104 protein-coding genes, 2 pseudogenes and 1 riboswitch (1 of these 107 cut by a window edge) are annotated in these 114,433 nt (G+C 74.1%); of the genes and pseudogenes, 91 read left to right on the forward strand and 15 right to left on the reverse strand.

Annotation, left to right across the window (positions count from 1 at the left end):
• A pseudogene (locus ACZ6O2_RS10410) lies at positions 1-322 on the reverse strand (hypothetical protein); the annotation flags it as partial.
• A gap of 1,095 nt (positions 323-1,417) precedes the next feature.
• Between ACZ6O2_RS10410 and ACZ6O2_RS10415 the strand changes: the two are divergent.
• The gene (locus ACZ6O2_RS10415) at positions 1,418-2,986 is read left to right on the forward strand and encodes an MFS transporter (protein WP_466022661.1); all 1,569 of its coding nucleotides are present in this window, start codon (positions 1,418-1,420) and stop codon (positions 2,984-2,986) included.
• Between the two features lie 11 nt (positions 2,987-2,997).
• Positions 2,998-3,606 (forward strand): TetR/AcrR family transcriptional regulator, encoded by a 609-nt coding sequence (locus ACZ6O2_RS10420; RefSeq protein ID WP_466022662.1) that lies wholly within the window; start codon positions 2,998-3,000, stop codon positions 3,604-3,606.
• A 74-nt stretch (positions 3,607-3,680) separates the two neighbouring features.
• Here ACZ6O2_RS10420 and ACZ6O2_RS10425 read toward each other — a convergent pair whose 3' ends face one another.
• Positions 3,681-5,600: a helix-turn-helix domain-containing protein gene (locus ACZ6O2_RS10425; protein WP_350709047.1), complete on the reverse strand. Its 1,920-nt coding sequence runs from the start codon at positions 5,598-5,600 to the stop codon at positions 3,681-3,683.
• 14 nt (positions 5,601-5,614) lie between these two features.
• Positions 5,615-6,397, reverse strand: coding sequence for a 3-hydroxybutyrate dehydrogenase (locus ACZ6O2_RS10430; RefSeq protein WP_466022663.1), 783 nt, complete (start codon positions 6,395-6,397; stop codon positions 5,615-5,617).
• 193 nt (positions 6,398-6,590) lie between these two features.
• Between ACZ6O2_RS10430 and ruvC the strand changes: the two genes are divergently transcribed.
• From ruvC to ACZ6O2_RS10475, 9 genes and pseudogenes are all read left to right on the forward strand, one after another.
• Positions 6,591-7,118 (forward strand): crossover junction endodeoxyribonuclease RuvC, encoded by a 528-nt coding sequence (ruvC, locus tag ACZ6O2_RS10435; protein WP_350686934.1) that lies wholly within the window; start codon positions 6,591-6,593, stop codon positions 7,116-7,118.
• Positions 7,115-7,717, forward strand: coding sequence for a Holliday junction branch migration protein RuvA (gene ruvA / locus ACZ6O2_RS10440; protein WP_350709043.1), 603 nt, complete (start codon positions 7,115-7,117; stop codon positions 7,715-7,717). Before ruvC ends, ruvA begins: the two co-directional genes overlap by 4 nt.
• Positions 7,714-8,784 (forward strand): Holliday junction branch migration DNA helicase RuvB, encoded by a 1,071-nt coding sequence (gene ruvB / locus ACZ6O2_RS10445; protein ID WP_466022664.1) that lies wholly within the window; start codon positions 7,714-7,716, stop codon positions 8,782-8,784. Before ruvA ends, ruvB begins: the two co-directional genes overlap by 4 nt.
• 138 nt (positions 8,785-8,922) lie before the next feature.
• Positions 8,923-9,264: a preprotein translocase subunit YajC gene (yajC, locus tag ACZ6O2_RS10450; protein WP_350709039.1), complete on the forward strand. Its 342-nt coding sequence runs from the start codon at positions 8,923-8,925 to the stop codon at positions 9,262-9,264.
• A 258-nt stretch (positions 9,265-9,522) separates the two neighbouring features.
• Complete coding sequence (gene secD, locus ACZ6O2_RS10455; protein ID WP_466022665.1) at positions 9,523-11,448, forward strand: protein translocase subunit SecD; 1,926 nt, start codon at positions 9,523-9,525, stop codon at positions 11,446-11,448.
• 1 nt (position 11,449) lies between these two features.
• Positions 11,450-12,637 (forward strand): protein translocase subunit SecF, encoded by a 1,188-nt coding sequence (gene secF, locus ACZ6O2_RS10460; RefSeq protein WP_466022666.1) that lies wholly within the window; start codon positions 11,450-11,452, stop codon positions 12,635-12,637.
• Positions 12,638-12,738: 101 nt separating this feature from the next.
• The gene (locus tag ACZ6O2_RS10465; RefSeq protein ID WP_350709033.1) at positions 12,739-13,305 is read left to right on the forward strand and encodes an adenine phosphoribosyltransferase; all 567 of its coding nucleotides are present in this window, start codon (positions 12,739-12,741) and stop codon (positions 13,303-13,305) included.
• 194 nt (positions 13,306-13,499) lie between these two features.
• The gene (locus ACZ6O2_RS10470) at positions 13,500-15,995 is read left to right on the forward strand and encodes a RelA/SpoT family protein (protein WP_350709071.1); all 2,496 of its coding nucleotides are present in this window, start codon (positions 13,500-13,502) and stop codon (positions 15,993-15,995) included.
• Between the two features lie 20 nt (positions 15,996-16,015).
• Positions 16,016-16,548: pseudogene (locus ACZ6O2_RS10475) on the forward strand (helix-turn-helix domain-containing protein); the annotation flags it as partial.
• 686 nt (positions 16,549-17,234) lie between these two features.
• On the opposite strand, the gene ACZ6O2_RS10480 reads toward ACZ6O2_RS10475, so the two are convergent.
• The 3 genes from ACZ6O2_RS10480 to ACZ6O2_RS10490 all read right to left on the reverse strand — a co-directional run bounded on the left by ACZ6O2_RS10480 (position 17,235) and on the right by ACZ6O2_RS10490 (position 19,635).
• On the reverse strand, positions 17,235-17,663 hold the full coding sequence (locus tag ACZ6O2_RS10480; protein ID WP_466022667.1) for a peptidylprolyl isomerase: 429 nt from the start codon (positions 17,661-17,663) through the stop codon (positions 17,235-17,237).
• Between the two features lie 177 nt (positions 17,664-17,840).
• Positions 17,841-18,623: a peptidylprolyl isomerase gene (locus ACZ6O2_RS10485; RefSeq protein ID WP_466022757.1), complete on the reverse strand. Its 783-nt coding sequence runs from the start codon at positions 18,621-18,623 to the stop codon at positions 17,841-17,843.
• 121 nt (positions 18,624-18,744) lie between these two features.
• Positions 18,745-19,635 (reverse strand): peptidylprolyl isomerase, encoded by an 891-nt coding sequence (locus ACZ6O2_RS10490; protein ID WP_350709029.1) that lies wholly within the window; start codon positions 19,633-19,635, stop codon positions 18,745-18,747.
• Between the two features lie 258 nt (positions 19,636-19,893).
• Here ACZ6O2_RS10490 and ACZ6O2_RS10495 point away from each other — a divergent pair, with 258 nt between their 5' ends.
• The 3 genes from ACZ6O2_RS10495 (at position 19,894) to ACZ6O2_RS10505 (ending at position 23,033) form a co-directional block, all read left to right on the forward strand.
• The gene (locus ACZ6O2_RS10495) at positions 19,894-20,613 is read left to right on the forward strand and encodes an MBL fold metallo-hydrolase (protein WP_350709027.1); all 720 of its coding nucleotides are present in this window, start codon (positions 19,894-19,896) and stop codon (positions 20,611-20,613) included.
• Positions 20,614-20,702: 89 nt separating this feature from the next.
• Positions 20,703-22,031 (forward strand): histidine--tRNA ligase, encoded by a 1,329-nt coding sequence (hisS, locus tag ACZ6O2_RS10500; protein ID WP_466022668.1) that lies wholly within the window; start codon positions 20,703-20,705, stop codon positions 22,029-22,031.
• A gap of 69 nt (positions 22,032-22,100) precedes the next feature.
• Positions 22,101-23,033 (forward strand): acyl-ACP desaturase, encoded by a 933-nt coding sequence (locus ACZ6O2_RS10505; RefSeq protein ID WP_466022669.1) that lies wholly within the window; start codon positions 22,101-22,103, stop codon positions 23,031-23,033.
• Positions 23,034-23,231: 198 nt separating this feature from the next.
• On the opposite strand, the gene ACZ6O2_RS10510 is transcribed toward ACZ6O2_RS10505, so the two are convergent.
• Positions 23,232-23,747, reverse strand: coding sequence for a PaaI family thioesterase (locus ACZ6O2_RS10510; protein WP_350709021.1), 516 nt, complete (start codon positions 23,745-23,747; stop codon positions 23,232-23,234).
• 55 nt (positions 23,748-23,802) lie between these two features.
• On the opposite strand from ACZ6O2_RS10510, the gene ACZ6O2_RS10515 reads away from it, so the two are divergent.
• Positions 23,803-24,279, forward strand: a complete 477-nt coding sequence (locus tag ACZ6O2_RS10515; RefSeq protein ID WP_350709019.1) for a winged helix-turn-helix transcriptional regulator — start codon at positions 23,803-23,805, stop codon at positions 24,277-24,279.
• Positions 24,280-24,331: 52 nt separating this feature from the next.
• Here ACZ6O2_RS10515 and ACZ6O2_RS10520 read toward each other — a convergent pair whose 3' ends face one another.
• Positions 24,332-25,162 (reverse strand): SGNH/GDSL hydrolase family protein, encoded by an 831-nt coding sequence (locus ACZ6O2_RS10520; protein WP_466022670.1) that lies wholly within the window; start codon positions 25,160-25,162, stop codon positions 24,332-24,334.
• Between the two features lie 252 nt (positions 25,163-25,414).
• Here ACZ6O2_RS10520 and ACZ6O2_RS10525 point away from each other — a divergent pair, with 252 nt between their 5' ends.
• Complete coding sequence (locus tag ACZ6O2_RS10525; RefSeq protein WP_466022671.1) at positions 25,415-26,464, forward strand: S1 family peptidase; 1,050 nt, start codon at positions 25,415-25,417, stop codon at positions 26,462-26,464.
• A 104-nt stretch (positions 26,465-26,568) separates the two neighbouring features.
• Positions 26,569-26,874 (forward strand): MFS transporter, encoded by a 306-nt coding sequence (locus ACZ6O2_RS10530; protein ID WP_466022672.1) that lies wholly within the window; start codon positions 26,569-26,571, stop codon positions 26,872-26,874.
• On the opposite strand, the gene ACZ6O2_RS10535 is transcribed toward ACZ6O2_RS10530, so the two are convergent.
• On the reverse strand, positions 26,864-27,541 hold the full coding sequence (locus ACZ6O2_RS10535) for a hypothetical protein (protein ID WP_466022673.1): 678 nt from the start codon (positions 27,539-27,541) through the stop codon (positions 26,864-26,866). The genes ACZ6O2_RS10530 and ACZ6O2_RS10535 overlap by 11 nt on opposite strands.
• Before the next feature lie 167 nt (positions 27,542-27,708).
• Between ACZ6O2_RS10535 and ACZ6O2_RS10540 the strand changes: the two genes are divergently transcribed.
• The 5 genes from ACZ6O2_RS10540 to ACZ6O2_RS10560 all read left to right on the forward strand — a co-directional run bounded on the left by ACZ6O2_RS10540 (position 27,709) and on the right by ACZ6O2_RS10560 (position 33,395).
• Positions 27,709-28,479, forward strand: a complete 771-nt coding sequence (locus tag ACZ6O2_RS10540) for a hypothetical protein (protein WP_350709009.1) — start codon at positions 27,709-27,711, stop codon at positions 28,477-28,479.
• Positions 28,480-28,601: 122 nt separating this feature from the next.
• The gene (aspS, locus tag ACZ6O2_RS10545) at positions 28,602-30,407 is read left to right on the forward strand and encodes an aspartate--tRNA ligase (protein ID WP_466022674.1); all 1,806 of its coding nucleotides are present in this window, start codon (positions 28,602-28,604) and stop codon (positions 30,405-30,407) included.
• A 75-nt stretch (positions 30,408-30,482) separates the two neighbouring features.
• On the forward strand, positions 30,483-31,298 hold the full coding sequence (locus tag ACZ6O2_RS10550) for an SDR family oxidoreductase (RefSeq protein ID WP_466022675.1): 816 nt from the start codon (positions 30,483-30,485) through the stop codon (positions 31,296-31,298).
• Positions 31,299-31,383: 85 nt separating this feature from the next.
• Positions 31,384-31,980, forward strand: coding sequence for a helix-turn-helix domain-containing protein (locus ACZ6O2_RS10555; RefSeq protein WP_466022676.1), 597 nt, complete (start codon positions 31,384-31,386; stop codon positions 31,978-31,980).
• Positions 31,977-33,395, forward strand: a complete 1,419-nt coding sequence (locus ACZ6O2_RS10560; protein ID WP_466022677.1) for an MFS transporter — start codon at positions 31,977-31,979, stop codon at positions 33,393-33,395. The genes ACZ6O2_RS10555 and ACZ6O2_RS10560 overlap by 4 nt, the downstream gene beginning before the upstream one ends.
• A gap of 53 nt (positions 33,396-33,448) precedes the next feature.
• On the opposite strand, the gene ACZ6O2_RS10565 is transcribed toward ACZ6O2_RS10560, so the two are convergent.
• The gene (locus ACZ6O2_RS10565) at positions 33,449-34,189 is read right to left on the reverse strand and encodes a GNAT family N-acetyltransferase (RefSeq protein ID WP_466022678.1); all 741 of its coding nucleotides are present in this window, start codon (positions 34,187-34,189) and stop codon (positions 33,449-33,451) included.
• Positions 34,190-34,356: 167 nt separating this feature from the next.
• Here ACZ6O2_RS10565 and ACZ6O2_RS10570 point away from each other — a divergent pair, with 167 nt between their 5' ends.
• The 8 genes from ACZ6O2_RS10570 (at position 34,357) to mltG (ending at position 44,730) form a co-directional block, all read left to right on the forward strand.
• Complete coding sequence (locus ACZ6O2_RS10570) at positions 34,357-34,569, forward strand: hypothetical protein (RefSeq protein WP_350708997.1); 213 nt, start codon at positions 34,357-34,359, stop codon at positions 34,567-34,569.
• 76 nt (positions 34,570-34,645) lie between these two features.
• The gene (locus tag ACZ6O2_RS10575) at positions 34,646-36,160 is read left to right on the forward strand and encodes a replication-associated recombination protein A (protein WP_466022679.1); all 1,515 of its coding nucleotides are present in this window, start codon (positions 34,646-34,648) and stop codon (positions 36,158-36,160) included.
• Positions 36,161-38,760: 2,600 nt separating this feature from the next.
• Positions 38,761-39,381, forward strand: a complete 621-nt coding sequence (locus tag ACZ6O2_RS10580; protein WP_350709069.1) for a hypothetical protein — start codon at positions 38,761-38,763, stop codon at positions 39,379-39,381.
• Positions 39,382-39,532: 151 nt separating this feature from the next.
• Positions 39,533-39,994, forward strand: a complete 462-nt coding sequence (locus ACZ6O2_RS10585; RefSeq protein ID WP_350708994.1) for a DUF948 domain-containing protein — start codon at positions 39,533-39,535, stop codon at positions 39,992-39,994.
• A gap of 24 nt (positions 39,995-40,018) precedes the next feature.
• Entirely contained in the window at positions 40,019-40,324 is a 306-nt protein-coding gene (locus ACZ6O2_RS10590; RefSeq protein ID WP_357457616.1) for a hypothetical protein, read from the forward strand.
• Positions 40,321-42,999: an alanine--tRNA ligase gene (gene alaS / locus ACZ6O2_RS10595; RefSeq protein WP_466022680.1), complete on the forward strand. Its 2,679-nt coding sequence runs from the start codon at positions 40,321-40,323 to the stop codon at positions 42,997-42,999. The genes ACZ6O2_RS10590 and alaS overlap by 4 nt, the downstream gene beginning before the upstream one ends.
• Before the next feature lie 73 nt (positions 43,000-43,072).
• On the forward strand, positions 43,073-43,534 hold the full coding sequence (ruvX, locus tag ACZ6O2_RS10600; RefSeq protein ID WP_350708988.1) for a Holliday junction resolvase RuvX: 462 nt from the start codon (positions 43,073-43,075) through the stop codon (positions 43,532-43,534).
• Positions 43,531-44,730 (forward strand): endolytic transglycosylase MltG, encoded by a 1,200-nt coding sequence (gene mltG, locus ACZ6O2_RS10605; RefSeq protein WP_466022681.1) that lies wholly within the window; start codon positions 43,531-43,533, stop codon positions 44,728-44,730. The genes ruvX and mltG overlap by 4 nt, the downstream gene beginning before the upstream one ends.
• A gap of 258 nt (positions 44,731-44,988) precedes the next feature.
• On the opposite strand, the gene ACZ6O2_RS10610 is transcribed toward mltG, so the two are convergent.
• Positions 44,989-45,120: a hypothetical protein gene (locus tag ACZ6O2_RS10610; RefSeq protein ID WP_466022682.1), complete on the reverse strand. Its 132-nt coding sequence runs from the start codon at positions 45,118-45,120 to the stop codon at positions 44,989-44,991.
• A 127-nt stretch (positions 45,121-45,247) separates the two neighbouring features.
• Between ACZ6O2_RS10610 and ACZ6O2_RS10615 the strand changes: the two genes are divergently transcribed.
• From ACZ6O2_RS10615 to ACZ6O2_RS10680, 14 genes are all read left to right on the forward strand, one after another.
• A complete protein-coding gene (locus tag ACZ6O2_RS10615) occupies positions 45,248-46,069 on the forward strand; it encodes a shikimate dehydrogenase (RefSeq protein ID WP_466022683.1) in 822 nt (273 codons plus the stop codon).
• Between the two features lie 153 nt (positions 46,070-46,222).
• Complete coding sequence (locus ACZ6O2_RS10620; RefSeq protein ID WP_466022684.1) at positions 46,223-47,923, forward strand: glycosyl hydrolase; 1,701 nt, start codon at positions 46,223-46,225, stop codon at positions 47,921-47,923.
• A gap of 212 nt (positions 47,924-48,135) precedes the next feature.
• Positions 48,136-50,067: a hypothetical protein gene (locus ACZ6O2_RS10625; RefSeq protein ID WP_466022758.1), complete on the forward strand. Its 1,932-nt coding sequence runs from the start codon at positions 48,136-48,138 to the stop codon at positions 50,065-50,067.
• A gap of 93 nt (positions 50,068-50,160) precedes the next feature.
• A complete protein-coding gene (locus tag ACZ6O2_RS10630; protein WP_357457626.1) occupies positions 50,161-50,712 on the forward strand; it encodes an acyltransferase in 552 nt (183 codons plus the stop codon).
• Positions 50,705-52,315: a P-loop NTPase family protein gene (locus tag ACZ6O2_RS10635; RefSeq protein ID WP_466022685.1), complete on the forward strand. Its 1,611-nt coding sequence runs from the start codon at positions 50,705-50,707 to the stop codon at positions 52,313-52,315. The genes ACZ6O2_RS10630 and ACZ6O2_RS10635 overlap by 8 nt, the downstream gene beginning before the upstream one ends.
• 3 nt (positions 52,316-52,318) lie before the next feature.
• A complete protein-coding gene (locus ACZ6O2_RS10640; RefSeq protein WP_466022686.1) occupies positions 52,319-53,674 on the forward strand; it encodes an O-antigen ligase family protein in 1,356 nt (451 codons plus the stop codon).
• Positions 53,671-55,269: a lipopolysaccharide biosynthesis protein gene (locus tag ACZ6O2_RS10645; protein WP_350708976.1), complete on the forward strand. Its 1,599-nt coding sequence runs from the start codon at positions 53,671-53,673 to the stop codon at positions 55,267-55,269. The genes ACZ6O2_RS10640 and ACZ6O2_RS10645 overlap by 4 nt, the downstream gene beginning before the upstream one ends.
• A gap of 8 nt (positions 55,270-55,277) precedes the next feature.
• Complete coding sequence (locus ACZ6O2_RS10650) at positions 55,278-56,180, forward strand: sulfotransferase domain-containing protein (protein WP_466022687.1); 903 nt, start codon at positions 55,278-55,280, stop codon at positions 56,178-56,180.
• Complete coding sequence (locus tag ACZ6O2_RS10655) at positions 56,177-57,439, forward strand: hypothetical protein (RefSeq protein WP_466022688.1); 1,263 nt, start codon at positions 56,177-56,179, stop codon at positions 57,437-57,439. The genes ACZ6O2_RS10650 and ACZ6O2_RS10655 overlap by 4 nt, the downstream gene beginning before the upstream one ends.
• A gap of 227 nt (positions 57,440-57,666) precedes the next feature.
• Positions 57,667-58,149, forward strand: a complete 483-nt coding sequence (locus ACZ6O2_RS10660; protein ID WP_350708971.1) for a UDP-N-acetylglucosamine--LPS N-acetylglucosamine transferase — start codon at positions 57,667-57,669, stop codon at positions 58,147-58,149.
• 74 nt (positions 58,150-58,223) lie between these two features.
• Positions 58,224-58,838, forward strand: coding sequence for a glycosyltransferase (locus ACZ6O2_RS10665; RefSeq protein WP_466022759.1), 615 nt, complete (start codon positions 58,224-58,226; stop codon positions 58,836-58,838).
• Positions 58,835-59,755, forward strand: coding sequence for a glycosyltransferase family 2 protein (locus tag ACZ6O2_RS10670; RefSeq protein ID WP_350708969.1), 921 nt, complete (start codon positions 58,835-58,837; stop codon positions 59,753-59,755). Before ACZ6O2_RS10665 ends, ACZ6O2_RS10670 begins: the two co-directional genes overlap by 4 nt.
• Positions 59,756-59,938: 183 nt before the next feature.
• Positions 59,939-61,117, forward strand: coding sequence for a chorismate synthase (gene aroC / locus ACZ6O2_RS10675; protein WP_466022689.1), 1,179 nt, complete (start codon positions 59,939-59,941; stop codon positions 61,115-61,117).
• 46 nt (positions 61,118-61,163) lie between these two features.
• The gene (locus tag ACZ6O2_RS10680; RefSeq protein WP_466022690.1) at positions 61,164-61,667 is read left to right on the forward strand and encodes a shikimate kinase; all 504 of its coding nucleotides are present in this window, start codon (positions 61,164-61,166) and stop codon (positions 61,665-61,667) included.
• A gap of 128 nt (positions 61,668-61,795) precedes the next feature.
• Here ACZ6O2_RS10680 and ACZ6O2_RS10685 read toward each other — a convergent pair whose 3' ends face one another.
• Positions 61,796-62,524: an alpha/beta fold hydrolase gene (locus tag ACZ6O2_RS10685; RefSeq protein WP_466022691.1), complete on the reverse strand. Its 729-nt coding sequence runs from the start codon at positions 62,522-62,524 to the stop codon at positions 61,796-61,798.
• An 81-nt stretch (positions 62,525-62,605) separates the two neighbouring features.
• Here ACZ6O2_RS10685 and ACZ6O2_RS10690 point away from each other — a divergent pair, with 81 nt between their 5' ends.
• The 5 genes from ACZ6O2_RS10690 (at position 62,606) to nusB (ending at position 66,647) form a co-directional block, all read left to right on the forward strand.
• Positions 62,606-63,571, forward strand: a complete 966-nt coding sequence (locus tag ACZ6O2_RS10690; RefSeq protein ID WP_466022692.1) for a helix-turn-helix transcriptional regulator — start codon at positions 62,606-62,608, stop codon at positions 63,569-63,571.
• A gap of 111 nt (positions 63,572-63,682) precedes the next feature.
• Entirely contained in the window at positions 63,683-64,759 is a 1,077-nt protein-coding gene (aroB, locus tag ACZ6O2_RS10695; RefSeq protein WP_466022693.1) for a 3-dehydroquinate synthase, read from the forward strand.
• Positions 64,756-65,187 (forward strand): type II 3-dehydroquinate dehydratase, encoded by a 432-nt coding sequence (gene aroQ, locus ACZ6O2_RS10700; RefSeq protein ID WP_350708958.1) that lies wholly within the window; start codon positions 64,756-64,758, stop codon positions 65,185-65,187. Before aroB ends, aroQ begins: the two co-directional genes overlap by 4 nt.
• Positions 65,188-65,655: 468 nt before the next feature.
• Positions 65,656-66,213, forward strand: a complete 558-nt coding sequence (gene efp / locus ACZ6O2_RS10705; protein WP_013285503.1) for an elongation factor P — start codon at positions 65,656-65,658, stop codon at positions 66,211-66,213.
• A 23-nt stretch (positions 66,214-66,236) separates the two neighbouring features.
• A complete protein-coding gene (nusB, locus tag ACZ6O2_RS10710; protein WP_176737511.1) occupies positions 66,237-66,647 on the forward strand; it encodes a transcription antitermination factor NusB in 411 nt (136 codons plus the stop codon).
• 113 nt (positions 66,648-66,760) lie between these two features.
• Here the strand turns inward: nusB and bldD are convergent, their stop codons facing one another.
• Entirely contained in the window at positions 66,761-67,249 is a 489-nt protein-coding gene (gene bldD / locus ACZ6O2_RS10715; RefSeq protein ID WP_013285505.1) for a transcriptional regulator BldD, read from the reverse strand.
• Between the two features lie 284 nt (positions 67,250-67,533).
• Between bldD and pyrR the strand changes: the two genes are divergently transcribed.
• From pyrR to ACZ6O2_RS10805, 18 genes are all read left to right on the forward strand, one after another.
• Positions 67,534-68,118, forward strand: a complete 585-nt coding sequence (gene pyrR, locus ACZ6O2_RS10720; protein ID WP_350708956.1) for a bifunctional pyr operon transcriptional regulator/uracil phosphoribosyltransferase PyrR — start codon at positions 67,534-67,536, stop codon at positions 68,116-68,118.
• Entirely contained in the window at positions 68,115-69,041 is a 927-nt protein-coding gene (locus ACZ6O2_RS10725) for an aspartate carbamoyltransferase catalytic subunit (RefSeq protein ID WP_350708954.1), read from the forward strand. The genes pyrR and ACZ6O2_RS10725 overlap by 4 nt, the downstream gene beginning before the upstream one ends.
• Positions 69,038-70,315, forward strand: a complete 1,278-nt coding sequence (locus ACZ6O2_RS10730; protein WP_350708952.1) for a dihydroorotase — start codon at positions 69,038-69,040, stop codon at positions 70,313-70,315. The genes ACZ6O2_RS10725 and ACZ6O2_RS10730 overlap by 4 nt, the downstream gene beginning before the upstream one ends.
• Positions 70,316-71,479 carry a glutamine-hydrolyzing carbamoyl-phosphate synthase small subunit gene (gene carA, locus ACZ6O2_RS10735; RefSeq protein WP_466022694.1) on the forward strand — a complete coding sequence of 388 codons (1,164 nt, stop codon included), beginning with the start codon at positions 70,316-70,318 and terminating at the stop codon, positions 71,477-71,479.
• Positions 71,472-74,843 (forward strand): carbamoyl-phosphate synthase large subunit, encoded by a 3,372-nt coding sequence (gene carB, locus ACZ6O2_RS10740; protein ID WP_350708948.1) that lies wholly within the window; start codon positions 71,472-71,474, stop codon positions 74,841-74,843. The genes carA and carB overlap by 8 nt, the downstream gene beginning before the upstream one ends.
• A gap of 97 nt (positions 74,844-74,940) precedes the next feature.
• Entirely contained in the window at positions 74,941-75,972 is a 1,032-nt protein-coding gene (locus ACZ6O2_RS10745) for a quinone-dependent dihydroorotate dehydrogenase (RefSeq protein WP_466022695.1), read from the forward strand.
• A 106-nt stretch (positions 75,973-76,078) separates the two neighbouring features.
• Positions 76,079-77,353: an adenosylmethionine--8-amino-7-oxononanoate transaminase gene (locus ACZ6O2_RS10750; RefSeq protein WP_466022696.1), complete on the forward strand. Its 1,275-nt coding sequence runs from the start codon at positions 76,079-76,081 to the stop codon at positions 77,351-77,353.
• A 101-nt stretch (positions 77,354-77,454) separates the two neighbouring features.
• On the forward strand, positions 77,455-78,291 hold the full coding sequence (pyrF, locus tag ACZ6O2_RS10755) for an orotidine-5'-phosphate decarboxylase (RefSeq protein ID WP_466022697.1): 837 nt from the start codon (positions 77,455-77,457) through the stop codon (positions 78,289-78,291).
• Between the two features lie 178 nt (positions 78,292-78,469).
• The gene (gene mihF / locus ACZ6O2_RS10760; protein WP_007458370.1) at positions 78,470-78,787 is read left to right on the forward strand and encodes an integration host factor, actinobacterial type; all 318 of its coding nucleotides are present in this window, start codon (positions 78,470-78,472) and stop codon (positions 78,785-78,787) included.
• Positions 78,788-78,812: 25 nt separating this feature from the next.
• Complete coding sequence (locus ACZ6O2_RS10765; protein WP_466022698.1) at positions 78,813-79,346, forward strand: nucleoside/nucleotide kinase family protein; 534 nt, start codon at positions 78,813-78,815, stop codon at positions 79,344-79,346.
• A gap of 46 nt (positions 79,347-79,392) precedes the next feature.
• Positions 79,393-79,656, forward strand: coding sequence for a DNA-directed RNA polymerase subunit omega (rpoZ, locus tag ACZ6O2_RS10770; RefSeq protein WP_007075826.1), 264 nt, complete (start codon positions 79,393-79,395; stop codon positions 79,654-79,656).
• A 13-nt stretch (positions 79,657-79,669) separates the two neighbouring features.
• Entirely contained in the window at positions 79,670-80,878 is a 1,209-nt protein-coding gene (coaBC, locus tag ACZ6O2_RS10775; RefSeq protein ID WP_466022699.1) for a bifunctional phosphopantothenoylcysteine decarboxylase/phosphopantothenate--cysteine ligase CoaBC, read from the forward strand.
• A gap of 90 nt (positions 80,879-80,968) precedes the next feature.
• A complete protein-coding gene (metK, locus tag ACZ6O2_RS10780) occupies positions 80,969-82,162 on the forward strand; it encodes a methionine adenosyltransferase (RefSeq protein WP_350708937.1) in 1,194 nt (397 codons plus the stop codon).
• Between the two features lie 80 nt (positions 82,163-82,242).
• Positions 82,243-84,426: a primosomal protein N' gene (locus ACZ6O2_RS10785; RefSeq protein WP_466022760.1), complete on the forward strand. Its 2,184-nt coding sequence runs from the start codon at positions 82,243-82,245 to the stop codon at positions 84,424-84,426.
• 320 nt (positions 84,427-84,746) lie between these two features.
• Positions 84,747-85,730: an AAA family ATPase gene (locus ACZ6O2_RS10790; protein WP_350708935.1), complete on the forward strand. Its 984-nt coding sequence runs from the start codon at positions 84,747-84,749 to the stop codon at positions 85,728-85,730.
• Between the two features lie 206 nt (positions 85,731-85,936).
• On the forward strand, positions 85,937-86,497 hold the full coding sequence (gene def, locus ACZ6O2_RS10795; RefSeq protein ID WP_350708933.1) for a peptide deformylase: 561 nt from the start codon (positions 85,937-85,939) through the stop codon (positions 86,495-86,497).
• A 7-nt stretch (positions 86,498-86,504) separates the two neighbouring features.
• On the forward strand, positions 86,505-87,431 hold the full coding sequence (gene fmt, locus ACZ6O2_RS10800) for a methionyl-tRNA formyltransferase (protein WP_466022700.1): 927 nt from the start codon (positions 86,505-86,507) through the stop codon (positions 87,429-87,431).
• Complete coding sequence (locus tag ACZ6O2_RS10805) at positions 87,428-88,972, forward strand: RsmB/NOP family class I SAM-dependent RNA methyltransferase (RefSeq protein WP_466022701.1); 1,545 nt, start codon at positions 87,428-87,430, stop codon at positions 88,970-88,972. The genes fmt and ACZ6O2_RS10805 overlap by 4 nt, the downstream gene beginning before the upstream one ends.
• Positions 88,973-89,045: 73 nt before the next feature.
• On the opposite strand, the gene ACZ6O2_RS10810 is transcribed toward ACZ6O2_RS10805, so the two are convergent.
• Positions 89,046-89,936 (reverse strand): septum formation family protein, encoded by an 891-nt coding sequence (locus tag ACZ6O2_RS10810; protein WP_350708929.1) that lies wholly within the window; start codon positions 89,934-89,936, stop codon positions 89,046-89,048.
• A 285-nt stretch (positions 89,937-90,221) separates the two neighbouring features.
• On the opposite strand from ACZ6O2_RS10810, the gene rpe reads away from it, so the two are divergent.
• The 7 genes from rpe to ribH all read left to right on the forward strand — a co-directional run bounded on the left by rpe (position 90,222) and on the right by ribH (position 96,494).
• The gene (rpe, locus tag ACZ6O2_RS10815) at positions 90,222-90,902 is read left to right on the forward strand and encodes a ribulose-phosphate 3-epimerase (RefSeq protein ID WP_350708927.1); all 681 of its coding nucleotides are present in this window, start codon (positions 90,222-90,224) and stop codon (positions 90,900-90,902) included.
• A 1-nt stretch (position 90,903) separates the two neighbouring features.
• Complete coding sequence (locus ACZ6O2_RS10820) at positions 90,904-91,860, forward strand: GGDEF domain-containing response regulator (protein ID WP_350708925.1); 957 nt, start codon at positions 90,904-90,906, stop codon at positions 91,858-91,860.
• 80 nt (positions 91,861-91,940) lie between these two features.
• A riboswitch (FMN riboswitch) is annotated at positions 91,941-92,112 on the forward strand.
• Positions 92,113-92,272: 160 nt separating this feature from the next.
• A complete protein-coding gene (gene ribD / locus ACZ6O2_RS10825; RefSeq protein WP_350708923.1) occupies positions 92,273-93,334 on the forward strand; it encodes a bifunctional diaminohydroxyphosphoribosylaminopyrimidine deaminase/5-amino-6-(5-phosphoribosylamino)uracil reductase RibD in 1,062 nt (353 codons plus the stop codon).
• A gap of 1 nt (position 93,335) precedes the next feature.
• Positions 93,336-94,034 (forward strand): riboflavin synthase, encoded by a 699-nt coding sequence (locus ACZ6O2_RS10830; RefSeq protein ID WP_466022702.1) that lies wholly within the window; start codon positions 93,336-93,338, stop codon positions 94,032-94,034.
• Complete coding sequence (gene pnuC, locus ACZ6O2_RS10835; RefSeq protein WP_350708919.1) at positions 94,034-94,732, forward strand: nicotinamide riboside transporter PnuC; 699 nt, start codon at positions 94,034-94,036, stop codon at positions 94,730-94,732. The genes ACZ6O2_RS10830 and pnuC overlap by 1 nt, the downstream gene beginning before the upstream one ends.
• Positions 94,729-95,994: a bifunctional 3,4-dihydroxy-2-butanone-4-phosphate synthase/GTP cyclohydrolase II gene (locus tag ACZ6O2_RS10840; RefSeq protein ID WP_350708917.1), complete on the forward strand. Its 1,266-nt coding sequence runs from the start codon at positions 94,729-94,731 to the stop codon at positions 95,992-95,994. The genes pnuC and ACZ6O2_RS10840 overlap by 4 nt, the downstream gene beginning before the upstream one ends.
• A gap of 2 nt (positions 95,995-95,996) precedes the next feature.
• Entirely contained in the window at positions 95,997-96,494 is a 498-nt protein-coding gene (gene ribH / locus ACZ6O2_RS10845) for a 6,7-dimethyl-8-ribityllumazine synthase (protein WP_350708915.1), read from the forward strand.
• A gap of 179 nt (positions 96,495-96,673) precedes the next feature.
• Here ribH and ACZ6O2_RS10850 read toward each other — a convergent pair whose 3' ends face one another.
• Positions 96,674-97,390 carry a hypothetical protein gene (locus ACZ6O2_RS10850; RefSeq protein ID WP_350708913.1) on the reverse strand — a complete coding sequence of 239 codons (717 nt, stop codon included), beginning with the start codon at positions 97,388-97,390 and terminating at the stop codon, positions 96,674-96,676.
• 188 nt (positions 97,391-97,578) lie between these two features.
• Here ACZ6O2_RS10850 and ACZ6O2_RS10855 point away from each other — a divergent pair, with 188 nt between their 5' ends.
• From ACZ6O2_RS10855 to argF, 17 genes are all read left to right on the forward strand, one after another.
• Positions 97,579-99,582, forward strand: a complete 2,004-nt coding sequence (locus tag ACZ6O2_RS10855; RefSeq protein ID WP_466022703.1) for a sensor histidine kinase — start codon at positions 97,579-97,581, stop codon at positions 99,580-99,582.
• Between the two features lie 2 nt (positions 99,583-99,584).
• Complete coding sequence (locus ACZ6O2_RS10860; protein ID WP_350708909.1) at positions 99,585-100,253, forward strand: response regulator transcription factor; 669 nt, start codon at positions 99,585-99,587, stop codon at positions 100,251-100,253.
• 52 nt (positions 100,254-100,305) lie between these two features.
• Positions 100,306-100,569: a phosphoribosyl-ATP diphosphatase gene (locus tag ACZ6O2_RS10865; protein WP_088947482.1), complete on the forward strand. Its 264-nt coding sequence runs from the start codon at positions 100,306-100,308 to the stop codon at positions 100,567-100,569.
• A gap of 45 nt (positions 100,570-100,614) precedes the next feature.
• Positions 100,615-101,457 (forward strand): ATP phosphoribosyltransferase, encoded by an 843-nt coding sequence (gene hisG / locus ACZ6O2_RS10870; RefSeq protein WP_466022704.1) that lies wholly within the window; start codon positions 100,615-100,617, stop codon positions 101,455-101,457.
• On the forward strand, positions 101,454-102,488 hold the full coding sequence (locus tag ACZ6O2_RS10875; RefSeq protein WP_466022705.1) for a DMT family transporter: 1,035 nt from the start codon (positions 101,454-101,456) through the stop codon (positions 102,486-102,488). Before hisG ends, ACZ6O2_RS10875 begins: the two co-directional genes overlap by 4 nt.
• Positions 102,485-102,958, forward strand: coding sequence for a PH domain-containing protein (locus ACZ6O2_RS10880; protein ID WP_350708904.1), 474 nt, complete (start codon positions 102,485-102,487; stop codon positions 102,956-102,958). Before ACZ6O2_RS10875 ends, ACZ6O2_RS10880 begins: the two co-directional genes overlap by 4 nt.
• 374 nt (positions 102,959-103,332) lie before the next feature.
• Positions 103,333-103,944 carry a translation initiation factor IF-3 gene (gene infC, locus ACZ6O2_RS10885; RefSeq protein ID WP_350681763.1) on the forward strand — a complete coding sequence of 204 codons (612 nt, stop codon included), beginning with the start codon at positions 103,333-103,335 and terminating at the stop codon, positions 103,942-103,944.
• A 19-nt stretch (positions 103,945-103,963) separates the two neighbouring features.
• Positions 103,964-104,158: a 50S ribosomal protein L35 gene (gene rpmI, locus ACZ6O2_RS10890; RefSeq protein WP_007458415.1), complete on the forward strand. Its 195-nt coding sequence runs from the start codon at positions 103,964-103,966 to the stop codon at positions 104,156-104,158.
• 31 nt (positions 104,159-104,189) lie between these two features.
• The gene (gene rplT / locus ACZ6O2_RS10895; RefSeq protein ID WP_184184750.1) at positions 104,190-104,582 is read left to right on the forward strand and encodes a 50S ribosomal protein L20; all 393 of its coding nucleotides are present in this window, start codon (positions 104,190-104,192) and stop codon (positions 104,580-104,582) included.
• Positions 104,583-104,614: 32 nt separating this feature from the next.
• Positions 104,615-105,454, forward strand: a complete 840-nt coding sequence (locus tag ACZ6O2_RS10900) for a TrmH family RNA methyltransferase (RefSeq protein WP_466022706.1) — start codon at positions 104,615-104,617, stop codon at positions 105,452-105,454.
• Between the two features lie 218 nt (positions 105,455-105,672).
• Positions 105,673-106,773 (forward strand): phenylalanine--tRNA ligase subunit alpha, encoded by a 1,101-nt coding sequence (gene pheS, locus ACZ6O2_RS10905; RefSeq protein ID WP_350708900.1) that lies wholly within the window; start codon positions 105,673-105,675, stop codon positions 106,771-106,773.
• A gap of 39 nt (positions 106,774-106,812) precedes the next feature.
• Positions 106,813-109,359, forward strand: coding sequence for a phenylalanine--tRNA ligase subunit beta (gene pheT, locus ACZ6O2_RS10910; RefSeq protein ID WP_466022707.1), 2,547 nt, complete (start codon positions 106,813-106,815; stop codon positions 109,357-109,359).
• Positions 109,360-109,541: 182 nt separating this feature from the next.
• Positions 109,542-110,543 carry an N-acetyl-gamma-glutamyl-phosphate reductase gene (gene argC, locus ACZ6O2_RS10915; RefSeq protein WP_466022708.1) on the forward strand — a complete coding sequence of 334 codons (1,002 nt, stop codon included), beginning with the start codon at positions 109,542-109,544 and terminating at the stop codon, positions 110,541-110,543.
• Positions 110,540-111,712: a bifunctional glutamate N-acetyltransferase/amino-acid acetyltransferase ArgJ gene (gene argJ, locus ACZ6O2_RS10920; protein WP_350708887.1), complete on the forward strand. Its 1,173-nt coding sequence runs from the start codon at positions 110,540-110,542 to the stop codon at positions 111,710-111,712. The genes argC and argJ overlap by 4 nt, the downstream gene beginning before the upstream one ends.
• The gene (gene argB / locus ACZ6O2_RS10925) at positions 111,709-112,704 is read left to right on the forward strand and encodes an acetylglutamate kinase (RefSeq protein WP_350708886.1); all 996 of its coding nucleotides are present in this window, start codon (positions 111,709-111,711) and stop codon (positions 112,702-112,704) included. Before argJ ends, argB begins: the two co-directional genes overlap by 4 nt.
• Positions 112,701-113,951 carry an acetylornithine transaminase gene (locus tag ACZ6O2_RS10930; RefSeq protein ID WP_350708885.1) on the forward strand — a complete coding sequence of 417 codons (1,251 nt, stop codon included), beginning with the start codon at positions 112,701-112,703 and terminating at the stop codon, positions 113,949-113,951. The genes argB and ACZ6O2_RS10930 overlap by 4 nt, the downstream gene beginning before the upstream one ends.
• Positions 113,948-114,433, forward strand: the beginning of a protein-coding gene (gene argF / locus ACZ6O2_RS10935; RefSeq protein WP_350708883.1) for an ornithine carbamoyltransferase. It continues 492 nt past the right edge of the window; only the first 486 of its 978 coding nucleotides appear in the window; its start codon is at positions 113,948-113,950; its stop codon lies beyond the right edge, outside the window. Before ACZ6O2_RS10930 ends, argF begins: the two co-directional genes overlap by 4 nt.

Raw genomic sequence — 114,433 nt, forward strand, 5'->3', positions numbered from 1 at the left:
GCTTCGACTCCTGCAGCGCCGTCGCGATCGACACGACCGCGGCCCGCTCGTCCATCCCGGCCTTCTTCGTCGCCGCGATGATCGCCTTCACGTTGGCGACCTGCTCATCCGACAGGTCGATGCGCGACTGCGCACCCTGCACGCCATGCGGGATCAGCTTCGCGGTGTCCACAGCCGGCTTGTCCGCCGCCACGGCCACCGCCACAGGCTTACCCGACTCGACGGTCGGGGCGGCGTGAGTGGCAGCCGGACCGGCGAACACACCACCGGCAAAGGCCAGGCCAGCGATACCGAGAACGCTCTTACGCATGATCGTGTTCATCAGATGCTCCATTCGGGGGTTGGCACCACATGCCGAAGGGGGGTTCAGCGGGGCGCAAGCACCGTCCGGCGCTCAACAAACTCAAAGGGGATCCGGCGTCACGCGCCGGGAAGAATCAGACCGGCCGTCTGAAAACCACGGGAGTGGCCTGTGTCGCGGGGGCGTGGGGGTCGCCCCTTCATCGGCCGGGACCATGTGTAACGACCGGCGACCCACCAACATTCCGGGTCCGGGTCCGGGTCCGGGTCCGGGGGCCTGCGCGCCAGCCCGTCGGGGCGGCGGCGTTGGTCCTGCTCGGTCGTACGCAGGGTGTAACGACCCCGGCCCGGCCACGATTCCGCCCCCACGATGCCCCCGGTCACACCCGAAACCGGACCCACGGGACGCCACCATCCCGGCTCCTGTCGAGCTGCCCGCACAGACGGGACACAACCAGACCCCACGGGTGCCGCCATCTTGTCCCTGTCGAGCTGCCCGCACAGATGGGGCACACGCGCCGCCGCAGGCGACCGAGCCTGGTGTGACGGGTGGTCCCACAGATGGGGCAGGTCGATAGCGCCATGTCATCCAACCCACCCGGACTTGGCCGACAGCGGGTCGACGGGTCGCCACCCCGCAGCCGACCCCACGCCGACATCATCCCGGCGCCAGCGTCCGGGCCGCTCGGTGTAACACCGCCACACCCGTTTCCGCCCGATGCCGATACCGACACCACGCCGACGCCACGCCGACGCCTCACCAACCCCCACGGCCGACGCTCTGCGGACGTACCGCGACAGCCGTACCCGCGCAACCGACATCCAGGCACGGACGGCGCGCGACCACCGACGGGGTGTGGCCCGCCGTGCCCGGCGCAGGGATCAAGCCTGACCGCCCGGAGCCGGGCACGGCGGGCCACACCCCCACCACCACGCACCGCAACCCAACACCCCACCACGACCGCACAGCGGTCCACCCCCGACCAAGACCGCACAGCGCACGTGACCGCCGCCACACAAGAAACGAACCGGTTCCGTATCGAAACTCCAACCCCTACGCTGACATCAAATACGAGTCTGACCCGTATCGAAAACGGGGCCGGGGGGAGAACCAGAGATGCAACCGCACGAGAACACCGGACATCCGAGGAGGTGGGCGATCCTCGGGGTGCTCGTGATCAGCCTGCTCGTCGTCGTCCTGGACAACACCATCCTCAACGTCGCGCTGCGTACGCTCGCCGACCCGGTGCACGGCCTCGGCGCGAGCCAGGGCGAGCTGGAGTGGTCGATCAACTCCTACACCCTGGTCTTCGCCGGCCTGCTGTTCACCTTCGGCGTGCTCGGCGACCGCGCCGGGCGCAAGCGTTTCCTGCTGATCGGCCTGGTGCTCTTCGGGCTGGCGTCGCTGCTGTCGGCGTACGCGCAGAGCCCGGGGCAACTCGTCGCGGCCCGCGCGCTGATGGGCGTGGGCGGCGCGGCCATCATGCCGGTCACGCTCTCGATCATCTCCAACGTCTTCGACCCCCGGGAGCGGGGCCGGGCGATCGGCGTCTGGGCCGGCGCGGTCGGCCTGGCGGTGGCGATCGGCCCGATCCTCGGCGGCGCGCTGCTGGAGCACTACTGGTGGGGCTCCGTCTTCCTGATCAACGTGCCGGTGGTCGCACTCGGGGTGGTGCTGGTGGCGATCCTGGTGCCCGAGTCGCGGGACCCGAATCCGGGACGCGTCGACGTCGTCGGCGTGCTGCTGTCGGTGGTCGGCCTGGTCGCCCTGACGTACGGCATCATCGACGGCGGCGAGCACGGCTTCGACCGCCCAATGGTCTGGGCCGCGATCCTCGGCGGCCTGGCGGTGCTGGCCTGGTTCGTCGCGTACGAGCGGCGCAGCGACCACCCGTCGCTGGACGTGCGGCTGTTCCGGGTGCCCCGCTTCGCCGCCCCGGTGGCGATCGTCGGGCTGATCTTCTTCGCCGCGATGGGCGTGATGTTCTTCAGCTCGTTCTACCTGCAACTGGTGCGCGGCTACAGCCCGCTGGAGACCGGCCTGCTCTTCCTGCCCTTCGCGGTGGCCCAGCTCGTCTTCGCCCCGCGCAGCGCGGCGATGGTCCGCCGGTACGGCGGCAAGGCGGTCGCCGTGGTCGGGCTGGCGCTGACCGTGGTGGCGCTCGGCGCGTTCGCCTTCGTCGGCGAGAGCACCCCGATCTGGGTGGTGCTGGTCTTCTTCTTCCTCCAGGGCGTCGGGATGGCCAACATCATGCCCCCGGCCACGGAGTCGATCATGTCGGCGCTGCCCCGGGAGAAGGCCGGGGTCGGCTCGGCGGTCAGCAACACCGTCCGGCAGGTGGCCGGCGCGCTCGGTGTGGCGGTGCTCGGGTCGGTGCTCTCCGCGGTCTACCGTGCCGACGTCGACCCTGCGCTGCGGGACCTGCCCGCCGGGGCGCGCGAAGCGGCCGGCGAGTCGATCTCCGGCGCGTACGCCGCAGCGGGTCAGCTCGGGCCGGCGGCGCCGCAGTTGATCGCGGTGGCCGACGACGCCTTCGTGGCCGCGATGCACTGGGCGGCGGGCCTCGCCGCAGCGGTCGCCGCCGTCGGCATCCTCGTGGTGCTGCGCTGGATGCCCGGTCGCGCCGCGGCCCCGGTGGCGGCGCCGGTGCCGGCGGCTGAACCCGAGTTGGCCGGGACCGCCTAGGTTCGGGGACAATGTCCGACATGACTTCCACCGCCGACGCTCCGCGGTCGCCCGGGCGACCGCGGAGCGTCCGCGCGGACGAGGCGATCCTCGAGGCCACCCTCGACCTGCTCGCCCAGGGCAGCACGATCGAGTCCATCTCGATCGAGTCGATCGCCGCCCGGGCCGGCGTGGGCAAGGCCACCATCTACCGCCGCTGGCCCGGCAAGGACGCGTTGCTGACCGACGCGCTGCGCCGGCTCAAGGGCAACCCGCCGGCGCCGCCCGGCCGGTCGGTCCGCGACGACCTGGTGGTGCTGGTCGGCGCGGTCGGGCACAACATCGACCCGCGGGCGGCGCGGATCATGCCCTGCCTGGTGCCGCGGGTGAACCGCAGCCCGGACGAGTACCAGCTCTACCAGAGCATCATCGAGCCGCGCCGGGCGCTGATGCGGGAGGTGCTGCGCCGGGGGATCCGCACCGGCGAGCTGCGCGCCGACATCGACGTCGAGGTCACCATGGCGATGCTGACCGGCCCGATGCTGATCCAGCGGGTGCTGCGCTGGCACCCCGACCTCGACGAGGCGTCCCTGCCGGAGAAGATCGTCGACGGCGTCCTGGACGGCATCCGCGCCCGCTGACCCCGGCCACCGCCTCGGTCCCGCCCGCCGGTACGGCGACCCGGTTCCGGCACGCGGCACGGCCGGCGGGACCGTCAGCCGGCCGGCGTACGCAGGCGGTGCAGGCGCAGGGCGAGCTGGACCTCCAGCGCCCGCTCCGGCTTCTGCCAGTCCGCGCCGAGCAGCTGCCCGACCCGCTCCAGCCGCTGGGTCACCGTGTTGACGTGCACGTGGAGCAGCTCGGCGGCCCGGGCCAGGCTGCCGCCCACCCCGAAGTACGCCTCCAGCGTCTTCACCAGCGCGGTGCCCCGGCGGGCGTCGTAGTCGACCACCGGCCCGACGGTGGCCCTCAGGAACCGGTCCACGTCCTTGTCGCCGCCGTCGCCGACCGCCCCCAGCAGCAGCCCGACGAAACCCAGCTCGGCGGTGCTCGCGCCCTGCCCCGACCGGCCCAGCGCGCCCAGCGCGGTGAGGCAGCGGTCGGCCTCGGCGAACGTGGTGGCCAGCGACGCCGGCCCCGTCGACGGGCCGCTCGCCCCGGCGGTCACCGGCCGGCCGGTCACCCGGGACAGGTCCCGGGCCACCGCCCGGGCGTTGCCGCCCGCGTCCCGGCCCGGCAGCATCAGCACCACCCGCCCGTCGCGGGCCGCCGCCAGCCCACCCCGCGTCGAGGCGTACGTGGTGGCCCACGACAGCACCCGCTGCCGGGCCGAGCCTGTCGCGGCGATCGCGTCGTCGCCGACCGCCACCAGCACGTGCGGCGCGTCCAGGTCCACCCCGAGCCGGCGGGCCCGGCTGCGCAGCGCGTCGGTGTCCCGCAGCGGCCGGGCGATCAGGTCGTCGAGCAGCTCGCCCCGGACCCTCCCCTCCGCCTCGGCGACGGTGCGCCGGAACAGCAGCAGCAGCGCGGTCACCAGCGACGCCCGCTCCAGGATCCGCTGGTCGGCGTCGACCAGCTCGTCGTCGGGGCGCAGCACCAGCGCGCCCATGTTCTCCGCGCCGGCCACCACCGCGGCGTACCAGAGCGGCCCCCGGCGCACGCTGCGCCCCTCCGTACGCGACGCGGCCACCGCCTCCACCATGTCCGCCCGGTCCGGCTCGTCGATCTCGCCGACCCGGGCCAGCAGCCGGCCCTCCGCGTCCAGCGCCAGCAGCGCCCCGCCGAGCACGTCGGTGACCGCCGCGGCCACGTCCTCCACGCCGCCGCCGCGCAACACCAGCGCGGTCATCCGGTCGTGCGCCGCCGCGGCCCGCTCCACCGAGCTGCTGTGGGCCCGGATGGTGGTGTTCGCCGCCGACAGCTCCTCCAGCGCCGCCCTGGTCTCGGCGAGCAGCCGCGCGGTGTCGATCGCCACCGCCGCGTGCGCGGCGAGGGAGACCAGCAGCGCCACCTCCTCCCGGACGAACGGCCGGGCCGAGCGGTTGGCCGCGTAGAGCACGCCGATCGAGGTCGAGCCGAGCCGCAGCGGTACGCCCAGGATGGCCACCAGGCCCTCCTCGCCCACCCCGGCGTCGATCTCGCCGGTGTGGTGGAAGCGGTCGTCCTCCGGGTAGTTCGCCGTGACGTACGGGGCGCCGGACTGGGCCACCAGGCCGCCGAGGCCGGCGCCCATCGGCAGCCGCAGCCGCTGGAAGCGGGCGGAGACCGAGCCGTCGGTGACCCGCATGTAGGTGTCGCCGCGTTCGTCGTCGTTGAGCGTCATGTAGGCGACGTCCGCGCCGAGCAGGTTGCGCGCCCGGTGCACGATCGCGCGCAGCACGTCGTCGAGGTCGCGTAGCCCGGCCAGGTCGCTGACCGTGTCGTACAGGCCGGAGAGCTCGACCTCCCGACGTCGGCGGCGTTCCAGCAGCGCGCGGACCCGCAGCGCCACCGTCTTGGCCTGCTCCAGCTCGGCGAGCCGGTCGGGCGGCAGCCCGGCGGCGCGCGCGGCGACGAGCGGCCCCTCGAACTCCACCGCGGCGGCCTCGCGGGCGAGCAGTTCCAGGAACTCCACCGGTGACGACATGACCGACATTGTGCGGCTTGCCACTAGTTCGCCGTCCAGCCCCCGTCGAGCGCGATGGACGCGCCCGTGATGAACGCCGCCGGCGGGGAGCAGAGGTACGCCACCAGTTCGGACACCTCCTCCGGCTCGATCAGCCGCTTGATCGCCGCCCGGGCCAGCATGATCTTCTCGACGACTTCCGCCTCCGGGATGCCGTGGCTGGCCGCCTGGTCGGCGATCTGGCTCTCCACCAGCGCGGTCCGCACGTACGCCGGGTTGATGCAGTTGGCGGTCACGCCGTGCGCGGCGCCCTCCAGAGCCACCACCTTCGACAGCCCCTCCAGGGCATGCTTCGCCGAGACGTACGCCGACTTGTACGGCGAGGCGCGCAGCCCGTGCACCGAGGAGATGTTGACGATGCGCCCCCAGCCCTTGGCGTACATGTGCGGCAGCGCCCGGCGGATGATCAGGAACGGCGCCTCCACCATCACCCGGTGCAGGTAGGCGAAGCGCTCCGTGGAGAACTCCTGCACCGGCGCCACGTGCTGGAGGCCCGCGTTGTTCACCACGATGTCCACGTCCGCGTCGAGCCGGTTCACCGCCTCGGCGTCCGCCAGGTCCACGCCCTCGGCCCGGCCGCCGGCCTCCGCCGCCACCGCCTTGGCCGCCTCGATGTTGCGGTCCACCACCAGGACCTTGGCGCCGGCGGCCCCGAGCCGCAGGGCACAGGCGCGGCCGATGCCGCTGCCGCCCCCGGTCACCAGGGCGGTACGACCAGCGAGGTCGACGTGTACGACGTGGGGCACCGCCACGGGTTCTGCCGTCATGGCGCATGAAGTTACGAGCTGTGTGTCCGGGCGCACATGGGGCGGCGGCACATACTCGACGGCCGGAGTGTGTGGTCCACACGGCAGGTCGGCGGCGTGTCGGCGCGCCCGGCGTGTCCCCGACACCGGGCTGTCGTCCGGCTCGGTAGGGTGTCGAACACACGTACTGCTGACGGTTGGGGGAGGAGGCGGCGTGCGGGTGCTCGGCGTCGACCCGGGGCTGACCCGGTGCGGGGTCGGCGTGGTCGAGGGCGTGCCGGGGCGGCCCTGCACGTTGGTCGCCTACTACGTCGTCTACACCGACCCCGGCGACGAGCTGCCGCTGCGCCTGCTGCACCTGGACCGCTCGCTCACCGACCTGGTCGCCGAGCACCGGCCGGACAGCGTCGCCGTCGAGCGGGTGTTCAGCCAGCACAACGTCCGCACGGTGATGGGCACCGCCCAGGCCAGCGGGATCGCCGTGCTCGCCGGCGCCCGCGCCGGGTTGCCCGTGCAGACCTACACGCCCAGCGAGGTGAAGGCGGCCGTGACCGGTTCCGGTCAGGCCGACAAGGCCCAGATGACGGCCATGGTCACCCGGCTGCTGCGGCTGCCCGAGCCGCCGAAGCCGGCGGACGCCGCCGACGCCCTCGCCCTGGCCATCTGTCACGTGTGGCGCGGCGGGACGCGCTCCAAGCTGGCCGCCGCGGCCGACCGGGTACGACGAGGAGGAGCCAGATGATCGCCAGCGTGCGCGGGGTGGTGACCGCGACCGGTCCGGACCACGCGGTCGTGGAGGTCGGCGGGGTGGGCCTGGCGGTGCAGTGCGCCCCCGGCACCCTCGCGGAGCTGCGGGTCGGCCAGCCCGCCCGGCTGGCCACCAGCCTGGTCGTCCGGGAGGATTCGCTCACCCTCTACGGCTTCGCCGACGACGACGCCAAGCAGCTCTTCGAGCTGCTGCAGACCGCCAGCGGGGTCGGTCCCCGGCTGGCCCAGGCCGTGCTCGCCGTGCACACCCCCGACGCGGTGCGCAAGGCGATCGCCAACGCCGACACCGCCGCGCTGACCCGGGTGCCCGGCATCGGCAAGAAGGGCGCCGAGCGCCTGGTCCTGGAGCTGCGGGACCGGGTCGGCCCGGTCCCGGTCGGCGCCGACGGAGCGGCCGGGGTGACCGGCGGGGCGTGGCCCGAGCAGGTGCGGCAGGCGCTGGTCGGGCTCGGCTGGACGGCCGGGCAGGCCGACCAGGCGGTCGCCGCGGTGGCGGAGACCGTCGACGGTGACGTGCCGCCCGTGCCGGTGCTGCTCAAGCAGGCCATCCGACTGCTGGGCCGCACCCGGTGACCGGTCCCGACGGCAACCTGGTCTCCGCCTACGTCAACGACGCGGAACGGGACGCGGAGGCCAGCGTCCGGCCGAAGCGGCTGGAGGAGTTCATCGCCCAGCACCGCGTACGCGACCAGCTCGACCTGCTGCTCCAGGGCGCGATGCGGCGCGGCTCCCCGCCCGACCACATCCTCCTCTCGGGCCCGCCTGGCCTCGGGAAGACGACGTTGGCCAACATCGTCGCCGCCGAGCTGGGCTCGGGCATCCGGGTGACCAGCGGCCCGGCGATCGAGCGTTCGGGCGACCTGGCGGCCATCCTGACCAGTCTCGCCGAGGGCGACGTGCTCTTCATCGACGAGATCCACCGGATCGCCAAGCCGGCCGAGGAACTGCTCTACAGCGCGATGGAGGACTTCCGGGTCGACGTGGTCGTCGGCAAGGGCCCGGGCGCGACCGCCATCCCGCTCGACGTCGAGCCGTTCACCCTGGTCGGCGCGACCACCCGCTCGGGCCTGCTGACCGGGCCGATGCGGGACCGCTTCGGCTTCGTCGCGCACCTCGACTTCTACTCCCCGGCCGACCTGGAGGTGCTGCTGCGCCGTTCGGCCCGGATCCTCGGCGTGCCGATCACCGACGACGGCGCCGCCGAGATCGCCGGCCGCTCCCGGGGCACCCCGCGGATCGCGAACCGGCTGCTGCGCCGGGTCCGCGACTTCGCCGAGGTCCGGGCCGACGGCGTGGTCACCGTGGAGACCGCCCGGGCCGCCCTGACGGTGTACGACGTCGACGCGCTCGGCCTGGACCGGCTGGACCGGGCGGTGCTGACCGCGCTGGTCGACTCGTTCCGGGGCGGCCCCGTCGGCCTGTCCACCCTGGCCGTGGCGGTGGGGGAGCAGCCGGACACGGTCGAGGAGGTGTGCGAGCCGTTCCTGGTGCGCGCCGGCCTGCTGGCCCGTACGCCGCGCGGCCGGGTCGCCACCGAGGCCGCCTGGCGGCACCTGGGGCGTACGCCACCGAATGGTACATTTGGCGCGGATGCCCCTCGCTCGCCCGATCTGTTCTCGGTGGACGCCGATCAGCCGTGATGCGAACGTGATCTGTGCCGCATTCGGCGTTCCCAGGTGCAGGGATTAGACTCGCGCCGGTCTGTACAGGACGTGAGAATCCGCCTCCGCTCCGGCACGCCCGTGCCGGGTCGGCGGCCAATGGGAAGGTCTTTCACCGTGCTTTACGCAGCAGAGGGCGGCGGGGGTGCCGGCAGCCTGACGCCGATCCTCATGATCGCTCTGCTCTTCGGCGTCATGTACTTCATGATGATCCGCCCCCAGCAGAAGCGCCGCCGCGAGGCGGAGGCCATGCAGTCCGCGCTCGCCCCCGGCGACGAGGTGGTCACGATCGGCGGGCTCTACGGCACGGTCACCGGGGTGGACGACGACACCGTCCTGCTGGAGGTCGCGCCCGGTGTGCAGACCCGGTACGCCCGCCCGGCGATCGCCCGGGTGGTCAGCCAGGCGGAGCGTCCCGCCGAGCCGGCCGCCGAGGACGCGGACGCCGTCAAGGAGTGAGGCGTCGCTCCCGCCCCGGGGCGGCGGTCGCCGGCTCGCGGTGACCGCCGTGCCGGAAGGGGCAGCGGAGACGACGTGAAAACTGGATAGTTGGGCCCGACGGCGGGAGCCGGCACGTCCACGCTCCGCTCGGCGCCCCCGCGCCGCGACGTCGGGGCCCGCGTGCCGGCCCCCGACGCCGGCCCGTCAGGACCGCCGGCCGCACCGGCCGACACCCGCCGCACCAGCGGCGCGACCGTACAGGGAGACAGGACAGCCGTGGCACCACCTCAGGGACAGATGCGCCCCGGACGGCAACTGGCCGTGCTCGGGCTCATCTTCGTCGTCCTCTATCTTTTGGTGTTCTTCGCGGGCGGCGCCAGCGGCAGCCTGAAGGACCGGCTGGAGCCCAAGCTCGGCCTGGACCTCGTCGGCGGCACCCGGCTGACGCTGGAGGCGACCAACACCGTCGACGGCCGGGCCCCGACGGCGGAGAACCTCGAGGAGGCCCGCCAGATCATCGAGAGCCGCGTCAACGCCTTCGGCGTCGCCGAGGCCGAGGTGGTCACCGAGGGCAACCGCAACATCGTGATCTCCCTGCCCGGTGAGAACCGCGACATCACCGAGGTCGGCAGCGCCGCCGAGCTGCGCTTCCGCAAGCTGCTCAAGGCCGCCGACGGCAGCGGCGCGGCCGCCGCCCCGGCGCCGCCCGCCACCCCGGCGCCGTCCGGCAGCGCGACCCCGGCCCCGTCCGGCAGCGCGAAGCCCTCGGCCAGCGCCTCCCCGTCCGGCACCGCCGGGCCGAAGGTGACCCCGTCGGCGAGCGGCGGCCAGGGCGGCATGGCGCCGGCGCCGAGCGCCAGCCCGTCGGCGTCGGCTCCGGCCTCGCCGAGCGCCGCGGCGCCCTCGCCGAGTGCGAGCGGCGAGCCGGTGCCGCAGAGCGTCGAGGAGCAGCGCAAGGCCGTCGAGCAGAAGGTCGGCGCCGCCGCCTGGGCCGCCGCGAGCGGCCTCCAGGCACCGGCCGACCTGGCCGCCGACCCGTCGCTGGCGGAGAAGCTCAAGCCGTTCGCCGCCCTCGACCCGCGCGAGGTCGCGGTGCTGCCGGCGCAGATGCAGTTCAACGTGCCGCAGATCAGCTGTGCCCAGCTCGACAAGCGGCCGCCGGCGTCGATCTCCGCCCCCGACCAGCAGGTGGTCGCCTGCGAGGACGGCGCCGCGAAGTACCTGCTCGACCAGGCGAAGGTGCTCGGCACCGACGTCGACGACGCCAACGCGGTGCTCGACCAGACCAGCCAGTGGGTGGTCAGCCTGGACTTCTCCGGCGCCGGCCAGGACAAGTGGACCAACCTGACCCGCGAGGCCTTCAACAACGAGGGCCAGGCCTGCGACGCCACCGCCCTCGGCCAGGACGGCAAGTGCCGCGTCGCCGTCGTGCTGGACAACGAGATCGTCTCCTCGCCCGAGATCCAGGGCGTGCTGACCGGCAACTCGCAGATCACCGGCAACTTCACCCAGAAGGACGCCAGCACCCTCGCCGGCCAGCTCCGCTACGGCGCGCTGCCGGTGACCTTCGACGCGCAGGAGTCGCAGAACGTCACCGCCACCCTGGGCGCCAGCCACCTGCGGGCCGGCCTCCTCGCGGCGGGCATCGGCATGGCGCTGGTCATCATCTACTCGTTCTTCTACTACCGCCTGCTCGGCTCGGTGATCTTCCTGAGCCTGATCCTCTCGGCGCTGCTGGTCTTCGGCGCGCTGGTGGTGCTCGGCCGGCAGATCGGCTTCACCCTCACCCTCGCCGGCATCGCCGGAATGATCGTCTCGCTCGGTGTGGCGGCGGACTCGTTCGTCATCTACTTCGAGCGGCTCAAGGACGAGATCCGGGAGGGGCGCAGCCCCCGCAGCGCCGTCCCGCGCGCCTGGATCCGGGCCCGCCGGACCATCATCTCGGCCAACGCGATCACGCTGATGTCGGCGGTGGTGCTCTACGTCGTCTCGGTCGGCGCGGTCAAGGGCTTCGCCTTCGCCCTCGGCCTGGCGACCGTGCTGGACCTGGTCGTGGTCTTCCTCTTCCGGCACCCGATCATGACGATGTTCGCCCGCACCCGGGCGTTCCTGTCCCCGCGGGTCAGTGGTCTCGGGCGGGCGCTTCCGGCCCGGACGGCCGACGAGGCCAAGCCCCGCAACCCGCGCGTGAAGGAGGCCTGAGATGGCAAAGAGTGGTCTCGCGAGCCGCCTCTACCGCGGCGAGGCCGGCCTCGACATCATCGGCCGGCGCAAGCTCTGGTTCGGCGTCGCCGGCACGTTGATCCTGCTGGCGGTGCTCAGCTTCGGGCTGCGCGGATTCCACCTCGGCATCGAGTTCGCCGGCGGCAACTCGTTCCAGATCCCGGCCAGCGTCGGCACGCTGGAGCAGACCGAGGCGAAGGTCAAGACGGCCCTCGCCACGGCCGGCGACGGCGCCAACGTGGTCACCACGCAGAAGGTCGGCGGCACCGGCGGCGACTTCTACGAGGTGCGCACCACGCAGCTCGACACCGAGCAGGCCAACGCCGTCAAGGTCGAGATCGCCGAGGAGTTCGGCATCGACCCCACCACCATCAGCGGCAACCAGGTCAGCGAGGCGTGGGGCAGCCAGGTCACGTCCCGGGCGTTGCTCGGTCTGGTCATCTTCATCGCGCTGGTGATGGTGTACCTGATCCTGCGGTTCGAGTGGCGGATGGCGGTCGCCGCCGTCTCCTCGCTGATCATGAACCTGATCCTCACCGCCGGCGTCTACTCGCTGGTCGGCTTCGAGGTCACCCCGTCGACGGTCATCGGCTTCCTCACGATCCTGGGCTTCGCGCTCTACGACGTGGTGGTGGTCTTCGACAAGGTGCAGGAGAACACCCGCGGCATCACCGCGAACAACAACCAGACGTACGGCGAGGCGGCCAACCTGGCGATCAACCAGAGCCTCATGCGGTCGCTGAACACCTCGGTGGTGGCGCTGCTGCCGGTCGGTGGTCTGCTCTTCATCGGTGCCGGCCTGCTCGGCGCGGGCACCCTGAAGGACCTCGGCCTGGTGCTCTTCGTCGGTATGGCGGTGGCGTTCCTGACCTCGATCCTGCTGGCCACGCCGCTGCTGGTGCTGCTCAAGAACTACGAGCCGCGGATCCAGGCGCACAACAAGCGGGTGCTGGCCCGCCGGGGCGCCCTGGCGCGCGGCGAGGTCACCCCGAAGGGTGCGTCCGGCTCCGTGGAGGCGGCGGACGAGCCGGTCGACCCCGAGTCGGCGGCGCTGGCCGGCGCCGCGCCGAAGGTGGGCGCGCGGCCGGCCGGGAAGCGGTCGACGGGCGCGCGCGGCAGCCGGCCGTCCGGCGGCGGCAACCGGCCGGGTGGCGGCAAGCGGCGCTGACCTGGGCCGGCGACACCCGGTAGGAATCGAACCGACGGCGTCCTTCATGCTGTGCGAGCAGCAGGGAGGACGCCGTCGTCGTGGAAGGGGAGCGGACTGCCGTGACGGAGACCCACAGCACCGGGGTACGGGGAGACAGCGGCCTGGAGGCCGCGAAGCTGGTGGCCAGCCGGGTGCTCGACGTGCCCGACTTCCCCAAGCCCGGTGTCATGTTCAAGGACCTGATGCCGCTGTTCGCCGACGGTGCGGCGTTCCGCCAGGTGGTCGACACGATCGTCGCGTACCACGGGCGGGACTCGTTCGACGCCGTCGTCGGGATGGAGGCGCGCGGGTTCGTGGTCGCGGCGGCCGTCGCGTACGCGACCGGGGTCGGCGTGGTGCCGGTGCGCAAGGCCGGGAAGCTGCCCCGCCCGGCGTACTCGGCCTCCTACGACCTGGAGTACGGCCAGGCCACCCTGGAGGTGCACCAGGACGCGTTCACGGCCGGGCACCGGGTGCTGGTGGTCGACGACGTGCTGGCCACCGGCGGCACCGCCGAGGCGACGCTGGACCTGGTGGAGCGGGCCGGGGGCACCGTGGCCGGCTTCACCGTGCTGCTGGAACTCGGCTTCCTCGGCGGGCGGGAGCGGTTGTCGCCGCGCCCGGTGCATGCCCTGCTGACCGTTTGAGCACCCCGACCGTCGGGCGGACCCGGTGCGGTCCGTCCGGCGGAGCGGCGGGGCACCGTGCGTGCGGGTAGCATTGCCCTTTGCTGACCGGGCGGGGTCCGTCCGGGCGGCGCGAGACCAGGCCGACCGGCGCACGGTCGGTGTATTCCCGGCGAGCGGTGAGGAGGCCGGTGTCCCACGATGTCGCCCCTCCGGTGGAGGGCACGGTGCACCCGACAGGCGACGCGGACGGCTCGGTGACCGCACGGAACGGTGACGCGCCGACCCGGGGCGCGGGCTCCGGCAACGGCTCCGGCGTGACCGATCCGGCCGACACCGCGCGGTCCGGCGCGACGGCCGGCCCGGCCGGTGGCGCGGGCGCGGCGACCGAGGGGGTCGTGCTCCCGTTCCCCGGCGACGGTGATCCCCTGCCCAGCGCCGGCTTCGCGCTCTCCACCGCGCCCACCGGCCGCCGCGTCCGCGCCAGGCTGGCGCGGTTCAACGCGCCGTGGCAGTCCTCGCAGGTCAGCGAGGTGCTCGAGCCGCTGATCTCTACCCATCGGGACGCCCACCCCAAGGCCGACGCGCGGCTGCTCCAGCGCGCCTTCGACACCGCGGCCCGCTGGCACTCGGGTCAGTACCGCAAGTCCGGCGACCCCTACATCACCCACCCGCTCGCGGTGGCCACCATCCTGGCCAACCTCGGGATGGACACCACCACCCTGGTCGCCGCGCTGCTGCACGACACCATCGAGGACACGGAATACACGCTCGACCAGATGCGCGCCGACTTCGGCGGCGAGGTCGCGCTGCTCGTCGACGGGGTCACCAAGCTCGACAAGGTCAAGCTGGGCGACGCGGCCAAGGCCGAGACGATCCGCAAGATGGTCGTCGCGATGGCCAAGGACCCGCGGGTGCTGGTGATCAAGCTGGCCGACCGGCTGCACAACATGCGTACCCTCACCTTCCTGCCCCGCCCGAAGCAGGAGCAGAAGGCGAAGGAGACGCTGGAGATCCTGGCCCCGCTGGCTCACCGGCTGGGTATGAACACCATCAAGTGGGAGCTGGAGGACCTCGCCTTCGGGACGCTCTTCCCGAAGCGCTACGAGGAGATCAATCGGCTGATCGGGGAGCACCAGCCGCAGCGCGAGGCGCTGCTGCGTCAGGTGACCCAGAAGGTGCAGACCGACCTGAAGGCCGCCAAGATCAAGGCGGAGACCACCGGCCGGCCGAAGCACCTCTACTCGATCTACCAGAAGATGATCGTGCGGGGTCGCGACTTCAACGACATCTACGACCTGGTCGGGGTGCGGATCCTGGTCGACACGGTGCGGGACTGCTACGCGGCGCTGGGCGTGATCCACGCCAACTGGCAGCCGGTGCCGGGCCGGTTCAAGGACTACATCGCGATGCCCAAGTTCAACATGTACCAGTCGTTGCACACGACGGTCATCGGGCCCACCGGCAAGCCGGTGGAGATGCAGATCCGCACGTACGCGATGCACCGCACCGCCGAGTTCGGCATCGCCGCGCACTGGAAGTACAAGGAGCACAAGGGCACCCAGATCGTCGGCCCGCCGGCGCACATCGACGAGATGACCTGGCTGCGCCAGCTGCTGGACTGGCAGCGGGAGGCGGCGGACCCGAGCGAGTTCCTCGACGCGCTGCGCTTCGACCTGTCCAGCCAGGAGGTGTACGTCTTCACCCCGAAGGGTGACGTCATCCCGCTGCCGACCGGGTCGACGCCGGTGGACTTCGCGTACGCGGTGCACACCGAGGTCGGGCACAAGTGCATCGGGGCGCGGGTCAACGGCAAGCTGGTGCCGTTGGAGTCGACGCTGTCCAACGGCGACGTGATCGAGATCTTCACCTCGAAGTCCGACACGGCCGGGCCGACGCAGGACTGGCTGGGCTTCGTCAAGAGCCCTCGGGCGCGCACGAAGATCCGCCAGTACTTCAACAAGGAGCGGCGCGAGGAGGCGATCGAGGCCGGCAAGGACGCGATCGTCAAGGCGATGCGCAAGCAGGGCATGCCCCTGCAGCGGATGCTCACCTCCGACGCGCTGATGGCGATCGCCCGGGACCTGCACCTGGCCGACGTCGCCTCGCTCTACGCCGCGGTCGGCGACAGCCAGGTCTCCGCCCAGTCGGTGGTGCAGAAGCTGATGGCCGCGTACGGCGGCGAGGAGGGCGCGGCGGAGGACATCGCCGAGACCGCCGTCGCCACCCGGCTGCCGCGCAGCCGGCAGAGCAGCGCGGATCCGGGCGTCGTGGTCCGCGGGGTCAGCGACGTGTGGATCAAGCTGGCCCGCTGCTGCACCCCCGTCCCGCCGGACTCGGTCTTCGGCTTCGTGACCCGCTCCGGCGGGGTGAGCGTGCACCGCGACGACTGCGCCAACGCCGAGGACCTGCGGGCGCAGAACGAGCGGGTGGTCGAGGTGAGCTGGAAGCTCACGTCCGCGTCGACGTTCCTGGTCGCCATCCAGGTCGAGGCGCTGGACCGGCACAAGCTGCTCGCCGACGTCACCCGGGTGCTCTCCGACGAGCGGGTCAACATCCTGTCCGCGACGGTCACCACGACGCGCGACCGGGTGGCGGTGAGCCGGTTCAGCTTCGAGATGGCCGACCCGAAGCACCTGGGCCACCTGCTGGCCGCGGTCCGCAAGGTCGACGGCGTCTTCGACGCCTACCGCGTCACCTCCGGCGCCTGAACTTGGGTTCAGTTACATCGATGGTCGCCGCAGGGTTACAGGTGATCTCGGTAGCCCCGCCCGGAGTGGATCTTTCCGTTCGCTGGGCTGCAGCCCGCCAGTTCCGCGAACTCGTCAGGCTGCTCGCCGAGCGCGGCGGTGACGTGATCCCGATGGGCGGCCGGCCGGCAGTGGTCTCTCGACCTTGCCGATCGGTTGCTGCTGGTTGCGACCTACTGGCGCACGAACCTGACGAGGCAGCCAGATCGGCCCGCTGTTCGGGGTGTCGCACTTCGCCGCGCACCGGGTCATCGACGCTCTCGGCCCTCTGCTCGCCCTGGCCCCGGTACGCCGGCGTCGGGTCGACCAGATCACCGTTGTCGACGGCATCCTGATCCCGGCCCGGGCCACCGGCTCCTGCGGCATCGATCAGGAACTGGCTGGACGGCCGGTCATTGTCGGCGGCGCCCACCACGGCAACCCCGACGCAATCGTCCCGTATCGCAAGCACGTCGACGGCGACGAGCCGCCCGAGTGGAAGGCCGACCTCAACAAGCAGCACCGCACCGTCCGGCCGACACCGGCGTGGCCACCATAGCGAGATCGCGATCAGCGGTATCTACATATGCCAATCAGTGATAGCCTGATCGCGGGGAGTGATCCTCAGATCGGGGACGCTGCACCCTGCGAAATCCAGGCTGCGAGAAAGGTGATTCAATGCGAAGAGGAGTCAAGCGAGCTCTCATTGCTTCAGTTGCGATGGGGCTCACTACAATGGCTCTGCCTAGCACGCCAGCATTCGCTATCTCGAATGTGCCGTGCACTAGTTCGACCGTGCGAGTAACCAACGCTCTGAACATCAGCACTTGCTTCTCAGGCAACGGGACTACTCCCCTTATCGGTTCCTTCGTAGCCTTCAGAGCCGGGACCAACGATGCTTCGGTCATGCTCACGAACGGGAGTAGTGTTCTTCTCAGGCCGGGTCAAAGTGTCACATGGCCGCTTCCCGGGGTGGGCTTGAAGTCTGTCTCGATTTTCAACTAGACATGATTCGCCGGCTCGTAAACGAGACGGATTTCCATCGAACAAGCCGGTAGCTGAAGCCGCTCCGAACGAGATCCAGCGATATCCGCGCAAGAAGCCCTGAACGCCGTAGCGGCAGTTCAGGGCTTCTTGTGTGTTTCCTTGGGATTGGTCGTCGTCTAGGTAGACGGCATCGGGGCGCACCGAACGGCCGCCCCGATGCTGGATTTGCTTGTGTCAGGAGGAAGACACCGTCAGAGCCTTGATCTCGATGTCGTTCTTCGGGTGGCCGCCACCAGGGTTCGGCTCGAACGCGCCGTCGTGGCCGGCCTTGGTGGCCTTCCTCACGACCTCGATGCTCGCGTCGTCCATTATGCCGAGGACCGTGTAGTTCGGTTTGAGCCGGACGTCCTGGTAGATGAAGAAGAACTGGCTGCCGTTGGTGTCCGGGCCGCTGTTGGCGAGCGCGACCACGCCGGCCGGGTACGCCGGCCGGTCGTCGGTTGGCAGGTACTCGTTGGCGTACCGATGCGATGGGCCGCCGGTGCCGTCGGTCTCGCGGTAGCCCTTGCCCTTGGCGCTCGCCTGACCCCGCCCGATCCTTCGCCCAACGGTGCGCCCCGGCCCGGCACCGACCGAGCCGGGGCGCATCGCTCTGCCGCCCATGCCGCTCTCCCACGAGCCCCGCCCCGCCACCCTGCACCTACCGCCCTACACCCACCACCCCACCCTCGCCGGGAGCGGGGCCGGAGGGGCGGGACGGGGCGGGCCGGAGTTGGTGGGGACACGACGAGCGCCCGCCAGCGGGGCCGGCGGGCGCTCGTCGTACGGCTGGGGTGTGGGTCAGCCCTGGGGGGCGCTCATGGTGAGCTTCTTGATGACGACTTCCTTCTTCGGGTGACCACCGCCGGCCTGCTGCGCGAACGCCTTGTCGTCGCCCGCCGCCGCGACCTGCTTGACGATGTCCATGCCACCGGTGATGGTGCCCAGGACGGTGTAGTTCGGGTCCAGCGGCGAGTCGCCGTAGACGATGAAGAACTGGCTGCCCGTGCTGCCCGGCTGCGTGGACTTGGCCATCGCGATCACGCCCTCCGGGTAGGGGGGCCGCTTGTCGGTGGGCAGGTTCTCCTCGGCGAGCCGGTAGCTCGGGCCGCCGGTGCCGTCGGTCTCGCGCCAGCCCTTGCCCGTCGCGCTCGGGTCACCGCACTGGAGCACCTTGATGCCCTCGGTCACCAGCCGGTGGCACTTGCTGTTGTCGAAGAAGTTCTTCTCCGCCAGGTGCGTGAAGCTGCCCGCGGTGCAGGGCACGGCCGCCCGGTCGACCTTGGCGGTGATCGGACCGAGGTTGGTGTCGATCGTCATCGTCTGGGTGCCGGTGTTCGACTGCTGCGCGGCCGGCAGCCCGACGTCCTTGATCTGCTTGGTCCGCTGGTCGGCGGGCAGCTCGGTCCACGCGCATTGCACGTGGTCGGCCGCCGGCCCGGCGGTGTCGGTCTTGTCGTCGTCGCCGCCGAGCGTGGTGGCGAGCCACACGGTGCCGGCGATGACGAGCACCAGGACCGACGCGGCTCCCACGATCGCCTGGGTCTGCCGGCGCTTGCGGGCCCTGGCCGCGCGCTCGGCCATCTCCTTCTCGAGCCGGGCGCGCGCCGCCGCGCGCTGCCGCTCTCTGGTGGACGTCACGCCTGGATCCTCCTGGGCTGTCTCGGGCGCGGTCGGTGCCGCTGAGGTTGGTGGGGCGGCCGGGTCAGCCGGCGCTGGGGCTGGCCGCCGGGGCGCCGGACGGCGTCGCCGCCGGGGTCGACGCCCCCTGCGCCACGGGCTCACCGACGGTCAGGCTCTGGACGACCACGTCGTCGTCCTTGGGCTTGACCTTGGCCCCCGTCCCATTGTCCACGGTCGGCTTGGCACCGATCTTCTCCACCACGTCGATCCCGCCGGTGACCCGGCCGATGATCGGGTACTTCGGGTCGGCCGTGGTGAAGTCCTTGAAGAAGATCAGGAACTGGCTCGCGTTGGCGCCCGGCGGGTTGGCGATCATCGCGACCGTGCCCTTCGGGTACGTCGCGGGCTGGCCGGGCGCGGGGCTCGCCGACGGCGACGGCGCGGGCGTGGGGACGTTCTCGTCGTAGAACGAGTACGTCGGGCCGCCCAGCCCGGTGCCGCTCGGGTCGCCGCAGCGCACCGCGCCCTCGGCGGTGATCTCGTGGCACTTGGTGTTGTCGTAGAACGACCGGCTGGCCAGGTGGGCGATGCTCGCCGCGGCGCACGGGGCGGCGGCGAGGTCCAGCTCGACGGTGACCGGGGCGCCCTGGTTGGTCGTGACCGTCATCGGGCGCACGCCGGACGTGGGCAGCCCCTGGGTCGCCGGGGTGCCGACGTCCTTGAGGTTGGTGTTCGCGGTGGCGTCCTGCGGGGTCCAGAGGCAGACCTCCTCGGCGGCCGTGTTCTCCTTCGGGTCGTCGTCGAAGGCGCCCAGCCCCCAGGCCGAGCCGACCACGATCAGCGCGAGGACGACGGTGACGCCGACACCGGCCTGGATCTGCCGGCGACGCTTGGCGGCGGCGGCCCGGCGGGCGAGCTGCCGGTCGAGCTTGGCACGCGCCAGTTTGCGCTGCCGGTCCCTGCTGGAAGCCACCCGTGCTCCCCTTCCTCTACCCTGGTCGTCACCGGTGGTCGGGCGTCCTGCGCCCGTCCGGCGGCAGGTGCGCCACGCCACACGCCCGCCAGAGTGTACGGCTACCGGCTGGGAAAGTGGTGTACGAGGTCCGGGGCTGCGTCTATCGGGACGCGTCACTGTGGCGAACGGGGCCTCCGGGGCGGATGCGGCGAACCCGGTCGCGCCGCCGGTTAGGCTGCTGGCAGGACCCGACAGCTCGACGGAAGGGGAGCGGACGTGCTCGTGGCCGGCTTTCCCGCGGACGCCTTCGGCACCAACTGCTACGTGGTCGCCGCCGCGCCGGGGGAGCAGTGCGTGGTGGTCGACCCCGGCATCGGGGTGCTCGACCGGCTCGACGCGCTGCTGGCCGAGCATCGGCTGCACCCGGCCGCGGTGCTGCTCACCCACGGCCACCTCGACCACACGTTCTCGGTCGCGCCGGTCTGCGGCGCCCGCGGGATCACCGCGTACGTGCACCCGGGCGACCGGGAGATGCTCGCCGACCCGGCCAAGGGGCTGTCCGCGGACCTCACCTCGCTCTTCGGCGGGCGGCTGCCGTACACGGAGCCGGAGGACGTCGCGGAGCTGACCGACGGCGCCACGCTCGCCCTCGCCGGGCTGGAGATCACCGTCGACCACGCCCCGGGCCATACCGGCGGGTCGGTGCTCTTCCGGCTGCCGGCCGCGGGCTCGCCCTGGGAGGCGGAGCAGCTCTGCCTCTCCGGCGACGTCCTGTTCGCCGGCTCCATCGGCCGCACCGACCTGCCGGGCGGCAGCATGCCGACGATGATCAGCAGCCTGCGGGACAAGATCCTCCCGCTGGCGGACGACACCGTCGTGCTGCCCGGCCACGGCCCGGCGACCACCATCGGCCGCGAACGCGCGACCAACCCGTACCTCATCGAGGTGGCGGGTGGCGACGGCGCGCGACCGGCGGCCCCCGCCCGCGGCCTGTAGCCGGCCGCACCGAGCCTTCGCCCCGCGGCCGCCGACGGCCGCACCAGCCTTCGCCCGCGCGGACCGCGCGGGTCTGCGAACGGAGCATCATGAGCAAGCCCACGCCCATCTCCGGCTTCCCGGAGTGGACCCCCGCCCAGCGGATGATCGAGCAGTACGTCCTCGACCGGATCCGGGACACCTTCGAGCTGTACGGCTTCGCGCCGCTGGAGACCCGCGCGGTGGAGCCGCTGGACCAGTTGCTGCGCAAGGGGGAGACCTCGAAGGAGGTCTACCTGATCCGGCGGTTGCAGGCCGACGCCGACGGCCCGACCGGGGACGACGCGCTCGGCCTGCACTTCGACCTGACCGTGCCGTTCGCCCGGTACGTGCTGGAGAACGCCGGCAAGCTGCAGTTCCCGTTCCGCCGCTACCAGATCCAGAAGGTGTGGCGGGGTGAGCGGCCGCAGGAGGGGCGCTACCGCGAGTTCCTCCAGGCGGACATCGACATCGTCGACCGGGACACCCTGGCCGCCCACCACGAGGCGGAGATGCCGCTGGTGATCGGCGACGCGCTGCGCTCGCTGCCGATCCCGCCGGTACGGATCCAGGTCAACAACCGCAAGATCTGCGAGGGCTTCTACCGGGGCATCGGCCTGACCGACCCGGAGGCGGCGCTGCGCGCGGTGGACAAGCTCGACAAGGTCGGCCCGGCGAAGGTGGCCGAGCTGCTCGCCGAGACCGCCGGGGCGAGCGAGTCGCAGGCCAAGGCGTGCCTGGCGCTGGCGGAGATCTCCGCCCCGGACGCCTCCTTCGCCGACGCCGTCCGTGCCCTCGGCGTCACCGACCCGCTGCTGGACGAGGGGATCGAGGAACTGGTCCGGGTGGTCGAGACCGCCGCCGAGCACTCCCCGGGGCTGTGCGTGGCCGACCTGCGCATCGCGCGTGGCCTGGACTACTACACCGGCACCGTCTACGAGACGCAGCTGGTCGGCTACGAGCGGTTCGGCTCGATCTGCTCCGGCGGCCGCTACGACAACCTGGCCAGCTCCGGCGCCGCCCGGTTCCCGGGGGTGGGCATCTCGATCGGGGTGACCCGGCTGCTCGGGCTGCTCTTCGGCGCCGGCGCGCTGTCCGTGTCGCGGGACGTGCCGACCTGCGTCCTGGTCGCGGTGACCAGCGAGGAGCAGCGGCCGGTCAGCAACCGGGTGGCCGAGGCGCTGCGTCGGCGGGGCGTGCCGACGGAGGTGTCGCCGAGCGCGGCGAAGTTCGGCAAGCAGATCCGCTACGCCGAGCGGCGGGGCATTCCGTACGTCTGGTTCCCGGGGGCGGACGGGGCCGCCGACGAGGTGAAGGACATCCGCTCGGGCGAGCAGGTCGCGGCGGCGGCGGGGGAGTGGACGCCGCTCCGGGCGGACCTCAAGCCGCTGGTCAGCTGAGACGCTACTGGCGCGTACGGACGATCGGACCTACGGTAGCGTAAGTTACGCCACCGTAGGGAGATCGTCGTGACCGTGCTCAGCCAGACCGCTCTGCTCCTCGAACTGGAGCCCGTCGTCGAGAAGAACCTCGACCGGCACCTGTCCATGGCGAAGGAGTGGTTCCCGCACGAGTACGTCCCGTGGAGCGAGGGGCGCACCTTCGACGGGCCGCTCGGCGGCGAGGCGTGGGCGGAGACCGACTCGACCATCCCCGAGGTGGCGCGCACCGCGCTCATCGTGAACCTGCTGACCGAGGACAACCTGCCCTCGTACCACCACGAGATCGCCACTCTCTTCGGTCGGGACGGCGCCTGGGGCAACTGGGTGCACCGGTGGACCGCCGAGGAGGGGCGGCACGGCACCGCCATCCGCGACTACCTGACCGTCACCCGGGCGGTCGACCCGGTGGCCCTGGAGCGGGCCCGGATGACGCACATGTCCGCCGGCTACCAGAACGTCCACGACGACGAGGTGCTGCACTCGCTGGCGTACGTCTCGTTCCAGGAACTGGCGACCCGGATCTCGCACCGCAACACCGGCCGGGTCACCGGCGACCCGGCCTGCGAGGCGCTGCTCGCCCGGGTCGCGGCCGACGAGAACCTGCACATGGTCTTCTACCGCAACCTGCTGGCGGCGGCCTTCGAGTTGGCGCCCGGCCAGGCGATGCGGGCGGTCGCCGACGTGGTGTCCGACTTCCAGATGCCGGGCAACGGGATCGAGGGTTTCGCCCGCAAGTCCGTGGCGATCGCCCTCGCCGGCATCTACGACCTGCGCCAGCACCGCGACGAGGTGGTCGTCCCGGTGCTGCGCCAGTGGGACGTCTTCAACGTGACCGGCCTGGACGCCGATGGCGAAGCCGCCCGCGACCAGATCGCCGCCCACCTCGACGACCTGGAGCGCGCCGCGTCCCGCTTCGAGGAGAAGCGCGCGGCCCGCGCCGCCCGCCTCGCCGCCCGCTGACCCGCCGCCCGTCCCGGCCGCCGGGGCTCCGGACGTGGCCGTCGCTGGCTCTCTCGACGACGACCACGCCCGGAGCGTCTCTCCCACCGGCCCCCCGCTCCCGCTTCGCCGATCTTGTGCTTTGTGCCCGGGTGAAAGCCGCAATCGCGGCGTATCGCGGGCGAAGGCGCAAGATCGGCGGGTCGAGGGGTGGGGTGGTCAGGCGGGTTGGTCCAGGGGGAAGAGGAGGCAGGTCGAGGTGGCGTGGGCGACGAGGCGGGAGCTGGCGTCGAGCAGTCTCGCCTCGGCCAGCGCCGTGCGGCGGCCACGCTGTAGCACGGTGCCCTCGCAGCGCAGGGTGCCGCTCGCGACGGTGACGGGGCGCAGGAACTTCACGTTCAGGTCCAGCGAGGTGTAGCCGATCCCGGCCGGCAGCGTGGTGTGCACCGCGCAGGCCGCCGCCGTGTCGAGCAGGGTGGAGATGACCCCGCCGTGCACGGTGCCGAGCGGGTTGTAGTGGAACTCCTGGGGGACCAGTTCGACGGCCACCCGGCCCTCGTCGGCCTCCATCCGGGACATGTCGACCAGGTGCATGATCGGCGGCGCCGCGAGTTCCCCGGCGATCATCGCGCGGAGCAGCTCCAGGCCGCTGCGCCGGCCGAGGTGCGCGACGTTGATGCCCGGGTCGGACCAGGAGAAGGTGCGGCTGCGCGCCGGGTCCTGCGTCTGTGTCATGGACTCAGCCTGGCAGTGCGTTGCTGAGTCTGTCAATCAGACCTAGCCTGTGCGCATGAGGCCCGCGGCACTGGACTGGTCGATCGAGAACTGCACGATCGCCCGCGCGATGGAGGTCCTCGGCGAGCGGTGGACGCTGGTCGTCCTGCGCGAGGTCTTCAACGGCATCCGCCGCTTCGACGACATGCGCGTCCGCACCGGCATCCCCCGGCAGGTGCTCACCAACCGGCTGGCGATGCTGGTGGAGCGGGGCGTGCTGCGGCGCGAGCCCTACCGCGAGCCGGGCAGCCGGGTGCGCCACGAGTACCGGCTGACCGACATGGGGCTCGACCTGTGGCCGGTGCTGGTCGCCGTCCTCGGCTGGGGCGACCGCTACCTGGCCGACCCGGCCGGCTCGCCGTTGACCGTCGCGCACCGCGACTGCGGCGCCGAGGTGCGCGTCGAGCTGCACTGCGAGCGCGGCCACGAGGTGGCCCGGCCCCGCGACGTGGTGCCCCGCCCGGGGCCCGGGGCGCGCCGCCGCGTCGGGTGAGCGCGGGGCGACGCGCGGACGGTGGTCGCCGCCCGCGCGTCGGCTCCGCGCGCTACCAGCCGAAACCGGCGGCGTACGAGACGCTCGCGAGGACCTGCTGCCCGCTGGTGTTGGGGTGGAAGTAGTCCCAGCTGGAGAGCTGGCTGAGGGTGAACGGGTAGCCGAACACGGCGTTGTCGTCGAAGTTGCAGTTCGGGCCGTACGCCGCGCAGGCCTGGGCGAGCTGGGTGTTGTAGTCGACCACCCGCTGGCGTACCCGGTTGCGTCGGTCGACGTCCGCCTGGGCGGTGGAGGTCGGGTTGGCGAGCATCGACTGGCAGATGCCGAACAGGGACCAGGCGCTGCGGGCGCTGCCGCTGTCCTTGCCGACGGACCAGAGCCGGTGGATGTCCGGCACGCTGATCAGCTGCACCCGGGCGTTGGGCAGCCCGGACTTGAGGCGGTTGAGCGCGGCGTCGATGTTGGCCCGGTAGGTGGCCACCGAGGTCATCCCCGCCTCCGTGCTCGTGCAGGCGTCGTTGGCGCCGATCAGCATGGTGACGTAGCCGACGCCCTGGCTGACGGCGGTGCCGGCCTGGCCGTACATGTCGGCGGACTTCGCGCCGCTGCGCGCGTCGTTGTGGTTGCGACCGTCGATGGCCGCGTTGGTCGCGCGGATGCGCAGGTAGTGACTGTTCACCGTGGAGTAGTCGCCGGTGCTGAAGGACCGGGAGGTGCAGTCGCTGTACCAGCCGCAGGCGTTGAAGCCGCGGGTGATCGAGTCGCCGAGGCTGGCCATCGAGGTCGGGGGCGGGCCCGGGTCGGCGGCGGCCGGGGTGGCGGCCGGCAGGACGAGGGCGGTGACTGCGGCGAGGGGGACGAGCATCCGTCGGATGGACTTCATGATGGCCTCCGGGTCGCGGGTGCCGAGGGTGGTGGTGCGGTGAACAGAGCGTATAGACGGACGTCTGTGTCCACAATGTTTCGGACTGGTGACGGCCGCAGCCGGGGCGAAAAGGACAAAGCTGGGTCTTGCCTACGATCTTAAATATGTGAATACTTCAGTCAGTCTGGCCGATTGCCCCAGATCGGCCGGCATGGTCCCGGCCCCTCGCCCCGACGGGGGGCCAGTCGTCCCCTCCCTGGAGGTTGTTGCATGCGACCCACGAGGTCCTCGCTCCGTCGCGCCGCCACCATCGCCGCCGCCGGAGCCCTGGTCGCCGGCTCGCTGATCGGCGCGCCCGCCCAGGCCGCGCCCGCGTCCGCCTCTCCGGACGCCGCCGCCGGCCTGGCCGAGCGCCTCGGCGACCGGTCCGCCGGCACGTACGCCGACGCCAGCGGCAAGATGGTCGTCACCGTGACCGACGCGCTCGCCGCCCGGCAGGTCGCCGCCGCCGGCGCGACCCCGAAGATCGTCAAGCGCGGCGCCGGCGAGCTGGCCCGGGCCACCGCCGAGCTGGACCGCTCCGCGAAGATCCCCGGCACCGCCTGGTGGACCGACCCGGCCACCAACCAGGTCGTCGTCTCCGTCGACAGCACCGTGACCGGCGCCAAGCTGGAGCGCGTCAAGGCCGCCGCCGCGCGGATGAACGGCGCCATCCGGATCGAGGCCGAGGCCGGCGTGCTGAGCACCCGGATCTCCGGCGGCCAGGCCATCTACGCCGGTGGCGGCGGTCGCTGCTCCCTGGGCTTCAACGTCCGCAGCGGCAGCACCTACTACTTCCTGACCGCCGGGCACTGCACCAACATCTCGTCGAGCTGGTACTCGAACTCGTCGCAGACCGCCTACCTGGGCGCCCGCGCCGGCACCAGCTTCCCGGGCAACGACTACGGCATCGTGCGCTACAGCAGCACGACCGCCCAGCCCGGCAACGTCTCCCTCTACAACGGCAGCTACCGCGACATCACCGCCGCCGGCAACGCGTACGTCGGCCAGTCCGTGCAGCGCTCCGGCAGCACCACCGGCCTGCGCGGCGGCTCGGTGACCGCCCTCAACGCCACGGTGAACTACGCCGAGGGCTCGGTCTCCGGCCTGATCCGCACCAACGTCTGCGCCGAGCCGGGCGACAGCGGCGGCTCGCTGTTCAGCGGCTCCACCGCCCTGGGCCTGACCTCCGGCGGCAGCGGCAACTGCAGCTGGGGCGGCACCACCTACTTCCAGCCGGTCACCGAGGCGCTGAGCCGCTACGGCGTCAGCGTCTACTGACGATCGCACGCGAGCGGGCCGCCGAGTGATCCGGCGGCCCGCTCGCGTGTGCCCCGGCCCGGTTCGCCGGACTGGACCGGGCCGGCCGGGGTACGTTCCGGTCGGTGAACGCCCCCGCGACCTCGCCCGCCGACGTGGCCCCCTCCGCCTGGGCCCCGCTGCGGCTCGCCGCGTTCCGCAGCCTCTGGCTGGCGGTGCTGGCCAGCAACGTGGGCACCTGGATGCAGACGGTCGGCGCCCAGTGGCTGCTCGTCGACGAGGCCAACGCCTCGACGCTGGTGTCGCTCGTGCAGACCGCCAGCATGCTGCCCGTGCTGCTGCTCGCCCTGCCCGCCGGCGCGCTGGCCGACACCCTCGACCGTCGCCGCCTGCTGATCGGGGTGCAGTGCTTCCTGGCGGTCAGCGGCTGAGGCCGGCGTCGGCGAGGACGGCGACGCCCCCGCCGAAGTCGCACTCCACGGTCAGCGTCAGCAGGTCGCCCCCCTCCACGGAGAACGACAGCGGCTGCGCCGGTCGGGACATCGTCGTCGTCCGGCCCGGCCGGGGCTGTCGGGTCAGGGTGTCGTCGGGCTCCCGGACGGTCACCACGGCGCTGATCCGTACGGCCGACTCCGGGTCCTCATCCGGCGGGTACCAGGCCCGGAAATTGGCGGAGAAGTCCAGGTAGCGACGCTTGAGCGGGTAGCTGACCGACCGGCTCCGGTCCTCGCCGTCGTTGGTCGGGCAGGAGAGCACGACCGGATGCGGCAGGTCGGAGCGACCGGTCAGCGCGCGCGGCAACGGTTGCAGGTACGGCCCGCCGGTCTCGGGCGTCAGCGTGTCGAGGTACGTCCGGCCGGCGGATCCGGCGGGGGCCGCGGAGGTGGTGGCGACGGGTGGCGCGGCGGTGGCACCGGTCGTGGCCAGGCTGGGGCTGGGCGGTGGCGTGGCCGCTGGTCCCTGGCCCTGCCGGGGCCACTGCCAGGCGAGCGCGGCGACGAGCAGGCTGGCCAGACCGATCGCGGCGCCGATCTTCTCGCCGGGGGTCAACCCCCGCCGGCGACGGGCGGAATCCGTGCCGGTCACCGGCTCGGTCATGGGGGTCTCACCTGCACAAGATCGATGGGGGTGGTTCATTATCCCGGCTCGCCCGTGACGAGGTGATCCCGTTGGGTGACGGGTTGCCGACAGCGATCTTGACAACTTTCTGCGATAAATGCGCCCCGTGTCCGGCCGATGACCGTCCCGACGTGAGGAGCCACGACATGACCTCCGACCAGCAGGGCGCCCCGGTGTCGCCGTCCTCCGGCCCGGCCGGTCCGGGAGCGCCGAAGTCGAGCGGCGGCAGCCGCTGGCCCCTGGTCGCGGCCGGCGCGGCCGTGCTGGCCCTCGTCCTGGGGCTGCTGGCCACGGCGCTGTCGCTACGGGCACTCGACCAGGCCAACGACGCCCGGGACATCGCCCGGGCGGCCGGCGCGGGGCGGCCCCTCGACCCGCCGCCGGGCCCGGGCGAGCCGACGAACGAGTCGACCACGCCGGCTCCGGAACAGACGGGGGCGGAGTCGCCGTCCGGGCCGACGCCCGGCGGGAGCGGCGAGCCGTCACTCAACCAGCAGACCCGCTACACCGACAAGTACGTCGGGGAGGAACTCACCCTGCGGGCGGGCTGCGACAGCTACGTGGACATCGACCTCGACAAGCCCGAGGTGCGGGTCAGCGACGGCGAGGAGATCCGGTTCACCGCCCGCTGCGGGGGCAACTCGTCGTACTTCAACCTGACCAGGGGCACGAAGGGCAGTCAGGTCGACAGCGCTTCGCTCGGCGCCGCCGACTGCAACGACCGGATCGACAAGGGCCCCATCGGCCCGGACATCAACGTCCCCGCCCGCAAGGGCGTGGCGATCTGCATCAAGACCTCCCTGGGTGACGCGAAGGAGCGCGGCGACACCTGGAAGATGGCGCTGTTGCAGGTCACCGACGTCGGCGACGACGGCACGGTGGTGGTGACCGTGCGGGCCTGGGACATCCCGCTGTAGGGCGGAAGCGCGTCCGCGTCGGCGGTGGCCGTCCCCGCCTTCCTCACCCCGCAACGGTGCTCCGGGGAAGGCTGACAGAATGCCAGGGGTAACGGTGTACCGCAGATGAGGAGACGCGAGTCGTGATCCGTACCCATGACGCCGGCAGCCTGCGCGCGACGGACGCCGGCACCACGGTGACGCTCGCCGGCTGGGTTGCCCGCCGGCGCGACCACGGCGGCGTGATCTTCGTGGACCTGCGCGACGGCTCCGGCGTGGTCCAGGTGGTGTTCCGCGAGGAGGACGCGCACGCGCTGCGCAACGAGTTCTGCGTCCGGGTCACCGGCGAGGTGACCCGCCGGCCCGAGGGCAATGAGAACCCGGATCTGCCGACCGGCGACATCGAGGTGACCGCCGCCGAGCTGGAGGTGCTCTCCGAGGCGGCGCCCCTGCCGCTGCCGGTGGACGACCAGGTGGAGGCCGGCGACGACATCCGGCTGCGTTACCGCTACCTCGACCTGCGCCGCAGCGGCCCGGCGAAGGCGATGCGGCTGCGCTCGCGCGCCAACCAGCTCGCCCGCGCGGTGCTGCACGAGCGGGACTTCCTGGAGATCGAGACCCCGACGCTGACCCGGTCCACCCCGGAGGGTGCCCGCGACTTCCTGGTGCCCGTGCGCCTGCAGCCGGGCAGCTGGTACGCGCTGCCACAGTCGCCGCAGCTGTTCAAGCAGCTGCTAATGGTCGGCGGCATGGAGCGGTACTACCAGATCGCCCGCTGTTACCGGGACGAGGACTTCCGCGCCGACCGGCAGCCGGAGTTCACCCAGCTCGACATCGAGATGTCGTTCGTCACCGAGGATGACGTGATCGACCTCGGCGAGGCGATCGTCTCGGCGCTCTGGAAGGACCTGGCCGGCCACGAGATCTCCCGGCCGATCCCGCGCATCACCTGGCACGACGCGATGGCCCGGTACGGCTCCGACAAGCCGGACCTGCGCTACGGCGTCGAGCTGACCGAGCTGACCGACTACCTGCGCGGCACCGAGTTCCGGGTCTTCGCCGGGGCCATCGACGCCGGCGGCTACGTGGGCGCGGTCGTCATGCCGGGCGGGGCGGCCCAGAGCCGCAAGGAGCTGGACGGCTGGCAGGACTGGGCCAAGGCGCGCGGCGCGCGCGGTCTCGCGTACGTGGTGCTCGACGCGGAGACCGGCGAGGCGCGCGGGCCGGTGGCGAAGAACCTCTCCGCCGAGCACCTGGGCGGGCTGGCCGACGCGGTCGGCGCCAAGCCGGGCGACGCGGTGTTCTTCGCCGCCAGCGCCAACACCCGGGAGGCGCAGGAGCTGCTCGGCGCGGCCCGGATCGAGATCGCCAAGCGGGCCGGCCTGGTCGACGAGAGCGCCTGGGCGTTCTGCTGGGTGGTCGACGCGCCGATGTTCGAGCGTACGGACGAGGGCGGCTGGACGGCCGTGCACCACCCGTTCACCTCGCCGAACGCGGAGTGGGTCGACCGGTTCGAGGAGGCGCCGGACCGGGCGCTGGCCTACGCGTACGACATCGTCTGCAACGGCAACGAGATCGGCGGCGGCTCGATCCGTATCCACCGGGGCGACGTGCAGCAGCGTGTCTTCGACCTGCTCGGCATCACCCCCGAGGAGGCGCAGGACAAGTTCGGCTTCCTGCTGGAGGCGTTCAAGTACGGCGCCCCGCCGCACGGCGGCATCGCCTTCGGCTGGGACCGGGTCTGCATGCTGCTCGCCGGCGCGGACTCGATCCGCGAGGTGATCGCCTTCCCGAAGACCCGGGGCGGCTTCGACCCGCTGACCGGCGCGCCGACGCCGATCACCGCGCAGCAGCGCACCGAGGCCGGCATCGACGCCAAGCCGAAGCCCCCGGCGGCGGCGCACACCGGCACGGCCGGCCCGGCCGCCCCGGTCGCCGACCCGACCTGATCGCGGACACCTGACGATCGCGGGTTCGCATCGTGACGGGCGCGAACCCGCGATCGCCGGCTGAAGGGGGGCGGCGTGACGCTGCTCGTGGTGGGGGCCAGCGGGTACCTCGGCGGTGAGGTCTGCCGGCAGGCGGTCGCGGCGGGGGAGCGGGTGGTCGGGACGTACCACTCGGGCGGGGTCGAGGTGCCCGGCGTCGAGGCGCACCGCCTGGACGTGACGGACCGGTCCGCCGTGCGCGAACTGGTCGCCCGGGTCCGCCCCGACGCCGTGGTCAGCACCCCCTACCGGTACGCCGAGTGGACGGTGACCGCCGACGGGGCGGCGCACGTCGCGTACGCGGCCGCCGAGGCGGGGGCGCGGCTGGTGCACCTGTCCAGCGACGCGCTGCACGCCGGCCGCCCCGAGCCGTACGGCGACGACGAGCCGCCCAGCCCGGTCTTCCCGTACGGGGCGGCGAAGGCGGCGGCCGAGACCGCTGTGCGGGCGATCGACCCGGGCGCGGCCCTGGTGCGTACCTCCCTGATCGTCGGCGACGAGCGGAGCAAGCAGATCCAACTCTGCCTCGACGCCCTCGCGGGGCGGGCCGCCCTGTTCACCGACGAGGTCCGCTGCCCGGTCGACGTGGCCGACCTGGCCGCCGCCGTTCTGGAACTGATCGCCACCGACCACGCCGGCCCCCTCAACGTGGCCGGCCCGGACGCGGTCAGCCGGGCGGAGATGGGCCTGCTGGTGGCGGCGCGGTTCGGCCTCGACCCGGCCGGGCTGAGGACCACCACCAGCGCTTTCTCGGGCCTCGTCCGCCCCGCCGAGGTACGCCTCGACTCGTCCCGCGCCGCCGCCCTGCTGCGCGCCCGCCTGCGCGGGATCGGCGAAATTCTCGCCCCCTGAGCCCTCGGGCCCGCCCTGTCGGATGCTGCACACTTTCTATGCACAAGTCTTGTGCATAGAAAGTGTGCACGGATATCGTGCGGCCATGGGAGACGACGGGAAGCCGGCGCCGCGCAGCGTGCGCCTCGACCACCGGCAGGTGCGCGTACTGGCGCACCCGCTGCGACTGCGCCTGCTCGGGGCGCTGCGGGTGAAGGGGCCGGCGACGGCGACCACCCTCGCCGAGCTGCTGAACACGAACACCGGTGCCACCAGCTACCACCTGCGCCAGCTCGCCGAGGTCGGGCTCGTCGTCGAGGATCCGGACCGGGGGACGGGCCGGCAGCGCTGGTGGCGGGCCGCGCACGACGTCACCAGCTGGGAGACCAGCGACTTCGACGACGACCCGGACGCCCGCGCCGCGATCGAGTGGATCCAGGGCGACCAGGTGCGCCACCTGGCCGAGCACGCCGAGCAGTGGTTTGCCACCCAGCACGAGTGGTCCCCGGCCTGGCGGGACGCCTTCGGCATGGACGACATCTTCATGACCATTCCGGTCGAGCGGCTGGCGGCGCTCCAGGCCGAGCTGGGGCAGGTACTCGAGCGCTACCGCAACGAAGCCGACGCCGAGCCGGCCGCTCCCGGCGCCGAGCAGGTGCAGATCTGGCTCGCCGCCTACCCGCTGCTGAAGGAGTTCCGGTGAGCGCGTCCGTACGCCAGGTCCGGTTCCGCTACCTCGCCCTCTACGGCCTGCGCTGGTTGCCCGGCGGCCTGCTGATCCCGGTGATGATCCTGCTGATGCAGGAGCGCGGCCTGTCGCTGTCCCAGATCGGCCTAGTGGCCACCGCCCAGGGGCTGGTGGTGCTGGCGCTGGAACTGCCCACCGGTGGGCTGGCCGACGCGCTCGGCCGCAAGCCGGTGCTGGTCGCCGCCTGGGTGGTCTGCCTGGCCTCGCTGGCCGTCTTCGCGGTGGCCGACTCGTTCTGGCTGTTCTTCGTCTCGTGGGCGTTGCAGGGTGTCTATCGGGCGCTGGACAGCGGCCCCCTGGAGTCCTGGTACGTCGACGCCACCCTGGCCGCCGATCCCGACGCCGAGTACGAGCACGGCCTCGGCCTCGCCGGCACCGTGATCGGCCTCGCCATCGGCGCCGGCGCGCTGCTCAGCGGCGGGCTGGTCGCTCTCGGCCCGGTCGGGTCGGTCAGCGCGCTCACCCTGCCGGTGCTCGTGGCCATCGCGCTGCAGGCGGTCGCCCTGGTCGCCCTGCTGGTGCTGATGGTCGAGACCCGGCCGGCCCGGGGCGCGGGAGCGCTGCGCGCCTCCGTCGTCGAGGCGCCGCGGATGGTCGGGCAGGCGTTCGGCCTGCTGCGCCGCTCCCGGGTGCTGCTCGCCCTGGTCGCCGTCGAGCTGTTCTGGGGCTTCGGCATGGTCACCTTCGAGTCCCTGTTGCCCATCCGGCTCGCCGAGGTCGTCGGCGACGCCGACCGGGCCGCCGCGCTGCTCGGCCCGGCCAGCTCGGCCGCCTGGCTGGCCAACGCGGCCGGCGCCGCGCTCACCCCATTCCTGCTGCGCCGGCTGGGTGCGGCCCCCGCCGCAGCGCTCATGCGGGTGCTCCAGGGCGTCACCGTGGTCGCGATGGGGCTGCTCGCCGGCCCCGTCGGGGTGCTGGTCGCGTACCTGGCCTGCTACGCCGTCCACGGGGCGTCCAACCCGCTGCACACGGGGCTGCTGCACCGCCAGGTCGACGGCCCGTACCGGACCAGCGTGCTCTCGCTGAACTCGATGATGGCCCAGCCGGCGGGGGCGCTCGGCGGGGTGGTGCTCATGATGCTGGCCGAGGCCACCAGCATCAGCACCGCCATGTTCGTCGGCGCCGTGGTGCTGGCCGTCGCCGCCCCGCTCTACCTGCCCGCCTGGCGCGCCGGCCGCCGCACCCCGGCCAGCCCCGACCTCGTGCCCGCGTCGGAGGCCGCTCCCGCGTCCGGCCCGCTCCCGGCTCCGGAGGCCGTTGCCGCCTCCGGCCCGGTCTCCGCTCCGGGTGCCGGATCCGCGTCGGGGACCGGTTCCGTCGAGCCGGTGAGTGGGCGGTCGGAGGTGGACGCCGCGTCCGCCCCGGCGTAGGGCGGTTGAGCGTCGGGTGTCGGCGGGCCCGGGAGAGGGGCCCGCCGGCGCGCTCAGGCCAGGTGCACCGAGCTGCGGGCCAGGGTGCTGGTAAAGCCGAGCCGCCGGTAGAGCCGGATCGCCCCGACGTTGACGGTGTAGACGCCGAGCGCCACGGTGTCGTGGCGGGCGAACAGCGTCCGGGCCATCCCGGCGGTCAGCGCCGCGCCCAGCCCCCGGCCGCGCCGGTCGGGGGCGACGGTCAGGCCGGCGAGGAAGCCGACGTCGCCCCGGCTGCGGTCCGCCCCGCAGGCGACGATCCGGTCGCCGTCGCGGATGCCGTACCAGTCGACGACCCGGGGGTCGCCCGGACGCGAGGTGGTGGTCGGGAACGCCTCGTCGATCAGCGCCGTCAGCGCCGGGTGGTCGGCCCCGGTGAGCCGGACCACCCGCTCCTCCTCCGGTTGGCGCGGGGGCGCGGCGGCGGTCCAGAGGAAGTCCCACTCGTCGTGCCGGGCCACGGCCAGCCGGCCGGCCAGCGCCGCCGGGTCGAGCCGCGGCAGGTGCAGCCACTGGCCGGACCGGAGCACGCCCCGCGCGACGAGGTCGGCGAAGACGTCGACCGCCGGCCCGGGCGCGCCGATCGCGCCGCCGGCCGGGCCGTGCTCCGCCGGGAGCAGCCAACCCACCGCGTCGTCGCGCCGCCAGCCGCGCGGCTGCTCGCCGAGCCAGAGCGAGTGTCGGGCGTACGGGTGGTGGTCGGCAGCCGCCAGGATGGCGTCCCGCCCCTCCAGGACCTGGTCGGCGATGATCATGTCGCCAGCCTAGAACGCCCGCCGTGCTCCCGTCGGCGGACCAGCTCCCGTCGGCGGAACCCGGACCGCACCCAGAACCGGGTGCGGTCCACCGTGGAGATTGGCGAGCGGACCGATTGGGTACATCCCGCGCCGACCTACTGGGAACCCCCCACCGGAGGAACGCCATGCTCGCCATTCTCGCGGCGATCGTTTTCGGCTTCGCCCTGCTGCTCGACCTCTTCGACACCAACCTCGGTGCGCCGGACCTGCTGAACCCGTCCACCCTGCTGATGCTGGGCCTGCTGTTGCTCTCCCTCTACCTCGCCGGGGTCGGCAGCGCCCCGCGCGGCGGGGGCGGCGGCCGGTGGTACCGGGGCCGGCGTCCGGGCCGGGGCTGACCGTAAACGATCACCAGCGGTCCCGCCCGACGGCGCGCTTCCGGCGCCGTCGGTCGGGACCGGTACTGTTCTCGTGATGGAGTCCGACGCCCTCTTCTCCCTCGGTGAGCCCGCCGGAGCGCCCCCCGCGCCCGCGGGTTCCGTCGGTGTGGACGGCTTCACGGCGGTGGGGGAGGATTCGCCCCTGCCGGTCCGGATGCGCCCGCGCAGCATCGACGAGCTCGTCGGGCAGGACCACCTGCTCGCGCCGGGCGCCCCGCTGCGCCAGCTGGTCTCCGCCAGCGCGCCGATGTCGGTCATCCTGTGGGGGCCGCCGGGCAGCGGCAAGACGACCATCGCGCACCTGGTGGCCCGGGCCACCGACCGCCGCTTCGTCGCCATGTCGGCGCTCACCGCCGGGGTGAAGGACGTGCGCGCGGTGATCGAGACCGCCCGCCGGCAGCGTCGCTCCGGCGGCCCGCAGACCGTGCTCTTCATCGACGAGGTGCACCGGTTCAGCAAGACCCAGCAGGATTCGTTGCTCGCCGCCGTCGAGGACCGCACCGTCACCCTGCTGGCGGCGACCACCGAGAACCCGTACTTCTCCGTGATCTCACCCCTGCTGTCGCGGTGCGTGCTGCTCACCCTCCAGCCGTTGGACGACGCGGCGGTGCGCGGCCTGTTGCGCCGCGCGGTCGCCGACGAGCGCGGGCTCGGCGGCGCGCTGACCCTGGAGACCGAGGCCGAGGACCACCTCGTCCGCCTCGCGGCCGGTGACGTGCGCAAGGCGCTCACGGCGCTGGAGGCGGCGGCGGCCTCCGCCACGGCGCTCGGCGCCGGGCGGATCGACCTGGCCACCGCCGAGCAGGCGGTCGACGTGGCGGCGGTGCGCTACGACCGCGCCGGCGACGCCCACTACGACGTGACCAGCGCCTTCATCAAGAGCATGCGCGGCTCGGACGTGGACGCGGCGCTGCACTGGCTGGCCCGGATGCTGGTCGCCGGCGAGGACGCCCGGTTCATCGCCCGCCGCCTGGTCATCTTCGCCAGCGAGGACGTCGGCATGGCCGACCCGGCCGCGCTGAGCGTCGCCACCGCCGCCGCCCACGCGGTGGAGTACGTCGGGCTGCCCGAGGCGCAGCTCAACCTCGCCCAGGCGGTGATCCACCTGGCCACCGCCCCGAAGTCGAACTCGGCCACCGCCGCGATCGGCGCGGCGATCGCCGACGTGCGGGCCGGCCGAGGCGGGCCGGTGCCCCGCGGGCTGCGCGACGCGCACTACGCCGGCGCCAAGGGGCTGGGCCACGGCACCGGCTACCGCTACCCGCACGACGACCAGCGCGGCGTGGTCACCCAGCAGTACGTCCCCGACGACCTTGTCGGTGCCGACTACTACCGGCCGAGCCAGCACGGTGCGGAGCGGGCCGTGGCCACCCGGCTGCCGCTGCTGCGCCGCATCGTGCGGGGGCTGCCGGCCCCGGCCACGCCCCCGGAGACACCGGTGGGGGTGACGGGCGGATCGGCGGGCAACGGCCGCCGATCGGCGGACACGGGCGGCGCCGGCGCGACGCGAGAGGGCGGCAGTGACGCCGCCGGAGAGGGTCAGCAGTGAGATCGCGTGGTTCGGAGCGACCGGAGGACGGCCCGGACGAGCGGCGCGACTCCCGCGCCAAGGGGCGCCGCTGGGGGCGGGGCAAGGCCGAGGCCGAGCCCGAGGAGCCCATCAGCGGCGAGGAGTTCGGCTGGATCGACGACCTGCGCTCGGCCAAGCAGCAGCGCACCGAGCTGGGGCCGGGCGGGGCGGAGCCGACCCCGCCCCCGGGCGTCCCGACGCCTCCCGACCCTTCCGGGCCGCCCCACCGTGGCCCCGGCCCGGCCGCCGCGCCTCCGGTGCGCCGCGCCGGGGCGGAGTCCCCGCGCCCCCGGCCGGCGGACGGTCCCTGGCCCGGCACGGCGGAGCCCCGGCCGGCCGGCCCGGCGGCCCCCGCCTCCGGTCCCGCACCCGCACCGGAGTCCGCGCTCCGGGCCCCGGCGGCCGGGCGGCCGCAGCCCGGGCCGGACGGGCCCGACCGGCGCCCGCGACCCGACTCGGGCCCCCCGACCGGCCCGCAGGGCGGCCCGGCCACGGGCCGTCAGGGCGGTGCGCCGGGCGGCTCGCGTCCGCCCGTCGGTCCGTCGGTCGATGTGCCCCCCGGCCCGCGTCCGCCCGTCGGCCCGCCGGCCGGTGCGCCCCTCGGCCCGCCGGCCGTGCCCGCCGGTCCGTCGGCGCACTCGCCCGCCGGTCCGCCGGTCCGCCCGCACCCGGGGCCGGCCGGGGCCCCGCGATCCGGGCCGCCCGCGGGTGCGCCGGTGGGCGCTCCGGGCGCTACGCCTGCCGTGGCGCCGGTGGATCCGCCACCGCCGGGCAGGCGTTCCGGTCGGGCCCCCGCGCCGGGTGCCGCGCCGGCGCCGGGCGCCTCCGGCCGCCCGGGAGGTCCCGTCGGCGCCGCCCGGGTCGCCGTCCCGCCACCCGGTGCCGCCCAGCCGCCCCTCGGCCCGCCGACCGGCGAGTTGCGCGGCAGCCCGACCGGCGAGTTGCGCGGCAGCCCGACCGGTGAGCTGCGCGGCACCCCGACCGGTGAGCTGCGCAGCGCCCCGGCCGACGAGCGTGACCCCCGTGCCGGTCGGCTGCGGCGCGGCCCGGTCGACGCCGGCGGCCCCCAGTCGACCGAGGCGACCGGGAACGCGCCGATGGCCGCCCCGCCGACCGCCGCCCCCGGCGCCGCGTCGGGCGTGGACGCGACCGACCGCCGCCGCCCCGGCCCGGCCGGTCGACGCCGCGCCGCCGAGCCGGACGAGCCGGTGGTACCCCGGTCCGGCAATGCCCCGCCGGTGCCCGGCGCGCCCTCCGCGCCGCCCGGCGTCGGGTCGGCGCCCGCGCAGGGCGGTCCCGCCTCCGCGCCCACCCGCCGTGCGGACGGCGGCCCCACAGCGCCCGGTCGTGCGGACGGCGGCCCCGCGGCGCCGCCCACCGGTCGTGCGGAAGCCTCGGCCGGCCGTGCCCGGGGGCACCGGGCGAGCCCGGACGACGGGGAGAACGCCGGGCCGGGGCGCCGCGCGGCACCCGGCGAGGGGGAATCGGGCCGGCGGCGGCCCGCCCCCGGCGAGCCCCGGGGCGGCCGGCCGGAGCGCCCGGCCGACTGGCTCCGGCAGGCCGGCCGCACCCACCACACCGACCCCGCCCTGCCGACCGTCAAGCCACCGGCGGCGCCGCCCGTCCCGGGCGGCCCGTCGGCGGCATCCGATTCGGAGCAGCGCGGCACCGGGACCGGCCGCGCCGTCGCCGGCCGGGCCCGGCCCGGCGCGCGAGCGCCGGTCCCCGGCGACGACACCGGACAGGTGACGGGCCGGGCCCGGCCCGGTTCCGAACCGCCCCGACCGGCCGACGGCGCACCCTCCGGTGCGCCGCCAGCGCGGGGCGCCGCACGACCGGCGCCGGCCGGACCGCTCGAAGGCGAGCCGCGCCCGGGTGGCCGGACCCGTCCCGACGTGCCCCAGGGCGGACCGGTCCGGGGCGCCGCGCGACCCGACGCCGCGCCGGGTCGGGCCGCCGTGCCGCCGCCCGGGGCCCCCGAGGCCGGCGGAATGCCGCCCGGGGCCACCCACGCCGGCGGACCGCCGGCCCCCACGACTCCGCCCGGCACCGCCGGCCCGGGCACCGCGGGACATGTCACCGCCGGCCCGGGCATCGCCGGACCTGACGCGCCGGCCGGTCCGCGCCGGCCGGGGCACACGCCACCCGGCCCCGCCCGGCCCGGCAATCCGCCCGGCCCCGCCCGGCCCCCCGCCGAGGGGCGGGACCGGCCCGAGCCGACCTCCGGCGCGGGTTCCCGCCCCGGACCGGCCGGGCCGACCGGCGTGGCCCGCGCCGCCGCCCCGGCACCCCGGCCCGGACCGGAGGACCGCGCCGCCGGGCGCGCCCTGCCGCCGCCCCGTGACCCCGGGCGACCGGAGCCGGCGGGCGTCCCGCCGGTGCCGCCGCCGGGACCCGCCGGCGGGCCGCCGGTGGCCCGGGCCGCCGCCTCGGTCGTACCGCCCGCCGATCCTCCCGCCGTCGGGCCGGGACCGGCGGACGGGCCGGCGCTGCGGCAGGCCGCGGAGCCGGGGTCGCCCGACGACGACGCCCCCGCCCCCGGCGGGCTGCGCGGCGCGCGGTCCGAGCTGCGGCGGCAGATGCGCGAGCGGCGGCGGCTGCGGATGGGCGTCCTGGCCCTGGTCAGCGTGGTGCTCCTGGGCGCGATCCCGCTCTTCTTCGGCATCCGCACGCTCAGCCGCGACCCGGTCTTCGACACCCTCGACGAGCTGGACGTGCCGGGCTGGGCGGCGGCGAAGACGGTCGACGACGTCAGCGGCAGCCGGTGGTGCCTGCTCGACTGCCGGCTGCGCGAACGCACCATCACCTCGGAACGGTCACCGGAGGAGACCGCGCAGGCCTACGAGCGGGCGCTGACCGAGGACGGCTGGCGGCCGTGGCAGGTGACCCGCTGCCCGGAGCAGTCGCCGAAGGGGAGCTACACCTGCTGGCGCCGGGACGAGCTGACCCTCGACCTCTGGGTGCGCGAGCCGACCTGCGCGCCGCCGCCGGTGGACGGGGCACCGGCCGTGGAGTCGCCCGATCCGTCGGCCGCAGCGCAGCAGTGCGCCGGATCGTTGGTGTCGGTGAAGGTCCGCAACGCGATCGACGACGAGCGGACCAGACCGCAGCCGAGCATCGACCCGTCGCTCACGGGCGAGGATCCCTTCCCGACGTTCAGCGAGGATCCGCTCGGCGAACCGACACCCTCACCGTCCTGAGCCGGTTTCCCTCACGGACGGTAGGGTCTGGGGCTGGCGGATCCGCCAGCCCCCGCTGGCCCCTGCGGGTCGCCGGGCGGCGGTGTGGGCACAACGGTCGCGCGTTCCGGGGACGTCCGGTCCCCGGGACCCCTGCTTGAGGAGGACAGGCGTGGACTTTGGAGAGGTCGCGGCGCTGATCGCGGCGATCGCGTTCGCGATGCTGGTGTTGATCCTGACGCTGCCCATCCTGCGGCTGCGGCACACCGTGGACGCGACCACCCGCATGATCAACGACCTCAACGACCGCACCGCGCCGCTGCTGGGCGACGTCAACACCACGGTGAAGAACGTGAACACGACCCTGGAGCAGGTGCAGACCTCCCTGGACGGAGTGAACCTGCAGCTCGCCAAGGTCGACACCATGACCAGCCACGCGCAGAACGTCACCGCCAACGTCGCGAACCTGGCCGCCGTCGTCTCCGCCGCCGCCGCCAACCCGCTGGTCAAGGTGGCCGCCTTCGGCTACGGCGTGCGCAAGGCCGCCGCCGCCCGCCGGCACGCCGAGACCGAGCGCGAGGTACGCGACACCATCAAGCAGCAGCGGCGGGCCGCCAAGCGCGGCAACCGCTGACGGCACGACCAGGAGGGCTGGGGAATGAGGCGCTTGTTCTGGCTCGGCATCGGGCTGGCCGTCGGCGTGGTCGTGGTCCGCAAGGCGACCCGCACCGCGCAGTCGTACACCCCGGCCGGCATCGCCAGCACGTTGTCCGAATCCGCTGGCGGGCTGGCGGAGTCGCTGCGTAGCTTCGTGGAGGACGTCCGGATCGGGATGGCCGAGCGCGAGCAGGAGATCCACGAGGCGTTCGCCCAGGGCGAGGCGTTCGACGACCAGTTCGCCGAGTTGCGGGAGGACCCGCGCATCGGCGACCGAGAAATCTTTCCGGAGGAACACCAGCGATGAAGACGGCGGAGATCAAGCGGCGGTACCTCGCCCACTTCGAGGCGAACGGCCATGCCGTGGTGCCGTCCGCTCCGCTGCCCGCCATCAGCGACCCGAACCTGCTGTTCGTCAACGCCGGCATGGTGCAGTTCGTCCCCTACTTCCTGGGGCAGCAGACCCCGCCGTACCGGCGGGCCGTCAGCGTGCAGAAGTGCATCCGCACGCCCGACATCGACGAGGTCGGCAAGACCAGCCGGCACGGCACGTTCTTCCAGATGAACGGCAACTTCTCCTTCGGTGACTACTTCAAGGACGGGGCGATCCCGCTCGCCTGGGACCTGGTCACCAAGTCGCAGGAGCAGGGCGGGTTCGGCCTCGACCCGGAGCGGATCTGGCCGACGGTCTACCTGGACGACGACGAGGCGTACGACATCTGGCGCTCCGTGGGCGTGCCCGCCCAGCGGATCGTGCGTCGGGGCAAGGCGGACAACTTCTGGTCGATGGGCATCCCCGGCCCGTGCGGCCCGTGCTCGGAGCTGTTCTACGACCGCGGCCCGGAGTACGGCCGCGAGGGCGGCCCGGCGGTCGACGAGGACCGCTACATGGAGTTCTGGAACCTCGTCTTCATGCAGTTCGAGCGGGGCCCGGGCACCGGCAAGGAGGACTACCCGATCCTCGGCGACCTGCCGGCGAAGAACATCGACACGGGCATGGGCCTGGAGCGGATGGCGTCCATCCTCCAGGGCGTCGACAACCTCTACGAGATCGACGAGGTCCGGCCGATCCTCGACAAGGCCGCCGAGCTGACCGGCAAGCGCTACGGCGCCCGTTCCGGCCACGTCGCCAGCGAGTCCCACCCCGACGACGTCCGGCTGCGGGTGATCGCCGACCACGTGCGTACCGCGCTGATGCTGATCGGCGACGGGGTCACCCCGAGCAACGAGGGGCGCGGCTACGTGCTGCGGCGCATCATGCGGCGGGCGATCCGGGCCGTGCGGCTGCTCGGCTGGCAGGAGCGGGCGCTGCCCGAGCTGCTGCCGGTGGCCCGGGACTGCATGTCCCCGTCGTACCCGGAGCTGGCCGCCGACTTCGACCGGATCGCCGACTACGCGTACGCGGAGGAGGACGCGTTCCTGTCCACCCTGCGCGCCGGCACGACGATCCTGGACACGGCGATCGCCGAGACCCGGACCGCCGGCAAGAAGGCGCTCTCCGGTGAGAAGGCGTTCCAGCTGCACGACACGTACGGCTTCCCGATCGACCTGACCCTGGAGATCGCGGCCGAGCAGGGCCTCCAGGTCGACGCCGAGGGCTTCCGCCGGCTGATGGCCGACCAGCGGGCCCGGGCCAAGGCCGACGCCCAGGCGCGCAAGACCGGGCACACCGACCTGTCGGCGTACCGGTCGGTGCTCGACTCGGGCGGGCCGGTGACGTTCACCGGCTACAGCGAGGTGTCCCGGGAGTCGACGGTGCGGGCGGTGCTCGGCGTCGACGGCCCCCGTCAGGCGGCGGTCGAGGGCGACACGGTCGAGCTGGTGCTCGACGCCACCCCGTTCTACGCCGAGGGCGGCGGGCAGCAGCCCGACCTGGGCATGATCACGGTCGGCGGCGGCCAGGTCGAGGTGCTCGACGTGCAGCAGCCGGTGCCCGGCCTGATCGTGCACCGCGCCCGAGTGGTCCGGGGCGAGGTGCGGGCGGGGGAGACCGGCTACGCGGAGATCGACACCACCCGCCGGCGGGCCATCTCGCGGTCGCACACCGCGACCCACCTGGTGCACCAGACCATGCGCAACTTCCTCGGCGAGTCCGCGACCCAGGCCGGTTCGCTGAACGCCCCCGGGCGGCTGCGCTTCGACTTCAACACCCCCACGGGGGTGGCGCCGAGCGTGCTGCGCGACGTCGAGCAGCAGGTCAACGAGGTGCTCCTCGCCGACCTGGAGGTGCACGCCTTCGTCACCTCCCTGGAGGAGGCACGGCGGATCGGCGCGATGGCGCTGTTCGGCGAGAAGTACGGCGAGGAGGTGCGGGTCGTCGAGGTCGGCGACTACGCCCGGGAGCTGTGCGGCGGCACCCACGTCGCCCGCTCGGGCCAGCTCGGCCTGGTCAAGATCCTCTCCGAGTCGTCGATCGGCTCCGGGGTGCGCCGGGTCGAGGCGCTGGTCGGCATGGACGCCTTCCACTTCCTGGCCCGCGAGCACCTGCTGGTGTCCCGCCTCGCCGAGCTGTACCGGGTGCCCAACGACCAGGTCGCCGACCGGGTCGAGCAGACCGTGACGCAGCTGCGCGACGCCGAGAAGGAGCTGGAGAAGCTGCGCGCCCAGCTCGTGCTCGGCGGCGCGGCGGCGCTGGCGGCGCAGGCGAAGGACGTGCGCGGGGTCGCGTACGTGGGCACCGAGGCGCCGGAGGGCGCGGCCGGCAACGACGTGCGGACGCTCGCCCAGGAGATCCGGGGCAAGATCGACCCGGCGCGGCCGGCGGTCGTCGCGGTGGCGGCCCGGGCCAACGGCAAGGCGTCCCTGGTGGTCGCGGTGAACCCGGCCGCCCGCAGCCGGGGCCTGTCCGCCGCCGACCTGGTCAAGGCGGCCTTCTCCGGGCGCGGGGGCGGCAGCCCCGACCTGGCCCAGGGCGGCGGCCTGCCGGCGGCGGAAGCGCCGAACCTGCTGCTCACGGTCGAGAAGGCGATCGCCGAGGCGTGATGCGAGACCGCAGCGACCAGGGCGGACCGGGATGGTCCGCCCTGGTTCGCCGTTTCTGGGGGAGTTACCGACGGTGAGCGAATTGTCCCATGGCGTCCGGCTCGGCGTGGACGTCGGTCAGGTCCGGGTGGGGGTGTCGCGCTCCGACCCGCACGGGGTGCTGGCCACCCCGCTGGTCACCCTCGCCCGCGACCTCACGGCGGGCCCGGACGCGGTGCCGAGCGACATCGCCGAGCTCGCCGCGCTGGTGGCCGAGCACGAGGCGGTCGAGGTCGTCGTCGGCCTTCCGGTCAATCTCGCCGGCAAGCACGGTCCGGCGGCCGTCCACGCGAAGGCGTACGCTGACCGACTGGCCGATGTAATAGCGCCCGTTCCGGTGGCGCTCACCGACGAGAGGATGTCCACGGTCGTGGCGTCTCGTAGGCTTGCCGAGCGTGGTGTCCGGGGGAAACGGCAACGGGCGGTGGTCGACCAGGCTGCCGCGGTGGAGATTCTGCAGAGCTGGCTGGACGCGCAGCGGAGGCGGACACGATGATCGACGATCTGGACCTCGGGTTCGACGAGCAGGAGCGGGGGGAGAAGGGCAAACACCGGCGCAGCGCCATGCGTAAGCGCGACGGGCGCTCCGGCGGCGGGCGGGGCAAGACCGTCCTGGCGCTGCTGCTCGCCCTGGTCCTGCTGGGCGGGATCGGGGGCGGCGCCTTCTACGGCTTCGACCGGATCCAGGGCTACTTCGTCACGCCCGACTACGACGGCACGGGCACCGGCGAGGTGACCGTCGAGATCAAGCAGGGCGCGCTGATCGCCGACATGGCCGACGCGCTGGTCGCCGCCGACGTGGTGAAGAGCGCCAAGGCGTTCATCGAGGCCGCCGAGGCCAACTCGCGCAGCAAGAACATCCAGCCCGGCACCTACAAGCTGCGCAAGCAGATGAGCGGCGAGAGCGCGGTCACCGCGATGCTCGACCTGAAGAACCGGATCGTCAACGGGGTCACCATCCCGGAGGGTCGGACGGCGAAGGATGTCTACCTCTTGCTCTCCAAGGAGACCAAGATCCCGGTGAAGGACTTCGAGGCGGCGGCGAAGGACCCGCTCGCGCTCGGCGTGCCGGACTGGTGGTTCAAGCGCACCGACGGCAAGAAGGTCAAGCCGTCGATCGAGGGCTTCCTCTACCCCGACACCTACGAGATCCCGCCGAAGGCGACCGCGGAGACCATCTTGACGCTGATGGTGGAGAACTTCCTCGCCGTCACCGGCGAGATGCAGTTCGCCGACCGGGTGCAGAAGGAGCGCGGCGGCATCAGCCCGTACGAGGCGCTGATCGTCGCGTCGCTGGCCCAGGCCGAGGCGGGAAACAAGGACGACCTGGGCAAGGTCGCCCGGGTGGCGTACAACCGGGTGTTCGGCGAGTTTCCCTGCAACTGCCTGGAGATGGACGTCACGGTCAACTACTACCTGCAGTTGACCGGCCAGAAGACCAAGAGGTCCGCCGACATGACCGACGCCGACCTGGACAACCCGAAGAACCCGTACAACCGCAAGCTGAAGGGCCTGGTGCCGACCCCGATCAACAACCCGGGCAAGCAGGCCATGGAGGGCGCGATGGACCCGCCCGACGGCAAGTGGCTCTTCTTCGTGGCGATCGACAAGGAGGGGCACTCGGCCTTCGCCGAGACCTACGAGGAGCAGAAGCGTAACGAAGCTAAGGCCAAGGAGGCTGGCGTTATCTGAGATACGTCGGCCGGGCTGCCTGACGGCGGCACTAGTCTCATAGACGACCGTCTTGATCAGCTACTGTTCGTATTCTAGACTGCCGCTGTCCGTAGTGATCGCTATGCGAAACGGGGAGTGGGTTGTGAGGACGAGGAAGTGGCTTGTGCGAGCAGGAGCTGTGGCGTCGACCGCCATGGCCCTCGTTGCCTTCGCCGCAGTTCCGGCGCATGCTGCTGAGATCACCAGGAGCACCACAGGGGCGGAGGGTCGCGCGGTTTACATCGGGAACGGGGACTGGGACCTCTTCGCCCGGGACCCGCTGACCGACGGCCACTGCGCCCGGTGGCAGGAGAGAGCGCCGGGCAGCAGCTCGTGGTCGTGGAAGGGAAACTCGGTCTGCACTGCCACGGAGCAGTGGGCTGCCTTCGCGCGGTCGGGTTACTCCTACCGGATCTGCCGTACCGGTATTGGTAACTGTTCGACGGTGGCTACGCTTCCCTGAACTAACTGATCGTTGCCGGGGTGAGGGAGTGCTGTGACGGAGCACAGGGTCGCAGTGCTGGGAAAACCGGTCGCCCACTCCCTCTCCCCGGTGATCCACAACGCCGGCTACGCGGCGGCGGGGCTGGCCGGGTGGTCGTACACCCGGATCGAGTGCGCGGCGGCGGAGTTGCCGGACGTGGTCGCCGGCCTGGGCCCGGAGTGGGCCGGGCTGTCGGTGACGATGCCGGGCAAGGAGGCGGCGCTCGCGGTGGCCGACGAGGTCTCGCCGGTCGCCGCCGCCGTCGGCGCCGCCAACACGCTGGTACACCGGCCGGACGGCTCCTGGTACGCCGACAACACGGACGTCGTCGGCATGGTCGAGGTGCTCGCCGACGCCGGGGTGCGCCCCGGCGCGACGGTGACGGTGCTGGGCGCGGGCGGCACGGCGCGGGCGGCGGTGGCGGCGGCCGGCCGGCTGGACGCCCGCGCGGTGACCGTGGTGGCCCGCCGGCCGGCGGCGGTCGAGGAACTGCTCCCGGTGGCGCGCGCGGTCGGCGTGGCGATGGCCGGCGCGACCTGGGCCGACGCGGCCGACCGGTGCCGCGCCGACGTGGTGGTCTCGACCGTGCCGAAGGGCGTCGCCGACCCGCTCGCGGAGACCGTCGCCTGGCGGCCGGAGACGGTGCTCTTCGACGCGCTCTACGACCCGTGGCCCACGCCGCTGGCCGCGTCCGCCCAGGCCGCCGGCTGCCGGATCGTCTCCGGGCTCGACCTCCTCCTGGCCCAGGCGGTCGGCCAGTTCGAGCACTTCACGGGCGTCACCGCGCCCCGGGCGGCGATGGCCGCCGCGCTGGCCGCCGCCCGCGCCGCCTGACCGTCCCCGCCGGACGGGACCGTCCCCTGTGGTTGTCCAGGGCATCCTTAGGCGACGGTTAAGACGCGCTTACGTCCCGCTGTCCTGCCCACGTCGGGTGGTGGTCGTGGATACGCTGCTGAGCGTCACCGCCCGAGACACAGGGAGTGTTCCTTGAGCAGGCACGGACTGCACCGCCGCACCCGGCACCACGGCCCTCGGCGCAAGGCCGTGCTGCTCGGCGTCGTCGGCACCACCGTGGTCGTCGGCATCGCCGCCACCACGGTGCCGCTGCTGGCCGCCGACGACATGTCGATCCGGGCGACGGCGGACACCACGGCGACGACGGTGCCGCAGGACGGCGACAACGGCGCGAAGACCACGCTGGCGACCTGCGCCGCCCGCTGCGACGGCAACCCGCGCGGGGCCCGGGAGGCGGTCATCCGGTTCGCGGTGACCAGCCTGCCGGCGTCCGCCGTCAACGTCAGGGCCACGCTGCGGGTGCACGCCTGGCAGAGGTTCCCCGCGACGGTGACCGCGCACGCGTCCACAGCCGACGCCGGCGCGGCGCGCCCGGTGCCGACGCCGCCGGGCCCGGCCCTGGACGCCGTGTCCCCGGTGGCGGCGGGCTTCAACGAGTGGGACGTCTCGGCCCTGGTCAGGGGGAACGGCACCTGGACGGTCTCGCTGGCCCAGACTGGCCTGGAAACCCGGATCTACTGGGCGTCGACGGAGAACCGCAACCCCGACCTGCGTCCGCGCCTGGAGATCCGCTACGACGTCGGCACCCCGCCCACGCCGGCGGTCACCAGCGCCGCGCCCTCGCCGAGCCGGACGGTGGCGCCCACGCCCGCGCCACGGCCGACCCCCAGCGCCAGCCCGACCCGTGCCACGCCGCGCCCGTCGGCGAGCCCGTCGGGCGGCACCGGGCGGTGCGGCGAGGTGTCGGGCAAGCTGGTCCCCTCGTGCGGTGCCTGGTGGGGGATGTACTCCCCGGCCGGCGCGGCCGACGGGTGGGACCACGGGGCGGCGGTCGCCGAGGTGGAGGCGCAGGTCGGGCGGAAGTTCGACATCGTGCACCGCTACCACGACTTTTCCGGCACCGGCAGCAACGGCGCGTTCCCGGACGCCTACCAGCGGCAGCAGATGCGCGAGGGTCGGCTGATGTTCTTCGCCTGGGAGTCCCGCATCTTCTCCTCCGGCACCGTGCTGACCTGGCGTGACGTCTACAGTGGCCGGTACGACGCCACCATCGACGCGGTCGCCGGCCGGATCCGCGACACCGGCGTGCCGGTCTTCATGGGCTTCGACCACGAGCCGGAGGACGAGCCGGCGAAGGGCAGCGACGCCGACTTCGTCCGCGCCTGGCGGCACGTGCACGACCGGTTCGCCGCGGCGGGCGCCCACAACGCCGTCTGGGTGTGGACGATGATGGGCTGGTCCGGCCACTACGACCGGTACGCCGCCCTCTACCCCGGTGACCGGTACGTCGACTGGGTGGGCTACGACCCGTACAACTTCCACGTCTGCAACGGCAGCACGGTGTGGAAGAGCCCCGCCACCACCATCGGCCGCTTCTACCGGTGGCTGGACGAGCACCGCCTCGGCGCCGGCAAGCCGCGGATGCTCGCCGAGTTCGGCACCAACTTCAACGCGGCCGACCCGGACGCCAAGCGGCGCTGGTTCGAGGAGTTCCCGGCGGCGCTCAAGGCGCACCCGAAGATCAAGGCCGCGATCTACTTCAACTCCGCCGGGATGACCCGCCGGACGAGCACGTGCGACATGACGATGAACCACGACGCCTCGGCGGTGGCCGGGTTCGCCCGCGCCGGTCGCGACAGCTACCTGCGGCAGCCCACCGGAGGCAGTCGCTGACCGCCGGCACAGGCCGGCGGACGACCGGAAGAGTCGGACATCCGACAGAACACACGGTCTGTCGCTTGCGGAGGCACTGACCGCCCAATCGGCGGATATCGCCGAGCGGGGTGGGCGAGGCACGCTACGCGGGTCTTCTTCCACCTTGGAGGCGTAGCGTGCCCGAAATCCCGCGCTTCCGGCGATCCGCCGGATTCCGCACCCGGGCGGGGGTGGTCGCGCTGGTGACCGTCGCCGCCGTGCTGGCCGTCCCCACCGGGGCCTCCGCCGCCGTGGTGCCGGCCCCCGAACCGGCGACCCTGGTCTCGGCGAACCCCGCCGACGCCACCCCCCACGCCCGGGACGGCGAGACCCGCGCCTTCGCGCAGGTCGGCTCCATGGTGTACGTCGGCGGCAGCTTCACCCAGATCCGGCAGACCGCCACCGCGGCGTGGACGACGCAGCGCTACCTCTTCGCGTACGACCGGGCCACCGGGACGATCTCCACCGCCTTCCTGCCGGTACTCGACGGCGCGGTCAACACGCTCGTCGCCGGGCCCGGCGGCACGCTGATCGTCGGCGGCGCGTTCAAGACCGTCAACGGCGTCTCGCGCAAGAACCTGGTGGCGCTCGACCCGGCCACCGGCGCGATCGTCGACAGCTGGGTCGGCCGCTCCGACGGCGGCACCGTCCGCGACCTGGCCCTGTACGGCAACCACCTCTACGTGGCCGGCGCGTTCAACTGGCTCAACGGCACCGCGCACGCCGGCCTGGGCCGGCTCAACGCCACCACCGGCGCGATCGACCCGACCTTCAACGTCAACGCCACCGTCGGGCGCCACGACACCACCTCGTACGTCTGGACCATCGACGTCGCCCCCGACGGCGCCACCCTGGCCGTCGGCGGCAACTTCATGTACGTCAACGACCTGCCGCGCAACCAGATGGCGCTGGTCGACCTGTCCGGCACGCCGACCCTGCTCGACTGGAGCACCGAGAAGTTCGTGCCGCCGTGCGCGTCGCCGGCGACCTTCGTGCACTACGTGCAGGACGTCAAGTTCGGCGCCGACAGCAGCTGGTTCGTCGTCGGCACCAACGGCGGCGCGGGCTGGCCGGCCGCGTACTGCGACGCGCTGGTGCGGTTCGAGACCGCGGCCCGGGGCGCCGGCCAGCTCGGCACCTGGGTCGACTACACCGGCAACGACACCATCACCTCCGTCGAGGTCGCCGACAACGTCATCTACCTCGGCGGGCACTTCCGCTGGCTGAACAACCCGAACGCCAGCGACCGGGCCGGTGCCGGCGCGATCGACCGGCTCGGCATCGCCGCGGTCACCCCGGCCACCGGCATGCCGGTGAACTGGAACCCCCGCCGCAGCGGCAGCGCGTCGATGCCGGCCGGCACCAGCAACTGGGGCTCCTCGGTGCCGGTGCTCTGGCGCGGCAGCGACGGCCTCTACTTCGGCCACAACTCCGACGGCATGGGCAACGAGTACCACGGCCGGCTCGGCATGTTCCCGCTGGCCGGCGGGCGCACCATCACGCCGAAGAACCCGCCGACCGCGACCACGGGCAACCTCTACGTCGGCACCGGGCCCGGCGAGCTGGCGAAGGTCCCGTTCGACGGCGCCGCGGTCGGCGCCCCGACCACCGTCAGCCAGCCGAACTACACGGCGGCCGGCGCGACCTGGCGGGTGGCCGACCGGATCTACTGGTCGCACGCGGTCGCCGGCACCCCCACCGGCAGCCGGATCGACATCTCGATGTTCAACGGCGGCGCGATCGGCGTGCCGTGGGAGGCGTCCGGCTACAACGACTGGTTCAACCCGGCGGCGATGACCGGCGCGTTCTATCTCGACGGTCGCCTCTACTACACCCGGACGGGCGCCAGCGGCCTCTACTACCGCTACTTCGAGATCGACGGCAACTACCTCGGCGCCACCGAGTTCACCCTGCCCACCACCGGCGTCACCTGGTCGACCGTGCGCGGCATGGCCTGGGTCGGCGGCAGGATCGTGTACGGCGGCACCGACGGGACGCTGCGCAGCGTGCCGTTCGACCCGACGGCCGCCCCGGCGGTCGACGGCGCGGCGGCGACGGTGATCTCCCCGGCGGTCGCCGGGGTGACGTGGTCGACCCCGTCGACGTTCTTCTCCGTGCAGTGAGGGTCGACCGTTCGTAACGGGACGTCGGTAGATTGTTCACGTTGGGCCGGTGACGGATCAGCCGTCGCCGGCCCCACGACGTGGGGAGGGTCGTTGGTCGGCGCGGGTGGCATCCGCCGAGGGCTCCCGGTGCGGGTCGTCTTCGCGGTCAAGCGCGGCTGGTACCGGCTGCGCTACCCCCGGTTGAGGCTGGGCCGGGGCGTGGAGATCCGCGGCCGGATCCGGCTGCGCCGGGGCGTACGGGTGAGCATCGGCGACCGCACCCGGGTGAACAAGCTGGTCCGCTTCGCCGGCCCCGGCGAGGTGACGGTCGGCGCCGACTGCCTGCTGAACGCCACCTGGATCGGCACCTGGACGTCGGTCACGATCGGCGACCGGTGCCTGCTCTCGGACTGCGAGCTGCTGGACAACGACTTCCACAACCTGCCGCCCGAGCAGCGGCACGACCCGCCCGTCCCGGCCACCCGCGCCCCGATCACGATCGAGGACAACGTGTGGATCGGGGCGCACGCCCTGGTGATGAAGGGCGTGCGGATCGGCCGGGACAGCGTCGTGGGCGCCGCCACGGTGGTCCGCACGGACGTGCCGCCACGGGTCGTGGTCGCCGGAAATCCACAACAGACGGTGAAGAAGTTCCATGACTGATGTTCCTCCCGCTTCCTGGTCCGCCGACGTCCCCACCGGTGGCGGGGCGGGCCGCACCGTCACGCTGACCGACCTGCTCCGCGTGCCGTTGCACCGGATCCGGCTGGTGGCGGCCGTCGCCGCGCTCGGCCTGGCCGCCGCGCTCGGCTACGTGCTCCTCGTCCCCGCCGCGGTGACCGCCAGCGCGGTCGTGGCGGTCCGCCCCGTCGTCACCGACGCGTTCACGCCCAGCGGGGCCAACGCCGAGCGGGCGGTGAACATGAACGTGGAGAGCGGCATCGCCACCGGCACCGACGTGGTGCAGCGGCTCGCCGAGGCGGGCGGGCTGGACCCGCGCGAGGTGCGCGACGCGCTGGAGGTGGAGGTGCCCACCGGCGGGCAGATCCTGCGCTTCGTCTACTCGGCCCCCACGGCCGAGCAGGCGGTGGAGAGTGTCAACCTGGCCGCCCGGGCCTACCTGGACGTGCGCCGGGCGATGTACGAGAAGCAGCGGGCGGAGATGCTGCGCTCGTACGACGAGAGCATCAGCAAGGTGGCCGCCCAGCAGGCCGCCCTGCAGAAGCGGGTCAACAACGCCCGGGAGGGCGCCGTCGACGCGGCGGTGACCGAGCTGGCCGGCATCAACAACCAGCTCACCCAGCTCAACGCGGCGCGTACGGAGATCGCCGCCGTCGACGTCAACCCCGGCTGGGTCACCCAGACCGCCGAGCGGGCCCTGGCCTCCTCCGCCGGGAACCGCCCGCTCTACCTGCTCGCCGGCCTGCTCGGCGGGACGCTGCTCGGCGTGGTGCTGGCGTACGCCTGGGAGTCCGTCGACCGGCGGATCCGGTCGGTGGACGACGGGCGCGACGCCACCGGCCTGCCGCTGCTCGGCACGGTGCGCAGCCGCAGGTGGCGCGGTCGCAAGGAGGCGATCGACGCCGACATCCGGTACGTGGCGATGGCGATCGCCGAGCGGGTGCGCCAGCCCGCCCGGGTGTCGCTGCTGACCTCCCGCGAGGAGGACGCGACGGCCATCACCGCCGGGCTGGCGGTGGCCCTGGCGGCGGTCGGCCGGGAGGTCTTCGTCGCCGACGACAGCGGTCGCGCCGACCGGCTGCGCGACACGGTGCTCGCCGACCGGGAGCGGCTGCCCGCCGCGGCCGACCCGTCCCGTCCCGCCGTCCCCAAGCCCCGCCCGGCCGGCTCCGTGGACGCGGCAGCCGACGGCACGTCCCCGCCGGCGGCCCGCCGCCCGTCGCCGCACCCGCCCGGCGCGCGCCCGTCCACCGACCCGGACGCCACGCTCACCCTGCCCCGGGTCGCCTCCTCGGCGAGCGGCGGGAACAGTCGGGTGACGGGCGCCGACCCGGTGACCGTGGGCGCGGGCAGCGTCCGGTTCGGCACCTGGCGGCAGGGCGCCGACCACAGCCTCGTGCTGTTCAACGCTCCGCCGGCCGAGTCAGACGAGCGCGGCGTCGCCGTCGCCCGGCAGGGCACGGCGGTGGTGGTGGTCGAGCGCGACCGCACCCGGCAGAACGACCTGCGCCGGCTCGTGGAGCGGCTGCGCGCCGCCGGGGTCACCCCGCTCGGCTTCGTGCTGACCCGCAGCGGCCGGGGCTGAGCAGTGCCCGTCACCCGCGCGCCGGCCACGAGCGAGCCGGCCGGCGGCCCGGACGGCGCCGCCCCGCCGCCACCACAGCCGCCCGCCCCGCCCCGGCTGCCACTGTGGCCGCTGGCGGCGATGTTCGGCCTGGTGCCGCTCTGGTGGCTGACCGGCGCGTTCTATCTCGGCTGGCCGTTGCTCGGCGCGCTGCTGTTCGCGCTGCTGGTGATCCGGGGGCGGGTGCCGCTGCCCCCGGCCGCCGGGATCTGGCTGCTGTTCCTGGCCGTCGTCGTGGTCAGCGCCACCCAGCTCCAGTCGCCGGCCGCGGTGCTGACCTTCGGCCTGCGGCTCGCCTTCTACGTCACCGCGCTCGTGGTCGGCGTCTACGTCTACGCGGTCGCCCGGGAACGCGCCGACCTGGTCGCGGTGCTCGTGCCGCTCTGCGCGTTCTGGTTCGCGCTGGTCGCGCTCGGCTGGCTGGGCGTGCTGGCGCCCCGGTTCGCGCTGACCACCCCGGTGGAGGTGCTGCTCCCGGGCGGCATCGCCCGCACCCCGTTCATCCGGGACATGGTCCACCTGAGCACCGCCGAGTACAGCGAGCGGTCACTGAACCCGATCTACCGGCCGGCCGCGCCGTTCGCGTACACGAACAACTTCGGCAGCGCGTACGCGATGACCCTGCCCTGCGTGGTCGCCTTCACCATGCTGCGCCGGCGCGGCGCGCTGCGCTGGGCGCTGCTGGCGTCGCTGCCGTTGTCGCTGGTTCCGGCCTTCCTCACGCTCAACCGGGCGATGTTCCTCAGCATCGGCGCCGGCCTCGCGGTGCTCGGCGTCCGGGCCGCCCTGCGCGGCAATGTCCGGGTGGCCGCGTCGATCGTCGGCGTGGTGGTCATCGGCGGCGTCGCCACCCTGTTCATCCCGATCGCCGAGCTGATCGGCAACCGCGTCGAGTCCAGCGACACGAACACCGACCGGCTCTCGCTCTACGTCGAGGTGATCCGCCGGGTGAAGGAGTCGCCGTGGCTCGGCTACGGCGCGCCGGTCAACGTGGACACCGTCACGGCCCAGGCGCCCATCGGCACCCAGGGGCAGCTGTGGATGGTGCTGTTCAGCCACGGCGTCCCCGCGCTGCTGTGCTTCCTCGCCTGGTTCGTCGCCGCCGCGCTGATCTGCGCGCGGGCCACCTCGCCCGCCGGGCAGTGGCTGTCCGTGGTGCCGGTGATCTGCCTGGTGCAGATCCCGTTCTACGGCATGGCCAACCAGAACCTCGCGGTCGCCTTCTTCGCCGTCGCCTTCGCGATGGTGCTCACCGAGCGGGAGGCGTCCGTCCGGCCGCACCACCCCCGTCCGGTCGGCCCGGAGGCGGTGCCGGCATGACCGCCGCCACCCGCCCGCCGGCCGGCGCCGTCGCCCCCGCCGGCCCGCCGGCCGACGACACGGAGACCCGGCGCAGCGCCCGCAGCGGGGCCGCCGGGCTGGTCGGCGCGGCCACCAGCGGCCTCTTCGGCTTCCTGCTCGCGGTCGTCATCACCCGCGGCTACGGCACGGTCGGCTCCGGCGCGTTCTTCGCCGCGATCGGCGTGGTCACCGTCGCCGCCGCCGTCTGCACCCTCGGCGCCGAGACCGGGCTGATGTGGGCGCTGCCCCGCCGCCGCTCGGGCGCCGGCGGCGACGCCGCCCGGGTGCTGCCGGTGGCGCTGTTGCCGCCGCTGCTGGCCGCGGTCCTCGTCGCCGTGGCCGGGGTGCTCACCGCGGACGCGCTCGCCCCGCGCCTGCTCGACGGATCCGACGCCGACGGAACGGCCCTGCTGGCGGTCAGTTTCGCCGCGGTGCCGGTGGTGGTGGCGATGACGCTGCTGCTCGCCACGCTGCGCTGCGTCCGCCCCATCCGGGCGTACGTCGGGGTGCAGTTCTTCCTGCTGCCGGTGGCGCGGCCGGTGCTGGTCGGCGCGGCGGTGCTCGCCGGCGGTGGCCTGCTCGCCGGCATGACCGGCTGGCTGGTCCCGGCGGCGCTCGCCCTGCTGGCCTGCCTGACGCTCGTCGCGGGCCCACTCGGCGTCGGCCGGGGCGCGGCGCTGCGCCCGCAGCGCGCCGACTGGTCGGCCTTCTGGCGGTTCGCCCTGCCCCGCGCCGCCTCCGCGGCGATCGACGCCGGCAACATGTGGGTGGGCGTGCTGCTCACCTCGGTGCTGGCCGGCCCGGCCGACGCCGGTGTGTTCGGCGCCGTCGGCCGCTACATCCTCGCCGGCCAACTGGCCATGCAGGGGCTGCGGGTGGCGGTGTCGCCGCAGCTGTCCCGGCTGCTCGGGCGGGGGGAGCGGGGCGCGGCGGCCGCCGTGCACCGGCAGTTGACCACCTGGGGGCTGGTGCTGTCCTGGCCGGTCTACCTGCTGCTCGCCGTCTTCGGCCTGGCGTTCCTCCAGCTCTTCGGGCCGGAGTTCACCGCCGGCGCCCCCGCGATGACCGTGCTCGCGCTGGCCATGCTGGTCAACACCGGGGTCGGCAACGTGCAGAGCCTGCTGCTCATGGGCGGCCGCAGCGGCCTGCACCTGGCCGCCACGCTGGCCGGGCTGCTGGTCACCGTCTCCCTCGGCCTGTGGCTGATCCCGGCGCACGGCGCGACCGGCGCGGCCCTGGCCTGGGCGCTCGGCATCGCCACCGAGAACCTCACCGCGGCATGCTGCGCCCGGGTCGTGGTCGGCCAGCCGCTGGTCGACACGGCGATGCTGCGGGCCGGGGCGGCCACCGTCGCCGGGGTCGGGCTCGCGGCGACGATCGGGGCGCTGGCCGGCGGGCGGGGGATCGGCGGGCTGACGGTGGCGGTGGGTGTGCTGGCCGCCGGCTGCGTCGGCTTGCTGACGTTGCCCCGGGTGCGACGCGGCATCCGGGTGACCATGGTGCAGATCCGTGGGCGGCGGGAGGCGGCCCCGGCCGCCGCCGGGCCCGCCCCGGAGAAGTCGAAGGGCAGGTGAGGTCCGTCGTGCCGTCCATCCGTGACCGGGTGAAGCAGCTCGTCCCGACCCAGGTGACGAACCGGGTGAAGGAGTCCCTCGTCGACTACGGGGTGCGCACCAGCGACCGGCGGCCGCTGCCGGACTTCCTCATCATCGGCACCAAGCGGGGCGGCACGACGTCGCTGTGGAACTACCTCATCCAGCACCCGCTGGTGCCCCGGCTCTTCCCGGCCTGGAACACGAAGTCCGCGCACTACTTCGAGGAGCACTGGCGGCGCGGCGAGGCCTGGTACCGGTCGCACTTCCCGACGCAGCGGCAGCGGGAGGCGCTGGAGAGGCGGCACGGCGGGCCGGTCCGGGTCGGCGAGGCGGCGCCGCTGTACATGTTCCACCCCCTCGCCGCCCAGCGGGTCGCCGCGCTGATGCCGTCGGTGCGGCTGATCGTGCTGCTGCGCGACCCGGTGGAGCGGGCGTACTCGCACTGGAAGGAGCGGCGGACGCACGGCATCGAGCCGCTCGACTTCGCCGCCGCGCTCGCCGCCGAGGAGGAGCGCACGGCGGGGGAGCGGGAGCGGCTGATCGCGGAGCCGGAATACTTCAGCGAGCCGTACGACTGGTACACCTACCGCGCCCGGGGCCGCTACCTGGAGCACCTGGAGCCGTGGCTGGAACGCTTCGACCGGGAGCAGATCCTCTTCCTGCCCAGCGAGGACCTCTACCGCGACGCCCGGTCCACCTACCGCCGCACACTGGACTTCCTCGGCCTGCCCCCGCACGACCTGCCCGACTTCAAGGTCTACAACGACCGCCGCTCGGCGCCCCTGGAGCCGGTGGTGCGCGCCGAGCTGACCGAGTACTACCGCCCGTACAACGACGCGTTGCGGCAGCGGCTGGGGCTGGACCTCGACTGGCCGGACCGGGCCGCGTGACGGCGCGCGTCGCCGCGCCGGCCGATCCCCGGTCCCGGACGGACGGGCTGGGCTGGGTCACCCGGGCGGTGTTCGGCGACGAGCGGCTCGCCCTGACCGTGGGCGGCCCCCCGCCGCCGGGCCACCGTGCCGTCGCCCGGTACGCGGTCGTCCCGTCGGTCGCCCGGGCCCGGTTCCTGCTGCCGCTCGGCGCGCCCCGGGCCACGGCCGCCTCGCTGCTGGCGTACAACGCGTTGCGCCCGCCGAAGGTGCGGGCGGTGCGGGCCGCGCTCGGCGGGTTCGCCCGGGTCGGCGCGGTCGACCTGGCCCCGTTCCCGCGGCTCACCGTGTCGCTGCCCGACGGGCTCGCCGTCGACGAGGTGCTGCTGGCGGGGCGGCTGGCCGGCGCCCTCGGCGGCCCGTCGGTGTACGCGGCCTGCGGCGTCCGCCCGCCGGACCCGAACCACAAGCCCACCCTGCAACTGTTCGACCCGGCCGGTCGGCCCCTCGGCTACGCCAAGATCGGCTGGAACGGCGCCACCCGGGCGTTGGTGACCGCCGAGGCGGTGGCCCTGCGCGGGCTGCCGGCGGTGGCCGGGACGCCCGACCACCCGGCGGCGCCCCGGCTGCTGGCCGAGGTGACCGCGGCCGGGCAGGTCATCGCGCTGGTCGAGCCGCTGCCGCCCGAGGTACGGGGGGTGCCGGCCGGCGATCCGCCGCGGCTGGCGGCGCTGCTCGCGGTGGCCCGCCGGGGCCGCCCGCCGGCGCCGCCTCGCCCGTTGGCCGGGTCGGCCTTCCTGGCCCGGATCGCCGCCGAGGCGCAGCGGGCCGCCGCCGGCACGCCCGACGGGGCCCGGGCGGTCGCCGCCGTGGCCGCGCTGGCCCGCCGGCACGGGGACACGACCGTCGAGTTCGGGCACTGGCACGGCGACTGGGTGCCGTGGAACCTGGGCGTGCACGCCGGCCGCCTGGTCGCCTGGGACTGGGAGCACAGCGGGCCGGACGTGCCGGTGGGCTTCGACCTGGCGCACGACGCGTTCCAGCGCGCCCTGGTGCTGCGGGGCGAGCCGGCGGCGACGGCGGCGCGGGCCGTCGACGCCCACCTCGACCACCACGGCGGCGGGCTGGGGCTCGGGCCGGCGGCGCGCCGGCTGGTGGCCGACGGCTACCTGCTGGAGATGTGGCTGCGCACGTGGCGGCTCGCCGACGCCGGCGCGGGCTGGAACGCCGCGCTGCACCCCGCCCTGCTGGACGTCGTCGAGAAACGACATACCGGCTGATCCGCCCGATCCGACGAGAGCCGGAACCGACCCTCCGTTGCGGACGGTGACGGAGAAACTCCAGGTCGTGACAATGGTCGATGGCTGACTGGTCGGCGCGGCGCACCCGTTCCGCCACCGGTGGAGATCGATCGTCGCCCGGTCGTCCTATTTCACCGGCGGAAGACCTGTGATCTGCTGGCGCGTGGCGCCGACCGAAACTCCAAGCGAACTTTGTGGGGAGTCGCGTGGAAACGACAATCGAGGACGCCGGCGATCCCGGAGTCCTGCTCCTGGTGGGTTCCAGCGGCGGCCACCTGGCCCAACTGCTCGCCCTGCGGCCGTGGTATGAACGCTGGCGCCGCTGCTGGGTCACCTTCGACACGCCCGAGGCGGTCTCGCTGCTCGCCGGCGAGGACCTGGTCCCGGCGCACCACCCGACCACCCGCAACGTGCCGAATCTGCTGCGCAACGCCGTCCTCGCCTGGCGGGTGCTGCGGTCGCGCCGGGTCGCCGCCGTGGTGACCACCGGCGCCGGGGTCGCCGTGCCGTTCGTGGTGCTGGCCCGGCTGCGCCGCATCCCGACCGTCTACATCGAGGTGTACGACCGGATCGACACCCCGACCCTGACCGCCCGGCTCTGCCGCCCGTTCCTGTCCGCGATGCTCGTGCAGTGGGACGAGCAGCGCCGCCAGTACCCGGAGGCCACCCTCGTGGGGACCCTGCTGTGACCGCCGAGAGCACCGGAACCACCCCCGCGCACCCGGTCGCCCCCGGCCGTCCCCGGCCCTCGCAGGCGGGCCGGGTGCCCCGACCCCGCGACCACGACGACGTCGCCCGCGCCCGGCTGCTGGTCGCCGTCGGCACCGACAAGCACCCGTTCGGCCGGCTGGTCGGCTGGCTGGAGGAGTGGCATCCCGGCGTCGCCGAGGACGTCGGCCTGACCGTCCAGCACGGACACACCCGGCCACCCGGCGTGCCCGGGGCGGTGCCGTTCCTCGGCCACGACGAGCTCCAGACCGCCATGGCCGAGGCCGACCTGGTGGTCTGCCACGGCGGGCCGGCCACCATCCTGGAGGCCCGCCGGCACGGTCACCTGCCGATCGTGGTGCCCCGGGACCCGACGCGGGGCGAGCACGTCGACGACCACCAGCAGCTCTTCGCCCGCCGCCTGGGCGCGGCCGGCATGGTGGCGCTGGCCGAGACCCGGGAGGCGCTGTTCGCGGCGCTCACCGCGGGGCTGGCGGACCCGTCCCGGTTCGCCGTCGCGGCCGACCCGGCCGCGTCCGAGGCGCGCCGCGCCGCGGTGCAGCAGGTGGGGCGGATCGTGGAGGAACTGGTGGCCGCGTCGACCGGACGGCGGCAGCGGGCGAGGTGGCGGCCGTGGGCACGGCCGGACCGGAACGGAGAACGACGATGACCGGACACCCGAGCGTCAGCGTGGTGGTGCCGACCCGGGACCGGCCCGAGCTGCTCCGGGCCGCGGTGCGGGCCGTCCTCGACCAGGACCACCCCGGCCCGGTCGAGGTGGTGGTCGTGTACGACCGCTCCGAGCCGGACGGCTCGCTGGCCGAGCTGTCCCGCCCGGACCGCCTGGTGCGGGTGATCCGCAACGAACGCACCCCCGGCCTGGCCGGCGCCCGCAACTCGGGCATCCTGGCGGCCACCGGGGAGCTGGTCGCGTTCTGCGACGACGACGACGAGTGGCTCCCCGGCAAGCTGCGGGCCCAGGTCGAGGCGCTCGCCGCCGCCCCCGACGCGGAGTTCGTCAGCTGCGGCATCCGGGTCAGCTACGACGGGCACACCGTCGACCGGGCGCTGCCGAAGGACTCGGTCACCCTGGCCGACCTGTTGCGCGACCGGATGACCGAGCTGCACCCGTCCACCTTCCTGATCCGCGCCGCCGCGCTGCGGGACGGGTTCGGGCTGGTCGACGAGGAGATCCCCGGCAGCTACGCGGAGGACTACGAGTTCCTGCTCCGGGCCGCCCGCAGCGCGCCGCTGGTCAACCTGCGCACGCCGTACGTGCTGGTGCGCTGGCACAAGCGGTCCTACTTCGCACAGCGCTGGGACACCATCTCCGAGGCGTTGCAGTGGCTGCTGGAGCGCTACCCGGAGTTCGGCACGCAGCCGGCCGGCGAGGCGCGGGTCGCCGGGCAGATCGCCTTCGCCCGGGCCGCCTCCGGCGACCGGCGGGGCGCGATGCGGTGGGCCCGGCACACCATCCGGCGCAACCCGCGCGAGCCGCGGGCATACCTCGCCCTCGCCGTGGCCGGGCGGGTGGTCCGCGCCGACGCGGTGCTGCGCACCCTGCACCGGCGCGGCCGGGGCATCTGAGCCGGCGGGCCGGCGACGCCGGATCCCGCGCCCCGGGTCATCCAGGGTCTCGGGTCGGGGTTCCCGCCCGAACGCCCTGTCCCGGCTCCGGGCGCCGGCCGCCCTGCGGACGGCGGCGTCCGCAGGGCGGGACGCGGCGGGCACCGCACGGCGGCGGCCACCGGGCGTGACAGACTGACCGCTGTGTTGCGCTGGTTGACTGCAGGGGAATCGCACGGTCCCGCCCTCGTCGCGTTGCTGGAGGGCGTGCCCGCCGGCGTCGAGGTGACCACCGGGGACATCGCCGGTGAGCTGGCCCGGCGCCGGCTCGGCTACGGCCGGGGCGCCCGGATGTCGTTCGAGCAGGACGAGGTCGAGATCATCGGCGGGCTCCGGCACGGGGTGACCCTCGGCAGCCCGGTCGCGATCCGGGTCGGCAACTCCGAGTGGCCCAAATGGCGCACCGTGATGGCCGCCGACCCGGTCGACCCGGCGGAGCTGGCCAGCCAGGCCCGCAACGCGCCGCTCACCCGCCCCCGACCGGGCCACGCCGACCTGGCCGGCATGCAGAAGTACGGCCACCCCGACGCCCGGCCGATCCTGGAGCGGGCCAGCGCCCGGGAGACCGCCGCCCGGGTCGCCGTCGGCACGGTCGCCAAGGCGCTGGTCCGGCAGGCGCTCGGCATCGAGATCGTCTCCCACGTGGTCGAGCTGGGCCCGGTCGCCGTCAAGCCCGGGCTGCGCCCGGCGCCCGAGGACGCCGCCCGCATCGACGCCGACCCGCTGCGTTGCCTCGACCCCGAGGCCAGCGCCCGGATGGTCGCCGAGGTCGATGCCGCGAAGAAGGCCGCCGACACCCTCGGCGGCGTGGTCGAGGTGCTGGCGTACGGGGTGCCGCCGGGCCTGGGCAGCCACGTGCAGTGGGACCGCAAGCTCGACGCCCGGCTCGCCACCGCGCTGATGTCCATCCAGGCGATCAAGGGCGTCGAGATCGGGGACGGCTGGCAGCAGGCGCGCTCCCGCGGCTCCGAGGCGCACGACGAGATCGTGCCCACCGCCACCGGCGTACGCCGGGTCACCGACCGGGCCGGCGGGCTGGAGGGCGGCATCACCACCGGCGAGCCGCTGCGGGTGAAGGCCGCGATGAAGCCGATCTCGTCGCTGAACCGGGCCCTGGCGACGGTCGACGTCACCACCGGCGAGCCGGCCACCGCCATCAACCAGCGCTCGGACGTCTGCGCGGTGCCCGCCGCCGCGGTCGTCGCCGAGGCGATGGTGGCGCTGGTGCTGGCCGAGGCGGCCACCGAGAAGTTCGGCGGCGACTCCGTCGCCGAGATCCGCCGCAACCTGGCCGGCTACCTCGACGCCCTGGTGATCCGGTGAGCGCGGGCCGGTCGGCCGGGCGCGGTGGCGCCGGACGGTGCCGCTGATGGCGCCGGTCTGCGTGCTGGTCGGGGCGCCGGGCTCCGGCAAGACCACCATTGGGCAGGCACTCGCTGAGCTGCTCGGGGTCGAGTTCCGCGACACCGACGTGGACATCGCGCGGCTCGCCGGCAAGCCGATCCCGGAGATCTTCATCGACGAGGGTGAGGCCCACTTCCGTGCCCTCGAACGGGCGGCGGTGGCGGCGGCGCTGGCCTCCTGCGAGGGGGTGCTGGCCCTCGGCGGCGGCGCGGTCCTCGCCGAGGAGAACCGCGCCGCCCTGGTCGGGCACCCCGTGGTGCACCTCTCCGTGGAGCTGCCCGACGCCGTCAAGCGGGTCGGGCTGGGGGCGGGCCGGCCGCTGCTGGCGATCAACCCGAGGGCGACGCTGAAGCACCTGCTGGACCAGCGCCGCCCGCTCTACGCCGAGGTGGCCACCGCGACCGTGGTCACCGACGGGCGGGCCCCGGAGGAGATCGCCGCCGAGGTCGCGGCGCTGCTGAAGCACTGAGCGGCCGGCCGGCCGCGGCGCACGGCACGAGTGGGCCGCGACCGGATCCGGCGGGCGGGACCGCCGCCGCACGGGGGTGCGCCGTCCGCCCGGGTGCCACCGTCACGGTGTGGCCCCTCCGGCCGCGGTCAGCTCCCGGCGATCCGGTCGAGCACGTCGGTCAGGCCCTTCGGCTCGCTGAGCATCGGCCAGTGCCCGGTGGGCAGCGCGTGCAACTGGCCACCGGCCAGCCCCGCGAAGAACGGGTGCCCCTGCGCGATCATGCCCTCCACCACTTCCAGCGGGAAGGTGCTGGCCACCAGCGCGGTCGGCACCGCGCGCCCGCCGGCGCGGCGCACCGGGTCGGTGGCGGCGCGCAGCGGATGGGGGGTGGCGCGCCGCCGCAGCAGCGCGAGCGCGGCGGCGTCCAGGCCGGCCAGGTTCTCCGGGTCCTCGGCCGGGTCCCACGCGGGCGGGGGCAGCAGATGGCCGTCGCCGATCCGGGCGCGCAGCCGCTCCTGCTCCTCCGGCGGGTTGACGTCGAACTGCGACATGCCGTCCGGCATCGGCCCGCTCTCCACATAGACCACCCGGGCGAGCCGGTCCGGGACGCGCTCCGCCGCCTGGGCCACCGGCAGCCCGCCACCGGAGTGCCCCACCAGCACCACGTCGTGCAGGTCCTCCACCTCGACCAGCCGGACGACGTCGGTGGTGTGCGTCTCCAGGCCAACCTCGGGGCCGGCCAGGTGGGCGCGCTCGGCCACCCCGGTCAGCGTCACCGGGTACACCTCGTGGCCCCGCTCGCGCAGCGCCGCGGTCACCTCCCGCCATGCCCAACCACCCAGCCAGAAGCCCGGAACCAGCACGAACGTCGCCATCTGCCTTCTCCCTCTGTCGTCGCTCCGGGAGACCGTACGATCGAATCCGGACGCTTTCCGCCCTGATTAAAGGAGTGCTCCGTGTCACACCCCGCCGCCAGGGTGCTCGGCATGCTCGAGCTGCTCCAGAGCCACCACCGGCTCACCGGGGCCGAGCTGGCCCGCCGGCTGTCGGTGGACGAGCGCACCGTGCGGCGCTACGCCGCGACGCTGGCCGAGCTGGGCATCCCGGTGGCCGCCGAGCGGGGTCGCCACGGCGGCTACCGGCTGCGCCCCGGCTACAAGCTGCCGCCGCTGATGCTCACCGACGACGAGGCGGTGGCCGTGCTGCTCGGGCTGCTCGCCGCCGAGCGGCTCGGGCTGGGCACCGAGGAACCGGCGACCGCCACCGCGCTGGCCAAGATCCGCCGGGTGCTCCCGTCCGCGCTGGGCGACCGGCTCGCCGCCGTGCAGGAGCACCTCGGCTTCACGCTCCGGCGCTCCACGGCGGAGGCCCGCCCGGCGACCGGGACGTTGCTCGCCCTCGGCGCGGCCGCCCGGCACCGGCGCCGGGTGCGGCTGGCCTACCGCTCCTGGTCCGGCGCGGCCTCCCGGCGGCAGCTCGACCCGTACGGCCTGGTCTTCCACGCCGGCCGGTGGTACGTGACGGGGCACGACCACCTGCGCGGGGAGGTACGCACGTTCCGCCTGGACCGCATCGGCGAGGTGGAGACGGGGACCGAGACCTTCGTCGTGCCCGACGGCTTCGACCCGGTGGCCCAGGTGACCCGCTCGCTGGCCGGCGTGCCCTACGCCCACGACGTCGAGGTGCTGCTCGAGACCGACCTGGCGACGGCCCGACGGCGGGTCCCGCCGAGCGTGGCCGAGCTGACGGAAAACGCCGACGGGGTGCTGTTGCGCACCCGCGCGGAGAACCTCGACGGGATGGCCCAACTGCTCGCCGGGCTGGGCTGGCCGTTCACCGTGCTGAGCCCGGACGCCCTGCGTGCCGCGGTGACCGAGCACGCCCGCCGGCTCGCCGGTTGGGCCGGACGGACGCCGGGTTGACCCGGCCGCCGGCGGCACGGTCGCCTCGGCGCCGGCGGTTCCGGCGGGCCGGGTGGCCACCACGTGGACAGTCCCGGTCCGGGACCGGACGGCTGGACTAGGCTGCCGGCGATGGACGAAATGACCCGGATCCCCGTCGGCGGCGAGCGCCCGTACGACGTGCTGGTGGGACGCGACCTGCTCGACGCGCTGCCCGGCCTGCTGCCGGGCGCGACCCGGGTGGCGGTGCTGCACGCGCCCCCGCTCAAGGAACTGGCCGACGCGATCGGCGACCGGCTGGGCGCGGCCGGCGTCGCGCCGCTGCCGATCGAGGTGCCGGACGCCGAGGCGGGCAAGCACATCCACGTCGCCGCGGCCTGCTGGGACAAGCTGGGCGAGGCCGGGTTCACCCGCACCGACGCGGTGGTCGGGGTGGGCGGCGGCGCCGTCACCGACCTGGCCGGCTTCGTGGCGGCGTCCTGGCTACGCGGCGTGCGCTGGGTGCCGGTGGCGACCTCACTGCTGGGCATGGTCGACGCCGCGGTGGGCGGCAAGACCGGGATCAACACCTCGGCCGGGAAGAACCTGGTGGGCGCGTTCCACCCGCCGGTCGGGGTCCTCGCCGACCTGACGACCCTGGACAGTCTGCCCCCGGCCGACCTCGCCGCCGGCCTCGCCGAGGTGGTCAAGTGCGGGTTCATCGCCGACCCGGTGATCCTCGACCTGGTGGAACGGGACCCGGCGGCGGCCACCGACCCGACCGGCCCCATGACGCGGGAGCTGATCGAGCGGGCGATCCGGGTCAAGGCCGACGTGGTCTCCGGCGACCTGCGCGAGTCGGGGGTGCGGGAGGTGCTCAACTACGGTCACACCCTCGCCCACGCCATCGAGAAGGAGGAGGGCTACCGCTGGCGGCACGGGCACGCGGTGGCCGTCGGCATGGTCTACGCCGGTGAGCTGGCGCGGCTCGCCGGCCGCTTGGACGCCGCCACGGCGGAGCGGCACCGCACGGCGATGGCGGCGTTGGGCCTGCCCACCAGCTACCCGGCCGACGCCTGGCCCCGGCTGCTGGCCACGATGCGGGTGGACAAGAAGGCCCGGGGCAGCCAGCTGCGCTTCGTGGTGCTGGACGGGCTGGCCCGCCCCGCCATCCTGGAAGGCCCGGCGGACGACCTGCTGGAGGCGGCCTACCGCGAGGTCGCGGCGTGAGGGTCTACGTGCTCAACGGCCCCAACCTCGGCCGGCTCGGCACCCGCCAGCCGGACGTCTACGGCGCGACCAGCTACGCGGACCTCGTGGCGCTCTGCGAGGCGACCGGGCGCGAGCTCGGCCTGGACGTGACCGTCCGGCAGACCGACGCCGAGCACGAGTTGCTGGGCTGGCTGCACGCCGCCGCCGACGAGGGCGCCGCGGTGGTGCTCAACCCGGCGGCCTGGTCGCACTACTCGTACGCGGTCCGGGACGCCTGCGCGATGCTGCGCGGGCCGCTGGTCGAGGTGCACATCTCCAACATCCACGCCCGGGAGGAGTTCCGGCACCACTCCGTGGTCTCCGCGGTCGCGACCGGGGTGATCTGCGGGCTCGGCGTCGACGGCTACCGCCTGGCCCTGCACCACCTGGCCCACCGAAACCGCTGACGGCACGACCGCGAGCAAGCGGGGATCCGTCAGTCACCAGGCGGGGATCCGCCAGCCGGGTCGGACTCTGGTTGCTCGTCACGATGAGTGATGCTCGACACTCGTAACCCTCCGTCACTACTCTCCTCGCGTCCGCGGGACGCCTCGCGGACGCGCTGCTCTGCACCCACATGCGCACCGGCGGCCTGAGCTGGGGGTCTTCGGTCGACCGCGAGAGGCCGCTGCGCGACGAGCGTCACACAGGGTGAGAGGTGCGTCCGTGGGTGCAGAGCAAAGGGCGCGCGAGGTGGATGTCCGACCGGCGAGCGTCATGTGCGGAGAGTCACGGACGCGGAGCAGTGGAGGCAGCCGGTGGTGCGGGCGGGGCGGGGGTGGACGCTGCGGGCGCCGGTAGACGGCGGGCAGCGGCGCGCGGCGCAACTAGTAGACTTGCCAGGTCTGTCCGCCAATTGATGATCAAGGCAGGAAATGGCCACCACCAACGACCTGAAGAACGGCCTGGTACTCAACCTCGACGGCGAACTCTGGGCCGTCGTCGAGTTCCAGCACGTCAAGCCCGGTAAGGGTGGTGCGTTCGTGCGTACCACGCTGAAGAACGTGCTGTCCGGCAAGGTGGTCGACAAGACCTTCAATGCGGGCACCAAGGTCGAGACCGCGACCGTGGACAAGCGCACGATGCAGTATCTGTACGCCGACGGCGAGGACTACGTCTTCATGGATCTGGAGACGTTCGACCAGATCACCGTCCCCGGCGGCACCGTCGGCGAGGCGGCGAACTACCTGCTGCCCGAGGCCGAGGCGACCGTCGCCACCCACGAGAGCGTCCCGCTCTACATCGAGCTGCCGACCAGCGTCGTGCTGGAGGTCACCTACACCGAGCCGGGTCTGCAGGGCGACCGGTCGACCGGCGGCAACAAGCCGGCCACCGTCGAGACCGGCGCGACCGTGCAGGTCCCGCTCTTCATCACCACCGGCGAGAAGATCAAGGTCGACACCCGCGACGGCCGTTACCTCGGCCGCGCCTGATGGCCGAGGGTCCCAAGCAGCAGATGCCTGCGCGCCGCAAGGCGCGCAAGCGGGCGCTGGACGTGCTCTTCGAAGCCGACCTGCGGGACCGCCCGCCGGTCGAGGTGCTCGCCGGCTACATCGAGCGGATCGAGAAGCCCCGGCCCGAGCACCTGGGATACGCGGTCAGCCTGGTCGAGGGGGTGGCCGCGCACCTCGATCGGATCGACGAGGTGATCGCCAGCTACGCCGAGGGCTGGACGCTCGACCGGATGCCCGTGGTCGACCGCAACCTGGCCCGCATCGCGGTCTACGAGCTGCTCTACGTCGACGAGATCGACGACGCGGTGGCGATCAGCGAGGCCGTCGAGCTGGCCCGGCAGATGTCGACCGACGACTCCCCGCGCTTCCTCAACGGGATCCTCGGCCGCATCGCCGAGTACGCCACCCGCTGAGGCGGCCCGCAGCATTCCCGGCACCCGCGGCGTCCTGGCCGCCGGTGGCCGTGTGACACGTACGACAGAAGGGGCCCGTGCCGGACGGCACGGGCCCCTTCTCGTGGTCGAGCTCAGGAGGCGAAGAACGCCCGCGGGTCGGCGACCAGCACACCGTGCTCGGTGAGCCGCTCGATCAGGCCGGACGGCGAGGCGTCGTAGACGATCGCGAGCGCGCGCAGGTCGTCGGCGCGGATCGAGAGCACGCGCCCGTTGTAGTCACCGCGCTGCTGCTGGATGGCGCGCGCGTAGCGGGCGACGTAGGCCAGGTCCTCGGAGGCCTCGTCGTACAGCCGCTCCAGGTCCAGGACGATCTTGCTGGTGGGCTCGTGGCGCACCCCGCTGCCGTCGGGCAGCAGCTCCGAGACGGGAACGCGGTAGAAGTCGGCCAGCTCGGCCAGGCGCGACACCGTGACGGCGCGGTCGCCGCGCTCGTACGAACCGACCACCACCGCCTTCCACCGCCCGTTCGACTTCTCCTCCACGCCCTGCAGGGACAGGCCCTGCTGCTGGCGGATGGAGCGCAGGCGGGCGCCCAGAGACTTGGCGTATTCAGAGGGCATTCGGACACTCCCAGTGCTGCTCGGGGTTCTCCCAGCGATCGCTACGGAGCGTGACGGTACGGGGATTGCGACACGTGGTCAAGTGGTCGTGACCGTACCGTTGGGGACCGTCGGGAGAGTTGTCCCGTTTCGTCGGCTGATTAGAGGGTCAGTGGCCGGCGGCGGTTGGCGCGGTGACCACTGGTAACGTGGCGTGAAGCCCCGGTCCGGGCCGCTCGCGGTCCGGCGCCGGCATCCGACGTCCTTTAACGACCCGTCCCGTGAGGCGGGGAAGGAGGTCCGCCGTGGCCTACCCACCGGCTGCCCAGTCGTCGCCGCCGCGACAACCCTCGGTGAAGGTGATCCTCGCCAGCGCCGACGTCCAGCGCGTGGTCGACCGCATCGCCCACCAGATCCTGGAGAAGACCCAGGGCGCCGAGAACACCGTCCTGCTCGGCATCCCCACCCGGGGCGCCCCGCTCGCGAAGCGGCTCGCCGCCCGGATCAGCACCTTCGAGGACGTGACCGTCCCGGTCGGCGTGCTCGACATCACCCTCTACCGCGACGACCTGCGCCGGCACGCCACCCGCGCGGTCGGGCCGACCCAGGTGCCGCCCGGCGGCATCGACGGCAAGCGGGTCATCCTCGTCGACGACGTGCTCTTCTCCGGCCGTACGGTGCGGGCCGCGCTCGACGCGCTCAACGACGTGGGGCGCCCGGCGTCCGTCCAGCTCGCCGTCCTGGTCGACCGCGGGCACCGCGAGCTGCCGATCCGCGCCGACTACGTCGGCAAGAACATCCCGACCTCCCTCGCGGAGAGCGTGAAGGTCACCCTCGCGGAGACCGACGGCGCCGACGAGGTCAAGCTGTACGGGGGGACCCCCTCATGATCAGGCACCTGCTCTCCGGCGCCGACCTCGACGCCGCCACGGCCACCCAGATCCTGGACACCGCCGCCGAGATGGCCACCGTCGCCGGCCGGGAGGTCAAGAAGCTGCCCGCCCTGCGGGGTCGCACCGTGGTGAACCTCTTCTACGAGGACTCCACCCGGACCCGGATCTCGTTCGAGGCGGCGGCGAAGCGGCTCAGCGCCGACGTGATCAACTTCTCGGCCAAGGGCTCCAGCGTGGCGAAGGGCGAGAGCCTGAAGGACACCGCGCTGACCCTCCAGGCGATGGGCGCCGACGCGGTGGTCGTCCGGCACTCCGCCTCCGGCGCCCCGCACCGGCTCGCCGACTGGGTCGACGGCTCGGTGGTCAACGCCGGCGACGGCACCCACGAGCACCCCACCCAGGCGCTGCTCGACGCGTACACGATGCGCTCCCGGCTGGGGCGGCTGGCGGGCCTGTCGGTCGCGGTGGTCGGGGACGTGCTGCACAGCCGGGTGGCCCGCTCCAACGTGCTGCTGCTGTCCACCCTCGGCGCCAAGGTGACCCTGGTCGGGCCGCCGACGCTGATCCCCGTCCACATCGCGCAGGCGCTCGCGCCCGGCACCGACGTCTCCTACGACCTCGACGCGGTGCTGCCGCAGTCGGACGTGGTGATGATGCTGCGGGTGCAGCGGGAGCGGATGAACGACTCCTACTTCCCGTCCGCCCGCGAGTACGCCCGCCGCTACGGCCTGGACGGCCCGCGGATGCGCCGGCTGCCCGAGCACGCGATCGTCATGCACCCCGGCCCGATGAACCGGGGCATGGAGATCACGCCCGAGGTCGCCGACTCGCCCCGCTCCACCATCGTTGAACAGGTCGCCAACGGCGTCTCCGTCCGGATGGCCGTCCTCTACCTGCTGCTCGGGGGGAACAACCGGTGAGCTCGTACCTCATCTCCAACGTGAGCGTCGTCGGCGCCGCGCCGACCGACCTGCTGATCCGCGACGGCGTCGTCGCGGCCGTCGGCGCCGGGCTGGACGCGCCGGACGCCACCGTCGTCGACGGCACCGGGCTGGTCGCCCTGCCCGGCCTGGTCGACCTGCACACCCACCTGCGCGAGCCCGGCCGGGAGGACGCCGAGACCGTCGAGTCCGGGTCCCGGGCGGCGGCGCTCGGCGGCTACACCGCCGTCTGCGCGATGGCCAACACCTCGCCGGTCGCCGACACCGCCGGCGTGGTCGAGCAGGTCTGGCGCCTCGGCCGGGAGGCCGGGCTGGTCGACGTGCAGCCCATCGGCGCGGTCACCGTCGGTCTGGCCGGCGAGCAGCTCGCCGAGCTGGGCGCGATGGCCGACTCGGCGGCCCGGGTGCGGATCTTCTCCGACGACGGGCACTGCGTCGCCGACCCGAAGCTGATGCGCCGCGCCCTGGAGTACGTCAAGGCGTTCGACGGGATCATCGCCCAGCACGCCGAGGAGCCCCGGCTCACCGAGGGCGCGCAGATGCACGAGGGCGAGGTGTCGACCCGGCTCGGCCTGACCGGCTGGCCGGCGGTCGCCGAGGAGGCGATCATCGCCCGGGACGTGCTGCTCGCCGAGCACGTCGGCAGCCGGCTGCACGTCTGCCACGTCTCCACCGCCGGCAGCGTCGAGGTGCTGCGCCAGGCCAAGGCCCGGGGCATCCGGGTCACCGCCGAGGTGACCCCGCACCACCTGCTGCTCACCGACGAGCGGGCGGAGACCTACGACCCGGTCTACAAGGTCAACCCGCCGCTGCGCACCGCGACCGACATCGCCGCGCTGCGGGCCGCCCTGGTCGAGGGCGTGATCGACATCGTCGCCACCGACCACGCCCCGCACGCCGTGGAGGACAAGGAATGCGAGTGGGCGTACGCCCGGCCGGGCATGCTCGGCCTGGAGACGGCGCTGTCCATCGCCCTCGACGTGCTCGGCCCCGAGTGGGACCTGATCGCCGAGCGGATGTCGCGCGCCCCGGCCCGGATCGCCGGCCTGGAGGGGCACGGCCTCGACCCGGCGCCCGGCGTGCCCGCGAACCTGACCCTGGTCGACCCGGCCGCCCGCCGCACCATCGAGCCGGCGGAGCTGGCCAGTCGCAGCCGCAACACCCCGTACGCCCGCATGACGCTGCCGGGTCGCATCGTGGCGACCTTCCTGCGCGGCGAGCCGACGGTCCTGGACGGAAAGGCTGTCAAGTAAATGGCGAAGCGCAGAAGCGCGATCCTCGTCCTCGAGGACGGGCGCACGTTCCACGGCGAGGCGTACGGCAGCGTCGGGGAGACCTTCGGCGAGGCGGTCTTCAACACCGGCATGACCGGCTACCAGGAGACCCTGACCGACCCCTCCTACCACCGGCAGGTGGTCGTGCAGACCGCCCCGCACATCGGCAACACCGGAGTCAACGGCGAGGACGACGAGTCCGGCCGGATCTGGGTCGCCGGCTACGTGGTCCGCGACCCGGCCCGGATCGGCTCGAACTGGCGGGCCACCGGCGGGCTGGAGGACCGGCTGGCCGCCGAGGGCGTGGTCGGCATCAGCGGCGTGGACACCCGGGCGCTGACCCGGCACCTGCGCGAGCGCGGCGCGATGCGGGTCGGCATCTCCAGCGTCGAGACCGACCCGCGGGCCCTGCTGGCCCGGGTGCGGCAGGCCCCGGAGATGGTCGGCGCGGACCTCTCCGCCGAGGTGACCACCGCGAAGCCGTACGTGGTGGCGGCCGAGGGCGAGCACCGGTTCACGGTCGCCGCGCTGGACCTGGGCATCAAGCGCAACGTGCCGCGCCGGCTGGCCGCGCGCGGCGTCACCACCCACGTGCTGCCCGCCACGTCCACCATCGACGACCTCCTCGCCACCGGCGCGGACGCCGTCTTCTTCTCGCCCGGCCCCGGCGACCCGGCCACCGCGGACGCGCCGGTGGCGCTGGCCCGCGAGGTGCTGCGCCGGAAGGTGCCGCTGTTCGGCATCTGCTTCGGCAGCCAGATCCTCGGCCGGGCGCTCGGCTTCGGCACGTACAAGCTGGGCTACGGCCACCGCGGCATCAACCAGCCGGTGCTCGACCGGGTCACCGGCAAGGTCGAGGTGACCAGCCACAACCACGGCTTCGCGGTCGAGGTCCCGGGCGCACGGCAGGGCGCGGTCGTACCCGATCAGGTGATCGAGACCGAGTTCGGTGGCGTCCAGGTCAGTCACGTCTGCCTCAATGACAACGTGGTCGAGGGGCTGCGGGCCAAGGACGTGCCCGCCTTCACCGTCCAGTACCACCCGGAGGCGGCAGCCGGTCCGCACGACGCGGACTACCTCTTCGACCGCTTCGCCGAGCTGATCGAGGGCCGGACCCAGAACGAGGGGCGCACACATGCCTAAGCGGACCGATCTCAAGCACATCCTGGTGATCGGCTCCGGGCCGATCGTGATCGGGCAGGCCTGCGAGTTCGACTACTCCGGCACCCAGGCCTGCCGGGTGCTGCGCAGCGAGGGGATCCGGGTCAGCCTGGTCAACTCGAACCCGGCGACGATCATGACGGACCCGGAGTTCGCCGACGCCACCTACGTCGAGCCGATCACCCCGGAGTTCGTCGAGCTGGTCATCGCCAAGGAGCGCCCGGACGCGATCCTGCCCACGCTGGGCGGGCAGACCGCGCTGAACACCGCGGTCGCCCTGCACGAGGCGGGCGTGCTGGACAAGTACGGCGTCGAGCTGATCGGCGCCAACATCGAGGCGATCAACCGGGGCGAGGACCGCCAGCTGTTCAAGGACATCGTCGCCAAGGCCGGCGTACGCCTGGGCCTGGACGACCCGTCCGGCCTGGTGCCCCGGTCCCGGGTCTGCCACTCGATGGCCGAGGTCGAGGCCACGGTCGCCGAGCTGGGCCTGCCGGTGGTGATCCGGCCGTCGTTCACGATGGGCGGCCTCGGCTCCGGCATGGCGCACACCCCGGAGGAGCTGGCCCGCATCGCGGGCGACGGGCTCACCGCCAGCCCGGTGCACGAGGTGCTCATCGAGGAGAGCGTGCTCGGCTGGAAGGAGTACGAGCTCGAACTCATGCGCGACCGGCACGACAACGTGGTGGTCGTCTGCTCGATCGAGAACGTCGACCCGATGGGTGTGCACACCGGCGACAGCGTCACCGTGGCCCCGGCCATGACGCTGACCGACCGGGAGTACCAGCGGCTGCGCGACCTGGGCATCGCGGTGCTGCGCGAGGTCGGCGTGGACACCGGCGGCTGCAACATCCAGTTCGCGGTGAACCCGGCCGACGGCCGGATCGTCGTGATCGAGATGAACCCGCGGGTGTCCCGGTCGTCGGCGCTGGCCTCCAAGGCCACCGGCTTCCCGATCGCGAAGATCGCCGCGAAGCTGGCCATCGGCTACACCCTGGACGAGATCCCCAACGACATCACGCTGAAGACCCCGGCGGCGTTCGAGCCGACCCTGGACTACGTGGTGGTGAAGATCCCGCGGTTCGCGTTCGAGAAGTTCCCCGGCGCGGACCCGGAGCTGACCACCACGATGAAGTCCGTCGGCGAGGCGATGAGCCTGGGCCGCAACTTCAGCGAGGCGCTGAACAAGGCGATGCGCTCGCTGGAGACCAAGGCGGGCGGCTTCTGGACGCTGCCCGACCCGGCCGGCGCGACGAAGGAGAACACCCTCGCCGCGCTGCGGATGCCGCACGACGGCCGGCTCTACACGGTGGAGCGGGCGCTGCGGCTGGGCGCCTCGATCGCCGAGGTGGCCGCCGCGTCCGGCGGGATCGACCCGTGGTTCCTGGACCAGATCGCCGCCCTGGTCGAGCTGCGTGCGGAGATCGTCGCCGCGCCGGTGCTCGACGCCGACCTGCTGCGCCTGGCCAAGCGGGCCGGCTTGTCCGACCGGCAGCTCGCCGCGCTGCGCCCGGAGCTGGCCGCCGAGGACGGCGTACGCACGCTGCGGCACCGCCTGGGCGTCCGCCCGGTCTACAAGACCGTGGACACCTGCGCCGCCGAGTTCGAGGCGACCACGCCCTACCACTACTCCTCCTACGACGCCGAGACGGAGGTCGTCGGGTCGGACCGGCCGAAGGTGCTGATCCTCGGCTCCGGGCCGAACCGGATCGGGCAGGGCATCGAGTTCGACTACTCCTGTGTGCACGCGGTTCAGGCGCTGCGCAGCGCGCCGGCCGGCGGCACGGCCGGCGCCGGGTTCGAGACCGTGATGGTCAACTGCAACCCGGAGACGGTCTCCACCGACTACGACACGGCCGACCGGCTCTACTTCGAGCCGCTCACCTTCGAGGACGTGCTGGAGGTCTGGCACGCGGAGGACTCCTCCGGCAGGGCGGCCGGCGGGCCGGGCGTGGTCGGGGTGATCGTGCAGCTCGGCGGGCAGACCCCGCTGGGCCTGGCGCAGCGGCTCAAGGACGCGGGCGTGCCGGTCGTCGGCACCTCCCCGGAGTCGATCCACCTGGCCGAGGAGCGGGGCGCGTTCGGGGCGGTGCTGGCCCGGGCCGGGCTGCGCGCCCCGGCGCACGGCATGGCCACCTCGTACGACGAGGCGAAGGCGATCGCCGACGAGATCGGCTACCCGGTGCTGGTCCGGCCGTCGTACGTGCTGGGCGGGCGCGGCATGGAGATCGTCTACGACGACGCGACGCTGCGCGACTACATCGGGCGGGCCACCGACATCTCCCCGGACCACCCGGTGCTCGTGGACCGGTTCCTCGACGACGCCATCGAGATCGACGTGGACGCGCTCTGCGACGCCGACGGCGAGGTCTACCTCGGCGGGGTGATGGAGCACATCGAGGAGGCCGGCATCCACTCCGGCGACTCGTCCTGCTCGCTGCCGCCGATCACCCTGGCCGGCTCGCACGTCGCGCAGGTCCGCCGCTACACGGAGGCGATCGCCCGGGGCATCGGCGTGCGCGGCCTGCTCAACGTGCAGTACGCGCTGAAGGACGACGTGCTCTACGTGTTGGAGGCGAACCCCCGCGCGTCCCGGACGGTCCCGTTCGTCTCCAAGGCCACGGCGGTGCCGCTGGCGAAGGCGGCGGCCCGGATCGCGCTCGGCGCCACCATCGCCGAGCTGCGTGCCGAGGGGCTGCTCCCGGCCACCGGGGACGGCGGCTCGCTGCCGGCCGGCGCCCCGATCGCGGTCAAGGAGGCGGTGCTGCCGTTCAAGCGGTTCCGCACCCCGACGGGCAAGGGCATGGATTCGCTGCTCGGGCCGGAGATGAAGTCGACCGGCGAGGTGATGGGCATCGACACGGCCTTCGGGAACGCCTTCGCCAAGTCGCAGTCGGCCGCGTACGGCTCGCTGCCGACCGCCGGGAAGATCTTCGTGTCGGTCGCCAACCGGGACAAGCGCGGCATGATCTTCCCGGTGAAGCGCCTGGCCGACCTGGGCTTCGAGATCGTCGCCACCACCGGCACCGCCGAGGTGCTGCGCCGGCACGGCATCGCCTGCGAGCAGATCCGCAAGCACTACGAGTCCGGCGCGGGCGAGGACGCGGTGTCGCTGATCCTCGGCGGCGACGTCGCCCTGGTCATCAACACCCCGCAGGGCTCGGGTGCCAGCGCCCGTTCGGACGGCTACGAGATCCGCAGCGCCGCCGTCACGGCGGACATCCCGTGCATCACCACCGTGCCGGGCGCGGCGGCGGCCGTGATGGGCATCGAGGCGCGCATCCGGGGCGACATGCAGGTCCGCCCCCTCCAGGAGCTGCACGCCGCCCTGCGGGCCGCCGAGTGACCCGCCCCCAGCCGATTGATCATGAGGTTGTTGTCGTGACACGCCGGTGCGACGGGCAACAACCTCATGGTCAACGGGGGCCAGGGGGGAGCGCGCGGTGATCTTCGAGAAGGTGGTGCGGCCGGGGCTGTTCCGGATTGGGGCGGGGGACGCGGAGGCGGCGCACGAGTGGACGCTGCGTCGGCTGGCGGGACTGTCCCGCCGGCCGGCGGCGCTGGCCGCCCTGCGCGCCCGGTACGCCGTCCGGGCGCCGCGCACGGTGTTCGGCGTCGAGTTCCCCAATCCGGTGGGGCTCGCCGCCGGGATGGACAAGGACGGCGCGGCGCTGCCGGCCTGGCCGGCGCTGGGCTTCGGCTTCGTCGAGGTCGGCACGGTCACCGCGCACCCGCAGCCGGGCAACCCCCGGCCCCGGCTGTTCCGGCTGCCCGACAGCGAGGCCGTGGTCAACCGGATGGGCTTCAACAACGCCGGCGCCGGGGCCCTCGCGGCCCGGCTGGCGGCGCTGCCCCGCCCGCTCGGGGTGCCGCTGGGCATCTCGCTCGGCAAGTCCAAGGTGACCCCGCTGGACGGGGCCGTGGAGGATTACCTCGCCTCCTACCGGGCGCTGCGCGGGCACGGCGACTACTTCGCGGTCAACGTCTCCTCGCCGAACACCCCGGGCCTGCGCGCGTTGCAGGACCGGGCGCACCTGGACGCCCTGCTCGCCGCGCTGGTGGGGGAGAAGCCGGTGCTGGTGAAGATCGCCCCCGACCTCACCGAGCCGGCGATCGCCGAGCTGTTGGAGGTCTGCCTGGCCCGGGGCGCGGCGGGGGTGATCGCCACCAACACGACCCTGGCGCGCGACGGCCTCGCCTCGGCCGACCGGGAGCGCGGCGCGCAGGCGGGCGGCCTGTCCGGGCGGCCGCTGGCCGACCGGGCCCGCGAGGTGGTGTCGTTCGTGCACCGGGAGACCGGCGGGCGGCTGCCGGTCGTCGGCGTCGGCGGCATCCTCGACCCCGACGACGCCGCCCGGATGTTCGACGCGGGCGCCGCCCTGGTCCAGCTCTACACGGGCTTCATCTACCGCGGCCCGGCCCTGCCCCGGGCCGTCGCCCGCGCCACGGCCGCCGCCCCGGCGCCGGCCCGGTGACCGCAGTACCCGTGATCCTGCCCCTTCCGCCCCGGTCGATGCCTCATGCCGGACGAGAAGGGGGCCACAAGTGCGAGATCGCGGGGGCGATGACGAAGGAGCGCGCGTGACACCCGAGGAGATCCTGGCGGCCGACCGCCGGCACGTCTGGCACCCGTACGCGGCCCTGCCGCCGGCCAGCCCGCCCTACGTGGTGGAGAGCGCGCAGGGCGTACGGCTGCGGCTGGCCGACGGCCGGGAGCTGGTCGACGGGATGTCGTCGTGGTGGGCGGCGATCCACGGCTACCGGCACCCCGTGCTCGACGCGGCGGTCACCGACCAGCTCGGGCGGATGAGCCACGTGATGTTCGGGGGGCTCACCCACGGGCCCGCGGTCCGCCTGGCGGCCACCCTCGTGGAGCTGGCCCCGGACGGGCTGGAGCACGTCTTCCTGGCCGACTCCGGCTCGGTCGCCGTCGAGGTCGCCGTCAAGATGTGCCTGCAGTACCAGCGCGCCACCGGCCGCCCGGAACGCCGCCGGCTGGGCACCTGGCGGGGCGGCTACCACGGCGACACGTTCCACCCGATGAGCGTCTGCGACCCCGAGGGCGGGATGCACCACCTCTGGGGCGACGTGCTGCCCCGGCAGGTCTTCGCCCCCGTCCCGCCCGGTGGCTTCGACACCCCGCCCGACGCCGCCTACGAGGCGGCCCTGGTCGAGGCGGTCGAGCGGCACGCCAACGAGCTGGCGGCGGTCATCGTGGAGCCGGTCGTCCAGGGCGCCGGGGGCATGCGCTTCCACCACCCGCACTACCTGCGGGTGCTGCGCGAGGTCACCCGGGCGCACGGGGTGCTGCTGGTCTTCGACGAGATCGCCACCGGCTTCGGCCGGACGGGTGCGATGTTCGCCGCCGAGCACGCCGGGGTGGTGCCCGACGTGATGTGCGTGGGCAAGGCGCTCACCGGCGGCTACCTGACGCTGGCCGCCGCGCTCTGCACGGCGGAGGTCGCCCGGGGCATCTCCGCTGGCGGGGTGCTGGCGCACGGCCCGACGTTCATGGGCAACCCGCTGGCCTGCGCGGTCGCCAACGCGTCCCTGGGCCTGCTGCGGGCCGGGGACTGGGCGGGGCAGGTGTCGAGGGTGCAGGCGGGCCTGCGGGCCGGCCTGGAGCCGCTGCGGGGCGCGCCGGGGGTGCGCGACGTGCGGGTGCTCGGCGCGATCGGCGTGGTGCAACTCGACCACGAGGTGGACCTCGCCGCCGCCACCGCCGCCGCGGTCGCCGAGGGCGTCTGGCTGCGGCCGTTCCGCGACCTGGTCTACACCATGCCGCCGTACGTCACCGACGACGCCGACCTGGCCCGGATCGCCGCCGGGGTCGCCGCGGCCGTGCGGGCCGGCTGAGCCGCCGGTCACGGTCCGGCGGGAAGTACGCGGGCGGCGCGCCGCCCGCCGACGAGTGTGCCCCGGGCGGTGGACGCCCGGGCGAGGAGAGGGAGAACCGGATGGAGAGCTTCGGCGCCCGCCTGCACCGGGCCGTCAGCGAGCGTGGGCCGCTCTGCGTCGGCATCGACCCGCACCCGGGGCTGCTGGCCCGCTGGGGGCTCGACGACGACGTCCGGGGGCTTGACCGGTTCGCCCGGACGGTCGCGGAAGCCCTCGGTGACCGGGTCGCGGTGGTCAAGCCCCAGTCGGCGTTTTTCGAACGGTTCGGCTCGCGCGGAGTGGCGATCCTAGAGTCAACTATCCGACAGTTACGTGAGGCCGGCTCGCTCGTTCTCCTCGACGTCAAGCGCGGCGACATCGGCTCGACCGTCGCCGCGTACGCCTCGGCGTACCTTGACCCATCCAGTCCGGTCCATGTCGACGCGGTGACGGCCAGCCCGTACCTCGGCGTCGGCTCGCTCGCCCCGATGTTCGAGCTGGCCGCCGAGCACGGCGGCGGGGTCTTCGTGCTGGCGCTCACCAGCAACCCCGAGGGCGCCGCCGTGCAGCGCGCCCGCACCGCCGACGGGCGGACCGTGGCGCAGACCGTCATCGACGAGATTTCCCAGCTCAACGCGGGTGCGGAGCCGCTCGGCAGCTTCGGCCTGGTGGTCGGCGCGACCATCGGCGACACCGGCCACGACCTGTCCCGGGTCAACGGCCCGCTGCTCGCCCCGGGCCTCGGGGCGCAGGGCGCCACCACGGCGGATCTGCGCGTCGTCTTCGGCTCCAGCCTGCCCGCCGTGCTGCCCTCGTACTCCCGCGAGGTGCTGAACGCGGGCCCGGACCCGGCCGCGCTGCGGGCCGCCGCGGACCGGGCCCTGGCCGACTGCCGGGCCACCCTGACCGCCGGCTGACTGACTGACGGCTCGGTCACTTTGCGATGATCATCGCGCGTCCACGTTGCCGAAACCGTCGTTGGCCGCTAGTTTTCCCGGCGCTGGGAACCACGGACCCCTTGGTTCACAGCGACACCACGTTTCACAGATGCGGCGTGGCGTCCCGCCCGTCGCGATAGGGACCTGAGGAGAACTGGTGCCGCTCCCGTCACTGACCCCGGAACAGCGCGCTGCCGCGCTGGAGAAGGCCGCGGAGATCCGCAAGGCCCGTGCTGAGCTGAAGGAGCAGCTCAAGCAGGGCAAGACCACCCTCGGAGCCGTCCTCGAGCGCGCCGAGTCCGACGACGTCGTCGGCAAGCTCAAGGTCTCCGCCGTGCTGCAGGCGATGCCGGGTATCGGCAAGATCCGGGCCACCCAGATCATGGAGAAGCTCAAGATCGCCGACAGCCGTCGCCTGCGTGGCCTCGGCGAGCAGCAGCGCAAGGCACTGCTTGGGGAGTTCGCCGCCAACTGAGGCTGGCAGCGTGTAGAAACAAGCAGTGAACACGGATGACGAGGCGCGCCCGGCGGCTCGGCTCACTGTCCTGGCCGGACCTTCGGGTTCGGGCACGGAGAGTGTCGTCGAGCGCGTCCGGGCGCGTTCTCCGTCCGTGTGGGTCCCGGTGCCGGCCACCACGCGCCCCCGTCGGGAGGGCGAGCTGGACGGGGTGGACCGCCTCTTCCTGACCCCGCCCGAGTTCGACCGCATGGTCGCGGCGGGGGAGCTGCTGGAGTGGAGCCGGGCCGGGCCCCACCGGCGCGGCACGCCGGGCGGGCCGGTGCGGGCCCGGCTGGCCGCCGGGCAGCCGGTGCTGCTCGGCCTCGACCTCGCCGGCGCGCTGCTGGTCCGGGCGGCGCTGCCCGACGCCCGGCTGGTGCTGCTGCACCCGCCCGGCGTCGCCCCGCCGGCGGACACCCTGGCGGTGTTCGACCACACCGTCGCGCACGGCCTCACCGATCGGGTCGTCGAGGAGCTGGTAGGCTTGTCCGGTTCTTCTTTCCTGGCTCCGGCGCGACCGCATCTGCGCGGTTGACCGCCAGCACCGCTGTCCGCGGTGCGATAGACGCAGAGGTTAATTCGTGGGATCCATCGCAAACCCCGAAGGCATCACCAACCCGCCGATCGACGAGCTCCTCGAGAAGACGACGTCGAAGTACGCGCTGGTCATCTTCGCCGCCAAGCGCGCGCGCCAGGTCAACGCCTACTACAGCCAGCTCGGTGAGGGCCTGCTGGAGTACGTCGGCCCGCTGGTCGAGACCACCCCGCAGGAGAAGCCGCTCTCCATCGCCATGCGCGAGATCAACGCGGGCCTGCTCACCGCCGAGCCGACCGACCAGCCGTAACCGCCCCGCGCCGATGTCCCCCCGGATCGTCCTCGGGGTAGGCGGCGGCATCGCCGCCTACAAGGCGTGCGAGCTGCTGCGGCTCTTCACCGAGTCGGGTCACCGGGTCCGGGTCGTGCCGACCGCGTCGGCGCTCCGCTTCGTCGGGGCGCCGACCTGGGCGGCGCTCTCCGGCCAGCCGGTCGCCGACGACGTCTGGTCCGACGTGCACGAGGTGCCGCACGTCCGGCTCGGCCAGCAGGCCGACCTCGTCGTGGTCGCGCCGGCCACCGCCGACCTGCTCGCCAAGGCCGCCCACGGTCTCGCCGACGACCTGCTGACCAACACACTGCTCACCGCCCGCTGTCCGGTCGTGCTGGCCCCGGCCATGCACACCGAGATGTGGGAGCACCCCGCCACCGTCGCCAACGTCGCGACGCTGCGCTCCCGGGGCGTCCGGGTGGTCGAGCCCGCCGTCGGCCGGCTCACCGGGGCCGACACCGGCAAGGGTCGGCTGCCCGACCCGGCGGAGATCTTCGCGGTCGCCCGCCGGGCCCTGGCCCGGGGCCTCGCCGCCCCCGCCGACCTGGCCGGGCGGCACGTGGTGGTGACCGCCGGCGGCACCCGCGAGCCCTTCGACCCGGTCCGCTTCCTGGGTAACCGCTCCTCCGGCAAGCAGGGCTACGCCTTCGCCCGCTGCGCCGTCGCCCGCGGCGCCCGGGTCACCCTGATCTCGGCCAACGTCTCGCTGCCCGACCCGGCGGGCGTCGACCTGGTCCGGGTCGGCACGACCGCCGAGCTGCGCGAGGCCACACTCGCGGCGGCCGCCGGGGCCGACGTGGTGGTGATGGCGGCGGCTCCGGCCGATTTCCGCCCGGCGACCTACGCGCCTGGCAAAATCAAGAAGTCGGACGACGGCGACGCGCCCACCATCGCGCTCGTCACCAACCCGGACATCGCCGCCGAGCTGGGCCAGCGCCGCCGCCCGGAGCAGGTGCTGGTGGTGTTCGCCGCGGAGACCGGCGACGCCGAGGCCAACGGCCGGGCCAAGCTCGCCCGCAAGCGGGCGGACCTCATCGTCATCAACGAGGTCGGCACCGACAAGGTCTTCGGCGCCGACACCAACGCGGCGACCGTCATCGGCGCGGACGGATCGGTCAGCCGGCTGCCCGAACAGTCCAAGGAGGACCTCGCCGACGCCGTCTGGGATCTCGTGGCGGCCCGGTTGCCCGACCGTTCCTGACGGCTGGAACCGAGCAGCACCGAAGGCCCCCGGCGCGCGCGCGGATGACTAGACTTCCGCGGAACGACTTATCCACAAGCTAGGAGTGCCGTGACACGCCGCCTCTTCACTTCCGAATCGGTCACGGAAGGCCACCCGGACAAGATCGCCGACCAGATCAGCGACGGCATTCTCGATGCCCTGCTTGCCGAGGACCCGCGCAGCCGGGTCGCGGTCGAGACCTTGATCACCACCGGCCAGGTGCACATCGCCGGTGAAGTGACCACCAAGGCGTACGCCGACATCCCGACCATTGTCCGTCGGACCATCCTCGACATCGGCTACGACTCGTCGAAGAAGGGCTTCGACGGCGCTTCCTGCGGCGTCAACGTCTCCATCGGCGCCCAGTCGGCGGACATCGCCCAGGGCGTCGACAACGCCTTCGAGCTGCGTACCGGGGCCTCGGAGAGCGCGCTGGACGCCCAGGGCGCCGGCGACCAGGGCATGATGTTCGGGTTCGCCTGCTCGGAGACGCCCGAGCTGATGCCGCTGCCGATCGCGCTGGCGCACCGGCTGGCCCGCCGGCTGTCGCAGGTGCGCAAGGACGGCACCATCCCCTACCTGCGCCCGGACGGCAAGACCCAGGTCACCATCGAGTACGAGGGGCTGCGCCCGGTCCGGCTCAACACGGTGGTCGTCTCCAGCCAGCACGCCGCGGACATCTCGCTGGACTCGCTGCTCACCCCCGACGTGCGCGAGCACGTCATCGCCCCGGAGCTGGAGAGCCTCGGCCTGGACACCGAGGGCTACCGGCTGCTGGTCAACCCGACCGGCCGGTTCGAGATCGGCGGGCCGATGGGCGACGCCGGCCTGACCGGACGCAAGATCATCGTCGACACCTACGGCGGGTACGCCCGGCACGGCGGCGGCGCCTTCTCCGGCAAGGACCCGTCGAAGGTCGACCGCTCCGCGGCGTACGCGACCCGCTGGGTGGCCAAGAACGTGGTCGCCGCCGGCCTGGCCGAGCGGTGCGAGGTGCAGGTCGCCTATGCGATCGGCAAGGCCCACCCGGTCAGCCTCTTCGTCGAGACGTTCGGCACCGAGACCGTGCCGGTCGCCTCGATCGAGCAGGCCGTCACCGAGGTCTTCGACCTGCGGCCGGCCGCCATCATCCGCGACCTCAACCTGCTCCGCCCGATCTACCAGCAGACCGCCGCGTACGGCCACTTCGGCCGTGAGCTGCCGGACCTGACCTGGGAGAGCACCGACCGGGCCGCCGACCTCAAGTCGGCCGCGGGAGCCTGACCGGCACCAGGCGCAGCGACCGGCGACCCGCTGCGGGGTCGCCGGTCGCTCGCGTCTGCGTCGACCTGCCCCTGGCCCACCTGGACCGCCCGTTCGACTACCTCGTCCCCGCCGAGCTGGACGCCGACGCCGTTCCCGGCACGCGGGTGAAGGTCCGCTTCGCGGGGCAGCTCGTCGACGGCTGGCTGCTGGAGCGGGCCGACGACTCGGGGCACACCGGCCGGCTGGCGTACCTGGAGAAGGTCGTATCGCCGGAGCCGGTGCTCGCCCCGGAGGTCGCCCGCCTGGCCCGGGCGGTCGCCGACCGCTACGCCGGCAGCCTCGCCGACGTGCTCCGCCTCGCCGTCCCGCCCCGGCACGCCCGGGTGGAGAAGGACGTCCGTGCCCGCGACGTGGCCGCCCCCGCCGGGGACGTGGCCGTGCCGGCCGGGGACGTGGCCGTGCCGGCCGGGGACGTGGTCGTGCCGGGCGGGGACGTGGTCGGGCCGGCGGGGGACGTGGTCGTGCCGGCCGGGGACGTGGCCGTGTCCGCCAGAGGCGCCGCCGTGTTCGGCGGAGAAGCCGCGGCGCTGGAGGGCGATCCCACGGCGTCCGGCGGAGGCGCCAGCGTGCCGGACGACGATCCCGCCGGGGTCGCCGGGTCCGAGGTCGCCGGGCCCGAGGTCGCCGTGCCGGCGGACGCCCCGGTGGGTGCCGACCCGGTGGTCGGGCCCGGTCCGGACGCCTGGCGGGACTACCCGGCCGGGCCGGCCCTGCTCCGGGCGCTGGCCGACGGGCGGGCCCCCCGCGCGGTCTGGTCGGCGCTGCCCGGGGAGGACTGGCCCGCCCGGTACGCCGAGGCCGTCGCCGCGACCGTCGCCGGCGGCCGGGGCGCGGTGGTGGTGGTCGCCGACAACCGCGACCTGGATCGCCTCGACGCCGCCCTGCACGCCGCCCTGGGTCCGGGGCGGCACGTCTGCCTCTCCGCCGCCCTCGGCCCCGCCCGGCGGTACCGGGCGTTCCTCGCCGCCCGGCGGGGCGACGTGCCTGTGGTGGTCGGCACCCGGGCCGCGATGTTCGCCCCGGTCGCCCGCCTCGGCCTGGTGGCGATCTGGGACGACGGCGACGACCTGCACGCCGAGCCCCGGGCCCCCTACCCGCACGCCCGGGAGGTGCTGCTCACCCGCGCCCAGCTCGGCGACGCCGCCGCCCTGGTGGGCGGGTTCGCCCGCACGGCCGAGGCGCAGCTGCTGGTGGAGACCGGGTGGGCCCGCGAGGTGGTGGCCGACCGGGCCACCCTGCGGGCCCGGATGCCGGCGATCGCGCCCACCGGCGACGACCCGCAGCTGGCCCGGGACCCCGGGGCGGCCACCGCCCGGCTGCCCAGCCTGGCCTGGACCACCGCCCGCGAGGCGATCCGGGCCGACCTGCCGGTGCTGGTCCAGGTGCCCCGCCGCGGCTACCTGCCCTCGGTGGCCTGCGCCGAGTGCCGGACCCCGGCCCGGTGCCCGCACTGCGCCGGGCCGCTCGCGCTGCCCTCGGCCGAGGGCAGTCCGGCCTGCCGGTGGTGCGGGCGGGTCGCCGCCGCGTACGCCTGCCCGGAGTGCGGCGGGCGGCGGCTGCGCGCCTCCGTCACCGGCGCCCGGCGCACCGCCGAGGAGCTGGGTCGGGCCTTCCCCGGCGTGCCGGTGCGCACCTCCGGCCGTGAGGAGGTGCTCGCCACCGTGCCCGGCGGTGCCGGCCTGGTCATCGCCACCCCCGGCGCCGAGCCGGTCGCCGAGGGCGGCTTCGGCGCGGTGCTCCTGCTGGACTCGTGGGCCCTGCTCACCCGGGCCGACCTGCGGGCGGGGGAGGAGGCGCTGCGCCGCTGGCTGGCCGCCGCCGCGCTGGCCCGCCCCGCGGCCGGCGGCGGCCGGGTGGTGGTGGTCGCCGACGGCGCCCTCGCCCCGGTGCAGGCGCTGCTGCGCTGGGACGCCGCCTGGTTCGCCGCCCGGGAACTGGCCGAGCGGCGGGAGCTGGGCTTCCCGCCGGCGGTGCGGATGGCCAGCGTGACCGGCCCGCCGGCGGCGGTGGCCGACCTGCTGGCCGAGGCCCGGCTCCCGGCCGGGGCCGAGCTGCTCGGGCCGGTGCCGGCCGACGGGGAGCGGGAGCGGATGCTGGTCCGGGTTCCCCGGGCCCGGGCGGCCGCGCTGGCCGGTGCGCTGCACTCGGCGGCCGGGGTGCGCACGGCGCGCAAGGCCGTCGACCCGGTCCGTCTCCAGGTGGACCCGCTCAGCCTCTTCTGACCCGGACGACACCCGCGCCGCCCGTGACCACGGCCCGGACCGCCGGTGATCCGTCGCCACGCCCGCGATCCCTCGCCACGGCCGTGCCGCCCGTGACGGGCCGCCGGCGATGGGCCGTCCGTGATCCGCCGCACGGTCCCGCCGTTCCGGGCGCCCGACCGGCCCGCCGTCGCACGCCGGGTACGACGGTCGGCCCGCGATCGGGTGATAACATCGCCCGTCATGCCCGGGCGCACGGATCGCGCGACGATGGCGGGAGCGCGTCGGTTCGGCGCGATGTCGATGATGTCAATCAGCCGGTGATCAGGGGTGGACCAGTCGTGACCGTTCGTCAGTCGATCGTCTTCAATGGTGACCTCGGCAGCGGCAAGAGCACCGTCTCGGTGGAGATCGCCAAGCGGCTCGGCCTGCGCCGGGTCAGCGTCGGTGACCTCTACCGGCAGATGGCGCAGGAGCGGCAGATGACCGCGCTGCAGCTCAACCTGCACGCCGAGCTGGACCAGGCCGTCGACGGCTACGTCGACCAGCTCCAGCGGGACATCGCCGCCTCGGGCGAGCGGCTGGTCATGGACTCCCGGCTGGCCTGGCACTTCTTCACCGACGCGCTCAAGGTGCACATGATCACCGAGCCGGGCGAGGCGGCCCGCCGGGTGCTCGCCCGCCCCTCCGGCCCGGCCGAGAGCTACACGTCGCTGGAGGAAGCCACGGCCAAGCTGCGGGAGCGCAGCGAGAGCGAGCGGGGCCGGTTCATCGTCCGCTACGGCGTGGACAAGGCGCGGCTGCGCAACTACGACCTGATCTGCGACACCACCCGCGCCTCCGCGGCCGAGGTCATCGAGCACATCGTCGACGCGTACGAGGGCCGGCTGTGCGCGGACGTGCTGCGCGACGCCCCGCCGCTGCTGCTGCTCGACCCGGCCCGGGTCTACCCGACCGAGGACATCGCCGCCCTGCGCGACCTGTGGGACTCGGAGTTCGTCGGCGACGTCGCCGCGGCCGGCGACGAGGCGCTGGAGCCGCTGCGGATCGGCTACACGGGGGAGCACTTCTTCGTCGTCGACGGGCACCGCCGGCTCAGCGCCGCCCTGCAGAACGGCTTCCGCCTGGTGCCGGCCCAACTCGTCGCCGAGGTCGACGAGCCGGTGGTCGGTGGGATGAGCGCGGTGGACTACTTCGCCGCCCAGGCCCGGCCGACCCTGATCCACGACTGGGAGGCCGCCCACAAGATCGAGCTGCCGCTGCCCGAGCACGCACTGCTCGGCGGGGGCGCGGTGCTGGCCGGGGAGCCGGGCGCCGGCGCCTGATCCGCCCGGCCGGCCGCACCTCGACACCGGCGGGACAGCCGGCTGGTCCGCGAGCGCCCGCGGGCCCACCGGGCGTACGAGCTGCCGCGTGGTGATCATCGACACGGAACCGGCGGCGGCGCAACGCGGTACGCCGGCCGGGACGGCTCCCGGCACTCCGTAGACTGGTACGGCACCACGTCGTCCAGCCGAAGGAGCCACGCCGAGTGACCGTCCAGCCCATCCGTCTGTTCGGGGATCCGGTGCTGCGCACGCCGGCCGATCCGGTGGTCGACTTCGACGTCGAGCTGCGCAAGCTCATCGCGGACCTGACCGACACGATGCGCGAGCAGAACGGCGCCGGCCTCGCCGCGCCGCAGCTCGGTGTGGGCCTGCGCGTGTTCACCTTCGACGTCGACGACGTGCTGGGCCACCTGGTCAACCCGGTGCTGGAGTTTCCCGACGCCGAGGAGCAGGACGGGCCGGAGGGCTGCCTGTCCATCCCGGGCCTCTACTTCGACACGAAGCGCCGGCAGAACGTGATCGCCAAGGGTTTCAACGGCTACGGCGACCCGCTGCAGATCGTCGGCACCGGCCTGATGGCGCGCTGCGTGCAGCACGAGACGGACCACCTCGACGGGGTGCTCTTCGTGGACCGGCTGGACCCGGCCGGCCGCAAGGAGGCGATGAAGGCGATCCGCCAGGCGGAGTGGTACGACCCGGCCGCCCCGCCGACGGTGAAGCTCAACCCGCACACCTCCAGCAGCCCCTTCGGCCTGGGTCGGTGAGCCGCCCGTGCGCGTGATCTTCGCCGGCACACCGGCCGTCGCCGTACCTGCCCTGGCCGCCGTGGCGGCCTCCCGCCACGAGCTGGTCGCCGTGGTCACCCGCCCCGACGCGCCCGCCGGGCGGGGACGCGGGCTGTCCCGGTCCCCCGTCGGGGCGTGGGCCGACGAGCACGGGATCGAGGTGCTCACCCCGGCCCGCCCGCGCGAGCCGGAGTTCCTGGACCGGCTGCGCGAGCTGGCCCCGGACTGCGTCCCCGTGGTGGCCTACGGCGCGCTGGTGCCGCCGGCCGCCCTGGAGATCCCCCGGCACGGGTGGATCAACCTGCACTTCTCCCTGCTGCCCGCGTGGCGCGGGGCCGCGCCCGTCCAGCACGCGGTGCTGCACGGCGACGAGCTGACCGGGGCCAGCGTCTTCCAGCTGGAGGAGGGCCTCGACACGGGGCCGGTCTACGGCACCCTCACCGACGAGATCCGCCCGGCCGACACCTCCGGCGACCTGCTGGAGCGGCTCGCCCACTCCGGCGCGGGCCTGCTGGTGGCCGTCCTCGACGCGATCGCCGACGGCACCGCCCGGGCCGAGCCGCAGCCCGCCGACGGGGTGTCGCTGGCGCCGAAGCTGACCGTGGAGGATGCCCGGGTGCGCTGGTCCGACCCGGCGTTCGCGGTGGACCGGCGGATCCGGGCCTGCACGCCGGCGCCCGGGCCGTGGACGACGTTCCGGGGCGAGCGGGTCAAGCTCGGCCCGGTCGCCGCCGTGGCCGACGGCCCCGAGCTGAAGCCGGGTGAGCTGCTGGTGGAGAAGTCCCGGGTGCTGGCCGGTACGGCCACCGTCCCGGTGCGGCTCGGCGAGGTGCGGGCCGCGGGCAAGCGGGCGATGGCGGCGACGGACTGGGCGCGCGGCGCCCGGGTGGCCGCGGGGGAGGAACTCGCGTGACGGGCCCCGAGCGACCCTCCGGCGACCGTCTCCCGGCGGAGCGACGCGGTGAGGGGCCCGGCGGCCCCGGGCGCGGCGACCGCCCGGCTGGCGATCGGCGCGGCGGCCGGCCGGCGGGGGGCGGCCGGTGGGGCGCCCGCCCCGGCGGCGACCGGCGCGACGGCGGCCGCCGCCCGGCCCGCCCGGCGGTGGACCTGCCGCGGCAGGTCGCGTACGAGGCCGTCGCGGCGGTGCACCGGGACGACGCGTACGCCAACCTGGTGCTCCCGTCGCTGCTGCGGGACACCGGGCTGACCGGCCGGGACGCGGCCTTCGCCACCGAGCTGACCTACGGCACGCTGCGCCACCTCGGCACCCTCGACGCGATCCTCACCGACGCGGCCGGGCGGGACGTGCAGCGCATCGACCCGCCGGTACGCGACGCGCTGCGGCTCGGGGCCTACCAGCTCCTGCACACCCGGGTGCCGGCGCACGCCGCGGTCTCCTCGACCGTCGACCTGGTCCGCGCGGTCGGCCCCGGCGCGACGGGCTTCGCCAACGCGGTGCTGCGCGAGGTCGCCGGGCGGGACGCGGACGCCTGGGTGGCCAAGCTCGCGCCGCCGATGGAGACCGACCCGATCGGGCACCTCGCGCTGGCGTACAGCCATCCGCAGTGGATCGTGCGGGCCTTCGCCGAGGCGCTCGGCGGCGACCTCGGCGAGACCGCCCGGCTGCTCATCGAGGACAACGAACGCCCGCCGGTGCACCTGTGCGCCCGGCCCGGGCTGGCCGACCCGGTCGCGCTGGCCGACGAGGTCGGCGGGGCCCCGGGGGCCTTCTCCCCGTACGCCGTCTATCTCTCGGGCGGGGCGCCCGGCGACCTGCCGGCGCTGGCCGAGGGGCGGGCCCACGTGCAGGACGAGGGTTCCCAGCTGGTGGCCAACGCCCTGGCGGTGGCCCCGCTGGACGGCCCGGACGGGCGCTGGCTCGACCTGTGCGCCGGCCCGGGCGGCAAGTCCGGCCTGCTCGGCGCCCTCGCAGCGCAGCGGGACGCGCGGCTGACCGCCGTCGAGGTCTCCGAGCATCGGGCGCGGCTGGTCGCCCAGGCCACCCGGGGCCTGCCGGTGAACGTGCTGAACACCGACGGCCGCACGGTCGGCGCCGACCCGAAGCTGCCCGAGGCGCACTTCGACCGGGTGCTGGTCGATGCTCCCTGCACCGGGCTGGGGTCGCTGCGCCGCCGGCCGGAGTCCCGCTGGCGGCGCGAGCCGTCGGACCTGCCGCCGCTGACCCGGTTGCAGCGGGAGCTGCTCGCCGCCGCGCTGCGGGCCGTCCGTCCGGGCGGCCTGGTCGCCTACGTGACATGCTCCCCGCACACCGTGGAGACGCACGTGACGGTGACCGAGGCGGCCCGCCGCTCCGGGGTGCCGGTCGACTTCGTCGACGCCCGGCCGCTGCTGCCGGCGGGGATGCCCGGCCTCGGCGACGGGCCGACGGTGCAGCTGTGGCCGCACCGGCACGGCACCGACGCGATGTTCCTCGCGGTGCTGCGCCGCACCTGACAACGGACGTCCGACGGGGCGGTCACCCTCGGGTGGCCGCCCCGTGCCGGTCGGTCCGGTGCCGGTCCGGCGCTCAGGTGACCGGCAGGCCCTTCGTGCCGGCGCCCTTCATCGAGCGGGTCAGGTTGCGGTCGCTGACCCAGAGGAAGCACTGCACGCCCCGGTTGCCGTCGCGCCACTCCTGCTCGAGGGGGTGGTAGAAGATCGAGCCCGCCCGGTACTTCAGGTCGCCGTTGTTCGGCACCTTGACGTACTTCGCGATCAACGCGCGGCAGGCCCGGTGCACCCTGAGGCTGTCCCGCGTGAAGGCGTCGTAGCTGGTGTCCGGGGCCCGCCAGACGCCGACGAACTCGGCGTGGTGCTTGCTGGTGCAGGCCACCGCCACCATCTCCCGCACCTCGTCGTCGCTCAGCTTGGGGTTGAAGCAGCGGTGGGCGAGCGGGGCGGCGCCGGCCAGGGCGCCCTTCAGGCTTCCCGTCCGGGACTTCGCGCTCGCCTCGTCGAGGCTGGTCTGCTCGCTCAGGTCGCAGCGGAACCAGCGGGCGCCGCCGCCCCACGCCTGCGGCGACGGCAGCACGACGCTCAGCCCCAGCCGGCCGGAGCGCCAGTCCCCGCCGACCACCTCGTTGGCCTTCGTGTCGCACTCGGCCCGGGCGGCGCGCATGCCGGCCGAGCCGGCCGGCGGGGGCGTGGTGCGCTCGGTCGCCGCCCCGGTGAGCGTGCCGACGTGCACGGTCTCCACGCGGTGCGACTCGGCGCAGTCGACCGGGTTGTAGGCGGTGAGGTAGCCGACGTCCTGGATGCCCCGGTGGCAGACGCCGTCGGCGGGGACGAACGACTGCGGTGCGGCGGGCGCCGGCCAGTCGTCGGTCAGGTCCCGGTCGGTGCCGGCCGGGGTACCGCAGCCGGCGAGCGCCAGGGCCGCCACCGCGCCGGCCGCGGCCGCCGTCCACCACCGTCGCATCGCCCCGACCTCCCGCCGATCGTGGTCCGGCGGCGCGAGGCGGCCGGACACGTCACGGTGCGGCAGCATACGGCACCGCGCTCAGATCGCGGGGAGTCCCTTCGGGACGGTGCCTCGCATCGAGCGGTGCGAAAGCAGTCCCGACGCTGTTGCCGCAGCGTCGGACCGGGAGACGTCGACCACGCCGGGACGGTCGATCGTCACCACTGGTCACCGCCGGGCCACCGGGCGTCCCGTGGGTGGCGCGCTGCGGGCGGCCGGTCGCCGCGTTCGTACACTGGCCCCGTGACCGTACCGCCGCCGATCGTCGCGCCCAGCATCCTCGCCGCCGATTTCGCCCGCCTCGCCGAAGAGGTCCGTGCCGTCGAGAACGCCGCGGACTGGTTGCACGTGGACGTCATGGACAACCACTTCGTGCCCAACCTGACCATCGGGCTGCCCGTGGTGCAGAGCCTGCGGGCCGCCACCGAGCTTCCCTTCGACGTGCACCTGATGATCGAGGACCCGCGCCGGTGGGCCCCCGGCTACGCCGACGCCGGGGCGTACAACGTCACGTTCCACGCCGAGGCGTGCGACGACCCGGTGGCGCTGGCCAAGGACCTCCGCTCGGCCGGCGCGAAGGCCGGGCTGGCGATCGACCGGGACACGCCGATCGAGCCGTACCTGGAGTTGCTGCCGAGCTTCGACACGCTGCTGATCATGACGATCAAGGCCGGCTTCGGCGGGCAGCGCTTCATCCCGCAACTGCTGGACAAGGTGCGCGCCGCCCGCCGGCACGTCGACAGCGGCCACCTCGAACTGCGCATCGAGGTCGACGGGGGGATCGCCGCCGACACCATCGCGCAGGCGGCCGAGGCCGGCGCGGACGCCTTCGTCGCCGGCACCGCCGTCTACGGCGCCGACGACCCCGCCGAGGCCGTCCGGAAGCTGCGGGCACTCGCGGAACGCGCCGCCCCCGGGGCCTGACGTGGAGCCCGCCGGCGACCGCAAGGACATCATCCTCGTCGTCGACGACGACGAGGACATCGCGCGCTTCGTCGAGTTCAACCTGCGGCTGCACGGCTTCGAGGTGATCCACGCCGGCGACGGGCAGGAGGCGCTCGAGGTGATCGAGCGCCAGCGTCCCGACCTGGCCGTGGTCGACCTGATGATGCCGCGCATCGACGGGCTGGAGCTGACCCGGCGGCTGCGGGCCGACCCGATGACTTCGGCGCTGCCGGTGATCATGCTGACCGCCAAGGGCATGACGGTGGACAAGGTGCACGGGCTCAGCGCCGGCGCCGACGACTACCTGGTCAAGCCCTTCGACACGGCGGAGCTGGTGGCCCGGGTCAGCTCGACGCTGCGGCGCAACAAGGAGTTCCGCGAGGTCTCCCCGCTGACCGGGCTGCCCGGCAACAGCCGGATCCGCCGGGAGATCTCCGACCGGGTCCGCAGCGGCGTCGACTACGCCGTCGGCTACATCGACATCGACCGGTTCAAGAGCGTCAACGACCGGTACGGCTTCGTGCGCGGCGACGACTTCATCTCGGCCCTGGCGCGCAGCCTGCACCGGGCGGTGGTCTCGGTGGGGCTGCCGCCGGCCTTCCTCGGCCACGTCGGCGGCGACGACTTCGTCATCGTCTGCACGCCGGAGCAGGTGCGTCCGCTCACCTCGCGGGTGTCCGCCGACTTCGAGAAGGCCGCCGACTCGCTCTACGACGCCGCCGACGCCGCCCGCGGCTACGTGGAGCTGAAGGACCGGCGGGGCAACATCCGGCGCGCCGCCCTGGTCACCCTCTCCATCGGCGTCTCCATCTCCGACGCCAACAAGCGGTTCACCAACCCCCTCGAGGCGATCGCGGTCGCCTCCGAGATGAAGACGGTGGCCAAGAGCCAGCCCGGCTCGTACGTGGCGGTGGACCGGCGACGCGGGGTGACGTGACCGCGTATTCCCGCTGTGAAGTAGCTCGCCTCGGTGGCGCCACCCCCCGTCGAACGTGTAAGACTGCCGGTGTACCCACCACGCGCTGGCGGGACTCGGTGTAATTCCGAACCGGCGGTGATCCACGGCGTGACCGTGGTAAGCCCGCGACCCGGTCGGCCTCGTGCCGCCCGGTGGACCTGGTGAGAATCCGGGGCCGACGGTTGGGGGCGGGAAACCGCGCCCAGACAGTCCGGATGGGAGACAGCGCGCGGGACGGACGGGCCCTGCCCGGCCGCTGACCTCAGCGTGCCGTGTGTGCCCCCGGGTCGGCTCCGCCGTACCCGGACCTCCGCCGCCGCACGCCCGCGGCCCGTGCCGTTGCCTCCCGTGACCCGCCCGCGCGCCGACCGGTGAGTGAGAGGGCAGGGCAATGGGGGGCGTCTCCGTCGACGAGGCGATGCGTCGCGCGGTCGAACTCGCCGCGCGCGGTCTCGGCACGACCAGCCCCAACCCCGTGGTCGGCTGCGTGCTGCTGGACGCCGACGGCCAGGTCGTCGGCGAGGGGTTCCACGCCTACGCCGGCGGGCCGCACGCCGAGATCGTCGCGCTCGCCCAGGCGGGGGAGCGCGCCCGCGGCGGCACCGCCGTGGTCACCCTCGAACCCTGCGACCACACCGGCCGCACCGGTCCCTGCAGCACCGCGCTGGTCCAGGCCGGCGTCGCCCGGGTGGTCATCGCCGTGCCCGACCCCAATCCGGTCGCCTCCGGCGGGGCCGCCACGCTGCGCGCCGCCGGGGTCCAGGTGGACCTGGGGGTACGCGAGGCGGAGGCCGAGGCCGGCAACATCGCCTGGCTCACCTCGATGCGCCGCGGCTGGCCGTACGTGATCTGGAAGTTCGCCGCCACGCTGGACGGCCGGTCGGCGGCGGCCGACGGCACCAGCATGTGGATCACCTCCGAGGCGGCCCGGATGGACGTGCACGCGCTGCGCGGCACCGTCGACGCGGTGATCGCCGGGGTGGGCACGGTGCTCACCGACGATCCCCGGCTCACCGCCCGCAACCTGCGCGACGGCACCCTCAGCATCCGGCAGCCGCTGCGGGTGGTGGTGGACTCGGCGGGGCGTACGCCGGTCGACGCCCGGGTCCGCGACGGCGCGGCCCGGACGTGGGTCGCCACCGCCGCGGAGGTCGGCGTCGGGCCCGACGGTCGGGTCGACCTGCCGGCGCTGCTCGCCGCGCTGCACGGGCGCGGGGTCCGGGCGGCGCTGCTGGAGGGGGGGCCCACGCTGGCCGGCGCCTTCCTCGCCGCCGGCCTGGTCGACAAGATCGTCGGCTACGTCGCGCCCCGGCTGCTCGGCGCCGGCCCGACCGCCCTGGTGGACGCCGGTGTGACGACCATCGCCGAGGCGATCGACCTGGAGTACGTCGACGTTACGCAGGTCGGACCGGACCTGCGGATTACCGCGCTGCCCCGGAAGAGGGAGGGCTGACATGTTCACCGGCATCGTCGAGGAGTTGGGTGAGGTCGTCCGGATCACTCCGACGGCGGGTGACTCGGCGCTGGTCGCGGTCCGCGGCCCGCTGGTCACCTCAGACGCCCGGCACGGCGACTCGATCGCGGTCAACGGCGTCTGCCTGACCGTGGTGGACGCCGCCGACGGGGTCTTCACGGCGGACGTGATGGGGGAGACGCTGCGCCGCTCCGCGCTGGGCGCGTTGCGGGCCGGCGACCCGGTCAACCTGGAGCGGGCCGCCGCGCTCGGCAGCCGCCTCGGCGGGCACCTGGTGCAGGGCCACGTCGACGGCGTCGGCGAGGTGCTCGCCCGGGAGCCGGCCGCGCAGTGGGAGACCGTCCGGTTCCGCCTGCCCGCCGCCCTGGCCCGGTACGTGGTGGAGAAGGGCTCGATCACCGTCGACGGCGTCTCGCTGACCGTGGCCGACGTCGGCCCGGACTGGTTCGCCGTCGGGCTGATCCCGACCACGCTGAAGCTGACCACCCTCGGCGCGCGGGGCGTCGGCGACCCGGTGAACCTCGAGGTGGACGTCCTCGCCAAGTACGTCGAGCGGCTGCTCGGCGCCCGGCTGGCCGACCCCGGCCGTCCCGAGGCCGGCCCGACCGGCGGGCTTCCGGGCCCGGACGTCCCGGTCGCCGGCCTGCGGGACGCCGCCGCGACGGGCGGGGCGGCCTGATGGGCCCGCTCGGGTGGCTGCTCGACGCGCAGCTCAGCATCGGCGGCTCGCCGGTGCTGGTCCGGGAGATCGTCGGCAACGGCTTCGGGCTGGCCTCGGCCCTGTTCGGCCTGCGCCGGGTGGTCTGGGCCTGGCCCGTCGGCATGATCGGCAACGCGCTGCTGTTCACCGTGTTCCTGGGCGGGGTCTTCGCCACGCCGCAGGCGCACGACCTCTACGGGCAGGCCGGCCGCCAGGTCTTCTTCTTCGCGGTCAGCCTCTACGGCTGGTGGCGCTGGTCGCGCAACCGCCGCCACGGCGGCGACGACGACCGGGCCGCCGTGGCGCCCCGCTGGGCCACCGGCCGGGAGCGGCTGGGCCTGCTGGCCGCCGCCGTCCTCGGCACCGCCGCGTTCTACCCGGTGCTCGCCGCGCTGGGCTCCTGGGGCCCGCTGCCGGACGCCTGGATCCTCACCGGCAGCCTGCTGGCCACCTACGGCATGGCCCGTGGCTGGGTGGACTTCTGGCTGGTCTGGATCGCCGTCGACGCCGTCGGCGTGCCGCTGCTGCTGCGCGGCGGCTTCTACCCCTCGGCGGCCATGTACCTCGTCTACGGCGCCTTCTGCGCCTGGGGTGTCGTCGCCTGGTGGCGCACCTCGCGGGTCGCCCGCCCGGTGCCCGCCCCGATCCCGCAGACCTACTCGGAGGCCGTGGCATGACCACCTTTGGGAGCATCGAGCAGGCGGTGGCCGACATCGCCGCCGGCCGGCCCGTCGTCGTGGTCGACGACGCCGACCGGGAGAACGAGGGCGACCTGATCTTCGCCGCCGAGTTGGCGACACCGGAGCTGCTCGCGTTCATGGTGCGGTGGACGTCCGGCTACATCTGCGTGCCGCTGACCGAGAGCGAGTGCGACCGGCTGGACCTGCCGCCGATGCACCACACCAACCAGGACCGGCGGGGCACCGCCTACACGGTGACCGTGGACGCCCGGGAGGGGGTCAGCACGGGCATCTCCGCCGCCGACCGGTCGCACACCATCCGGCTGCTCGCCGACCCCGGCACCGGCCCGACCGACCTGGCCCGCCCCGGGCACGTGGTGCCGCTGCGCGCCCGGGAGGGCGGCGTGCTGCGCCGGCCCGGGCACACCGAGGCCGCCGTCGACCTGACCCGGCTGGCCGGGCTGCGCCCCGCCGGTGTGCTCTGCGAGCTGGTCAACGACGACGGCACCATGATGCGGCTGCCGGACCTGGAGAAGTTCTGCGCCGAGCACGCGCTGACCCTGGTCACCATCGCCGACCTGGTCGCGTACCGGCGGCGCACCGAGAAGCAGGTCGAGCTGGTCGCCGAGGCCCGGATGCCGACCCGACACGGGGTGTTCCGGGCGCTGGGCTACCGCAGCGAGCACGACTCGGCCGAGCACGTCGCCCTGGTCATGGGCGAGATCGGCGACGGGCGGGACGTGCTGGTGCGGGTGCACTCCGAGTGCCTCACCGGCGACGTCTTCGGCTCGGTGCGCTGCGACTGCGGCCCCCAGCTCGACGCGGCCCTGGACCGGGTCGCCGGGGAGGGGCGCGGCGTGGTGCTCTACGTGCGCGGCCACGAGGGGCGCGGCATCGGCCTGCTGCACAAGCTCCAGGCGTACCAGCTCCAGGACCAGGGCCGGGACACCGTGGACGCCAACCTCGACCTGGGCCTGCCGGCCGACGCCCGGGACTACGGCACCGGCGCGCAGGTCCTCTACGACATCGGGGTGCGCTCGATGCGGCTGCTCACCAACAACCCGGCCAAGCGGGCCGGCCTGGAGGGCTACGGGCTGACCGTCACCGGCCGCGAGGGGCTGCCGGTGCGGCCGCACCCGGAGAACGTGCGCTACCTGCGCACCAAGCGGGACCGGATGGGGCACCTGCTGGACGAGCTGGACGAGGTCACCGAGGCCCCGATGGGCCGGCCGGTACCCGGCGACGAGATCGGAGCGTAGACATGGCGGGTTTCGGGGAGCCGGGCGTGACGGCGGTGGACGCCGCCGGGATGACGGTCGGCGTGGTGGCCGCGCGGTGGCACGGCGAGCTGACCGACCACATGCTCGACCGGGCGGTCGCCGCCGCCGAGGCGTGCGGGGCCCGCGCGGTGACCGCCCGGGTGGCCGGCTCGGTCGAGCTGCCCGTGGTGGCCCAGGCCCTCGCGCGCCGCTGCGACGTGGTGGTCGCGCTGGGCGTGGTGGTCCGGGGCACCACCGCCCACTTCGACTACGTCTGCCGCTCGGTGACCGACGGGCTGACCCGGGTCGCGCTGGACGAGGGCAAGCCGGTGGCGCACGGCGTGCTCACCGTGGACACGATCGAGCAGGCCCGGGACCGGGCGGGGCTGCCCGGCTCGGCGGAGGACAAGGGCTGGGCGGCCACGGTCGCCGCGCTCGACGCCGCCCTCGCCATCCGCGGCATCGCCACCAGCGGCCACCGGGTCGGCTTCGGCGGCTGACCCCGCGTCCTTCCCGTCGGAAGGGCGGGGCGTTGGTGGTGGTCGTGAGGGCGTCCCACCACGCTGGCAGGAATTGCGACACAGCCGCCGACGCCCGGCATGCGGCGTGAACCTGCGTCGCTGGCGGGCCGCCCCACCGGGACGGCCCGCCAGCGGACGGGCGCGTGGCCGTCAGCGCCTCAGCGCTGCCGCCTCCGCAGGCGCACCGCGAAGGTGACCGACGCGAGCAGCGGCCACAGCATCCAGCCGTAGAGGCCGACGAGCCAGGCGGTGTCGAACACCGGCGACGGGACGACCAGCGCCAGCACGCTGCTGAAGCCGACAGCGGCGAGGACGATGCCGAGCCAGCACAGCCAGCGGGCCACGATCCGTCCCCGCAGGGCGGCGAGGGAGAACGCCCCCATCAGCAGCGACTGGGCCAGGACCGCGACCTCGCCCAGCATCTGCCCGAGGTGCGCGGCGGCGTACCAGGTCTGGACCGTGGCGTCGTCGAGCGTTTTCAGGTCGGGCAGCACCCAGAGCAGGGTGAAACCGGTGACGACGGTGTTGACCGTGGCCAGCAGGCCACCGCCGAGCAGGGTGAGGCCGCCGAGCACCGAGTTCGGCGCCGCCTGCCGCACCAGCCCGGCCAGCGCCGAGGTGAGCACGAGCAGCGCGACGATGGACAGGCCCCCGGCGAACGCGTTCAGTTGCAGGGTCGACGCGGCGCCCACGGCCCAGTCCCGGATGGCGGCCGCGTCCGTGTTGCCCACCTCCGGCGACTGCGGCGTCCAGGTGCCGAACATCGACACGAACAGGGCGAGCGCGGCGCCGGCGGCGACGCCGAGCCCGGCCCGGGCGGGCGCCGTCGGCGCGACGGGCGCGACGTCGGCATTGGCGATGCTGGTCGTGGACATGTGATCTCCAACGTGGTGAGGGTTCTTCCTGCCCGAAGACTCTGCGTCCGCCCGCGCCCCGGCCGGGACGGTCGGGCGTCCCCGTCGCGCCCGGCCGACCGCACGCCGTGGAGGGGACGAACGTCCCGCGACAGCGGGACGCGGCCGCGGCTACTGTCATCCGGCACGCCGAGAGCGAGGAGAGGTCAGTGGCCGTCAGGGGGCCGTCCCGGGTTGTCGCCGTCGCCGCGCTCGCTCTGTCGCTGGCCTGCTACGCCGCCACGGCCGTCGGCGCGGCCTTCGTGCCCGGGGTGACGCCGCCGACCGTGGCGGACCTCGTCTGGTTCACCGGCTTCCTGGCCTTCCCCCTGGTCGGCGCGGTGATCGCGGTGCACCGCCCGGCGAACGGCGTCGGCTGGCTCTTCCTCGCCGTCGGCGTGCTCCAGTTCGGCGCCGCCGTCCTGGACGGGCTCGGCCAGCATTTTCTGGCGACCTGTCCCACCTGCGCCACCGGCCCGGTGCTGGTGCTCGCGCAGAACGCGCTGTTCGCCGTCGCCTGGGTCTGCGCCACCACGTACCCGCTGCTGCTCTTCCCGGACGGCCGTCCGCCGTCCCCCCGCTGGCGGTGGATCCTCCCGGCCACCACGGCGACGCTGGCCGTGCTGGTCGCCTCGGTCGTCGTCACCCCGGGGCGGGTCGCGGCGGACGACCTGGCGGTCAACCCGTTCGGCGTACCCGCGCTGGCGGGGCTCGCGCCGCTCGCCACCACCGTGACGCTGTTCGCGCTGCTGGCCCTGACGGTGGCCGCGATGGCGTCGTTCGTCGTCCGCTGGCGCCGGGCGGGCGGCCCGGACCGGCGGCGCCTCGCCTGGCTGGCGCTCGCCGCCCTGGTCTTCATCGGCACGACCCTGGTCGGCCTGCTCACCGACCAGTGGACGCCGCCGTGGGTGGGCGCCCTGCTGGAGGGCGTGGGCGTCGCGGCGCTTCCGCTGGCCACCGGGATGGCCATCCTCCGCGCCGACCTGTTCGACATCGCGGCGGTGCTCGACCGCTCGATCACCTACGCGGCCCTGTCCGCCGTCGTCGTCGTCACCTATCTGGGCTCCCTCGCCGCATCGTCCGCACTGCTCGCCCCCGACCGGAGCCGGGGCGCGTCGCTGGTGGCCACGGCCGCGGTCGCCGTCTCGCTCAACCCGGTCAAGGACCGCCTGCTGCGGGGCGTCGACCGGCTGCTCTTCGGCGACCGGGACCGGCCCTACGAGGTCGTCACCGGCCTCGCCGAGCGCCTGTCGCGGACCGTGGCGCTGGAGGAGCTGCTGCACACGGTGACCGAGACGCTGACGAGCATGCTGCGCGTGCCGTACGCCCGGGTGGTCACCGGCGAGGTGGTCGACCCGCCGGCGGACGCGTACCCGTTCCCGTTGGTCAGCAACGGCCGGCAGGAGGGCACCCTGCTGGTCGGGCGGCGCGGCGGCAGCGCCCCCTTCGAGCCCCGCGAGCTGGACCTGCTCGCCGATCTCGCCGGCCAGATCGCCATGGCAGTGCGGGCCGCCCGGCTGGAGGAGGACCTGCGGGAGTCGCGGGAGCGCATCGTGCGGGCGCGGGAGGAGGAGCGGCGGCGGGTGCGGCGGGACCTGCACGACGGGCTCGGGCCCCTGCTCGCGGCGGCCAGCCTCCAGATCGACGTGCTCGCCGAACGGGTCGCCGACGATCCCCGGGCACACCCGCTGGCGACGAAGATCAAGGGCGTGATCAGCCAGTCCGTCTCCGACGTGCGGGAGGTCGTGCACGGGCTGCGGCCGCCGTCTCTCGACGATCTCGGCCTGCCGGGCGTGGTCCGCGAGCACGCCGCCGCACTGCGCGCCGCCGGGCTGGACGTCGAGGTGGACTGCCGGGAGGACCTGCGCGTCACCAGTGCGGCCGTGGAGGTCGCCGCCTACCGCATCGTCACCGAGGCGATGACCAACGTCGTACGGCACGCTCGCGCCAGCCGGTGCCGGGTCGCCATGAGCCTGGAGGATGGCCGGCTGCGGCTGGAGGTCACCGACGACGGGTGCGGGCTGCTCGTGCCGCACCGGGACGGCGTCGGCCTGTCCTCGATGCGGGAACGAGCCGACGAGCTGGGCGGCACGGTCACCGTCGGCCCTCGGCCCGGCGGGGGTACGAGGGTCCGCGCCGAACTGCCGGTGCCCGCCGCGGCGGGAAGGAGCTGACGATGCCGGATCCGGTGCGGGTGCTGCTGGTGGACGACCACCCCATCTTCCTGGACGGGCTGCGTACGGCGCTCGACGGCGTACCCGGGATCGAGATCGTCGGCACCGCCACCGACGGCGAGGCGGCCCTCGTCGCGGCCGAACGGCTGCGGCCGGACGTCGTGCTGATGGACCTCGCCATGCCCGGCATCGGCGGCGTCGAGGCCACCCGGCGGATCACGGCCCGGGGCGATGTCGCCGTGCTCGTGCTGACCATGCACGCCGACGACGACTCGGTGTACGCCGCCATTCGCGCCGGTGCCGCCGGGTACCTGCTCAAGGGCGCCGCGCGCGGCGACGTGACGCGGGCCGTGTCCGCCGTCGCGGCCGGCGAGGCGGTCTTCGGCACCGAGATCGCCCAGCGGGTCCTGCGCCACTTCGCCGAGGGGCCCCGGTCGCCGCAGAACCGGCCGTTTCCCGAACTCACCCCGCGGGAGGTGCAGATCCTCGACCTGGTGGCCCAGGGGCTCGGCAACCAGGTGATCGCCCGCAAGCTGTCCGTCGCGCCGAAGACGGTCCGCAACAGCGTGTCGACCATCCTCGGCAAGCTGCACGCCGTCGACCGCAGCGAGGCGGTCGCCCGCGCCCGGGCGGCCGGGCTGGGACGGCCGCCAGCGCCGCCGGCGAAATGAGGCGCGACCCGCCCGGCGTGTTCGCCGGACGGGCCTGCGACAATGGCACGTCGTGAAGACGTTCGAGGAGTTGTTCGCCGAGCTGCAGGCCAAGGCCGCCGCCGGCACCCCTGGCTCGGGCACGGTCGCCGCGCTCGAGAAGGGCGTGCACTTCATCGGCAAGAAGGTCGTCGAGGAGGCGGCCGAGTCGTGGATGGCCGCCGAGCACGAGGGGCCGGAACGGACCGCCGAGGAGATCTCCCAGCTGCTCTACCAGGTCCAGGTGCTGATGCTCGCCAGCGGCCTCGACCTGAAGGACGTCTACCGACATCTGTGAGTGCGCCCCGCCGTTGATCAGATTCGATCGAAGGAGCACTCCGTCATGCTGCGTGTCGCCGTACCCAACAAGGGCGCCCTGGCCGAGAAGGCCGCCCAGATGCTGCGCGAGGCGGGCTACCGCCAGCGCACCGACCCCAAGGACCTCGTCTGCCGGGACGAGGCCAACGACATCGAGTTCTTCTACCTGCGGCCCAAGGACATCGCCACCTACGTCGGCTCCGGGGATCTCGACGTCGGGATCACCGGCCGCGACCTGCTGATCGACTCCGGCGCGCCGGCCGAGGAGGTGGTGGACCTCGACTTCGGCCGGGCCACCTTCCGCTTCGCCGCCCGCCCCGAGGACGTCGACGACGTACGGGAGCTGGGCGGGCACCGCATCGCCACCGCGTACCCGGGGCTGGTCGAGCGGCACCTGGCCGAGCTGGGCGTGAAGGCCGACGTGATCCGCCTGGACGGGGCCGTGGAGAACGCCATCCGGCTCGGCGTCGCCGACGTGGTCGCCGACGTGGTGGAGACCGGCACCACGCTGCGCCAGGCCGGCCTGGTGGTCTTCGGCGAGCCGCTGCTGCGCTCCTCGGCGGTGCTCGTCCGCCGCGCCGGCGCGCCGGCGCCGCAGTCGGAGCAGCTGCTGCGCCGCCTGCACGGCGTCCTGGTGGCCCGCCGCTACGTGATGCTGGCGTACGACGTGCCGGCCGGCCTGCTGGACCGGGCCAGCTCGCTGACCCCGGGCATCGAGTCGCCGACCGTCTCCCCGCTGCACCGCGAGGGCTGGGTGGCCGTGCAGGCGATGGTGCTCAGCGACGACGTGCACCGGATCATGGACGAGCTCTACGAGCTCGGCGCCCGCGCGATCCTCGTCACCAACATCCACGCCTGCCGGCTGTGAGCGGCCCGCCCGCGGCGGCGGGTAACCCGGCCCGGCCGGTGCCGCGCGTCCTGCCGCCGTGGGCGGCCATGGTCGTGGTCACCCTCGCCGGGTTCGCCTCGGCGGCGCAGGGTGCGGCCAACGCGGAGCTGGGCGAGCGGGCCGGCAACGCCACCCTGGGCGCGGTGGTCAACAACCTCGGCGGGACGCTGCTGATCGGCGTCGGGGTGCTGGCCCTGCCCTCGGCACGCGCCGGCCTGGTCGCGCTGCGCCGGGCCCGGCTGCCCTGGTGGGCGTACCTTGGCGGGCTCGGCGGGGCGGCCATCGTGCTGCTCGGCGCGTACATCGTCCCGGTGCTCGGGGTGGCGGTCTTCACCATCGCGCAGGTGGCCGGTGGCAGCCTCGGCGGGCTGGCCGTGGACCGGGCGGGACTGGCGCCGGTCGGGCGGCTGGCGCTCACCCCGGCGCGGGTGGCCGGTGCCGTGCTGGGCGTGGCCGCCGTGGCGCTGGCCCAGCTCGGCCGGCCCGTCGGCGACCTCGCCCTGGGGCTGGTGCTGCTGGCCGTGGCCGGCGGGGTGGCCGTCGCACTCCAGTCCGCGCTGAACGCCCGGGTCTCCGCCGCCGGCTCGGCCACCGCCGGGGTGGCGGTCAACTTCGCCACCGCCACGCCGGTGGTGCTGCTCGTCGCGGCGCTGGCCGGAGCCCTGGCCGGCCCGGCCCCGACCTGGCCGGACGCCTGGTACCTCTACACGGGCGGCCTGCTCGGCGTGGTCATCGTGGCGAGCCTGGTGGTCGGGGTGCCCGCGATCGGGGTGCTGCGTACCGGCCTGGCGTTGGTCGCCGGGCAACTGGGCGGCGCCCTGCTGCTGGACGCGCTGGTGCCGGGCGGGCCGGGCGTGCGGCTGCCGGTGTTCGCCGGCGCGCTGCTGACCCTGCTGGCCGCGTTGATCGCCGGTCGGGGCTCCGCCCGGTCACGTACCCGCGCCGCGGTGCCGTCCGCCCGTGTGGCGGCGGACGAGCGGCCCGGAGCGGGTGGCAGACTGGTGGGGTGAGTGAAACCGAGACGATCCGCCTCCGCCCGCGCCGTATCCGGGTGGTCTGCTGGGCCTCGGCGGCCGTGCTCCTCGTGGTGTTCAGTCTGGTCGCCACCTCGCTGAGCGGGGCAACCGGCAACGGCTACGGCAGTTTCCAGCGGGGCGACCAGATCGCGATGGTCGGTCTCGGCGTGTTCGGCGCCCTCGGCTTCCTGCTCTTCACCCGGCCCCGGGTGGAGGCGGACGGGCGCGGTGTGCGCGTGCGCAACGTCCTCGGCTCGTACGAGCTGCCGTGGGAGGTCGTCCGCGGGGTCCGCTTCGACCGGGGCGCGCCCTGGGCGAGCCTGGAGCTGCACGACGACGACCTCCTGCCGATGGTCGCCCTGCAGGCCGCCGACAAGGAGCTGGCCGTCGAGGGGGTCCGCGCGCTGCGCCGGCTGCACCAGGCGCACCAGGCCCGCCTCGCCGAGGGCGCGACCGGCCGCTGAGCCGCCGCGCCGGCGAGGCCGGTGGCCCGGCCCGGCCCCGGGGTGCCCGGTTTGGGGGCGCTCGGGCGAGGGTGTAGTGTTGTCGAGTCGACCAGGCTGTCTCCGCGTGCGAGCAAGTCGCCCGTGACCGGACAGCCATGAAAGAGGAGCGCCTGCTCCCACCCGAGTCGCCGCCACGGTGGCCGGGTCCGGTCACCGGTTCCGGGCACGTCCCGGCGCCGGATGCGCGATCATGTGATTGTGCCGACCGGTCGAGCGGGCCCTGGCATGCGCCGGGGCCTTCTGCTTTCCGGTTGGCTCCCACCCGGGGAGCCGCGGGGTCGGCCACGCAGGAGACTTTGACTCGAGGAGGCCCCATCAGCGTCGAACCACGCGTGAACGAGCAGATCCGGGCACGTGAGGTCCGACTGGTCGGCCCCGAGGGTGAGCAGGTGGGCATCGTCCCGCTGGAGCGCGCCCTTCAGCTGGCCGCGGACGTAGACCTGGACCTGGTCGAGGTTGCGCCGATGGCGCGCCCTCCGGTGTGCAAGCTCATGGACTTCGGCAAGTTCAAGTACGAGAGCGCACTGAAGGCGCGCGAAGCGCGGCGTAACCAGCAGCAGACCGTCATCAAGGAGATGAAGCTCCGGCCGAAGATCGACCCGCACGACTACGAGACCAAGAAGGGTCACGTGGTGCGGTTCCTCAAGGCCGGCGACAAGGTCAAGGTGACGATCATGTTCCGCGGTCGCGAGCAGAGCCGCCCGGAGCTGGGTTACCGGCTCCTGCGCCGGCTCGAGTCGGAGATCTCGGAGCTGGGGTACGTCGAGGCCGCGCCGAAGCAGGACGGCCGAAACATGATCATGGTGCTCGCGCCGCACCGCGCCACCAAGGCGGCCGCCACGGCCGCCCGCGGCGGCGCGCTACCGCGGGGCGAGCGGGAGTCCGGCGCCGCCGAGGCGCCGACGGCCGAGGCGGCCGGACCCGCCGGGACGACCGGCGAGTAACAGGGGAGAGACGTTCCACATGCCGAAGATGAAGAGCCACACGGGGATGGGCAAGCGGGTCAAGGTGACCGGCAAGGGCAAGATCGTTGCCCAGCAGGCCGGCCTCCGGCACAACCTGGAGAAGAAGCCCTCCACCCAGACCCGTCGGCTGACCGGCACCGTCGTGCTGGCCAAGGCCGATGTCAAGCGCATCAAGAAGCTGCTCGGCCGCTGACGCGCGCCACCTGACGTAAGAAGGAGTTGAGATGGCACGCGTCAAGCGGGCTGTGAACGCCCAGAAGAAGCGCCGTACCCTGCTGGAGACCGCGAGCGGCTACCGCGGTCAGCGCTCCCGCCTCTACCGCAAGGCCAAGGAGCAGGTGCTGCACTCGATGCAGTACGCCTACCGGGACCGTCGCGACCGCAAGGGCGACTTCCGGCAGCTGTGGATCCAGCGGATCAACGCGGGCGCCCGCGCCAACGGGATGACCTACAACCGCCTGATCCAGGGCCTGCGCCTGGCCGGCATCGAGGTCGACCGCAAGATCCTGGCCGACCTGGCCGTCAACGACGCCGCCGCGTTCGCGGCGATCGTCGAGCTGGCCCGGGCCGCGGTCACGGCCGAGGGCACCGGCGGCGCGGCGGCCCAGGCCGCCTGATCCCCGCGCACCAGCAGATCGAGGCGTCTCCCATGCAGTCACCATCGCGCGGGAGACGCCTCGACGCCGTCTCCGGCCCCTTCACCCCGCGTACCCCCAGGGTGGTCGCCGCCCGCCGGCTCCAGCGCCGCCGGGACCGCGAGGCCACCGGCCGGTTCCTCGCCGAGGGGCCGCAGGCGGTCCGCGAGGCCCTGGCCCGCCCGGGGGTGGTCACCGAACTCTTCGGTACGCCCGCCGCCCTGGACCGGCACGCCGACCTGGCCGCCGACGCCGCCCGCGCCGACGTTCCGGTCTCCGAGGTGACCGACGAGGCCCTGGCCGCCCTCGCCGAGACCGTCGCCCCGCAGGGCCTGGTCGCCGTCTGCCGGCACCTCGACGTGCCCCTGGAGCGGGCCCTGGCCGGCGGGCCACGCCTCGTCGCGGTGCTCGCCGAGATCCGCGACCCGGGCAACGCCGGCACCGTGCTGCGCACCGCCGACGCCGCCGGGGCCGGCGCGGTCGTCTTCGCCGGCGACGCCGTCGACCCGTACAACGGCAAGTGCGTCCGGGCCTCGGCCGGCAGCCTCTTCCACGTCGACGTGGTCCGCGCGCCCGACCCGCTGGACGTGGTCGCCGCGCTGCGCGCCGCCGGCCTCACCGTGCTCGCCACCACCGGCTACGGCGAGGACGACCTCGACGATCTCGCCGACGCCGGCCGGCTCGCCGCCCCCACCGCCTGGCTGTTCGGCTCCGAGGCGCACGGCCTGCCGGAGGCGCTCACCGCCGCCGCCGACGCCCGCGTCCGGGTGCCGCTGCACGGGCGTGCCGAGAGCCTGAACCTGGCTGCGGCCGCCGCCGTCTGCCTGTACGCTTCAGCGAGAGCGCAGCGGTGACCGGGCACCGGTCCCGCGAGGCACCCAGCAGAGGAGAGCATTCGCCCGTGAACGCGCCACGGCGTTCGTTTAGCCAGCCCGCCGGTGTCGGCGGGCGGCGGGCCTGACCTGCTTTCCGCGCAACTCCCACCGGCGGGCTGCGGCACAGCCGCGCGTCCGTAGACTCGCTTCGCCGCCCCGTGAGGGCTGGCGCCGCCGTGAGGGAGTGCCCGTACGCCATGAGCTACCGCAACGATCCGTACGACCCGAAGCAGGTCGCCCTGCTCGACCCGGCCGCCCTGGCCGAGGCCGTCGCCGCCGCCGAGAAGGCGTTCGCCGAGGCCGGTGACCCGGACGCGCTGACCGCGCTGCGCCCGGCGCACCTCGGCGACCGGTCCCCGGTGTCGCTGGCCCGCCGGGAGATCGGCGCGCTGCCGCCGGCCGCGAAGTCCGACGCCGGCAAGCGGGTCAACGAGGCCCGCCGCGCCGTCGAGGCCGCCTACGCCGCCCGCCAGGAGGTCCTGGAGCGGGAGCAGGCGGAACGGGTGCTGGTGGAGGAGCGCGTCGACGTGACGCTGCCCCACGACCGGCGGCCCCGGGGCGCCCGGCACCCGATCAGCACCCTGATGGAGCAGATCAGCGACCTGTTCGTCGGGATGGGCTACGAGGTGGCCGAGGGGCCCGAGGTCGAGCTGGAGTGGACCAACTTCGACGCGCTCAACATCCCGGCCGACCACCCGGCCCGTGGCCTGATGGACACCTTCCACATCGCACCCGCCGACGGCTCCGCCGGGACGGCCGGCGAGCCGGCGGGTTCCGGCCTCGTCCTGCGCACCCACACCTCGCCGGTGCAGGCGCGCACCATGCTGACCCGCCAGCCGCCGATCTACGTGATCGTGCCGGGGCGGGTCTACCGCACCGACGAGCTGGACGCCACCCACGCCCCGGTCTTCCACCAGGTGGAGGGCCTGGTGGTGGACAAGGGCATCACCATGGCGCACCTGCGCGGCACCCTGGACCACTTCGCCCGGGCGATGTTCGGCGAGGGCGCGAAGACCCGCTTCCGGCCGCACTACTTCCCGTTCACCGAGCCGTCGGCGGAGTTCGACGTCTGGTTCCCGGAGCACCGCGACGGCCCGCGCTGGGTCGAGTGGGGCGGCTGCGGGATGGTCAACCCGCGGGTGCTGCGCGCCTGCGGCATCGACCCCGAGGTCTACTCGGGATTCGCGTTCGGCATGGGCATCGACCGGACCGTGATGTTCCGGCACGGGGTCAGCGACATGCGGGACATGGCCGAGGGCGACGTGCGGTTCACCCGCGCGTTCGGGGTCGGGGCGTAGGCGATGCGGGTACGAGTTACGGAGACGGTGGTCTGAGTCATGCGAGTTTCTGTCAGTTGGCTGCGGGAGTACGTCGACCTCCCCGCCGACCTGCCCGCCGGCGACCTGGAGCAGGCCCTGGTCGGCCTCGGCATCGAGGTCGAGTCCGTCGTGGACCTGCGGGAGACCGTCACCGGTCAGCTGGTGGTCGGTGAGGTCCGGGAGATCGAGGAGCTGACCGGCTTCAAGAAGCCGATCCGGTTCTGCCGGGTCGACGTCGGGGACGCCAACGGCACCGGCGAGCCGCAGGAGATCGTCTGCGGGGCGCGCAACTTCGCCCCGGGCGACCGGGTCGTGGTCATCCTGCCCGGCGGCGTGCTGCCCGGCGGCTTCGCCATCGGCGCGCGCAAGACCTACGGGCGCAACTCCAACGGCATGATCTGCTCCGCCAAGGAGCTGGGCCTCGGCGACGACCACTCGGGCATCATCGTGCTGCCCGAGGACACCCCGGCCAAGCCGGGCGACGACGCGCGGCCGGTCGTCGGGCTCGACGACGTCGTGGTCGAGCTGGAGATCACCCCCGACCGGGGGTACGCGATGAGCCTGCGCGGCCTTGCCCGCGAGCTGTCGCACACCCTCGGCGTGCCGTTCCGCGACCCGGGCCTGGCGCCCGCGCCCGGCGGCACGGAGGCCCCGGCGTACCCGGTCGAGGTGCGGGACACGGTCGGCTGCGACCGGTTCGCCGCCCGCCTCGTGCGCGGCGTCGACCCGACGGCGGCCACCCCCGGCTGGATGCAGCGGCGGCTCACCGTCGCCGGCATCCGCAGCATCTCGCTGCCGGTCGACATCACCAACTACGTGATGCTGGAACTCGGCCAGCCGATGCACGCCTTCGACGCCGACCGGATCGCCGGGCCGCTGGTGGTGCGCCGCGCCGAGGCGGGGGAGAAGCTGACCACGCTGGACGGGGTGACCCGCGCGCTCGCGCCCGAGGACATGGTGATCTGCGACGACACCGGCCCGATCTCGCTCGCCGCCGTGATGGGCGGCGAGACCAGCGAGGTCGTCGCGGGGACCACGGACGTGCTCTTCGAGGCCGCCCACTGGGACCCGGTGATGGTGGGGCGCACCGCCCGCCGGCACCGGCTGTTCAGCGAGGCGGCGAAGCGGTGGGAGCGGGGCGTCGACCCGGCCCTGCCGCTGGTCGCCATCGCGCGGGCGGTCCGGCTGCTCACCGAGCATGCCGGCGGCACGGCCGGGGACGAGGTCCTCGACATCGACCACGTCCGGCCGCGTACCCCGGTGGTCCTGCCGGTCGACCTGCCGACCCGGCGGATCGGCGTGACCTACCCGCCGGCGCGGGTGGTGGCCCTGCTGGAGCAGGTCGGCTGCACGGTCGCCCACGGCGCCGACCGGCTCGGCGAGGACCCGGGCGAGGTCGGCGTCGCCGCCGGCGACGGCACGGCGCTCACCGTCACCCCGCCGACCTGGCGGCCCGACCTGACCGACCCGGCGGACCTGGTCGAGGAGGTGGTCCGCCTCGACGGGTACGACCGGGTGCCGTCGGTGCTGCCGACGGCGCCGCCCGGCCGCGGCCTGACCTGGCAGCAGCGTCGCCGCCGGGCCGTGGCCCGGTCGCTCGCCGAGCGCGGGTACGTGGAGGTGCTGGCGCACCCGTTCGTCGCCCCGGAGCTGGCCGACCAGCTCGGCCTGCCCGAGGGCGACCCTCGCCGGCAGGCGGTACGGCTGGCCAACCCGCTGTCGGAGGAGGAGCCGCTGCTGCGCACCACGCTGCTCGGCCCGCTGCTCGGCATCGTGAAGCGCAATCTCGGCCGGGGTCAGCGCGACCTCGCCCTGTACGAGATCGGCGCGGTCTTTCACCCGCGCCCCGGCGCCGGCCGCCCGCCAGCGATGGGCGTGGACCGGCGACCCAGCGACGAGGAGTTCGCCGCCGCCGACGCGGTGGTGCCCGACCAGCCCCGGCACGTCGCCGTCGTGCTGACCGGCGACGTCGAGCCGGCCGGCTGGTGGGGCGCGGGCCGCCCGGCCGGCTGGGCGGACGCCGTGGAGGCCGGCCGGGACGTGCTCGCCGCCGCCGACATTCCCGCGCACCGGATCGAGGTCCGGGCCGCCGAGTACGCGCCGTGGCACCCCGGCCGCTGCGCGGAGCTGCTGGTCGACGGCACGGTGGTCGGGCACGCCGGCGAGCTGCACCCGGCGGTCCTGGCGGCGCTGGAGCTGCCCCGGCGGACCAGCGCCCTGGAGCTGGACCTGGACGCGCTGCCGGCGGCCCCGGTGGCGTCCGGGCCGGCCGTCTCGGGTTTCCCGCCGGCGCTGATCGACGTGGCGCTGGTGGTCGACGAGTCGGTCCCGGCGGCGCAGGTGCAGCGCGCCCTGGTCGAGGGCGCCGGCGAGTTGCTGGAGGGGGTGCGCCTGTTCGACGTGTACGCCTCCGAGCAGCTCGGGGCGGGCCGGAAGTCGCTGGCGTACAAGCTCACCTTCCGGGCCCCCGACCGGACGCTGACCGTGGAGGAGGCGGTGGCCGCGCGGGACGCGGCGGTCGCCCGGGCCGCGGAACGCTTCGGCGCCACCCTGCGCGGCGCCTGACGCCTGCACGTCGACGGCCCCCGTCCGGTTTCGCCGGGCGGGGGCCGTTTCCGTTGTCCGGCTCCGTCCCGACCCCCCGCGCCCGGACGCGACGCTCATCATGTGCATACAGAAGTCTGCATGAACTTGCAGCGGCCGATCATTACTGCTAACCTTCGCTGCATAGTCATGCGGAGGTGAGTATGGGTATCCGAGTCGCGGTAGCGGGGGCGAGCGGCTACGCCGGGGGCGAGCTGATCCGCCTGGTCGCCGGGCACCCGGAGTTCGACCTGGTCGCCGCTACCGCGCACAGCCAGGCCGGGCACCGGCTCGACGTCGTGCACCCGCAGCTCGCCGGCCTGGACCTGGTGCTCGGCGAGACGGACGCGACGGCGCTGGGCGACGCGGACCTGGTCTTCCTGGCCCTGCCGCACGGCCAGTCGGCGGCCCTGGCGGCCCAGCTCCCGCCCGAGGTCCGCGTCGTCGACCTCGGCGCCGACCACCGGCTCGCCGACCCCTACGCCTGGGCCAACTACTACGGCGGCCCGCACGCCGGGCAGTGGACCTACGGCCTGCCCGAGCTGCCCGGCCAGCGGGAGCTGATCGCCGGCGCCACCCGGGTCGCCAACACCGGCTGCTACGCCGCCGCCATCACCCTCGCGCTCGCCCCGCTGATCGCCGCCGGCGCCGCCGACCCGGCCGACGTGGTGGTCGTCGCGGCCTCCGGCACCTCCGGCGCGGGCAAGGCGGCCAAGCCGCACCTGCTCGGCAGCGAGGTGATGGGGGACCTGTCGCCCTACCGCGTCGGCACCCACCAGCACGTGCCGGAGATCAAGCAGGCCACCGGGGCGACCGGCCTGTCGCTCACCCCGGTGCTCGCGCCGATGCCCCGGGGCATCCTGGCCACCGTGACCGCCGTGCCGGCCCGGGGCGTGGACCCGCGGGCGGTGCTCGCCGAGGCGTACGCGGACGCGCCCTTCGTGCACGTGCTGCCCGAGGGGACCTGGCCGCACACCGCCGCCACCCTCGGCTCCAACTCCTGCCACCTGCAGGCCACCGTCGACGTCGACACCCGCCGGACCATCGTGCTCAGCGCGCTGGACAACCTCGGCAAGGGCGCCGCCGGCCAGGCCGTGCAGAACGCCAACCTCATGTTCGGCCTGCCGGAGACGACGGGCCTGTCCGTCTGGGGGATCGCACCATGAGCGTCACGACTCCGCGGGGGTTCCGGGCGGCCGGGGTGGCCGCCGGGCTCAAGGCCAGCGGCGCGAGCGACGTCGCGCTGGTCGTCAACGACGGCCCGGACGCCGGGGTCGCCGCCGTGTTCACCGCCAACCGGGTCAAGGCCGCGCCGGTGCTCTGGACCCAGCAGGTGGTCCGCGGCGGCGTCGTCCGCGCCGTGGTGCTCAACTCGGGCGGGGCCAACGCGTGCACCGGCCCGGCCGGCTTCCAGGACACCCACGCCACCGCCGAGCATGCCGCCGCCGCGCTCACCTCGGCCAGCCCCCGGCTGATGCTCGGGGCCGGCGACGTGGCGGTCTGCTCGACCGGCCTGATCGGCGAGCGGCTGCCGATGCAGAAGCTCCTCCCCGGCGTACGCGCCGCGATCCGCGGCCTGTCCCGCGACGGCGGCCCGGCGGCCGCCGAGGCCATCATGACCACGGACACCCGCCCCAAGACCACGGTGGCGCGGGGCAGCGGCTGGACCGTCGGCGGCATGGCCAAGGGCGCCGGCATGCTCGCCCCGGCGATGGCGACCATGCTCTGCGTGCTGACCACCGACGCGGTGGCCGGGCCGGAGGCCCTCGACGCCGCGCTGCGCGAGGCGTGCCGGGTCACCTTCGACCGGATCGACTCCGACGGCTGCATGTCGACCAACGACACGGTGCTGCTGCTGGCCAGCGGCGCGAGCGGCATCGCGCCGACGCCGGCCGAGCTGACCGCCGCGGTCACCGCCGCCGCGCACGACCTGGCCCAGCAGCTCGTCGCCGACGCCGAGGGCGCCACCAAGCAGATCGCCGTCGACGTGGTCGGCGCGGCGAGCGAGGACGACGCGGTCGAGGTGGGGCGGTCGGTGGCCCGCAACAACCTGGTCAAGACCGCGCTGTTCGGCAACGACCCGAACTGGGGTCGGATCCTCGCCGCCGTCGGCACCACCGCCGCCGCCTTCGAGCCGGACGCGGTCGACGTCGCGGTCAACGGCGTCTGGGTGTGCCGCTCCGGCGCCGCCGCCGAGGACCGGTCGAAGGTCGACCTGACCGGGCGGGACGTCACCATCCGGATCGACCTGCACGCCGGCGACGCCGAGGCCACGATCTGGACCAACGACCTCTCCCACGCGTACGTACACGAGAACTCGGCCTACTCGACATGAGCCTCACCACCGACCTCACCCGCGCCCAGGCCAAGGCCGCCACGCTGATCGAGGCCCTGCCCTGGCTGGCCCGCTTCTCCGGCTCGACCGTCGTGGTCAAGTACGGCGGCAACGCCATGGTCGACCCCGAACTGCAACGGGCCTTCGCCGCCGACATGGTCTTCCTGCGCTACGCCGGCCTGAAGCCGGTCGTGGTGCACGGCGGCGGCCCGCAGATCTCCGCCATGCTCGGCCGGCTCGGCATCGCCAGCGAGTTCCGGGGCGGCCTGCGGGTCACCACCCCGGAGGCGATGGACGTGGTCCGGATGGTGCTCGTCGGCCAGGTGGGCCGGGAGCTGGTCGGGTTGATCAACGCGCACGGCCCGTTCGCGGTCGGCCTCTCCGGCGAGGACGCGGGCCTGTTCACCGCCGTGCGGCGGCCCGCGTACGTGGACGGGGAGCCGGTCGACGTCGGGCAGGTCGGCGACGTCGAGTCGGTCGACGTCTCGGCGGTCACCGACCTGATCGCGGCCGGGCGGATCCCGGTGATCTCCACGGTCGCGCCGGACGCCGACGGCGTGCTGCACAACCTGAACGCCGACACCGCCGCCGCCGCGCTCGCCGTCGCCCTCGACGCCCGCAAGCTGGTCGTCCTCACCGACGTGCCCGGCCTCTACGCCGACTGGCCGGACACCGGCAGCCTGGTCAGCGAGATCACCGCCGACGAGCTGGCGAAGCTGCTGCCGTCGTTGTCCAGCGGCATGGTGCCCAAGATGGAGGCCTGCCTGCGGGCCGTGCGGCAGGGGGTCCCCGCCGCGCACGTGGTCGACGGCCGGGTCGCCCACTCCACGTTGCTGGAGGTCTTCACCTCGGAAGGGTTCGGAACCATGGTCGTGAGCGCGAGGAGTGAGCTTGCGAGCCCCGCAGTCGCGAACAAGGAAGGCACCGTGAGCGCGAGGAGTGAGCTTGCGAGCCCCGCAGTCGCGAACAAGGAAGGTTCGGTCCCGTCATGAGCACGCTCGTCGAGCGCTGGTCGCAGTCGATGATGGACAACTACGGCACGCCGCCGCTGGCCCTCGTCTCCGGCTCCGGCGCCGTCGTGGTCGACGAGGCCGGCCGGGAGTACGTCGACCTGGTCGGCGGGATCGCGGTCAACGCCCTCGGCCACGCCCACCCGGCCGTGGTGGCCGCCGTGTCGAAGCAGGTCGCCACCCTCGGGCACGTCTCCAACCTCTACGTCGCCGAGCCGCCGGTGGCCCTGGCCGAGCTGTTGTTGGCCCTGGCCGGCCGGTCCGGCCGGGTCTTCTTCGCCAACTCGGGCGCGGAGGCCAACGAGGCGGCGTTCAAGCTGTCCCGGCTCACCGGCCGCACCCACGTGGTCGCCACCCGGGGCGGCTTCCACGGGCGGACCATGGGCGCGCTGGCGCTGACCGGCCAGCCGGCCAAGGCCGACCCGTTCCGCCCGCTGCCCGGCGACGTCAGCCACGTCGACTACGGCGACGTCGCCGCGCTGGAGGCGGCCGTCACCGACGCCACGGCCATGGTGATCCTGGAGCCGGTGCAGGGCGAGAACGGCGTCGTGGTCCCGCCGGCCGGCTACCTGGCCGCCGCCCGGCGGATCACCGCCCGGCACGGCGCGTTGCTGGTGCTCGACGAGGTGCAGACCGGCATCGGCCGCACCGGGCACTGGTTCGCCCATCAGGCCGAGGGCGTCGAGCCCGACGTGGTGACCCTGGCCAAGGGGCTCGGCGGCGGGCTGCCCCTCGGCGCCTGCCTGGCCTTCGGCCGGGCCGCCGACCTGCTCGGCCCCGGCATGCACGGCACCACGTTCGGCGGCAACCCGATCAGCTGCGCCGCCGCCCTGGCGGTGGTGGGCACCATCGCGCACGAGGGGCTGCTCGACCACGTCAAGCGGATCGGCGAGCGGCTGCGCCGGGGCATCGAGGCGCTCGGCCACCCGCTGGTCGACGGCGTACGCGGCGCGGGCCTGCTGCTCGGCGTGGTGCTCGCCGCGCCCGTGGCGAAGGTGCTCGCCGAGGCGCTGCGGGAGACCGGCTTCCTGGTCAACCCGGTGCAGCCCGGCGTGGTACGGCTCGCCCCGCCGCTGATCCTGACCGCCGCCCAGGCCGACGCCTTCCTGGCCGCTCTTCCCGCGGCGCTCGACGCGGCCTCCCCGGCCGCCGCCGGCACCACCCCGGTCGTTGCCGGCGAGAGCCCGGCCGCCGCGACCACCGCGACCACGACGGAGACGAGCGCATGACCCGGCACTTCCTGCGGGACGACGACCTGACCCCCGCCGAGCAGTCGGCCGTGCTCGACCTCGCGGCGCGGATGAAGGCCGACCGGTTCGGCCACCGGCCGCTGGCCGGCCCCCGGTCCGTGGCGGTGCTGTTCGACAAGCAGAGCCTGCGCACCCGGTTCTCGTTCGACGTCGGCATCGCCGAACTCGGCGGGCACCCCCTGGTGGTGGACACCCAGGTCACCCACTTCGGGCGGGGCGAGACCCTCGGCGACGCCGGGCGGGTCCTCTCCCGGTACGTCGCGGCGATCGTGCTGCGCACGCACGGCGACGACCGGATCGCCGAGGTCGCCGACGCCGCGACCGTGCCGGTCGTCAACGCGCTCACCGACGGGTTCCACCCCTGCCAGCTCCTGGCCGACCTGCTCACGATCCGCGAGCACTGCGGCGGCACCGCCGGCCGGACCCTGGCGTACGTCGGCGACGCCGCCAACAACCTGTCC

Source organism: Micromonospora sp. NPDC048040 (assembly GCF_055587185.1).

What these genes read in the sequence shown, in the direction of transcription:
- ACZ6O2_RS10415 (WP_466022661.1), top strand. Translation starts at nt 1,418, where the DNA reads ATGCAACCGCACGAGAACACCGGACATCCGAGGAGGTGGGCGATCCTC.
- ACZ6O2_RS10420 (WP_466022662.1), top strand. Translation starts at nt 2,998, where the DNA reads ATGTCCGACATGACTTCCACCGCCGACGCTCCGCGGTCGCCCGGGCGA.
- ACZ6O2_RS10425 (WP_350709047.1), bottom strand. Translation starts at nt 5,600, where the DNA reads ATGTCGGTCATGTCGTCACCGGTGGAGTTCCTGGAACTGCTCGCCCGC.
- ACZ6O2_RS10430 (WP_466022663.1), bottom strand. Translation starts at nt 6,397, where the DNA reads ATGACGGCAGAACCCGTGGCGGTGCCCCACGTCGTACACGTCGACCTC.
- ruvA (WP_350709043.1), top strand. Translation starts at nt 7,115, where the DNA reads ATGATCGCCAGCGTGCGCGGGGTGGTGACCGCGACCGGTCCGGACCAC.
- secF (WP_466022666.1), top strand. Translation starts at nt 11,450, where the DNA reads ATGGCAAAGAGTGGTCTCGCGAGCCGCCTCTACCGCGGCGAGGCCGGC.
- ACZ6O2_RS10480 (WP_466022667.1), bottom strand. Translation starts at nt 17,663, where the DNA reads ATGGGCGGCAGAGCGATGCGCCCCGGCTCGGTCGGTGCCGGGCCGGGG.
- ACZ6O2_RS10485 (WP_466022757.1), bottom strand. Translation starts at nt 18,623, where the DNA reads ATGGCCGAGCGCGCGGCCAGGGCCCGCAAGCGCCGGCAGACCCAGGCG.
- hisS (WP_466022668.1), top strand. Translation starts at nt 20,703, where the DNA reads ATGAGCAAGCCCACGCCCATCTCCGGCTTCCCGGAGTGGACCCCCGCC.
- ACZ6O2_RS10510 (WP_350709021.1), bottom strand. Translation starts at nt 23,747, where the DNA reads ATGACACAGACGCAGGACCCGGCGCGCAGCCGCACCTTCTCCTGGTCC.
- ACZ6O2_RS10515 (WP_350709019.1), top strand. Translation starts at nt 23,803, where the DNA reads ATGAGGCCCGCGGCACTGGACTGGTCGATCGAGAACTGCACGATCGCC.
- ACZ6O2_RS10520 (WP_466022670.1), bottom strand. Translation starts at nt 25,162, where the DNA reads ATGAAGTCCATCCGACGGATGCTCGTCCCCCTCGCCGCAGTCACCGCC.
- ACZ6O2_RS10525 (WP_466022671.1), top strand. Translation starts at nt 25,415, where the DNA reads ATGCGACCCACGAGGTCCTCGCTCCGTCGCGCCGCCACCATCGCCGCC.
- ACZ6O2_RS10535 (WP_466022673.1), bottom strand. Translation starts at nt 27,541, where the DNA reads ATGACCGAGCCGGTGACCGGCACGGATTCCGCCCGTCGCCGGCGGGGG.
- ACZ6O2_RS10540 (WP_350709009.1), top strand. Translation starts at nt 27,709, where the DNA reads ATGACCTCCGACCAGCAGGGCGCCCCGGTGTCGCCGTCCTCCGGCCCG.
- ACZ6O2_RS10555 (WP_466022676.1), top strand. Translation starts at nt 31,384, where the DNA reads ATGGGAGACGACGGGAAGCCGGCGCCGCGCAGCGTGCGCCTCGACCAC.
- ACZ6O2_RS10565 (WP_466022678.1), bottom strand. Translation starts at nt 34,189, where the DNA reads ATGATCATCGCCGACCAGGTCCTGGAGGGGCGGGACGCCATCCTGGCG.
- ACZ6O2_RS10570 (WP_350708997.1), top strand. Translation starts at nt 34,357, where the DNA reads ATGCTCGCCATTCTCGCGGCGATCGTTTTCGGCTTCGCCCTGCTGCTC.
- ACZ6O2_RS10575 (WP_466022679.1), top strand. Translation starts at nt 34,646, where the DNA reads ATGGAGTCCGACGCCCTCTTCTCCCTCGGTGAGCCCGCCGGAGCGCCC.
- ACZ6O2_RS10580 (WP_350709069.1), top strand. Translation starts at nt 38,761, where the DNA reads ATGCGCGAGCGGCGGCGGCTGCGGATGGGCGTCCTGGCCCTGGTCAGC.
- ACZ6O2_RS10590 (WP_357457616.1), top strand. Translation starts at nt 40,019, where the DNA reads ATGAGGCGCTTGTTCTGGCTCGGCATCGGGCTGGCCGTCGGCGTGGTC.
- alaS (WP_466022680.1), top strand. Translation starts at nt 40,321, where the DNA reads ATGAAGACGGCGGAGATCAAGCGGCGGTACCTCGCCCACTTCGAGGCG.
- mltG (WP_466022681.1), top strand. Translation starts at nt 43,531, where the DNA reads ATGATCGACGATCTGGACCTCGGGTTCGACGAGCAGGAGCGGGGGGAG.
- ACZ6O2_RS10635 (WP_466022685.1), top strand. Translation starts at nt 50,705, where the DNA reads ATGACTGATGTTCCTCCCGCTTCCTGGTCCGCCGACGTCCCCACCGGT.
- ACZ6O2_RS10645 (WP_350708976.1), top strand. Translation starts at nt 53,671, where the DNA reads ATGACCGCCGCCACCCGCCCGCCGGCCGGCGCCGTCGCCCCCGCCGGC.
- ACZ6O2_RS10670 (WP_350708969.1), top strand. Translation starts at nt 58,835, where the DNA reads ATGACCGGACACCCGAGCGTCAGCGTGGTGGTGCCGACCCGGGACCGG.
- ACZ6O2_RS10680 (WP_466022690.1), top strand. Translation starts at nt 61,164, where the DNA reads ATGGCGCCGGTCTGCGTGCTGGTCGGGGCGCCGGGCTCCGGCAAGACC.
- ACZ6O2_RS10685 (WP_466022691.1), bottom strand. Translation starts at nt 62,524, where the DNA reads ATGGCGACGTTCGTGCTGGTTCCGGGCTTCTGGCTGGGTGGTTGGGCA.
- aroB (WP_466022693.1), top strand. Translation starts at nt 63,683, where the DNA reads ATGGACGAAATGACCCGGATCCCCGTCGGCGGCGAGCGCCCGTACGAC.
- efp (WP_013285503.1), top strand. Translation starts at nt 65,656, where the DNA reads ATGGCCACCACCAACGACCTGAAGAACGGCCTGGTACTCAACCTCGAC.
- nusB (WP_176737511.1), top strand. Translation starts at nt 66,237, where the DNA reads ATGCCTGCGCGCCGCAAGGCGCGCAAGCGGGCGCTGGACGTGCTCTTC.
- bldD (WP_013285505.1), bottom strand. Translation starts at nt 67,249, where the DNA reads ATGCCCTCTGAATACGCCAAGTCTCTGGGCGCCCGCCTGCGCTCCATC.
- ACZ6O2_RS10725 (WP_350708954.1), top strand. Translation starts at nt 68,115, where the DNA reads ATGATCAGGCACCTGCTCTCCGGCGCCGACCTCGACGCCGCCACGGCC.
- carA (WP_466022694.1), top strand. Translation starts at nt 70,316, where the DNA reads ATGGCGAAGCGCAGAAGCGCGATCCTCGTCCTCGAGGACGGGCGCACG.
- carB (WP_350708948.1), top strand. Translation starts at nt 71,472, where the DNA reads ATGCCTAAGCGGACCGATCTCAAGCACATCCTGGTGATCGGCTCCGGG.
- pyrF (WP_466022697.1), top strand. Translation starts at nt 77,455, where the DNA reads ATGGAGAGCTTCGGCGCCCGCCTGCACCGGGCCGTCAGCGAGCGTGGG.
- coaBC (WP_466022699.1), top strand. Translation starts at nt 79,670, where the DNA reads ATGTCCCCCCGGATCGTCCTCGGGGTAGGCGGCGGCATCGCCGCCTAC.
- ACZ6O2_RS10810 (WP_350708929.1), bottom strand. Translation starts at nt 89,936, where the DNA reads ATGCGACGGTGGTGGACGGCGGCCGCGGCCGGCGCGGTGGCGGCCCTG.
- ribD (WP_350708923.1), top strand. Translation starts at nt 92,273, where the DNA reads ATGGGGGGCGTCTCCGTCGACGAGGCGATGCGTCGCGCGGTCGAACTC.
- ACZ6O2_RS10830 (WP_466022702.1), top strand. Translation starts at nt 93,336, where the DNA reads ATGTTCACCGGCATCGTCGAGGAGTTGGGTGAGGTCGTCCGGATCACT.
- pnuC (WP_350708919.1), top strand. Translation starts at nt 94,034, where the DNA reads ATGGGCCCGCTCGGGTGGCTGCTCGACGCGCAGCTCAGCATCGGCGGC.
- ACZ6O2_RS10840 (WP_350708917.1), top strand. Translation starts at nt 94,729, where the DNA reads ATGACCACCTTTGGGAGCATCGAGCAGGCGGTGGCCGACATCGCCGCC.
- ribH (WP_350708915.1), top strand. Translation starts at nt 95,997, where the DNA reads ATGGCGGGTTTCGGGGAGCCGGGCGTGACGGCGGTGGACGCCGCCGGG.
- ACZ6O2_RS10850 (WP_350708913.1), bottom strand. Translation starts at nt 97,390, where the DNA reads ATGTCCACGACCAGCATCGCCAATGCCGACGTCGCGCCCGTCGCGCCG.
- ACZ6O2_RS10860 (WP_350708909.1), top strand. Translation starts at nt 99,585, where the DNA reads ATGCCGGATCCGGTGCGGGTGCTGCTGGTGGACGACCACCCCATCTTC.
- hisG (WP_466022704.1), top strand. Translation starts at nt 100,615, where the DNA reads ATGCTGCGTGTCGCCGTACCCAACAAGGGCGCCCTGGCCGAGAAGGCC.
- rpmI (WP_007458415.1), top strand. Translation starts at nt 103,964, where the DNA reads ATGCCGAAGATGAAGAGCCACACGGGGATGGGCAAGCGGGTCAAGGTG.
- rplT (WP_184184750.1), top strand. Translation starts at nt 104,190, where the DNA reads ATGGCACGCGTCAAGCGGGCTGTGAACGCCCAGAAGAAGCGCCGTACC.
- ACZ6O2_RS10900 (WP_466022706.1), top strand. Translation starts at nt 104,615, where the DNA reads ATGCAGTCACCATCGCGCGGGAGACGCCTCGACGCCGTCTCCGGCCCC.
- pheS (WP_350708900.1), top strand. Translation starts at nt 105,673, where the DNA reads ATGAGCTACCGCAACGATCCGTACGACCCGAAGCAGGTCGCCCTGCTC.
- pheT (WP_466022707.1), top strand. Translation starts at nt 106,813, where the DNA reads ATGCGAGTTTCTGTCAGTTGGCTGCGGGAGTACGTCGACCTCCCCGCC.
- argC (WP_466022708.1), top strand. Translation starts at nt 109,542, where the DNA reads ATGGGTATCCGAGTCGCGGTAGCGGGGGCGAGCGGCTACGCCGGGGGC.
- argJ (WP_350708887.1), top strand. Translation starts at nt 110,540, where the DNA reads ATGAGCGTCACGACTCCGCGGGGGTTCCGGGCGGCCGGGGTGGCCGCC.
- argB (WP_350708886.1), top strand. Translation starts at nt 111,709, where the DNA reads ATGAGCCTCACCACCGACCTCACCCGCGCCCAGGCCAAGGCCGCCACG.
- ACZ6O2_RS10930 (WP_350708885.1), top strand. Translation starts at nt 112,701, where the DNA reads ATGAGCACGCTCGTCGAGCGCTGGTCGCAGTCGATGATGGACAACTAC.